The sequence below is a fragment of the Magnetococcales bacterium genome (assembly GCA_015232395.1).
GTDB lineage: Bacteria > Pseudomonadota > Magnetococcia > Magnetococcales > JADFZT01 > JADFZT01.
On sequence record JADFZT010000001.1, the window covers coordinates 25,744 to 141,086 of the forward strand.

Genomic DNA, 115,343 nt, shown 5'->3' on the forward strand with positions numbered 1-115,343 from the left:
GCATGTTCAGCAATCCGCCTGGCACGCCGTTCATCAATCAAGACAAATCGGGCGTTGCATTGAAAAGCCAGTGCTATAACCGCCGACTCTCCTGGACCCAACTCCTGGATCAATAACGGCTCAGGAGGCAGAGTCAAAGAGAGACACTGCAACCATTCGAGAGTTTCAACCTCCAAAGCCCCCGGACGACCATCCCCGGCTTCAACCACTTCCTTGAAAACTTCTTCTGGAACAATGATGTTTCCGTACAAACCATAGAGCAGATCGAGTTTGCCAATGGAGGCCAATGCAATGAGAGGGCCGGAGTTACAGATAACCGGATTTTCAGTCATCCGAAAATTCCCGAACCATTTCCTCCTCATCCAGATCAGCTACCACCACCCCCATTTCACTGGCACGAAACAAAAAACCAATCCGGGACATATCGCACATTTGGGCCGCAACACCAGAGGAGATACGCTCCAATTCAAACATTTTCAGTGCCAACAAAAAGCGGGCTTCCTTGATAAAAAGTTCCCGGGATTGACCCGTTGCCAGAAGAATGCTCTCTGGCAACTCAATTTGAATGCCTCCCAATCCCCCTTTTACATCCGGAGCATTTTCCATGATCCAATTCCTTTCCAGATGAAAGAATATTGGATGGTGGCTGTTTCCTCTTCAATCAGCTGCCATCCGACGGTTGGTTTTCATTTTCACCCGGCTTACGGGCCACCACATAGATCTGCGGGGCGATGGCTGGGAAGAGCCCCAGGAGCCCGAAGCCGATCCGCCGCAGCATCTCAAAAAGGGACCAGGGGCGGGGATAGCAGACCACGCTGCCGCTCTCTTCCACCTGAAACCCCCACTCTTTGAGAAACCGCTCCAAAGCCGCCGGGGTATAGTGGAAAACATGCTCCCAGGGATCACAGGAGAGAGGCTTGCCCAAGAGCTTGTAGAGGCTTTTTTTCCAGGGCAGCGCCCCACCGCTGGGCACCGCAATAAAAAGCAATCCCCCGGGGGCCATCACCTCGCGGATTTCATCCAGAAAAGGCCTGGGGGCGCGGATATGTTCCAGCACATCCCAGAGGGTCACCACATCGAAGCGGGGTTTTTCGGGGTGCAGTTGTTGCAGATAATCGGTGCAAATCGTCGCACTGCGGACGTTGGGGAGGTTTTTTCGGGCGTGTTGTGCCTGGGCCGAGGAGGCATCGAAACCATACGCCTGCCACCCCAGTTGATCCGCAAAGCGCAAAAACCCCCCCGTGCCACACCCCACATCCAACAGGCGGCCCGGGGAGTCACCGTGCCATTTTTGAATGATCTTCTGCCACTGCACAAAGGCCGGGTGCTTGTGGGCGGATTGGCACCAGATGCGCCCGGCATCCACCTGCTCCGAGGGCAGCTCGATATAGTCCGGAGAGACCGCATCGTGGTGCTCCAGGGTTTGAATCACCCCGCAATCCGGGCAACGGATAATGGTGTAGGCAAGCCCCTGATGCGCTTCCCGGGAGAAGAGGGAGGTCGCGGTTGCGTCGCAAAGATGGCACTGCACGTGGGCTCCCCCTTTCTAAAAAAATATCACAAAAAAGCTTATTGTAAAATCAGTTACACCACTGTTCCACTTCTTTCAGCCACTGTTTGAGCCGGGAGTGGATGTCGTGCCCCTGGGCCAAAACCCGCTCGCGCCCCTTTTCAGCAATACGCAGGCGTTGGCTATCATTCTGCAAATAATAGCCTATTTTATCCACAAATTCTTCCGGGGAGGAAAAATAGGCCGCTTCCTCCCCTTCCCGAAACATCTCCTGCATCGCCTCGGTGCGCTCCGAAAGCAAAAACGTCCCCATCGCCGGAATCTCAAAAGAGCGGCGGGTGTATTGGTCCCGATTCCACTTGGAAAAAAAACAGGTGGCGATTTTGGCTCCAGAGATCGCCAGCCGATAATCGGCCACCCCCAGCAAGGTCGCAGGCCCCACCTTGGCATACACATCCCCAGGCAACCCCCGACGCCAAAATCGCTCCCCCCCATACACCTTCATGTCAATGCCACGCTGCACAGCCCGGGTGATACACGCCCCCCGATGATCAGGCTCCAGGTGTCCGGCAAACACCACATCACAGCCAAAGCGCTGACTTTGCTGAAGCGTAAGATGGCGGGGATAATCGAGCCAGGGAATAAAATAGGGCAGTAACAACCCGACGCGATCCAAACCATGGGCTTGGGCTTCGGCGATGTTTTCCCGTCGATAGACGTGATAGCCCTGATAGTGGGGGAGTGCCGGGAGCAGATGGCGATAACGCAGGAGGTGGCTGCGATCACCGAAGGGGTCGTCGTTGTGGCAGCCGGTGACAAAGGTGTGCTGTTTCAGGGTTTCAATCGTTGCGGCGGGATAATAGTGCCCTTGATAGAGGAGGGTGACATCGGGGCGCGTCCGGCGAACCAGGTCGATCAGCCCCCGGTTGGCCCGCACCATCCCCGGCCCCCATAAAAAGCGCCGCTCCACCCGCCCCAAAATACCCGGCAAGGTGCAGGCATGGCCATCAAACAGCTGAACTTCGACCCCCAATTCCCCCAGGGCGCGCACCCAGGCCGGCTCATAAATCTCCCCCAAAGCCCCCCGGGCAATCAAAACGGATTGGATGCGCCTCGGGGAAGGGGGGGAAGAAGGGGAGGGAGGCGAGGCGCTTTTATCCGCTGGATTTGAATGTTGATCCGCCCCCATGGAGGGATCCGTCATCCCGCAACCACCCGGGCCACCGCTTCCACATACCCCAAAGCCTCCTTGTGGGGATCGCTGAACTCAAGGCACCGTTCTCTGGCGCGCGTACCCATCTTTAATCGCCGATCACCATCCATCAGCTTTTCCATGGCCGCCACCAGAGGCGCCACCTCCCCAGGAGGCACCACATACCCCGTCTCCCCTTCCAGCACGATACTCCCCGCTGCTCCACACGCCTCAGTGGTGATCAGCGGCAACCCCGCCAGCGCCCCCTCCACCAACACCTTGCCCCAGGTATCCTTCTGGGTAGGCAATATACAAACATCCGCCCCCAGATAGGCCTCAGCCAGAGATTCCAGGGAGGCCGGTCCCGGAAAGATAATCCGATGGATCACCCCCATCTCCTGGGCCTGTTGGCGATATTCCACCAGAGTCGGCTCCCCCGCCTGGGCAGGCTCCGGTCCAATGCAGACGATGGTAAAGGCATCCCCATGGCGCTCTTTGAGCTGCTGGGCCGCAGCCATCAGGATAGGGATCCCCTTGAATCGCAACAGCGCCCCCACGAACAGAAAAATACATTCATCCGAAAACCAGCCATAAGAGTGGCGGATCTCATGACGCGTGCGATCCACCTTTTCGATCAACTGGCCAAAATGGCGGGCTCCCCCTTCGAAAGGGGCTTGGACATGTAGAGCCGGATCGATCTGATACACCTGCTGCAACGCCTCTCCCGAGACCGGGGTCTGGACAATATGAATACGGCAACGATTGAGGATCCACCCCTTCAACAGCCGAATCCACCAGCGGCGCTTGCCTTCCCAGAGGGGGGGGAGGGTCTGGTTGACGGAGATGAGGGGGCGTCTTAAAAGGGTCGCCAGAAGCGTCGCCACCAGTGCCGAGCCCCCCTGGATGCCGAAGAGCACCACAATATCGCTCTGCCACACCAGATCCCAAGCCGCCCGCCAATTGATGGAAGAAGTGAACCCTTCCTGGGTGGAGCCCGGCTTGCGCACGGAAAAAAACCGGCCTGAAAGGTGAGAAGGACGATAGGGAAAGGGAATGGGTTCATCGGGAATCCGGCCAAAAACCGGATAGGCCTTTAAACTTTCCGGCAGTCGCTCGGCAATGCGCGCCAGGCAATCGACAGTGAAGGGTTGCAGATCGTAGGTGAGAAATCCCACCTGCCGATGGCCGGAATTCCCTTCGGGTCTGCTTTGAACCTCCCCCTGGCTGGCTGGATCGGGGCTCATGGCTACTGGGCTCCCCGATAGGTTTGGGGCAGGTTGCGATCGATCACAAAACGGGTTCCCTTGCGGCCCAAAAAATAGAAGGCGGAAGCGCCATCCAGGCCTGCGGGGGTGTTGGCCAGAAAAAGATCAAAATATTTCAGCCACCAGAGGCTCCAATCCAGCACCCAGTCGGAAAAAACCCGCCAGAGCCGAAAAGGAAAGAGCGCCCGGAAAAACTGCTGAAAGGAGTGAGCCAAGGCCATGCCCGGTCCACAACAAGCCCCGGCATCAATCTCATCAAAGCGCCGCCAAAAACGTCGATGGCCCACCTGGGTAAAGCGGATAAAATCGTACGCCCCACCGTGGTTGGGCTGCATGAAGGGCAGCTCGCAATAGATCAATCCCCGGTTTTTCAGCACCCGATAGATTTGCCGTTCTACCTGGTAGGGGTCAAAAATGTGTTCCAACACCCCCTGCACCACCACCCCGTCAAAGACCCGATCCTTGAAGGGCAGGCTCATGCCGTCACCGATCACAGAGGTTTTTTCGGTCATGCGCACATCCAGGCCGGTGATGCTGATCCGGCTGTTCCCCTTCAGCTGATCCATCCCCGCCCCCCCCTCTCCACACCCCAGCACCAGCAGGCGGGGCTCGGGGGCGCTCTCAAGGAGTTCCTGAAGATGGCGATAGTTTTCGTTGGCGGCGATGTTGCGGCTCAAACCAGGCCGAAAATGCCAGATCCGGGATAAAAGCTGTCGCCAGAGGGGGCGCTTAGGGGTTTGGGGGCCTGATTCAAAATCAGCAATGCGAAAGATGGAGCGGTTTTGATCGATCAAGATCGGTATTCCATTTACCACGGGCCAGGGGTCAGCGGTGCCGCCGCAGAGGGGTTTGGCACAGCTGAGACCTTTGGCTTCCAGCTGCAGGGGGCCGTGGCAGGCGGGACAGGCGAGAATATCCAGAAGGGATTGAGCAAGATCGTGTTCGCTGGCAAGGGATGCGTTATCCATTCAAGGACTCCCGGTAAAGTTCCAGATGGCGTTGGGCCACCTGGGGCAGACCATATTGACTCACGGTGGCCGCTCCCCCGGAGATGATCCTATTCAGCAACTCTGGCCGCTCCTGAAGCTTGCGGGTGGCTGCCACCACGGCTTGGGGGTCATCCAGAGGGACAAGCAGACCATTGACCCCCTCTTGGATCAGCTCTCGGGTACCAGGAACATCGGTGGCGATCAGAGGCACCCCCGAAGCCATCGCTTCGAGGGCCGCCATGGGCATCCCCTCCCGTTCGCTCAAAAGCCAGGCCACCCCGGCTTTGGCCATCTGCTCCGGTACATCCCGACGCACGCCGAGAAACGTTACTCGATCCGATACGCCTTGGGCCCGGGCCAGACTTTCCAGATTGTCCCGTTCGGAGCCATCCCCCACGACAATCAGCCGCAAGGGCTCCTCTTCCGACCAGGCGGCCACCGCTCGAATCCCCACATCCACCCGCTTCAGGGGATAGAGGGTTCCCACCATGATGGCTTGATGGGGAGGGGCAGAGGGGGTGGCCCGAATGCCCGGCCATCGCTCCAGATCGATGGGATTGGGTTGGATTGTGACGGTTTTGGCGGGAATTTCAAGTCCCTTGGCCAGATGCAAAGCGACGTTGGCTGAAACGGCCAGCAAGCGACAACGGGATTGCTGCACCCCCCGAATAAATCCTCGCCGCCGCCAACGTGCTCGCCAGTGGGTGCTTGCCAACATGGGGTCCATGCCGTGGGCGGTATAGAAGATCCGCGCTCCCCCAGCCAAAGCCGCCTCTCCCCCCCACTGGAGCCCGTGGGCCAGGTGAAAATGGACGATGTCAGACTGAAGGCTCCCCAAAAAAGCCCCCAGCTTCCGGCGAATCCGCCGATGGATATCCCAACGATAAAAGCGTACGGGGCCTTGATAGAGATCGAGAAAATGGCAGTGGACGCCGCTACCAGCCAACTCCTCGGCATAATCAAACCGGTGCCCCACCACCACCAGGTGCACCTCCACTCCCCCTTCTCCCCCCCCCAACGCCGCCAACCCCCGACACAAAGCCGCCACCACCGACTCCGCCCCCGCCCGGCGCATGGTGGGGAGAATCTGGGCTATTCGCAGGGGGGAGGTTTTTTTCGGGGAAACGCTGGAATCCCTCCCTGCTGGCTGGCGGGAGGGGGAAATGGTGGGAGCATCCCCGGGATCAGGGCGGGAAACAGAGAGCGCATCGCTACCCATGGCGCACCCTTACCCCACCTGGACCAGCTTGCGATCTACCTTGAGGTACCAGGTGGCAAGCCCAATGGCCACCACGATGGAGAGGAGCTGGATCATGCCGCCCAGGGCGAAGAGGCCCACCGTCATGGAGGAGATCAGGGCCAAAGAGAGGGTGCCATATTCCATTTGGGTGGTGGGGTCGCCAAAATCCCGCATCTTCCACGCCCGCAGCATGCCCAACCCCACCAGAGATAAAAAGGGCAGGAGGGTTTGCAGGCCGTTTTCCACCCATAGAATGAGGTAAATATTATGGGGCCGCGCCGTCGAACCGGAACGCTCCATGGACCAGGTGGCAAACTGCCGCAGCTCCTCAATACTCCCCATGCCATAGCCCCAGGGGGTGGTCATGGCCAGCTCCAGATAGGCCTTCCAGATCCAGGTTCGGGAGTCCGCCTGGTTTTCCAAAACCAGCGACGTTCGGGCAGAGTTTTGGCTGATGGCCGCTGCCAAAAAATCGTCCGGTGCGGCAATCTGCAAAAAAACCACCAGCGCCACAAAGATAAATCCAATCCGTATAAAATGGCCCCGCAACCCCGCCAGCACCAAAATACCCGCCGCCGTGCCCGCCCAGGTGGTACGGGAAAACGATAGAATAATGGAGAGAAACAGCAGTGCAGTGATGCTCAAGGAGAGCCACCCCGACTCCTTACGCTTGCGCAGCACCTCGTTCAGGCTGATCAAAAAAGCGGGCATCACAAACAGCCCAAAATAGGTCGGGTCCGACTGGATGCCGTTCATCCGGAAGGCGATGAGATCCCGGCCCATGGGAAAGCCCATGCCAAACAGCTTGAAACCCACCACAGAAAGCCCCGGAATCATAAAGAGCAGGCCATAAATGGCGTCGATCACCCCGGCCCAGACAAACACCCGCAGAAAAAAATGGAGATCGGTCACCGTGCGAATGGTCATCACCAGCACCGCCCCCAACCCCACCGAACGAAACAGCTGGGTCACCCCCTCTGCCAACCCGGGCGGGCGGGGGCCGTAGACGCTGCTGATGACGAAAAAAAAGGCGAAGATAAAAAAGAGCTGGGCCGCCAGGCGAATGCGCTTCATGGCGACCCCACGCAGCACCGCAAGCCCCATCATGCCCATACCCACCAGCAGGGGAAAACGCAGGATGGCCCCGCCGCCGGGATATTTGTAGACCACAAAAGGCCAGATGACGAAAATCAGAAAAAAATAGAACCCGGCCAACTTGACCGGCAGGCTCACACCCCTCAGGCCGGTCCCACTGCTCCGCTTCCGGCTCTGGCGGCCCGTGTTGACCCAAGGCGGATTGGCTCTGGTGCCTGCTGCCCTCTGATACATGATCCTAGCGCCTCATTTGTGCAACACCGCCCAGATGGTCGCCGGACCCCAGGCCCAATAGGTGCGGCCCATGAGCCCCCGCAAAATCCACTGCACCAGAGGCGGGTGGGCGATGGCCAGATCCTGATACACCAGCTTGGCGCCGTTTTTTTCCGCCCGGTTGCGCAAAAAAAGCATCCCCTCCAAGGTGTTGAAATACCACCGGTGGCGATCCGGGGGAGCCTCCTGGGGAAGGCCATAATATTTACCCGACAGGGGCGAACCATACGGCAAAATCCCCCGCCAGTTGCCGTGCCAGCAGTTGGGCAGCGTCACCAGCACATGGCTGCGGCTCACCCGCAACAGCTCGTCAAACACCCGGTGGATGCCGTCGAGATGCTCCAACACATCCACACACACCACCGTTTCGAAAGCGTTATCCTCATAGGGCAGGGGGCCGGATTCCAAGTCAAACTGCACATCCGGCTCCCCCATGGCATCCAGCCCCACATAGGGAACCCCCTCGGGCAGATGGCGGCCCAAATCCCGGCGAAAGCAGCCCACATCCAGCACCGGGCCGCTCCAGAGGTGCCCGAACTGCTCGGCGACAAACTGGGATCTCTCCTCCCGGCTGGTATAAAGCGTGCCGTAGGGAAGCAGAGGAATGCGTGGGTGTTCGATCACATATTGAGACATCTATCAACCTTCTTCCTGGGGCACGCCAGGCTTGAGTAGCTTTTGGTAAAGCGCCCCGTAAGCCGCGATGGCGGCGTCGAATGAATAGTGCTTTTCGATGGTTCGGCGGGCTGCCCGCCCCATTTTTTGCCGTAGTTCAGGCTCTACAATCAACCGCTCCACCGCCTCGGCAAAGGCGCCCACATCCCCCGGTGGGGTGAGAAAGCCGTTGATGCCATCCTCTACCAACTCCGAAACCTGATCCACATCCGTCGCCACCACCGGCTTGCCACAGGCCATGGGTTCGATGAGGGAGTTGGGGATGCCTTCGTTAAAAGGGTCGCTGGCGCACAGCCCGATATCAAACCCTTTGGCCAGTGCCAGGGGTTGCTCGGAGCGGCCGGTAAAGTGCACTCCCTCTCCCAAAGGCGCTGCCTGCTGACGAAGGAGCCCCTCCACCCCCACCGCCCCAGCCAGCTGGGAATCCTCCCCCGCCAAAATCAACCGCAGGGGATAACCCCTCTGTAAAAGGGTATCGGCTACTTCGATCAAAAGATCCAGTCGTTTACCGTGACCAAAACGGGAACAGCGCCCCATGACGATCTTTTCTGCCGGTGCCAGGCGTTGGGCGACAACGCGATCCACCTCCCCCAAGTCCACCGCATTATGGACCACCTGGATGGGTACCTTGGGCCAAAATTGGCGGATGTAGGGGGCTGTTCCGGCGGCGGAAACAATCACCTGATCGAAATCATGCTTGGAGACCGAGCAGCAACTGCGAGTACCATCCGTGCGCTCGATGATGCGGGGCACCCCAGCGGCCTTGGCGGCATCCACAGGCCAGCGATTGTTGGCCACCTGGATGAGATCGATCCGATGTCGACGCAGATAGCGCACCAGAGAGCCAAATGTGGGGGTATACGCGAAGCGGCCCAGCTCATCGCACTGGGGGGCGTGGGCTTGAAGGTGTGTGGCGATAAAGTGAAATTCATATTGGGGCAGCGCCCGGGCCAGGCGAAACATCCAGGAGGCGATCCCCCCCAGATTCCAATCCCAGAGGGTCAGGGCGATGCGGCGGCGGGGGGTGGAAGCGGGACTGGGGCTGAGAGTGGCATCAAGCCCCCCCCGAGTGTTGCCCGGCTCTTCAGCGGTGATCCTTCTTCGGGTCAGGGGGTGCAAAAGCTTTCCCGTCAGTCGCACCGCGCCATATTTCCAGCCCCGCTCCGGACCAAAGGGGGGGAGCCCCAAAGCTTGGAGATATTTCGGAGCCAGCTGATCCATGCTGCAGACCTGCTCGGCACGAGCCCGGGCCTTTTGGCGAAAGCGGGTTAAATCCCCCAAAACTTCCGTCACCCCCGCCGCCATCCCGGCGCGCAGCGCTTCCCCATAGATCCCCCCCGGATCATCCACCGCCACGCCGCCAGCCCTGGCATCAGCGCCGATGCCAGCTCCCACCAGCTCCGCCGAGCCGCCTTCCAAAGGACACACCACCGGCACCCCACAAGCGAGGGCTTCCACCACCACATTGGGGCAGGAGTCCGCAGCAACGGTGTGGAGCAATAGGTCCATCTGCTGATAGTGGCTCACCAGCTCCGAGGGGGGTACGGAAGGGACGTGGCGGATCAGCCCCTGCCAGGAGGGATCCGCTGAGGCCTCATCCAGCACCTTTTGGCAAAAATGATCCAGGGAGCCGACGATCAGCAAACGGGGACGCACGGGCAGGCGTCTGGCCACATCAAAAAAAACTTCCAGTCGGGGGCGATAGCGCATGGAGCCGACGGTGCCCAGTACGGGGGGGTCGTTGGTGGATCGATGATTTTGAGGAGCGGGCTTGAACAGGCGCAGGGGGGTGGCGTTGGGGATGATCTCCCAGGTGCCGGGGGGACGCTGATGGAGAGAGTCCAGATGCGCCTTGGAAAAGCGGCTCTGATAGATGACAAAGTCGGCCCGCTCCAGGGCGTTACGGATGCGTTCGTTGGCGGCGGCAAAGGCGGGGAGAAATTCGCGATCGCCAAAAACTTCTGCCAGGCGATTGAAGTGCCCTTCCAAAAACATCCCCGCCACCCGATAGACCACCTGCCGGGGGGCATCGAACAGGCGCTCCTGTTGGGGGTGGTAGATGTTGAGGAGGCAGGGTTGGTGGTTGGCAAGGAGGGGCAGGGGCCGGGCCTGGTAGCGCCGTTCCCGGGCGTTATCGATGAACCGCCGCACCATCACTTGGGGGCCACCCCGGGTGCGGGGCCAGGGGGCGACGGCAAAGGCGGGAGCCAGGGGGCGATCAGAGGTAAAGGTATCGTCAGGCATGATCGGCCTCGGGTTTGGCTGGGGAGACGGGCTTCGGGTCAGGCTCGGGCTTGGCTGTAGGAGGGGGCTTGGGCTCAGCTTCCTCGGTCACGGCCAGCAACACCCCCAGCACCGCCAAAAAGGTAAGCCCCTCCACCCCCACCCAGGCCCAGGCGACGCCCATCATGCCAAATCCCCAGGCCCCGGCAGAAATAAACCCCACCCGAGCGACGATTATCCCCCAAACAATGCGGTGATGCCAGCGATGGTTTTCCTGATGAGCGAGGAGCCAGCTCATGCCCGGTTTCGCCCCCCAGGCAAAGGGGGCTTGCAGCAGTAAAATTTCGATCAGGGGCACCGCATCGCCATAGTGGGGGAGAATCCAGGGCACCAGCACCCGCACCACCGCTACCATCAGCACATAAGCGGGCAAGCCAACACCAAAGAGCAGCCCCATCCCCAAAAGCACTTGCCGGCGTTCCAATTGGCCTTTGGAGCGGGCCAGGCGGCTGATCAAAATACGATCCACCAAGCGACCAAAGGAGACCGGAAATTGCGCGGTCATGGCAAGATTGTAGGCGGCCAGCTCCTTAAACCCCACAAAAGCCGAAAGCAGTGGCCGCTCCATGGAACGGCTCAAAGTGGCGCCAATGGATTGCAGGGAAAACTGTTTGATCATGCCCTTGAAGTTATCGGGCATCTCCCGGTTGCGGCGCAGCTTCAGGAGGGAAAGAAAAAGCCCGCCGCTCACCACCACCCCGCCGCCGTAGAGAATTCCCCCACACACCACCACCGAGCCCGTCATCGCCGCCCCCAGCCAGAGGGCCACCACCATGAATCCCTGGGCGGCCAGCCGTCGAAAGAAAAGCGCACGAAAGTTGCCAAGCCCGGTCAAAAAGGCGTCCACCCCATCAAAAGCCTGCTGAGCGGGAAGAAAAAGGGCTGCAAAAAAGAGCAACCAGGCGGCATCGATGCGCCCGGAATGGTAGTGCGCCGCTGCCAACACCAAAAGCGTCAGGGAGGTCAACACCCCAAATTTAAGCCGCAACCGAACCCCGGCCACCAGCACCCCATCCTGGCCGTGAGCCGCCCCATAGGTGATCACATGACTCACCCCCGGCAGGGTAAAGATGGTCGCCATCCCGGCAAAGGCCGCCGAATAACCCCACACCCCATAGGCATCCCTGGGCAGATGGGTCGCCAGCACCCACACCTGCAACAGACCGATGGTGATTTGACTGAGCTGCTGCAACCCCACATAAAGGCCGCTCTGGCGCAGATATTGGGAGCGGACCAGGCGCTTGATGAGGGGGAGGGGAGAGGGCATGGTGGGGGTCAGGTGGACTCTTTAAAACCGGTCGCTACCTGGAGATGATGGTAGCGGTCGAGAGCGGTGATGCCTTCCACCAGATTGATGCCGGTGAGAATCTCCAGCAGATTGCAAAACCAGGTCACCACCGGACGCCTCAGAAAAAACCAGGGGCGCCAATAGTAGAGCATGAGACCGGCGATGGGGATCTCCAGGGAAAGCTCCACCCGGACGAACTGTTGCTCCATAAGCTCAAGAAATTCCGACGGAAAAAATTCTGTCACATGATGGGGATCCAAGGGGGTTTCCGTCAGGCGTACCGGCGTGGTGATCACCACCATCCCGCCAGGCTTCACCACCCGCCGAATATCAGCGAGCAACCCCAAAGGATCGGGAACGTGCTCAATCACATCGGAGCAGACCGCCACATCAAAGGCGTTCGGGGGCAGGTCGGCCAGGTTGCTGATAAAGGTGCCACCAAGCCCCCGCTTGGCAAATTCCCCTTGGGCCAAAGCTCTGCCGTCATCTTCCGGCTCCACCCCCGTCACCCGGGCGCCCTCCTTCACCAGCCAACCGGAGAGCGCGCCATCCCCACACCCCACATCCACCACCCGCCGCCCTTGCCAGTCGGGAAGCGCATTCAGAACCGCCTTATAGCGGGCTGTGGTGGGGCAGTGGTGACGGAAGGGGTGGTTGGAGACAAACCCCCAATGGTAGGCCCCCCGTTGTTCATATTTGTGAAAGTTTTCCCCCATGCCCCCTCCAGGTTTGGTTGCGGTGCGACTGGTTGGTGTTGCCCCTTCAGTGGTTCTTTTCGGCCCGTTGAATCAATTCCAGCACCGATTTCAGGTAACGTTGGGGATTTTTCCTGCGGGCCTCACCGTGTCGGGCCCTTTTAAAGGGGACCCTCCGGGCCTGCTCTGAGACCGGTTTGATGAGGCGGGTGATATCTTCCCGGGTGACGCGCTGGTCTAACTCTCCCTCCAAAAAAAGGATCGGGATCTCGGGAGGCAGCTGCCGGATGGAGTTCACCGGGGCGATTTTGGGCCAATGGGGCAGCATCCAGGGTGCGACCCCTCGAATACCCCATCCGGCCAGCTGATCCAACCCTGCTGGCAAATAGATCTCCAGGCGGTGATCAAGAGCAGTCCCGATATCGGGATAGGGGGATTCCAGCACATAGCCTTGAACTGCATAATCCCAACCAGCCAGGCGGGCCTCCTCCCCGGCAAAGAGGGCGGCAGCGGCTCCCAGAGAAAATCCCACCACCACGATGGGGCGCTTTGGATTGTGCTGCTTTATATAATCCAGCGCCGCCAACACATCCCAGCGGCCACCATAGCCCAGGTCGTTGAAACCGCCAGCGGAATCCCCATGCCCCCGAAAGGTGATCCCCATCACCCCGATCCCTTGCTGGTGGAGTTGATGGGCAAACCCCAGCCAATCAGAGCGGCGCCCCCCATTGCCGTGGAGGAGAAGCACCAACGCCCGGTGGTTTTTTCCAGGGGCAAACCAGCCGCCGATATCGAGACCATCCCGGGTGGTCAAACGCACCTCTTCCAACCAGCCGTGCGCATCCAGGGGCAGGGGTTCCCCAGAGGGGGGGCTTAATCGATGGGTGAGGGTGTACACCACCCCGGCAGAAAGGCCCAACCAGAGAAAAATCCCCGCCAGGAGCAGACCCGGCAGGCGCAACCAAAACCGACGGGGAGAGCGGGAGGGGGGCACGGGGGTCAGGGGTGGCGGGTTTCCTGGATGAGGCGGTGCCAGGCATCCAGGGCTTGGGGGCGGTCGAAACGGGCATCGAAAAGGGCTCGGGCGGCTTGGCCCATCCGTACGCGCTCTCCTTGGTCATCTGCCAGTTTTATAATTTCATCCGCCAGGGCCTGGGCCGCACCAATAGAGACCGTGCGACCACAATCAGCCCCCTCGATCAATCGGGCAATCTCTCCCTGATGATCCCCCACAAAAAGCACCGGGCGGCCTGCGGCGGCGATACCATAAAATTTGCTCGGTACAATCAAGCCTTCCATATCGGGCAAAAGGGAAATCCAATGGGCATCCGCCACCCCCAGGCTCAACGGCAGCCGCTCCCGGGGTTGGTAGGGCTGAAAGCGAACCCCCGACAGCTTTTTCCGTGCCACTTCCCCCTGCAACCGGGCAATCCCCGCCCCCCCGCCGATAAAAAGGAAGAGAATATCCCCACGCTCCCGCAAAATTTCCGCTGCCCCCAGCAGGGTATCGAACTCGTGGACCCGGCCCAGATTGCCCGAATAGCCCACCACAAAACGCTCCCGAAATCCCCACTCTTTCCGGAGGGGATTGGCAGCAGCTGGAATGGGGGTGATGGAACGCCCATCGGACCAGTTGTGGATGATGCGGATCCGCTCTTTGGCGACCCCCTCCCCTTGCAGCCGTTCGGCCATGCGCTCTCCCAATGCGACATTCAGGCGTGCCGTTTTGAGGGAAAGATTGCGTTTGAGTTTCATCAGGAAGGCAAGGGGCCCCCGGATGCCTTTCACCTTGAGGGCCACCGCCACCTCGGGAAAGAGATCCTGAACCCAGTTGATCAGCCGGAGTCGCTTCAGCCAGACCACCGGCAGGGCGGTGACGGAGATCAACGGCGGGTCGGTCTTGGCCACCACCACATCCCCCTGGCAGCTGATGCGAAAGAGCAGCCAGAGTGCCCCCAGATGGAAGGTGAGATAGTCGATGGCCCGCCCCGGCAGAAAGTGGCGGCCAAAGCGGCTGGTGGTAACCCGGTGGACCTCGACCCCCTGAAGGCTCTCCCGGGGGAGGAGTTTGGCTTCCGGGTCGTCATAGCGGAGGCGGCTGGTGATGACCGCCACCGGGATCCCCCGCTGCACCAGATCGAAAGCCAGGTCGCTCAAAAGTTGGCTCGTCGCCGAATGGTCGGGATAAAAAAAGCGGTTGAGAAAAATCACCTTCCCGGAAAAATCCATGGCGATCCAAAGGGATAAAGGTGGAATGAACCCGGAATGACACCGGAAAAACGGAAGATCAGTCGAGAGTAACCATCTGCCCCCCAAAAGGCAATCAAAGGGGCGTGGCAAAAGGATTTTTCGTCGAATGCCCAGGTCTGAACGGGAGGAGATTACAGGGAAAAAACAACCAAAACATTCTTCTGGCAAATAGCATCTATTTTATCAGAAAATCCTGATGGACACCGTCACGGCCTGATTTTGTTGAATTTTATTCCAACAATGCCACCAAAAAAAAATAACAATGAATCTTGCGAATGGTTGCTATTCGTACGATGATGATTTTTTAATGATATTTTTGACTGCTTGGATCCTCTTCTGCTTGGGCGAAACGATCTGGAATTCATAATGTAACATAAAAGTTCATAAGATTAACAGACTGTAACGCCACCCCCTAATTTTGCAAATTCTGCGATAAAACCTTTTCATCCTTGAGTGGTTTTTTCATCATACTCCCATTGCTTAACAGGCAGGGGGGCTTGAATGGACAGGGTAAAACAGGACCAAGAATCAATCACAGTAACGACTTAGCCAAAACCGGCCCATGGACACCCCCTTGACCAGCGATCCCTACAACTCTGCCAGCCCCGTATCCGCGTTTGTGGATGACATGGAGCATGGTAAGCAGGCGGGTCAAAAAGCGGATGCTGGCATTGTCCTGGCCCTGGAAAACCATCTTAAAAAACAGGGAAAAAACTTCAAGACCGCCAGCCGGGAGGATCTCCACGGCTTCATGGTGCTGTTGGCCACCAGGCTACCAAAAGAAGGGGTTCTCAAGCACACAGTCGTTCTCATCGATTTTTTCTTCGCCCTGCAAGAACACGGCATGCTCTCCTCCTCCTCCAACCTCATGGCAGATCTCTATGCCATCGTGGTGGCGGGAGGGACTATTCCCGACCTGAAATCCACCGATGCCCTGGGAGAAACCCTCTCGGAATTCGATGAAGAGGCCCACGCCCGCCGGGAAGGTGAACAGCCGGACCCCAACGGCCAAGGCTCTTCCCAGACCCAGGCTAACGGCTACCCCCAAGAGACCGCCCCCCCACGAGCAGGAGAATCCTCCAGCCGGAATGAACCAGACCTTCACGGGCTGGGGGAGAGGGGCGGGGAGGCCGAATCAGCTGGCAACGGTGATCCCAGAAGAGAGCCTGAATTCGTTCATGTGGAAGAGGAACGACGCAATCAGGAGCGGCGGCACAACGATCGCCGAGGGGGTTATCGCCGCAACATCGATACCGCACCGATTCTGGACAAATCAGCCCACATGGCAGGCTTCGACAAGCGGGGGCAGATGTCGGGCATGGGACGGATGGGCCATGGCAGCAACGGCGTATTGGCGGGCAACCCCGATGGGATGTCCATTCTTCCTCCCGGGGCAGCCCCACCCCACATGAGCAAAGGCCGCACACCCCACGCCGTCCACACGCCCCATGGCGGTCCAGGTCACGCCCCACCCCCCAACAAAGGCTACTCCACTTTTCAACCGGCCCCACCCCTGGAAAAAAAATCCGGCAAATTCAACCCCTATTGGCTTTTTGGCCTGGCCCTCATCGGGATTGTTTTTTACTGGTTCAGCTCCGGCCCCACCAACGGCACTGCCAAGGAAGGGGGGCTGGATCGGCTGAAAAATGTTTTTATGGCCGATGAAACCGCTCTGCCGGGAGATGAAGGCATGTCGGTGCGCAAGGCTTATTTCAGCAAACATGTCCTCACCGAAAAATCCAACGCCCGGGGGGGACAGCTCCCTGTACTCTCCAACCCCGTCGCCCGCAGCTGGGACAACATTCACGACGGTCGCACCGTTTACGACAAATATTGCGGTGAGTGCCACGGTACCCAGGGGCTTGGTGGTGGCGCCCTGGCCGCAAGCCTCAACACCCGCCCCCCCAGCCTTAAATTTGCCGGGGACGGCCTGCTGCACAAGGCGGAATATCTCTTCTGGACCATCAGCGAGGGAGGTGAAAAGTTCAGCACCGACATGCCCTCTTTCCAGGGGGTGCTCACCGAACAGGAAATCTGGAAAGTGATTCTTTTCCTGGGCACTGTCGGCTGATCACAGCTTTTATCCCCCTTTCAGCTTTACGCGGCTTTTTATTCCCCCGGCTCATTTCTTTCCCACCGCTTGCCCTTGCACCACCACCAACCGAAGCTTTGGTTGGGTTATAGCCATTCGAATCAAGAATTGGACATATGCCGTTGCACTTTTGCCGTCACTCCCGCGAATGCGGGAATCCAGGGGGGCTGGCACGGACCTTTCCAAATCTTGTTTCACTTTCAGCAAAATGCCGGCCTCTCTGAAGATTTGGCTTTTCCTTGAGGGCCATGATTATCTCCCTGGATCCCCGCCTTCGCGGGGATGACGAATCAGGGAGGAGTGTCCAATTCTTAGGTAAGCCTGCTATAACTACATTATTCATGCCCCCGTTTCAGCTTGCAGTGGCGCCAAATTTTCGGGACACTCCCCCATCGCTCCATCTCGTGAATCGTCTTTTTTTGAGGGGAAACCACATTGCCAAAGAAAGCCTTGATCACCGGCATCACCGGTCAGGATGGGGCCTATCTTGCGGAATTTTTGATTGGCAAGGGGTATGAGGTCCACGGGGTCAAACGGCGGGTGTCATCCTTCAACACCGCCCGGCTCAACCACCTCTACCAGGATCCCCACATTGAGGCGCGCAATTTTATCCTCCACTATGGGGATCTCACCGACGCCACCAATCTGATTCGCATCATCCAAAACGTCCAACCCGACGAAATCTATAATCTGGCGGCCCAAAGCCACGTGGCGGTCTCCTTCGATACCCCGGAATTTACCGCCGATACCAACGCCCTGGGCTCCTTGCGGATATTGGAAGCCATTCGGATTCTCGGTCTGGAAAAAAAGACCCGCTTTTATCAAGCCTCCACCTCGGAGCTTTTCGGCAAGGTGGTGGAGACCCCCCAGCGGGAGACCACCCCCTTCTATCCCCGCTCCCCCTATGGGGTGGCCAAGCTCTATGCCTACTGGATCACCGTCAACTATCGGGAAGCCTATGGCATGTATGCCTGCAACGGGATTTTGTTCAACCATGAATCCCCGGTGCGGGGTGAAACGTTCGTCACCCGCAAGGTGACCCGAGCCCTGGCCCGCATCAAAACCGGGCTTCAGGAGTGCCTCTATCTCGGCAACATGGACGCCAAGCGGGATTGGGGTCACGCCCGGGATTATGTGGAGATGCAGTGGTTGATGTTGCAGCAGGAGGAGCCGGACGATTTTGTGATCGCCACCGGGGTGCAACATTCGGTACGGGAGTTTGTCGAAATCGCTGCTCAAAAGCTCGACATGGCCATCACCTGGCAAGGGGAGGGGGTTGAGGAAGAGGGCATCGATACCGCTACGGGGCGAAAAATCGTCGCGGTGGATCCCCGCTATTTTCGCCCCACCGAGGTAGAAACCCTGCTGGGGGATCCCACCAAGGCCCGGGAAAAACTGGGCTGGGTTCCCAAAATCACCTTTGCCCGGATGGTGGAGGAAATGGCGCAAGCGGATCTACAGGATGCCGAGCGGGATGCTTTGGTGATGCGCCGGGGTTACAAGGTCAACGAAGTCCACCATGAGTGATTGGCTACAGAGCAAAGACCCTTCAACTCCACCAGCCATGACCGACCAGGATTCTCAAGATGAGCGTGAAGGATCAAAACGCCAAAATATTCATCGCCGGCCATCGGGGCCTGGTGGGATCTGCCATTGTCCGGCGGTTGCGGCAGGCGGGTTGTGACAACCTTCTGCTAAAAAGTCGGAAGGAACTCGATCTCACCAGCCAGAGTGCGGTGGATCGGTTTTTTGAAACTGAACGCCCTGATCAACTCTATCTGGCAGCGGCCAAGGTGGGGGGAATTCACGCCAACTCCACCTATCCTGCGGATTTTATCCGGGACAATCTCCTCATCCAGACCCTCCTGATCGATGGTGCCCGGCGTTTCGGGGTTGGCAAGCTGCTCTTTTTGGGCTCCTCCTGCATCTATCCCCGCAACGCCCCCCAGCCCATGCCCGAATCGGCCCTGCTCACCGGCGCTTTCGAGCCGACCAACGAATGGTATGCCATCGCCAAAATAGCCGGGATCAAGCTCTGTCAAAGCTATCGAAGGCAGTATGGCTTTGATGCCATCTCCCTGATGCCCACCAATCTGTATGGTCCCGGGGATCATTTTCATCTGGAAAATGCCCATGTGCTGCCCGCCTTGATGCGCCGCTTCCACGAGGCCAAACAACAAGGCCTGCCTGAAGTGTCGGTCTGGGGCAGCGGCACCCCCCGGCGGGAATTTTTGCATGTGGATGATCTGGCGGATGCGGCGGTTTATCTCATGGAAAACTACAGCGACGAGGGAATCGTCAATGTCGGCACCGGTGAGGAGGTGACCATCCGCCAGCTGGCTGAAAGCGTTCGGGAGGTGGTGGGCTATGAAGGCCGCCTCACCTTCGACAGCAGCAAACCCGACGGCATGCCCCGCAAGCTGTTGGATGTAAGCCGCTTGACCGAACTGGGCTGGCAGGCCAAAACCCCGTTACACGCTGGCTTGGCGTCTACCTACGCCTGGTTTCTCGACCACCAGGAGGCGTTTCGGACATAATCCCTCTGCCCGGCTAAGGCAACCCCCATGATCGATACCCATTGTCACCTCGATCTCACTGCTTTCGATTCCGACCGTCCCGCTGTGCTGGCGCGCAGTCGTCAGGCTGGGGTCAACCGCTGGGTGGTCCCGGGTATTGAGATCGAAGGGTTCGAAGGAATCCTCTCCCTGACGCGCTCCAACCCCGCCATTCACCCAGCCCTGGGTTTGCATCCTCTCTACCTTCCAACGAACCCGCCTGCCGCTCTGGATCACCTGGCTGGCTTGCTGGATCACCACCGCTGGGACCCTTCCCCCATCATCGCCATCGGTGAGATCGGCCTGGATTATACCGCCCCCCAGGAGAGCCATGGGGCACAGCAGGCTCTTTTCGATGCCCAGTTACAGCTGGCCCAAGATCGAAAGCTGCCGGTGCTGCTCCACGTTCGCAAGGCCCACGATCAGGTGATCGGCCTGTTAAAAAAGAGGCCCCTTGCCAGAGGAGGCATCGTCCACGCCTTCAACGGCAGCATCACCCAGGCCCGGCGCTATATCGACCTGGGGTTTGCCCTGGGCTGCGGTGGGGTGGTGACCCGGGAGCGGGCGCTGAAAATCCGCCGGGTGGCGGCCAGCCTGCCCGAGACCTCCCTGGTGCTGGAGAGCGACGCCCCGGATATGGCCCCCCAGGGGTATCAGGATACCCGTAACGAGCCGTGCCACCTGCCCTTGATCGCTCAAGCCCTCGCCCACTTGCACAAAGTGCCGGTGGAGCGGATCATGGCGGTGACTGAAACCAACACCCGACGGGTTTTGGCCATAGGAGAATAGAGCCTTAAGATGAGCACGGCAGGAATTTTTGAACGCACGGAAGTTTTGGTGGGGGAGGCAGGCATCAAGCAGCTTCGCCAGGCCCGGGTGCTGTTGTGCGGTCTGGGCGGGGTGGGGAGCTTTGCCGGGGAAGCGTTGAGCCGGGCGGGAATCGGCCACCTCACTCTGATCGACAGCGACCGGGTCTCCCCCTCCAATATCAATCGTCAGCTCCCGGCCCTGGGCTCCACCGTGGGGGAAAAAAAAGTCCAGGTGATGGCGGAACGATTGAGGGAGATCAATCCCGACTGCCAGCTGCAAGCCAGGGATCTTTTTCTCGACCCCGACAACATCCCGGAGCTACTGGAGGAGCTCCAACCCCACTGGGTGATCGATGCCATCGACTCCTTGAACTGCAAGGTCAACCTCATCATCGAAGCCCAAGCGCGCAAGATCCCCGTCGCCAGCTCCATGGGGGCTGGTGGACGCCTGGACCCTACCCGGCTTGTGACGGGGGATCTGATGGATTCAGAAGGGTGTCCCCTGGCCCGGGTGGTGCGCCGCCGGGTGCGCAGGCGGGGAGGGGAGAGGGGGGTGGTTGCGGTGTGGTCCAAAGAGCCTGCCAAGCCCCACCTGCCACCGGAACCCATGGAGAGAGGCCGAGCCCGGGCGGTCAACGGCACCATCAGCTACATGCCCGCCCTTTTTGGCCTCACCCTGGCGGGCTTGGTGATTCAAGATATCCTGGCCCGTGAAAGCACCCCTTCGCCCACCGACGATCCGCCTCCCCCCCAGGGCTCCACATGAGCAATTCCCTATGAACAGGATGCCCCGGCTGTTTCAGCCAAACCTTTCGGGCATCACGGCTGGCTGGGCTGTCGCCCTGGTGGTGGTGATGGGCCTGCTGTGGCGGCCACACCCAGCCTGGGGAGAGAGCCTCCGGGTGGCGGTGGCGAGCAACTTCAACCACGCCATGACCGCCCTGGTTGAAGCCTTCGAAAAACAGAGTGATCATCAAGTGATCCCGGTATATGGTTCCACCGGCAAACACTTCGCCCAGATCCACCACGGCGCCCCCTTCGAGCTTTTTCTGGCAGCTGACATCAAACGCCCCCGCCTGCTGGAAAAATCGGGAGAGGGCATCTCCCAAAGCCGCTTCACCTATGCCATCGGCAGACTCGCACTTTGGAGCCCCGAGGCCCACACGGTAACATCTGGGGGAGGGGTGCTTGAAACCGGACATTTTCGTTATCTCGCCCTGGCCAACCCCAAACTCGCCCCCTACGGCCTGGCAGCCAGGGAGGTACTGGAGCAGCGGGGGATCTGGTCATCCCTTCGGGGGCGCTTGGTGCGGGGAGAAAACATCGGCCAGGCGTTCCAATTCGTTAAAAGCGGCAACGCCCAGCTGGGGTTTGTCGCCCTGGCCCAGATCCAACACCCCGGCCAACCCCTGAGCGGCTCCCACTGGCTGGTTCCCGCCTCTCTCCACACCCCCCTGGAGCAGCAGGGCATTCTCCTGAAGGAGAGCCCGGGGGGCAGGGCCTTGATTGACTTTATCCAGGGTGAAAAGGGGCGCGCCATCATCCAAGCCCACGGCTATGGGGTGCCATGACCATCTCCCCGGAGGATCTTACCGCTCTGGCGGTCACCCTGAAGCTGGCCGGGGTGGCGACGGGCATATTGCTTTTGATCGGCACCCCCCTGGCCTGGTGGTTGGCCAAAAGCCGCTGGCGCTTTAAATTTTTATTGGAAGCGGTGGTGGCGTTGCCGTTGGTGCTGCCTCCTACGGTGCTGGGATTTTATCTCCTGGTGATGCTGGGGCCCCACGGGCCGGTGGGGGGGATGATTCAGACTTTGGGGGGGGAACCCCTGGCCTTTTCCTTTGGGGGATTGGTGGTGGGATCGGTATTCTACTCCCTGCCCTTTGTGGTGCAGCCCCTGCAAAACGCCTTTACCCAGATAGGCCACGCTCCCCTGGAAGCCGCTGCCACCCTGGGGGCATCCCCTCTGGATCGATTTTTTACCGTGGCGGTTCCCCTGGCCCGCCCGGGATTTCTCACCGCAGGGGTTTTGGGGTTTGCCCATACGGTGGGAGAATTTGGCGTGGTGCTGATGATCGGTGGCAACATTCCCGGTGAGACCCAGGTGCTCTCCATCGCCATCTATGACCACGTCGAGGCTTTGGAGTATGGCCAGGCCCACCTGCTCTCGGGGGGATTGCTGCTCCTCTCCTTTTTGCTGCTGCTGACGGTCTACGCCTTGAACCGGCGTTTTTCCATGGTACAACCATGACCATCGAGGCCCAATTTCGATTGCAGCGGGGGGGGTTTAAGCTGGATGTGGACCTCACCTTTCCAGCCCGTGGGGTCACCGCCCTCTTCGGCCCTTCGGGATGTGGCAAGACAACCCTTCTCAGAGCCATCGCCGGTCTGGAGCGGGAGAGCCAGGGGAGCTGTCGGGTCAAAGGGGAGGTGTGGCAATCCTCTACGCACTTTTTGCCGACCCACCAGAGGCCCATCGGCTTTGTGTTTCAGGAGGCGACGCTCTTTCCCCATCTCACGGTACGGGGCAATCTGGAATATGGCTTGAAGCGTACCCCCCCTGGCAGGCGCCGGGTCCAGCTGGAGGAAGCGGCAGCGCTATTGGGGGTGGATAATTTTCTCCATCGCAAACCCCAAAAACTTTCCGGGGGGGAGCGGCAACGGGTGGCCATCGCCCGGGCGCTCCTCACCAGCCCCCGATTGCTGCTGATGGATGAACCCCTGGCTGCCCTCGATCAAGCCAGCAAACGGGAAATCCTCCCCTATCTGGAGCGGCTTCACGACGAGCTTGAAATGCCGGTGCTCTATGTCAGCCACGCAGCGGAAGAGGTGGCCAGGCTGGCGGATTATCTGGTGGTGATGGCCGAAGGCAAGGTACTCGCCACCGGCCCCCTCACCGAAACCCTGGCCCGTCTTGATCTGCCCATCCATCAAGGGGAAAATACCGGAGTGGTGGTGAAAGGGATCATTCGGGAGCGCAATCCCCGGTGGCATCTGGCGCGAGCGGCATTTCAGGGGGGGGATTTTTGGATTCCCGATACCGGTTTTGCCCTGGGGAAGGAGATCCGCTTACGGATTTTGGCCCGGGATGTGAGCCTCTCCCTGGAAAAGCACACCGGAACCAGCATCCTCAACATCATCCCCGCCACCGTGGTGGAGATCGCCGAAGCCAGGCATCCGGGGGTGCGACGGGTCAAGCTCATGATGGATCAAACGCCGCTGGTCGCGCGTTTGACGGTGCGCTCCACCGAGACCCTCCAGCTGAAACCAGGCAAGCAGCTGTGGGCCCAGATCAAATCGGTCGCGGTGTTGGAATAGCCCGGGGAGCCCTCACCTCTGGAAAAAACGGCTGAGGCTCAAACTGGTGAGAAAGAGCAGCAGCGCCGCCACCACGATGGATGGACCCGACGGGGTGTCCCAGGTAAAACTCGCCCACAAACCGCCACTCACCGCCAGCACGCCGATGAGAATGGACCAAGCCGCCATGGATTCAGGGGAGCGGGCCAGGTTGCGCGCCCCGGCGGGGGGGATGATCAAGAGGGAGGTGATGAGCAAAATGCCGACGATCTTCATGGAAAGAGCAATCACCAGGGCAATCAGCAGCATGAAAATCAAACGAATCCGCTCAACCGGAACCCCCTCCGCCCGGGCCAGATCCTCATGCACCGTCATCGCCAGCAGCGGTTGCCAGATTTTTCGCAACACCACCAAAACCAACCCCCCACCCAGATAAATCCACACCACATCGGTAAGCGTAACCGCCAGGATATCCCCAAAAAGATAGCCCATCAGGTCGATACGGACCCCATTTAAAAAGCTGATCCCCACCAATCCCAATGAGAGGGCGCTGTGGGAAAGAATGCCCAAAATCGTATCCCCTGCCAGCCAAGAGCGGCGTTGCAACAGCATCAAAGCCAGGGCAATCCCCACGCACACCACCACCACCCCCAAAATCAGATCGATCTCCGCCAAAAATCCCAGGGCCACTCCCAGCAGTGCGCCATGGGCCATGGTGTCGCCAAAATAGGCCATCCGCCGCCACACCACAAAACAGCCCAACGGCCCTCCCACCGCCGCCACCCCCACCCCGGCGATCCAGGCGAGGAACAAAAAATCGAGAAAAAAATCCATCTCAGGTTTTTCCCCTTCTACCGCGTTTCAAGGCGACATCGGGGTGATGGTGGCCGGTTTCATCGTTGCACTGATGGTGGTGCTGATAGAGGGCGATATTTTCTACCGCGTGCTTTCCAAACAGGCGGCTGAATTCCGGATGGTTGCCCACCAGATCGGGATCCCCGGTGCAGCAGACGTGGTGGTTCAAGCAAATCACCCGATCCGTCGCCCCCATCACGATGTGCAGATCGTGGGAGACCAGCAGCACCCCCCAGCCATAGCGATCCTTCAGGGAGGCGATCAGGCGGTAGAGTTCGATCTCCCCGGCATAGTCGACCCCCTGCACCGGTTCGTCCAATACCAGCAGTTGGGGATTTCCCAACATGGCCCGGGCGAGCAAAACCCGTTGAAACTCCCCACCGCTCAACCCCTGCACCGGAGCATCCAGAAACGCCGCCACCCCGGTTTCCGCCAGGATGGCCGTCATGGATTGGAGAGAAGCGTGGGGGTTGCAGAGGCCGAGCAGCCGGGAGACCCTCAGGGGCAGGATGGGATCGATGGGGACTCTTTGGGGAAGATAGCCGATTTTCAGGTCGGGTTTGCGAATCACCTCGCCGGAGTCGGGTTGGAGTATCCCCAGGAGGATTTTCAGCAGGGTGGTTTTACCCGCACCGTTGGGGCCGATCAGGGTGACGATCTCCCCGGAATTGACATGCAGATCCACCCCATCGAGAATCATCGAGCCATGGTGTTGCCACCCCACCCCCCGAACTTGAATCAAGGTGGTGTCGGTCACGGTCATGCCGGGCTCTCCTGGTACACTTGGCACTCCGGGCAGGTGCCTTCGATCTCCAGATGAACCTGGGCCAACTTGAAGCCCATGTTTTCAGCCAGGCTGGGCAAGGTGTTGGCGATCTCCTGGGATTCAGTCTCCCCCACCACCCCACAATCCTGGCAGATCCAAAACTGGGTCTGGTTGCCCAACTCAGGACGCATACAGGCAAAAAAGGCGTTGCGGCTGCCCAGGCGATGGACCAGGCCCATCTCCATGAGAAATTCCAACGACCGATAGACCGCTGAGGGGGCCGGGCGTCGGGAGCTGTTGGTTTCAAATCGCTCCAAAATATCGTAAGCCCCCAGGGAGCGGTGGCTATTGGAAAGAATGGCCAACACCTCCCGGCGGTTGGGGGTCAACCTCCCGCCCTTTTCCCGACAGACGGTATCGGCCCGTTGCAGGATGGTTTTCCGGCAATGCTCGTGATCGTGGCTGGAGTTGGGAAAGGGGGTTTTCATGGTTGATTGGCCTTGAATAATTGATTCCATGCAACAGGGAAAAGCGCTTGACTTCAATCCGGGAAAACATAACCATATCCCCGCGATAATGCAATATTATATCATTTCATTTGGTGACGGAGAGGGAGCACATGGCAAGAAGGAGCGCGTTGGCTTGGCTGGGGATCTGTCTGGCCGGGTGGGTGATGATGGAAAGCGCTTGGGCGGGGGTTCCCCGGGTGGTGGCTTCCATCAAGCCGATTCATTCGTTGCTGGCAGGGGTGATGGCGGGGGTGGCGGAGCCGGGATTGCTGCTGACAGGATCAGGTTCGCCCCACGCCTATGCCTTGCGCCCCTCCCAGGCCCAGTTGCTGAGAAAGGCGGATGTGGTGTTTTGGGTGGGGGAGGAGCTGGAAACCTTTCTGATCAAACCTTTGCAAAGCCTGGGCAGTCACGCCAAAAAAATCCCGCTTCACCAAGTGGATGGCATACAGCTTCTTCAGAGCCGGGAGGGGGGGCTTTTTGCCTCGAATGATGATCACTCGGACCACGAAGCCCATCCAGGCCACCCCCACGCCAACCAAAACATGCATATCTGGCTGGATCCCCAAAACGCCCGGGCGATGATCGCAGCCATGGCCGGGGTGCTGGGGGAGTTGGATCCCCAAAACGCCTCCCGCTATCACCAAAATGCCGCAGCAGGCATCACCCAGCTACAGATGCTGGAGCAGGATCTTGGCAACCAGCTGGCCCCGATCCAAAAAAAGCCCTATCTGCTTTTTCACGACGCCTATGCCTATTTTGAGCATCGGTTTGGGCTCCACCCGGTGGGGGCGCTCTCCATCCATCCCGAGCAAAAACCCAGCGCCAAGCGGATTTATGACATTCGCCAGGGGATTGCCGCGAGTGGGGCGGAGTGTATTTTTTCCGAACCCCAGTTTGAGCCCGCTCTGGTGGCGACGTTGATCCGGGGAACCGAGGTCAAAAAAGCCACTCTCGATCCCCTAGGTGCCCAGCTCACTCCGGGCAAAGAGGCCTACACCCAGCTCCTGACCCATCTGGCCAAAAGCCTCACCGACTGTTTGCTGCCCCCCTGACCCCGGCCTATAGTCATTCCAGTTAAAAATGGCCCCATATTTTCTCTGACACGCCATTTCCGGGACAACGACTTTTGCCACAGAGGGCACAGAGAACACAGAGAAATCAAAACATTTGAAAAACAGACTGTGCCCCTTTTCAAGTGAGGGTTTCCTGTTGCTTTTCCTCTGTGTTCTCTGTGCCCTCTGTGGCAAACCGTCCTTTTTTTAATGAGATGACTCTCTTCCGCTAAAACCTTTCAAAAGGTGCCATTCTTAAGTGGCGTGACAAGACAAAACCCGGCTCGATCCATAAAAACCACCGAAGCCGCTACTCCTCGCTGTGCAACGGACCCAAAAGATTGAAATCATCCAAAATACAGTAGACAGCCGGAACCAGAAAAAGAGCGGCCAGGGTGGCGGTCATCAGGCCGAAGGCCAGGCTCGCCGCCATGGGGATGAGGATCTGGGCTTGCAGGCTTTTTTCCAGGAGCAAAGGGGTCAAACCCGCCACGGTGGTGATGGAGGTGAGCAAAATGGGGCGGAAGCGGGCGCGACCGGCCTGCTTGGCGGCGATGGGCACCGGCACCCCTTTGGCGCGAGCCTCCCGGATGAAAACCACCAATAAAATGGAGTCGTTGACCACCACCCCGAAGAGAGAGGCCATACCGACAATGCTGGGCATGGTCAGACTCAAGCCCAGGGCCAGATGCCCGAAAACCATACCGATAAGAGCCGTAGGGATCACCAGCATCACGGTCATGGGGGCGACATACCCCCGAAACTGCAGGGCCAGCAAAAGATAGACCCCGATCAATCCCAAAAGCACATTGCGAACGATGGCCTGCCCGGTTTTGGCGGACTCCTTGCCTTCCCCTTGCAGATCAAAATGGACTTCCGGATAGCGTTGCAGCAGACCGGGGATAAATTCGGCCTGGGCCACCCCCAGCAGTGCCTGGGCGTTGGTGACGGCCCGCTCCACATCCCCCTGGATGGTGACCGCCCGCTGGCCATCCACCCGATGGATGCGCGCCCACCCCCGCACCTCTTCGATTTCCGCCACCACCGACAGGGGAATCAAGGTGCCCTGGGGGCCGATGATGGTGAGCTGGTCCAGATTTTGTGGACCGATTCGATCTTGGGCTTTAAGCCGCAGATTGACCTCATAGCTCTCCGGACCCACCTGGAATTCATCCACCCGAACCCCTTGAAACGCCCCACGCACCTGATCCGCCACCTCTTTGGCATCCAGGCCCAGCACCCCGGCTCCGGGTTTGAGGTGGAGACGATATTCCCGCTTGCTGGGACGCAGGTCATCATCCAGATCCAACACCCCCGCATAGCCGTTCAGCCAGAGTTGCAGCTCATTGGAGGCGGCTTTGAGGCGCTCCAGATCATATCCCATCAGCCGCAGATCAATGGCGCGCCCCCCCGGACCCAGTGTGGGTTTGGCAAATTTGATGGAGATCACATCCGCCAAAGCCCCGGTCTCCTCCCGCCAAGCTTGACGAAACTGCTCCAAGGGCGTACCCCGCACCTCGGCACTGAGCAGATCCACCATCACCCGTGCTACGTGGGGGCCATTCTCATAAGCGTCCGGGTTTTGACCGTAGACCACCATTAAATTGGTCACCAGATCCTGGCCATCCGGTTGCTGGGGTTTCAGCCGCTGGTTGATCTCCCGGGCGGCTTGGGTGAGTTTTGCCACCACCGCCTCGGTGCGCGCCAGTGGCGTGCCTTGGGGCAGTAAAATCCGCGCCTCCAGCTGATCGCCGTCCAGCTCCGGAAAGCCGACAAATTTGATCCACCCCCCGGCAGGCACGGCGATGGCGAACATCATCAACATGAAGATGATCCCCAAGGTGAAATAGCGATGGTGCACAGCCCGATCCAGCCAGGGTCCGAAACCATTTTCCCGCAGGCGATCAAAGAGCGCTTCGAAGGTGCGCCGGAAGCGGGAAGGGGTGGTGTCGTTATCCGAAAGAGCGTGACCCAAATGGTTGGGCAGGACCAAAAAGGCCTCCAGCAGGCTCACCGAAATCACCACAATCAGCACGATGGGCATAATGCGCAGCACCTGCCCCATCTGCCCGGTAATGAAAGCCAGGGAGCCAAAAACCAGCAGGGTGGTGGCAAAAGAGGAGAGAATCCCCGGCAAAACCTGTTTGACCCCGTCGATGGCGGCTTGCATGGGGCGCAGGCCCGCATCCAGCTTGGCGGCGACATTTTCTGCGATGACAATGGCATCGTCCATCAGCAGGCCAATGCCGATCAGCAACCCCACCATCGAAATCATGTTGATGGTGACCCCAATCAAAGGCAACACGAACAAAGCGCCCAGAAAGGAGACCGGCAAGCCCATGCTGACCCAAAAGCTGTAGCGAAAATTAAAAAAGAGCCAGAGCATGCCAAAGACCAAGATCAACCCCTGGCCGCCGTTGCGCATCAACATATCCAGACGACTCTGCACCACCGAGGCTCTATCCTGGGTGAGGGTGAGCTGGATCCCCTTGGGGGCGCGGAGGCGTTCAGCCTCGACAAAATTTTGCACGCTCGCCAAAACATTCAAAATATCCTGGGAGCGGGTTTTGGCGATTTCCAACAGGGCGGCCCGTTGACCGTTAAACACAATTTTTTCTTCGTCCCGGTCAAAACGGTCGGATATTTCCGCAATTTCGCCCAGGGGAATGGCCGCACCCCGCTCCCCGGAGATCACCAGCAGATCCTGAAAGCGCTCGACGCTCTTGCGCTGGTCATCAAAACGCAGCAGGGCATCCTCCGCCCCCCCCTCCAGGCGTCCGGCGGGGCTGCCGACGCTGTGGCGGCCTACGGCGTTGGCGATATCGGTGGTGGAGAGTCCATATTGGCGAAGCCGCCAGGCAGGCACCTCAATGCGTATGTGATGATCGGAAAAGCCGCTCACCGTCACCTTGGCGACATCCTTGAGGGCAACGAGCTGGTCTTTGAGATGTTCCGCATAGATTTTCAGGGCCACTGGATCCCCGGGACCGGTCACTGCCACCGAAATCACCGGCTCCGTACGGCCCAACTCAGTCACCACCGGGGGTTCGACCAGGTCGGGAAAATCATCGATGGCGTCCACCTCTGATTTGACATCATCGAGAAAGCGCATCATATCCGCCCCTTCCTCCATGATGGCCGTGGCAGTAGCCACCCCTTCCCGGGCGTCACAGCGCATTTCATCCAGGTTGGTGATCCCTTCCAGGGCTTCTTCCAGACGGCGACAAACGGCATCCTCCACCTCTTCCGCCGTGGCCCCCTTATAGAGAAGGCGCACCTCCACCTTGTCGTTTTGAATCTCAGGGAACGTCTCCCGCTGAAGACCCGGCAGGGCGACCAGGCCCAGGATCATGATGGCCGCCATGAGCAGATTGGCGGCGGTTTGATGGCGAGCGCACCAGGCGATCATAATGCCCCTCCCGCAGCCGACAGCATCTGGGCGGTCAGTTCCAAATCCACTTGGGGCTGAAGCAGCATCCCCTCCACAGCCGGAACCAGATCGGAGACCACCACCCGTTCACCCGGTTGCAGACCGTCATCGATCACACTGAGGGAGCCTTGGTTAAAAAGCACCGTTACCGGGCGTCGCCGCAACCGCTCTTCCCCATCCACCACATGAAGCGCCCCACCACGCACCGTGCTCCGGGGAACCACCAGTCGTTGCGCCTGGACACGCCCCCTTAGCACCACCTGCACAAACATGCCCTTGGTCAGGGGTGGGCGATAGCCGGGTTTGATTTTGTCGAACGGTTTATCCACCGCCACCACCACCCCCATGGTGCGGGTCTGGGGATCCACATCATCGCTGAAGCGGATAAATTCGGCCTCCCATTGGGCCACATGCTCCCCCATATCCAAACGCACCAAGGGCTTGAATCCGGCCATTTGCGGCAGTTTTGCCGCCAGCTGGGTGACACCGACCTTGATATCGGGATGACCTATAAAAAGACGGCGCAGAGAAGACAGGGAAACCTGGGCCTTAATCTCCACCCGATCCACCGCATCCCCTTCAAAGAGGGTTTGGCCATTGGCGACGGACTGATCCATCTCAAAATTCATGTTGGCCACCCGCATGTTGAAGGGGGCCCGAATCACCGTATGGGCCAGATCTCTCTCCACCCGATCGGATTGGGCCTGGAGCACCTGCCTTTGGGTGGGGATGAGGGCCAAGGTGTTTTTTAAATTTTGAATGGCGGTGCGGCTGCCCAGCATGGCCCGTTCAGCTTCATCGGCCTGCCTTTGGGAGGCGGTTCCCTGCTTGACCAACTTGCGTTTGCGCTGCAACTCCTTTTCAGAGAGGCTCAGGTTGCGGGCTTCGATGGCGAGGGAGGCTTTGGCATTTTTTTCCTGTACAGCCAGCGCCGTCAGCTCTGCTTTGGCCTGGGCCATGGCCAGTTCATAATCCACTGGATCGATACGCACCAGCAGGGCCCCTTCCGGGATGATCTCCCCATCCCGCAGTTGGGGATGGATCTCCACCACCCGACCGGCTACCTGGGTCACCGCCGACCAAACCCGGGCGGGCTCCACCGGCCCATACCCTTCAGCCGTCGGCGTCAAATCCAGTTGCGGCACTTCAATCACCCGCACCACCCGGGTGGGCTCCCCCCGTTCTATTTTGGCTGGCGGTTGCTTATGGCTCACCGACCACATCAGCACCAAAGCCCCTATCATAAGGGGAGGCAATATCCAAAGAGCACGCCAACGGGAGGGTTTGTCAGGAGTGGTCATGGGGCCGCTTTCTTTTGAGGGGGTTGCTCCAGAGGGACTTGATCCAGATCGGGATAGTCCAGAGCATGGTTGGCCAGAGTGGCCACAAGCCGGGTGATCTCAGCGATATCCCGGGTGTTGTAGCTGCTTTGATTCAAACACCGCAGCAGGGTGGCCCGGGCGGAGCGAAAGGCAATCACCTGCCCCAGCAGCGCATGGCTGACCAGATACGCCTCCCGGTGATGGCTGGTAGGGAGCCCCCGAATCAGCACCACCAGCTGGGTGAGGGTGGTGTGCATGGGCTCAAGCAGCCGGGTGTAGAGAATATCGAAGGCTTGTGTGGGGTGGTTTTGCTCCCGAAAGATAAAGCCCGGGGCATCCTCTCCCAGTTCACTGGTCAGGATACTTTCGGCAAATCCCTGGAGCAGCTTTTGCAGCAGTTGGCGACAACGAACCGGATCAGCTGCTCCCGGGGCCATCTCTTTGATCTCGGCCTGAATCTGGGCCATGGGCTCCCGGTGAGAGGCGTGGAGTTTTTCCGCCAGATAGGCCGCAGTGGCCAGATAGAGCCCGTGTTTGCCGCCAAAATGATAGGAGATGGCGGAAATATTGGCTCCGGCCCTCTCTACAATCTGCCGGGTGCTGACCCCATCATAATCCCGATGCCCAAAGGCTTTTAAGGCAGCCTGCAAGACTCTTTCCCGAGTCTTGGTGGAGGGGGCAGTCACCTTTTGGCTGGTCTGGGATGGCTCTTTTGGATGCATGGATTGGTCTGGGCCCGAGGCTCTCCAGTGAATGTTGAGGGGGGAAAGTATCACATCGTCGGGATTAGTTCAAACGTTTGATTTAATTCTGATGGTCCGAGATCAAGTCATTACCTCTGAAAACAGCTCACACCCTCTCACTCCTGGGACGACAGCAATCCAAATCTCGAATCAAGGCGTTGCTCTCAACCCCTTTCAACCCCTGATCCGTGATCCCACCCGGCAACCTCATCGCTCTTTTTTGGAGCGGAGGCCAGGTCGAATATGGCAACGGGCTTCAACAAATAGTCCCGGCAACCCATTTCAGCAGCTATTTCTTCTGTTATCTTTAAATTGAAGCCCCCACCAAATGATTGGACCCCGAAGGGGTGCCAAATCACCCCAGAGTAGCCATCCAAACGATCAAGGCTCACCACGAAGCCGCTTTGGGCAGAGCAAGACCTTTCAGCAGGATGCTTGGATAATTTAAAATATGACTGAAAATTCAATACTTGGCGGCCTGAAAAGCCGGGAGGGTCTGCTGATCCTCATGACCACGGCCTTTTACGTGGCCTTTCAGACCTGGATGACGCTGCTCAATAATTTTGCCGTTGAGGGGGCCGCTTTTTCCGGTAAGGAGATCGGCATACTCCAGAGCCTGCGGGAGATTCCCGGATTTTTGGCTTTTGGTGTGGTGTTTCTGCTGATCTTTGTCAAAGAGCAGTCCCTGGCTTTCATCTCCCTGATTCTCCTGGGGCTGGGAACCGCCCTGACCGGATTTTTTCCGTCAAAGATGGGACTCTATCTGACCACCCTCCTCATGTCAGTGGGGTTTCACTATTTTGAGACCGTGCGCCAATCCCTGGCCCTGCAATGGATCCACAAGGACCGGACTCCCCAGGTGTTGGGAAAGATCATCGCTGTGGGCTCCAGAACCGCTCTGCTGGCCCTGGGAGCGATCTATCTGGCCGTGGATATCGGAGGCCTGGAGCTGAAATGGATCTATCTTCTGGGGGGGGGCTTTACCGTGCTCACGGGTATAGTGGCCGCCTTCCTCTATCCCACCTATCCCGAGGGGGTCTCTCAGCACAAGCATCTGGTCTTCAGGGGGCGCTACTGGCTCTATTACGCTCTCACCTTCATGTCTGGAGCCCGACGACAAATTTTTGTGGTGTTCGCAGGCTTTTTGATGGTGGAAAAATTTCACTATTCGGTAGCGGATATCGCCCTTTTATTTATCGCCAATCAGGCCATCAACATGCTCCTGGCTCACCGTATCGGCCAGTTGATCGGTCGGTGGGGGGAACGACGCTCCATGATACTGGAATATCTGGGGCTGATCGGCATTTTTCTCTCCTATGCCGTGGTGGAAACCGCCTGGATCGCAGCGGCGCTTTTTATCGTCGATCACCTGTTTTTTGCCATGGCCATCGCCCACAAAACCTATTTTCAAAAGATTGCCGACCCGGCAGACATCGCCTCCACCGCCGGAGTGGCCTTTTCCATCAACCATGTGGCCGCAGTATTCATCCCGGTGGTGTTCGGTCTGCTGTGGTTGATGGCGCCTGCCCTGGTCTTTTTGGCCGGGGCTGGGCTGGCGACGCTTTCCCTGGGATTGGCCTTTTTGGTTCCCTCTGATCCAGCCCCGGGACGGGAGCACCTCGCCCTCTTCTCCCCGCGATAAAATCCAACAAACCACGCCAATCCACCCCTTGATGCCATCACCATAAACCGATCCCGTTTGGCTCCCAACCAGGAAACGTTTGGGGTTTGATCCGGCTCAATGGGATCCTCCCAACCCCTTTTTGCTGCATATCACCCAATCGGGTAGGGCAAATCCCCCGATTTACCCCCTCTTCGTCTTGCTGAATAAACTTAACATTCTGTTAATCAAGATATTTTATGAATGGCCCAACGGTTGCTGTTTAGAGCCTCCATGGTCACGGGGTGCCCCAAATTGGGCCTGCGCCTCCCATCAAGGAGACAATCGTTGGAATTAATTATAAATAACCGTACAAAAACAATCTCTTTACTCTCCATGACGCTTCTTTTCATGTCAGCCTGGGGGAGCGAGGCATTGGCGGAAGAGCCCGCTGTTGAAAAAAAAGAGGGCCAAGTGGATGAAGCCAGCCAAAAAGAGGCCGAGGCCCCTGACCTGTTGGAAAGCATCAGCGTCACCGCCACCCGGGTAGAGCGTCCCACCCAAGCGGTGCCGGAGGCCATTTCGGTGGTGAGCCGGGAGCGGATCGAAAAGGCCCGGATGCAGAACATCAAAGAGGTGTTGAGCGGCACGCCGGGGGTTTTGATCGACTCCAAAAATGGTGGCTATGATGCCCGCCTGGTGATTCGGGGGGCAGGTCAAAAAGCCCCCTATGGGGTGCGGGAAATCACCATCCTCCGGGATGGGGTGCCCATGACCGACCCCGACAGCTTCAGCCGCCTGGATTTTATCGACACCCAGGATATCGAACGCATCGAGATCACCAAGGGGCCAGGTTCCATTTATAGTACCGGTTCCGCTGGTGGCACGATCCAGATTCTTTCCAAATCGGTTTTTGATACCGATGCCAGCAACCTCAAAGTGGCCGGTGGCACCGAAGGGGCGCAATCCTACCATCTGCGTTATGGGGGGTGGGTGAATGAGTCCCACGCCCTCACCCTGACCGCCTCCCGAAGGGTGTTGGACAACGACTGGCGGCGCTGGAATGAGTTTGACACCAACCAGGTGGGGGTCAAACACGGGGTGATGCTGGGGGAGGATGGCAGCTGGGAGACGGAGCTGAGCTATTCCGAGGCGGATCTGCAACTCCCCAACTCCATGAGCGAAGAGCAGTTTGACGAATATCGGCGCACCGGCAGCCAGGAGGAGACCCAGGACGCCTGGAAACACTCCGGGCGCTATTCCAAAATTTGGTTTTTCAACACCCGCTATGAAAAGCAAATGGGGGATGTCACCTTCAAGCCCCGCTTCTATTTCAACCACTGGTCCCACTACCACCCGGTCACCGGCGCCATCAACGACAGCCCCGACAACATGGTCTACGGCACCGACCTGGAGCTGAGCTATAACCACCATCTTTTAGGTAATGACAGCCTGGTAGCCGGGCTCACCGTGCGCCAGGATCTCTCCCTGGATGCCCAAAAATATGAATACAAAGATGTGGAAACGGGCTTCGGCGGGCGTATCTCCGCCACCCTCTCCGATGAGGCCGGGGATCTCCTGGAAACCGAGGATGCCAATACCATCATCTACGGGCTGTTCATGCAGGAATCCCTCAACCCCAGTGACCGGCTGACCATCGATCTGGGCTTTCGTCTGGATCAGTCCCGGTTTGCCATCGATACCGTTGAAACCTCCAAATATGACTACAGCTCAGGGGTCTATGTGGCGGGAGACGGGGATATCCGCACCCGGGCCTCCTTTACCCTCTTTTCGCCCAAAGCAGGCTTGAGTTACGCCCTCACCCCGGCCTTCAACCTCTACGGCTCCATCTCCCAAGGCGATCAGGTTCCCTCCAACAGCGAGGTGCAATCCAATCCTGAAATCGACGCCGCCACCTCCCGCAACTATGAAATCGGCGTGAAGGGGCGGGGCCGTCAGTGGAGCGCAGATCTCGCCCTCTACTACAACCCGGTGGAGGATGAAATCGTCTCCTCTCTGGATGATAACGGCGAGACGGTTTATCAAAATGCCGGACGCACCGACAAACAGGGGGTCGAATTATCCCTGAGCTATCTCCTGGATATGGGGCTGGGATTCGGGGGCTCCTACGCCTACAGCGACTACACCTTTGAGCAGTTTCAGGAGGTGGTCAACGGCTCCGAGATCGACCGTTCCGGCAACCGGATCCCCTTTGTGCCCGAACATCAGGCTTCCCTCTTTTTGGATTACAACCATCCCTCCGGCTTCAAGGCGCGGCTCCAGTCCGATTTTTGGGGGGAGTATGAGATGGATAACGCCAACACCGAGCAGTATGGGGGCTATGATTTTCTCACCAGCCTCATGGTGGGCTATGAACACGGCCCCCACAGCCTGATGTTCAATGCCGACAATATTTTCGATAAACGCTATGCCACCGAGGTGAAGAAGGATACCCGGGGCAAAAAGTCCTACTATGCCGGCGCTCCCCAATCCTTCATGCTGACCTACAGCTATCGCTTTGGTGATACCAGCTCCTGGCTGGGAGAGGGGTCATGAATATCGGATCGATAGCGGTCATGGTCATGGCCATCGCCCTGGCCGCTCCAGCATCAGCCAGGGTAAACCCGACACCCAACAATCCAGCTCCAAGCCCAAGCGCAAACCAGGGGCAGCATCACCCGGGCCAGGGACAGCATCACGCAGGCCACAGCGCACCCCACACACCCGGCCCAAGCTGGACCCAATTTCCCCTGCTCGTCTCTTCTGGGGGAGGGCGCATGCAGCGGTGGATTCAGCCCAGGCAGATCACCTCGACCACCCTCGATCTATTCTCTTCCCTCCATGGCCGGGAGGATGGGGATCAAAACCAAGCCTATCGTCAGCTATCCATGGAGCCAAAGGGATTTTTGGTGACTCCAGAAAAGGGGGTGGGGGGATACCACTGGGTGCAGACCACCCAACAGGAGGCGGGGGTGATTCGAAGCGCCTCCAGCATGGTCTATTTTTCCATGCCGTCCCCCTCTCCCAAGGTGATGCTGGCGCAAAAAAAACAGCGCCTGGAAATCATCCCAGACCCCATGCCCAGGGAGCACGGCCACTATCGGGCGGGTGAGAGCTGGCCTTTCCAAATCCGTTTTGCCGGTCAACCCCTGCCCCAAGCCGAGTTGGTTTTGGAAACGGAACAGGGAGAGCGCCTAACCTTTCAAAGCGATGCCGATGGTATGGCCATGGTCACTTTTCCGGCCCAGTTCAAAGAAAAACCCAAGGAAGAGGCGGGAGCAGGTCAATCCCACCGCCATGGCCGACGCCCCCAAGCAGAATTTGTCCTGGCGGTGAGCCATCAGGAGGGGGATCAACGCTATCTGACCGCCTTCAATCATCACTATCGCCCCGGACCCTTTTTCCAAAAAAGCCTCCTCACCGGCTTGGGCTTTTTTGTCTTCGGCATGGCTCTGGCCACCCCTCTGCTTTCCCGTAAAACCAAGAAAGGGGGTGGGGCATGAGTTCTCCCTCTGTTGAGACCCGTTTTTGGAATTTGAGCCGGTTGCGGCTGATGGTTCAGCTGGTTCTGTTTGGTGTCACCGTCTATGGCGGTTTGCTGGTGGGGCCTTATCTCTCCGACAAAATTTCCGACGCCTTGCCCGCCCTCTCCTGTGCCTTTGACCAGAGCAATGGGGCCTATTGCGTGTTAATCCCCCTGCAGCACCAGATGCATCACCGGGTGGGGGAGGCGATTGTGCGGCTGGGGGGGGTGAGCCTGGATATGTTTGTTCCGCTCTTCTTCACCCTGGTGACCTTTTTTGTTTTTTTCGTCTTTCTCAACAAGGGGTTTTGCGGCTGGGTGTGCCCCTTGGGAACCGCCCAGGAGCTGCTCTATCGCCTGGGGCGGTGGTTTAAACTGGGGATCCACCGTTTGACTGGTGGCGGGCTCAAGCGGGTGCGACCGGTCAAGTGGCTGATTTTGCTGTTACTGGTCTTCACACTCCCCCTGCTGGCGGGATTGGGGGTGGCGCCCCACGCCGCCGGGGATGCCTATTGTCAAATCTGCCCCTCCCGAATCCTCACCACCCTGCTCACCGCCAATATGGAGCAGATGGCGGTGAGTGAGGCGGGTTGGCTGGATTTTACCTTGAGTGCCCTGCGCAATCTGCTGTTCGGCTTTATGCTGGTGGCGGCCCTCACGGTTCGGCAGCCCTTCTGTCGGATCTGCCCAATGCTTGCCTTCCATGCCCTGGCGCGCCGGTTTTCTTTTTTGCAGCTGGATAAGCAAGCCCATGATCGCTGCCAAAAGTGTGAAATGTGTGTCCAGGCCTGCCCCATGGATATTCCGGAAATTTCCAACCAGCACGGCCCCAAGGCGTTTCATGAAGATTGCACCCTGTGTGGCCGCTGTGCGGAATTTTGCCCGGATGACGATGTGATCCGGATCCGTTTTCTCCGCTGGCCCCTGTTTCGTTCGGCGGCGGCCTATTTTCGTTCTCGTACCCGGCTGGAAAAACCCGACGGCACTCCCCGACCTTTGACCAAAAAAACCCACAAGAAGGGGACGGCCCATGGTTGAGGTGGCCACTGCTGGGGTAGCTACTGCCGCGCCTTCGCTGCTCTCCATCTGGCTGCTGGGGATCTCGGTGGGATTGACCGCCTGTGCCGCCACCTGCCTGCCTTTTTTGGGCACCTGGAGCCTGGGGCGGGGTGGGGGGGCGCGGGGGGCGTTGCTGGATACCTCCTTTTTCCTGTCAGGCAAGGTGGTGGCTTATGGAGTGCTGGGGGCGTTGGCCGGGGCGTTGGGGGAGTGGTTATCCCGGAGTCTGGAGAGCACGCTCGGCTTGTGGGCGGTGGGTCTCGCCGGAGTGGCTGCGGGGGTGTGGTTGCTGCTGCCTGTTCCGGAAAAATCGGCTTGTGGGGTTTCAGTCAAAAAAGTCGCGGCACCCCCTTTTATTCTGGGCTTTGCCATGAGCCTGATTCCCTGCGCTCCCCTGGCTTCCCTGCTGGCCCTGGCCGCCATGGGCAGTGATCCGCTGTTGGGGATGGGTTATGGGGTGGTGTTTGGACTGGGCGCTTCCCTGACCCCGCTGCTGGTGGTGATGCCGATGGTGGGCTCTTTGGGAAAGTTGCTGGTGACGGACCGGCCTTGGCTCTCGGTGTGGCTGCGGCGGGGGGCGGGCCTGGTGCTGCTGGCTCTGGGGCTGGGCCGACTGATTCGGGCGTGGTGAATAGAATGGTGAAAAAATGATCGTTGCCAAGAGTGCTGTTCCGCTGTTTGGAAATCCCGGTTTGATGGAGGCCAACCCTTCGGCTTATGGCTGGAAGGGAGTCGCCATGTTGTTGGCCCTGAGCCTGCATCTGGCGGTGACCTTCACCCTGTGGCAATCCAACCTCTCCCAGCCCACCCTGCCAGCGCCCCTGACTTCTTTTGAGTTTGTGGTTCTACCCGAAGCCACGCCGGAGCCCACCCCACCCCCCCCAACCACCGAGATCACCGAAGCACCTCCCCCAAAGCCCCTCCCGGCTGAAATCATCCCGCCTCCGCCACCCCCGGAACCCCTCGAAGCGGAGCTCACCCCACCCCCGGAGGTTATCCCCGTGCAGCCGCCGGAACCGGTGGTGCCAGTGATCAAACAGCCTGAACCCGTAGCCATGCTCCATCCACCAAGCCCCCAATCCAAACCCCGGGTCAAACCCAGGCCGCCAGCAGAGGTGGTGAAGGTGGCGAAAAAGGTTGAACCCCTCCCGACGCCGCCAATCACACCCACGACGCTGACAAACAATCCCCCCGTCAAACAGGTCGCCGTGGCCCCCACCCGTCACGATGCCGCCCCACCTGCCGTCATGGAAAAACCGGTTTCAGCCGTCAAACCAGCGGAGACCTACACCCCTCCCAGCAGTCGGGCGGGCTATCTGAACAATCCCAAGCCGCTCTATCCCAAATTGGCCCGACGCCGGGGAATGGAGGGGCAGGTTTTGCTGACCGTGGAGGTGGATGAGCGGGGTGAGCCGTTACAGGTAAAGGTCAAACAGGGCTCTGGACATGCCATTTTGGATCGCAGCGCTTTGAAGGCGGTCAAAAAGTGGCGTTTTGTTCCCGCGCGGCGGGGACAGATGGCGATCCGCGCCTCGGTGGAAATCCCCATTCGCTTTAGCTTGCTGAACAGTTGAACAGTTGAACAGTCAAACAAGGATATTCAAACGATGATGACATGGGGTGCGTGGTGGCACGAATCCGATCTGGTGGTGCAGGGGGTGTTGGTGGTTTTGGTGCTGGCCTCTCTCTCCAGCTGGTCGGTAATCCTCTATAAATGGTGGCAGCTGGCCAAAGCCCATGGGCTTGAAAAACGGCTCAACCAAGCTTTGAGCAAGCCGGAAACCGACCTTTCCCCGAGCCTTCTGGAGGGCCATTTTCTCTCCCTGACCCTCCACCCAAGCCGCTCCCCGCAAACCAATACCCGTCAAGCCCTGGAGGCAGACCTGGCCCAGGGGTTCATGGAGCGGCGGATCCATCTGGAAAATGGCCTGACCTGGCTCGCCACCATCGGCAGCTCCGCCCCCTTCATCGGCCTGTTCGGCACGGTTTGGGGCATCATGCACGCCCTTCAGGGGTTGGGTGGCGAAGCAGCAATCTCCATGGATCTGGTGGCGGGTCCGGTCTCTGAGGCGTTGGTGGCGACAGCGGTGGGGCTCTTTGCGGCGATTCCGGCGGTGATGGGCTATAACGCCCTGATTCGCCGCCTGCGCCGGGTGACAACCACCATGCAGGGCAATATTTTGCATGTGATCAATCGCTTGACCATGACCCAACCCAGGCCTCAACCCGCGTCGACTCCCCTGGAATCCACCCGGATATAGCCATTCGAATCAAAAATTGGACATATGCCGTTGCACTTTTTTCGGTCATTCCCGCGAATGCGGGAATCCAGGGGGGCTGGCACGAAACCTTCCAAACCTTGCTTCACTTTCAACAAAATACCGACCTTGCTGAAGATTTGGTTTTTCCTTGAGGGTTATGATTATCTCTCTGGATCCCCGCCTTCGCGGGGATGACGAGTCAGAGAAGAGTGTCTAATTCTGAGGTAGGCCTACTATATCAACAGGAGAAACCTGATGGCTGGAAATTTATTTGACGGGGGGGATGGGGATCAACCTCTGGCTGAGATCAATGTGACCCCCTTCGTGGATGTCATGCTGGTGCTGCTGGTAATTTTCATCATCGCCGCCCCCCTGATGGCCCAGGCGCTGAAAGTGGACCTGCCCCAGGTGAGCGCCCCCACCGATGGGGAGCCGTTGGTGGTTAATCTGGCCCTGTTTGCCGATGGTCGGCTGGAACTGGATGGCGAGTCCATCCCAGAGGCAGAGATTCGCCAGCGGCTGATCCAGCGGTTTACCCGGGAACCGGAAGCGGTCCTGCGTCTGGGAGGCAGTGCCCAAACCCCCTATCAGGAGATTGCCCGACTGCTCTCCACCGCTCAGCAGGTCGGTATCACCCGCATCGCCTTCGCCACCACCCCGCCCCGAGAGTAAGCCAGGGGGGCTCCCCCACCTTGGGGATTTTGCCGGATTTTGGTTTGGTTATGGATAAAATGCCGCTGTGAGTGATCCAAGTCAGGCCGGTGGCTGCAAGGTTTGCAAAATATAGCCGATCTGCTGGGCAATACCGGGCACTTTTTCCACCACAACCCCCTCAAAATCCTTCTTGAAAGGCAAGAGCCTCACGTTGGGGCCGTTGTCACACCCTTCGCCAAAGCAATCGACCCGCACCACAGGGACGGTGATGGACCTGCGAAACAGCTCTTTTTCCAACGCCCTGGCAATGGCGCGCCCCCCTCGGGTACCACAGGAGGCGTTGTCATCCTCACTGTTTTTCAGAGTGGGACGCCGCTTGGTGCAGACCCAGACCAAAACCTGGCTTGAAATCATGGAGGTCATTTTTTAAATGAACCCAACCCATCTGTGGGAAACTGGCATATCACAGGCCAAAGAGCTGCACTGGAGATGGCCCGATAGCAAAACCGGACCATCCCCGAAAAAACCGATCAATGCTTAAAGTGGCGCATTCCGGTAAAGACCATGGCGAGACCATGTTCGTTAGCCGCCGCGATCACCTCTTCGTCCCGGATGGAGCCCCCAGGTTGAATCACCGCCTTGGCCCCGGCTTCCGCAGCAGCATCCACCCCGTCCCGGAAGGGGAAGAAGGCGTCGGATGCCAGCACGGTACCCTGGATGGGATCACCCGCCTTTTGCAGCTCTCTGGCGGTCTCCCGGGCTTTCCAAACGGCAATACGAGAGGAATCCACCCGGCTCATCTGCCCAGCCCCCACCCCCACCGTGACCAGATCCTTGGCAAAAACGATGGCGTTGGATTTAACATGCTTTACTACCTTCCAGGCAAAGAGCAGATCCTTCAGCTCCTCATCAGTGGGGGCACGCTCGGTGACCACCTTCAAATCGGCCTGGCTCACCTGGGCCAAATCCCGCCCCTGGAGCAGCATTCCCCCGATCACCCGCTTCATGTCCCAGCCGGATGGGGAGGCTCCCTGGCCGCCATCGGGAGTGGTCAGGGTGAGCAGGCGAAGATTTTTTTTGGCGGCAAAAGCCTCCCGGGCCCCCTCATCAAAGCTGGGGGCGATGACCGCTTCCACAAAGGTTTTGGTAATCTCCCGGGCCAGAGCCGCGTCGACGGGGCGGTTGCAGGCGATGATGCCACCAAAAGCCGAAACAGGATCGGCATCCCGGGCCTTTTGGTAAGCGGCGGTGAGATTGTCGTCAATCGCCGCCCCACAGGGGTTGGTATGCTTGACCACCACCACAGCCGGATCGGAAAACTCCTTCACCAGCTCGAAAGCGCCGTTGGCGTCGTGGATGTTGTTGAAGGAGAGCGCTTTACCTTGCAGCTGTTTGGTATTGGCAACACCGGGCTCAGAAGCACCCGCTTCCACATAAAAGGCCGCCTTTTGATGGGGGTTTTCCCCGTAACGCATCTCCTGGCGTTTGTGATATTGGGCGGTGAAGGTGCCGGGAAAATCCTCGGGCTCCCCCGCGTCATCCCGAGCGGAGAGCCAGTTGGAGATGGCGCCATCATAAGCCGCCGTGCGGGCGAAGGTTTTGCGCGCAAGAAGGGCGTTGGTCTTCAGGGTCACCCCACCGCCATTTTCCTGCATCTCAGCGAGCACCTTGGGATAGTCCTCAGGGTCCGTAATCACCGTCACCGAGCGATGATTTTTAGCGGCGGAGCGGAGCATGGAGGGGCCACCGATATCGATATTTTCGATGGCTTCTTCCAAGGTGACCCCCTCTTTGGCGACCGTGGCTTCGAAGGGATAGAGATTCACCACCACCAGATCGATGGGGGTGATATCGTGCTCGGCCATCTGGGCTTGATGATCGGCACTCTCCCGCAGCCCCAGCAAGCCGCCGTGAATCTTGGGATGGAGGGTTTTCACCCGGCCATCAAGCATTTCGGGAAAACCGGTGTGGGAGGAGACGTCGGTCACGGCGAGGCCCGCCTGGGCCAATTTTCGCGCTGTGCCCCCGGTGGAGAGGATCTGAACGTTGAATTTGGCCAGTCCTTGGGCAAACTCAACGAGGCCACTCTTGTCGGAGACGCTGATCAGGGCGCGCTTGATGGGGGTCATGTTGCCAATTCTCCTGAAATCACAATCGGTTGAAGACTGCCACAAAAAAACCATCACTCCCTGAGCGATGGGGTAGCAAATTCAAGTAAGGCTCAGAGGATGATAACCCCTGAATCCCCTCTGCGGCCAGGATTCGGGAGGCATCCAGCAAACGAAACTGGGGATGCTCCTTCAAAAAGGCCGCCGCCACCTGGTCATTTTCCCGGGAGAGCAGGGAGCAGGTAGCATAGACCAGACGGCCACCCGGGCGAACCAGGGCCGCACCCGCCCCCAACAGCGCACACTGCCGGGCGTGAAAGGCTTCCACCTGATCAGGGGTCAGCCGCCATTTGATCTCGGGGTGACGCCGCAGGGTGCCGGTTCCGGAACAAGGCGCATCCACCAGCACCCGATGGGCTTTCAAGGTGTAGGGGCGCAAGCAGGGATCCCGTTCGTGGCGCAAGGGCTGGGTGCGAATGATCCGAATGCCGGAGCGCTTCAAGCGGGGTTTCAAAGCTTTGAGACGGCGGGAGTCCCGGTCACAGGCCAAAATCCGCCCCTTCCCCTGCATCAGACTCGCCAGGTGCAGGCTCTTGCCACCCCCCCCGGCACAGAGATCCACAATCGTCTCCCCCGGCTGGGGATCCACCAAAAAACCCACCAGCTGACTCCCCTCATCCTGCACCTCCACCCCGCCACTCTGATAGACCGACAATCCTCCCAGGGGATAACGGGAGGCCAGGCGAATCCCTTCAGGGGAATGGGGGGTGGGGAGGGGGGCGAGCCCGGCTGCTTCCAGCTCACCCAACACCTGATCCCGGGAGATTTTCAGCAGATTGACCCGCAGATCCACCGGTGCTGGCTGGTTCAGGGAGGCGGCCAACCCCATCGCCTCTGCCTCCCCCAGCTGCGCGACAAACCCCTGCCACAACCAATCGGGCAGGGAATAACGCAGCCAGGGTTTGAGAGAGGAGAAATCGGAATCAGCAACAGAGAGGGGAGGGGCTTGGGAAGCGACAACAGAATCGGAACCAGGGGGAATATCGGCGCTGGCGTCGGCATCAAAAACGGCTGGAGTCGCCACAGCCGGGGTAGGGGAGGGGTGGGGATCATCCAGAGCGGAGACCGATACCAGCGCCCCCCCCTGAACCGCTGCCGCCAGATCCACCAAGGTCTCACTCTGAGCGAGATGTTCCAGAAGGCGTTTATGGCGCAGCACCCCGAAAACCAGATCCCCCACCTGGTTGCGATCCCGTTTGCCCAGCTGGGGGTGCTCCCGAAAAAAACGGCTCAAAACCCGATCAGCCGGTTGCTCGTTATGAAGGATGGCTGCCAGCAGCTTGCCAGCCCAGGCCAACGCGTCTGCTGAGGTCATGAGGCGTGGTCGGAAACGTCGTCCACCGGTTGTCGGGAGAGGGCTTCGAAGATCGACTTCACCAGCACCGCCAGGGGCACCGCAAAAAAGACCCCCAGCACCCCCCAGAGAGAGCCGAAAAAAAGCACCGCCAGGATGATCGTGGTGGGATGAACCTTGACCGTTTCACCCAAAATCAGGGGAGCCAGGACGTTGCCGTCGATAATCTGCAAGATCCCATAAGCGGCCAGGGGATGGAGTGCCTCCAGGGTGATCCCCCACTGCACCACCCCCAACACCGCCACAGGCACCGTCACCACCGCCACACCCAGGAAGGGAATCAGCACCGACAGACCGGTTAAAATGCCCAGCAAAAAGGCGTAGTCAAACTGCATGTAGATAAAGACCGTATAGCTCACCACCCCCAGGATCAGCATTTCCCAAAACTTGCCCCGGATATAGCCACCCACCCCCAACTCGGCATCCCGCAGCACGCTGGTGAGCAGTCCACGTTCCCGGGGAAGCAGGCGACGGAGATAAGCCATGAAGAGCTGCTTGTCCTTCATAAAGAAGAAAACCAAAAACGGCACCAGCACCAGATAGATCAACACCGAAAAGAGCCCCGGCAGCCCCTGGAGAATGTAGGTGATGGTCTCGCCGATAAAATCCTGGGATCCCTCCACCATGCGCACCAGCAGGTTTTCCACCATGGCCGGATCGATAAATCCGGATTCGGCAGCGGTATCGGTGGCCTTGTGCATCAGCTCCTTGAGGGTATCGGCAATCCGGGGAATCTCTCCCAAAAGTTTGGTGAGTTGCTTGGCCAGGTTGGGCAAAAGCACAAAAAGAAAGAGGTTCATCACAAAAATAAAGAGACTGAATACAATCAGAATGGCCAGCAGCCTGGGAAAATGGAGCTTGCGCAAGGGAGTAACCATCCCCTCCAGGAGATAGGCCACCACGATGGCGGTAAAGTAGGGGGCCAGGGCGCTGCCAAAAAAACCGATCAAAAGCCCCACCGCCGTCAGCACCAAAATCAGGGTGATGGATTGGGGATCCTTGAAGTGCCGGAGCAGCACCACCAAAAAATTGGGCTTTTGGGGGATGGGCGAAAATTCACCATCAGATGGATTGTCAGGGGGGGCCGCCTTGGGCTGAGCTGCCTGGGTCTGGGCCGTCTTGGGCTGGGAGTGATTCACAGCCTTGCTGTCTGCTTGGAGTGTGTCCGTATGATCGGCGGTCATGGTCAGGCCACCTTGTTGGAAGGCAAAATCAATAGAGGGGTTCCGACATCAATCAATTCATACAGAGCCAAAACCCCCCGGTTATCCATGCGAATGCAGCCAGCGGAGTGGGGCTCCCCCAGAAGATGGCCATGGGGTGTACCGTGAATGTAGATGTAGCGCTCAAAGCTGTCCACCCCCGGCCCCTGGTTGATACCCGGTTCCAGACCGGTCAGCCGCAAGATGCGGGTGGTGATGAGATCCTCTCCCGGATCGACCCCATCGGCGACAATTTCTCCGGTAGCGACACGCCCCTTGAAAACCATCCCCAGAGGCTCGCCGTCACCGATTTTATGGCTGACTTGATGCAACCCGGTGGGGGTTTTATAGCTGTTTTCGGTGTTGCCGAATCCCTTTTTACCGGTAGAGATCGGCCACTCTTCCACCACCCCTGTCTCTGAAAGAAGCAGGAGGCGTTGTTCCTCTCCCAACGCCAGGAGGGCTGGGCTTTGCAGATCCCAGCCCCCCTGAATCAGTCGGTCACGAACGTGGTTCCAGGCTTCTCCCGGGAAAAAACCACTCCCGGAGTTTGCCTGGAAGGTCAAACTATTCCTCCCCCATCACGCCCAGAAGTCTGAGCAGGCTCAGGAAAAGATTGATGATGTTGAGATACATGGACAAAGCCGCCACCGAAGGGGCTACCGCCCAGGGATTGTTCTTAAGCATCTGGGTTTCATACAGAATAAACCCGGAAAAGATCAGCGCCCCTGCGGCGGATGTGGCAAAGAGCAGGGCGGATGATTGCATGAACATGTTGATCAGGGAGCCGACGATCAAAACGATCAGCCCCGCCATCAACATCCCCCCCATCATGGAGAGATCCCGTTTGGTGGTGAGGGAGTAGAAGGTGGTGCCGATGAAAACTGCTGCCGTCATAAAGACCGCCTGGCCGATGATTCCGGAAAGTCCGGCCCCCACATAGACCGCAATGACGGGTCCAATGGAGAGTCCCGATAGACCGGTAAAAAGAAACAGGGTGGCGGTGTTTTGAAACTTGAAGGCGATGAAGAGGGCTGCAAACTGAAGCACGATGAGCAGGATGGGATGCTCATAGGCGAAGGGCAGACGCATGCCTACATAGCCGGCAGCGGTTGCGACGATGAGGCTGGCTGAAAGCAGGGCATAGACCTGCTTCAGGTAGGCGACGGCGTTGCTGTCTACCTGGGTTCCAGAGCGATTTTGCTCCCAAGTGGTCTCCCGGGCATTTTGTTGGGTACTGAACCTACGGGGATCGTTCACGATTGGACTCCTTCGTTGCTTAAATAGGGTTCGGCATAAACCGGCCAGAGGCTCTCCGGCCGGGATTTCCTGTCTTTTTTTGATCAGCACTTTATCTTAGAGGATAACTGAAATCACTTCAATGCCGATCTGCCGGAAAGAGGTAGAATGTTATTGAAAAATGTAGTCCGCTGGATTACTGTTTCACCATGTCCAACTGGCCCATGACAGTGGTGGAAACCCATGAATTTCAGGCCCAGGCCAAAAAGCTCCTGGGGCAGGAAGAAGTTTTGGCGCTTATCAATCATCTATCCAGAAACCCAACGGATGGCGATCTGATCGAAGGAACCGGTGGTGTACGAAAACTGCGCTGGAGGCGACCGGGAACCGGGAAAAGAGGTGGATACCGGATCATCCATTTTTTTCATGATCATGCGACACCACTGTTTCTTTTTACTATTTATCAAAAAAACGCTCAGGATAATCTGAGTGGTGCGCAACGAATCCAATTGCGCAAAATGACCAAAAAGATCGTCGCAGCCTACCATTCAGGAGTGAAAAGCCATGTCCGAAATAGCTGACTCCATCCTACGGGGAGCGGAAGATGCCTTGGCCTATGCACAGGGGAATGACAATCGGGGGCAAGCCCATGTCCCCCAGGAAGTGGATGTCAAAGCCATCCGACTCCACCTGAAAATGTCGCAGCGAATATTTGCCAAAACCTTTGGTTTTTCAGTCCATACGCTACGCCACTGGGAACACGGCATCCGCAAACCCAAAGGGGCGGCTCGCGCCTTCCTTACTGTGATCCAAAGGGACCCCAATGCAGTGGTCCGCGCCTTGATAGGGTCAACCCATTTTCCAGGTTCAGACGCTGTTACGGATTGAAAACGAGCCGCTGCTTTCCACTATTGAATAATCTGACAACCTCACCCTGCCTGACATATAATGTGATCCAGATCATCCCACCCGCAGACGATCTGCCTGACGCCTGCTTCAGGCCAGGGCAATGGAACAAAATGCAGAAAAATCGCAAAACCCGGAGATTGATGATAATGAAAACACTTCGATTGCTGCTGTGGACGATTTTAGGCTGCTCCCTGGCCACACCCGCCTGGAGTGTCGAGCCGGTGCCCCTTTTTCTGTCCGTTCCCGTTTGGCAGAAAGGCTCAACCACCCAGGCTGCCCAGCCCCCTCTCCCTGGAGCGGTGGCGGTCACCTTGAACACCCGCACCCTGAAGTCCGATCTGGGGGAGGGGTTGGTGATGGCGATACCCGATGGGGAGAGCTATGACCTCATCGTTGAGCAGCGCCAGGCCCATGGCAATGGCGATCTCACCCTGGTGGGACGCGTTGCCGGGTCCGAAGCCGGGGGGCGTTTTGTCATCACCGTGGGGGAGGGGAGTGCTTTTGGTCGAATCCATACCCCCGATGGCCTCTTCCGGCTCACTTCCAATCCCCAGGGGTGCTGGCTGATCAACCAGACCGACTCCCCCCTCTCCCCGGCCCCCCACCCGGAGCCCGATTTCCAGGTGATTGAAGAAGGAGAGAGACCCCGAAGCAAAACCGCGCCCGAACCCGCCACCCCCCGGGCGGATGGAGATGTCGAGATTGATCTGATGATTCTCTACACCCCGGCCATGGCCGCACGCTATCCCGGGGATGCGCTGGAGACCCGTCTCAACTATCTCATTTCCCTCTCCAATCAGGCCTATACCGACAGCGAAATCAACATCACCCTGCGCCTGGTTCATTTTGCCGAGGTGGATTATTCCGAGAGCACCTATATCACCACCGCCCACTCCGACCTGATGGCGGGTACCGATGCCGCCTTTTCCGACATGGCCTCCTTGCGCACCACCTATGGCGCGGATCTGATCTCCCTGATGCGACCCTACCGCTATGCGGATCACGTCAGCTGCGGTTATGCCGGCTATTCCTATTCGTGGATCGGCTCTCCGGACAACTACACCTTCAGCGCCGATTCAGGATATTCGGTGGTGAGTGATGGGGACGATATCCTGGGAAGCCTCTATTATTGTGGCGAATATACCCTGCCCCACGAGCTTGGCCATAATCTGGGCTCCACCCACGATGTGGCCAACACCAGCAGCAGCGGCTTTTTCGACTATTCCTACGGCTACGGCATTTCCGGCACTTTCGGCACCGTCATGAGCTACCTCAGCCCCGTTGAAGGCAAATATTCCAATCCCGATATCCTCTGTGCCGATGGCGCCTACGCCTGTGGGGTGGAAGATAGCGCCGACAACGCCCGCTCCATGAACAACCTGGCGGGCCAAATCGCCGCCTTCATGCCCACCGTCGTCACCGCCAACACTGCCCCCGCAGCCAGCGACGGCACCCTCACCACCGATGAAGACACCGCCGCCACCGGCACCCTCATCGCGAGTGACGCCGACAGCGACAGCCTGACCTACAGCATCGTCAGCCAAGGCAACCTGGGCACCGCCGCCATCACCGACGATAGCAGCGGGGCTTTCACCTACACCCCCAACACCGACGCCAGCGGCAGCGACAGCTTTACCTTCAAGGTCAACGACGGCACCGAGGATTCCAACACCGCCACCGTTACCGTCACCATTACCCCCCTCACCTTTGATGATGTCGCCAGCGATCACTGGGCGGGGAGTTACATCACCACCCTTGCAAGCAACGCCATCACCAGCGGCTGTACCTCTGATACGTATTGTCCCGACAACACCCTGCAACGAGCGGAAATGGCGATCTTTCTGCTGCGAAGCCAGTATGGATCGAGCTACTCCCCCACGGCTGCGACAGGGACTGCTTTTGATGACATTTCTTCCAGCTATTGGGCGGGCAATTTTGTCGAAAATCTGGCGGAATTGGGCATCACCAATGGGTGTGATGACAGCAACTTTTGCCCCAACCGGGAGATCACCCGTTCCGAGATGGCGATCTTTCTGCTGAGAACCAAATATGGTTCCGATTATCAGCCCCCCACCGCCACCGGCAGCGCCTTTGGGGATATCTCGTCCGACTATTGGGCTGCTGGATTTATCGAGCAGTTGAACAGCGAAGGATTTTCCGACGACACCATCGATCCATCCAAGAGCTGCGACAGCGGAAACTATTGCCCCAGTCTCACCATCAACCGGGCGGAAATGGCGGTCTTTCTGGTCAAGACCTTCGGCATGGAATAGATGGCCATCAGCCGTTTTTCCGCTCTGAAAAAGCCCCCCCTTGGAAAGGATCAACTGATCGAGGGTTTTTTCCACCAGGGGGCTTGTCCTGGGGGACTCTTTGGGTTAGGGTGACTCTCTCTCTGAAACATCGGTTTAAGGTCGAACCACCCCTTGATAAATCATCCATTTTTCCGGTTTTCCTCCCTATATTCGAGGTTACGCCATGTTTGAAGGCGTCATTTCAGCATTGGTCACCCCCTTTCGGGACGATCAGGTAGACAGTGAAGCCCTCACCCGTCTGATCGAATACCAGATTCGGGGCGGGGTGAACGGTATCGTTCCCTGCGGCACCACTGGTGAATCCGCCACCTTGACCCACGATGAACACCGGCAAGTGATTCAGCTGGTGGTGGAGCAAGTGGCCGGTCGGGTTCCCGTCATTGCCGGGACCGGCTCCAACTCCACCAAAGAGTCCATTGAGCTGACCCGCTTTGCCCAAAAAATCGGTGCGACCGGCGCGCTGCTCATCACCCCCTATTACAACAAACCCACCCAGGAAGGGCTCTACCTCCACTATCGGAGTGTGGCCGAAGCGGTGGAGCTGCCCATCGTCCTCTACAACGTCCCGGGACGCACGGCGGTAGACATGAAGGCGGAAACCGTCGCCCGACTGGCCAAGGTGAAAAATATCACTGCCATCAAGGAAGCCACCGGGGATATGGAGCGGGCCTCCCGTATTCGCCTGCTCACCGGCGATGGCATCACCCTGATTTCCGGTGACGACAGCACCTTTCTGCCCTTCCTGGCTGTTGGGGGACGCGGGGCGATCTCGGTGACTGCCAACATCGCCCCGGAGCGCATGAGCGCCCTCTGGCGGGCCTGGGAGCGTGGGGATCCAAAAACAGCCCGACAGGAACACGAATCCCTGCTGGAACTCAACCGCCTGCTCTTTTGCGAAACCAACCCCATCCCCATCAAGGCCGCCGTCAACTGGATGGGCATGTGCGGACCGGAAATACGCCCTCCACTGACCCCCCTTGCCCACCCGGAAGGGGAAGCGTTGCGCCAGGCGATGGTCGATTTACAGCTCCTTTCCGGTGCTGGCGACTGATCCCGAATTTTTTTTATCCAGATAAAGGAAATTTTGATTGAAAACCAACCTGCCGATAAGCGATAGTTGCGGGCTTGTGGGGAGGACACTTGAGGTGTTTTTCGACCTTTTTTTTAAACGAGGAGATACACGGATGAAGAAATCCAGGTTGCTAGTCTTTGCGGGCCTTCTGGCACTACCCCTTGCCGCGAGCCCCGCCTTTGCCGGTGATGCCGCCAAAGGAGAAGCGCTGGCCAATAAAAAATGCACCACCTGCCACGCCTTTCCCACCTTCAAGAAAAAAGGCAAAATCGGTCCTCCCATCGGCGCCGGTATTGTGGGTTCCAAAGCGGGTCAGGATGCCAATTTCAAATATTCCAAGGCCCTCAAAAAAGCCGCCGATGGTGGTCTGGTCTGGGATGAGGCGAATCTGGACAAGTTCCTGGAAAGCCCCAAAAAGATGATCAAAGGCACCAAGATGATGGCTTTCCCCGGCTTCAAAAAAGAGGCTGATCGGAAAAATGTCATCGCCTTTTTGAAGACTCTGTAAGCGATCAAGTCACGTTGGCAACACGGCTCGAAGGGCGGCCTCCGGTCGCCCTTCAGCTTTTTCCGGTCCCCGTAGAATGCGCAATTATAAGGACATCTTAACGGTCATCCCCGGGGTAGCCGTGCTGGTTGGTCTGGTCTTCCTGTTTCAACATTTCGAAGAAGATATTACCAAACCCGCCCACATGACCCCCTCCCAGGGAAGAGCCAACCTGGTTCATCAGGGCAAACGAGCGGTGCGTAAATGCATCGCCTGCCACGATATGACCAGTGCCCGCCGGAGCAATCGGGTGGGTCCACCCCTATGGGGCATCTTCAACAAACCCGCAGCAGGCACTGAAAACTACAAATATTCCAAAGCCCACACCGCACGGGCCAAGGCAGGACTCATCTGGAACCATCAAACCCTGGACGCCTACCTGAAAAATCCCAAGGCGTTTATTCCCGGCAACCGAATGGCCTTTGCCGGCATTCGGGTGGATGAGGAACGGCGGCAGCTGATCGCCTATATGGAAACATTGCGGGATAGCGACGAAGAGTCCTCTCCCCCCTTGATCGCTCCCCCCCAGTCCAAGCTGGTCACCCCGGTGGATCCCCCGAAAAAAAGCCAGGAGGAAGTCCTCAAGCAGGGTCGCCTGGAAGCTGAAAAGTGTGGGGCCTGTCACGATCTTGGCCCCCGCAAAAAAACCATCGTCGGCCCACCCCTTTGGGGGATCACCGGCGAAGTGGCAGGTCAGGCCAAAAATTTCCCCTATTCACCGGAATTTTTGGCCCGGGTGGAAAAGGGGCTCACCTGGAATGAGGCCAATATGGATGCCTGGTTGAAGGATCCGAAAGCGTTTCTCCCTGGCACCCGCATGCTCTTTGGCGGCATTCCCCGACGGGAACGACGTGAAGAGCTCATCACCTACCTCAAAACCCTGCGTTAGGCGGATCGATCATGTCCTCTTCCCGGCACATTTCCGATAACCGCAAAGCCCGCTTCAACTATGAAATTTCAGATAAGTTTGAAGCAGGAATTGTGCTCACCGGAACCGAGGTCAAAGCCCTGCGCCAAGGTCGGCTCAATATGGGAGAGTCTTACGCCTACATCCGCCGGGATGAACTCTTCTGGGCCAACGCCAACATTCCCCACTACTCCCACGGCAACGTCAACAACCACGATCCCGTGCGGGTCCGAAAACTATTGGTCCACAGACAGGAAATCCGCCGTTTGATCGGCGTCACCAAAGAAAAAGGGATGTCGCTGATTCCCCTCAAAGCCTACTGGAAGGGGGGAAAGGTGAAGCTGGAGGTGGGAATTGCCAAGGGTAAAAAGCTCTACGATAAACGCAAAACCCAGCAGGAACGGGATTGGAAGCGGGATAAGGAACGGCTCCTCAAGGCGGGAGATTGACTGGTCTTGCTACTTGGGAATTGGCACTGGGACATCGCGGTCGCTTTGATGAAATAGAGTCAAGACCTTGGAGCTACTGGGAATGGAAGGCAGCCCGCATAAACCCGTGTAAACCCGCATAAACCCGCGCAAACCCGCGTAGAATGCGGTGAGCCACGCGAACCGCATCAATCAAGACGGATGTGCCATTTTATAACCATTCGAATCAAGAATTGGACACATGCCGTTGCACTTTTTTCGTCATTCCCGCGAATGCGGGAATCCAGGGTGTCTGGCACAAACCTTTCCAAATCTTGTTTCACTTTCAGCAAAACAGCAGCCTTGCTGAAGATTTTGTTTTTCCTTGAGAGCCATGATTATCTCTCTGGACCCCCGCCTTCGCGGGGATGACGAGTCAGAGAAGAGTGTCCAATTCTGAAGTAGACCTGCTATAGATCTGGAACGACTATACATCGCGGTCTCTTTGACAAAAAAATCAAGACCTTGGGGCTGCGCCCCAAACCCGCTGGGGATGAAAAACAAAATCAAAAGATTAAGATCAACAGATTAAGATCAACAGATTAAGATCAAAAGATTTAAGATCAAAAGACAAACCGTGGGCTCTGCCCACACCCGGAAGGGAGATAATCCCCCTTCACCCCTAATAGTAAAATCAAAGGAAAAACCATTACTCCAAACGCATCTTTTCCTGGTGTTTTTTGTAAAGCGCATGAATCAAACCGTCCGCCAAACCAATCTGAGGGACGTGAATATCCTTAATCCCCCCCCAATCCATAATCGCAGAAAAAATACGACCCGCCGGTAAAATCACATCAGCCCGATCCGGTCGAAGCCCAAGCTTGATCATCCGCTCCTCATAAGTCAGCCGCTCCAACATCGCCAACACCTTTTCCAAACGCTTCCGGGAAAGAGCCTTGTCCTGACGCCGCAGAGAAAGCTTGAAAATCTTATTGATATTGCCCCCAAAACCAATTGCCCGGAGCTTTTCCATCCCCCGGCTGTTTTTTTTCACCCAAGCCCCCATCTTCGACCAACGGGCACTGCTCACCAACGCCTCCTTCAAACGAATGGTGCCTATCTTGAACGACTCCGCCGCCACCAGCGCACCGCTATTATAAAGAATCAATTCAGTCGAGCCGCCACCCACATCGATGAAGAGATAGTTGCCATCAAGAAAACGCCCATCCAGCCGATTCAAGGCGATATATTCCGCCTCCTTGGCCCCTGTGATCAATTCCAGGTCGATATGGGCCTCCTTGTGAACCCGTCTCGCAATCTCCTCACCATTGTCCGCAGAGCGCAGGGCTGAGGTGGCACAGGCCAGATAATCCTCCACCCGGCAAACATCCATCAGATGACGGAAGCTGATCATGGTCTTGATCAGATCCTCTGTCCGCTGGGGAGAGATGGCATTTTTCAGAAAAGCATCTTCTCCCAAACGCACCGGCACCCGATAAAGATTGGCTTTTCGGACCAGAGGGGTCCAATCACCCACCTCGTAAACATTGGAAACCAGCAGACGAACAGCATTGGAGCCAATATCAATTGCAGCCAGTATCATCTTTTCTCCATCTTTGATTGTGCGGCTCATGCTGCTCTCCAATCCGCTTTGACAGCCAAACCCATATACAAACTATCCCGATTCAATCGCTCTTATGAAACACCTCAGGAAACCGAACGCCCCAAGATGCGTTTCCGCAACCCCATCACCAGGGAAAAGAGGGTGGGAATCAAAGCCAGGGTGAGAAAAGTGGCCAGCAACAAGCCACCGATCACCACACTCCCCAACCCCCGATAAAGCTCCGAACCCGCCCCCGGAAAAAGCACCAAAGGCAACAAACCACACACCGAGGTAAAGGTGGACATAAAGATGGGTCGCACCCGAATGCGTACCGACTCCGCCACCGCTTCGTTGGGGTCCATCCCCTCTTCCCGGATAAAATTCAGCGCCTGATGCACGATGAGAATGGCGTTGTTGACCACGACACCGATCAAAATCACAAAGCCCAACATGGTGAGCACATCCAGAGGTTGATGGTGGAAAAGGTTCAACACCTCAAGCCCCAACACCCCGCCAGCAGCAGCCAGGGGCACCGTGGCAATGATCACCAACGGATAGAGAAAAGATTCGAACAGAGCCGCCATCAACAAAAAGGTGATGGTCAAGGCGAGCAAAAACTGCCCCTTCATCGCCTCCTTGGCCAGGTTCAATTGATCCGCCCCTTCGGTCAGGCGCAACTGAGTCAACCTGGGCAACCCTTCGGCCTCCATGGGGGCGATCAATTTTTCCCGTACCGCCTGGATGGTCTCTTCCATGGTGGTCTCCCGGGGGGGATTGATCCGTAGAGAGACCGAACGCTCCCGCTCCAGATGGTCGATCTGCACCGGTCCCGACGCCATCACCAGATCGGCTACCGTCGCTACGGGAATGATCTCGCCGTTTCGGGTCACCAACGGAAACTGCCCCACCTCCTGAGTGCGCCGCACTTTCGGCACCACCCCCCGAATCACCAGATCCATCTCCTTGCCTTCGATGAGAATTTCATCCACCCGCAGGCCATCCCCGGCAAATGCGGCTACACTCTGCCCCACCTCCCTGGCTGAAAGGCCGTTTTCCCGGGAACGCAGGCGATTGGGGATCAGCTGAATCTCCGGATTGGCCAGCTCCAGCCCCGGTATGGGACGAATTTGGGAGCCGGGGAGGGCTTCCTGGGCCATACCGAAGAGACGCCCCGCCAGATCCATCACCGTGGGGAGTTCCGGCCCGGTAATCGCCAGATCCAACGAACGGCCCTGACCGATACCCCGGCCAAAGATGGACCGCTGGTTGACGATGCCGATGGTGCCGGGAATGTTACCGATGGGCTTTTTCATCAGATCCACCAGATCCCGAACCCGCTCCGGATCCTTGGCGGCTGCCCCCATGAAAGCCACGGCGCCGCGCGCCACAAAGAAAAAGTGGCGGATGGCAGGCTCTCGCAATGGTTCTCCTTCTGCCGCCTCCCAGTGGGGTTTCAGGGTCTCTTCCACCCCATGGGCCAAGCGGGTCATCTCCGCCAGGTTGTAGCCCGGGGGAGGGATCAACATGGCAAAAATCAGATTGCGGTTACCGCTGGGGAGATATTCCGCTGAGGGCACCAGATGGATGGTGGTGGTAATGGTGGCGGCAATGAGCACGCCCGCCACCAGCAGTCGGGTAAAAATGCGCCGGTTGACCCAACGGATCCCCCCCGCCAACGCCCCGGCGACACCCACCCCCTTGGCCCCTTCCCGCCCCCCATTTGTCGCTCCATCCTGTCTACCAACAGCCCCACGGCCCCCATCCCCATTGGTGATGACCGGATTTTCCCCGCTCCCCTCGACTGAATCGATATGGGAGCCATTGCCGGAAGAACGGTTGTCAGAACCGTTGCCTCTCCCTCTGCGTTGGCTCAAGCGCCCAATCAGGCGGCTGCCCAGGGTGGGAATCACCGTGGTGGAGACCACCAGGGAAAAAAGCACCGCGGCACACAATGCCACGGCGATATCACCAAAAAGCTGGGCGGCTTCGATCTTGAGGGTCAAAATCGGCAAAAAGACCGCTACCGTCGTCGCCGTGGAGATAAAAATCGCCCCCCACACCTGGGAGGTGCCCTTCACCGCCGCTTCCCGGCCAGCCATGCCGGCCCGTCGCAGGCGGACGATATTTTCCAGCACCACGATGGCCGGATCCACCACCATCCCCACCGCAAAGGCCAGGCCCGCCAGGGAGATCACATTCACCGAACGCCCCACCCCGGCCATGGCCAAAAAGGCCCCGATCACCGAGATGGGAATGGCGAGGGCGATGATGCCGGTGGCAGAGACCGAGCGCAAAAAGAGGATCAACACCCCCATGGCGAGCACCCCGCCGATGAGGAGATTTTTTTTCACCAGATCGATGGCATCGACGATATAGTCGGTCTGGTCAAAAACGATGGTGAGACGCATCCCCCGATCTTGCAGGACCCCCTCATTCAGATAGGTGAGCGCCTCTTTCACCTCGGCCATGATATCGAGCACGTTGGCGCCCTGCTCCCGGATGGCGTTGATAGCCAACATGGAGCGGCCATTGCCCCGGACATGGACGCTGGCATCCTTATAATCAAAAGCCACCGTGGCCACATCCCCCACGGTGACCGGTCCTGCCTCGTCGGAGCGGATCACCACCTGAGAGACCTGCTCCGGGGTTAAAAAACGCCCCACGGTACGCACCAGATAGCTGCGCTTACCCTCATCAAGCTTACCCGCAGAAATATCGCTGTTGGCCCCCCGCAACACTTCCGCGAGATCCGTAACGGTCATTTTTCGGGCGGCGAGTCTCGCGGGATCCACCGTGATCCGCAACTCCCGCTCCCGGCCACCATAGATATTGATGGTAGCCACCCCGGGTATGCGCTCAAGCTCCGGTTTGATCACATCCTCGGCAAAGTCAAACGCCGTGGCCATATCCCGCATATCCCCGGGATCCAGGCGGTCCAGGCGAATCCAGGTGATGGGGGCATCATCGGAGTCAGCGGTTTTGAGGGTGGGCCGCTGGGCATCCTCGGGATAGTTGCGCACCCGTTGCAGGCGATTGGCCACCAGCACCAGGGCGGCATCCATATCGGTGCCGTTGCGAAATTCGAGTTTGATCTTGGAGCGGCCAAAATAGGAGGAGGATTTCAGGCTTTGCAGCCCTGGGACCGCTTTGAGCACCTCTTCCTGGGGAATGGTAATCTCCCCTTCCACCTCCGTGGGGGAGGCCCCGGACCAGGTGGTGGAGACCGATATGGTGGGTTTGCGCACATCGGGGATAAGCTGCACCGGGATGCGAAAAAGCGCCAGCACCCCAAAGAGGATCACCAGCAGCACCCCGACAGCGACGGCCACCGGGCGCTCAGCAGAAATGCGGACCAGATTCATGGAGAAGGCTCATCCGCAAGAACCCGGACGGTTTGCCCGGGGCGAAGCCGTTCATTGCCTCGCACCACCACTTGTGCCCCCACCTCCACCCCGTCAAGCACCTGAAAACGATCTGCCACCGCCTCTCCCAGGGTGACGTTATGGGGTTGGACGCTCTCCCCCGTGAGGACATAGACAAACACCCGATCCCGGTCCCGAACCACCGCATCCTTGGGGAGCAGGGGAAAGGTTTTTGGGGGACCGCTGGCGATTTGCAGCTGCACTTCATCCCCCGCCACCACCCCGGGGAGGGCGTCCCGCTGCCAAAAAGTGGGGCGGTTGCGGCTGATGGGGTCGTTGCGGGGTACGGTGGCCCGCAGGGTCACAAAAGAGACTGATTCATCGGCAGGTGCGCCCACATCCCTGGCCAAAAAAGCCTCGGCTTGGGCACCAGGTACCAGATGAACCGCCAGATGGCCGGGAATCATGGCGCGAATTTCCAGATGGTCGGGGTCCATCAGGGAAGCCACCGGATCCCCCCGGTCGATCCACTGCCCGGTCTGGGCTGAACGGGTGCTCACCACCCCATCGAAGGGCGCGGTAATCCGGTGCCAGGCCAGGCGATCCCGAGCCAGCCCCAACTCTGCTTTGGCGCGGGCCAGGATGGGCGTGCGAATCGCCACCTCTGCTTCCGAATCAGCCAGCCGCCGTTTGGAAATCAGATCGGTGCCGCTCAACTTGCGATCCCGGCTGAGATCCTTGCGGGCCTTTTCCAGACGGGCCAGCGCTTCAGCCACAGCAGCTTCCTTGGCAGCCACCTCCCGCTGGGCCTCCTGGGGATCCAGGGTGACGAGCTTGGCGCCGCGCTTGACCCGGTCTCCCGGCTCCACCCAGATACGGGAAACACTCCCCGCCACCCGGGCCGCCACCACGGTTTCCAGCAGCGGAATCACCGTACCACTCACCCGACTCATGGGGGCGACCGACCGCTGGGTCACTTGGGCAATCGCCACCGCTGGGGGAGGGCGGCCTTTTTTTTCTTTGGCCGCCAGAGTCAGGGGCCATAAAAAAAAGCTCGCCGCCAGCAGGAAGAGGAGAGGGGAAGGTCTCAACATACAATCGGATCCCGGTTTAACCTTGAATTTCAAGAAAATGGAGAAAAATTATTCAGCGTTTCAAAACGCTTGGACCCGATTGGAGCACAAAAGGTTCTCGCAATCAAAGATCCAACACCATCCATCTCGATTTCAGGGGATCAAACCCCCCTCTCACAGCCTGGCAGGATAACAATGATATGGGTTCAACGGTGGGAAACAATGGCCCTGAGACGCTTGGTTGCCTTCTGGTCAAGAGTCATATCCACCGGCTCCGGCCCAAAGCGAGCGGCGAGTTCAGAGAGGGTACACCCCTCCAGGGGATGGATCATCTCCCCGGCCAGCTCCGCCAGGGGCAAAGCGAGAAAGGGACGGGAGGGGATATCCGGATCGGGCAAAATCAACTTTTCCGCCCGGAGCACCTGCCGACCCATGAGGGCGATATCCAGATCCAGGGTTCGGGGGGCGTAGCGGTCGGGGCGGCGCTGCCGATGGCAGGCGGCTTCGATCTCTCGCAGCAGCTGGCGAAGGGGGAGGGGAGGGAGATCCGAACGGCACAGAAGCGCGCCATTCAAAAAATCGGCAGGCCCCCTCTCCGAAAGGCTGTTGTCACCCTCTGAGACAGGGTCAAGCGCCGGGGGAGCGCCCTGGGGATTGGGATTGGGCAGGGGAGGGGTGCGCCACACCGAGGAGAGCGCTTCTATGGGGATCCGCTCATGGAGCTGTTTCAAGCCCCTTTCCAGATTTTCCAGGGGATCGATATTGGATCCAAAGGCGATTAAAACCGGAGGACGCATCACCCACGGCCACGTTCGATCTCAACCCCCACCGAACGGGCAAAACGCAGGGCACCGGGCTTTTCCACCCCGATGCGCACCCGTTCCACCCCCGGCTCCTCCAGACACATCTCAGCCAGCTTTTCAGCCAAAGCCTCCACCAGATAAAAGGAGGACGCTTCGGTAAAGGCGATCATCCGCTTGGCGAGGGTCTTATAGTTGACGGTATCCTCAATGCGGTCGCTCCGGCCTGCTGTGGTGATATCGGCAAACAGGGTGACATTCACCACCACATCCTGGCGGGTATTGCGCTCCCAATCCTGGATGCCGATGACACAGCGCAAGAGCAGATCCCGGATGACGATGCGATCCAGGGGCTTTGCGACCGATGATTGCTCTTCCCTGCCCATGGGTTTGGTTTCCTTCCTGAATTATCCATCACAATGAATCATTTGCAGGCGCATGCCAGCTATTTATAGATGCTCTCCCCCATCCACCGCCAGCATCTCACCGGTAATAAAATCGTGTTCCAGAAGAAAAATCAATGCCGAAGCGATCTCTTCCGGGGATCCCGGGCGCCTGGCGGGGGTTGCCTGGGCCACCCGTTCCAGATGGGCCATCCCCTCCCCGGGTGGGGGCAGGATGGGGCCGGGGCCGATGGCATTGACCTGAATATGGGGAGCCAGCTCTTTGGCGGCCAGCTGGGTCAGGCTCCATAAAGCGCTCTTGGCGGTGGTATAGGCGATATAGCCCGCTCCGGGACGCCGCACCCGACGGTCGATGATATTGATCACCTTGCCCAGGGGTAGATTTAATCCTGAACGCGCTTCCCCTGCCGTATCAAGAGCCCCATTCATCAGCTCCGGCTGTCGGGCAAAGGCCTGAAGCAGGAGAAAGGGGGCGGTGGCATTGATCTGGTGGTGGCGTTGCCAGTTGGCGAGGGAGGTATCCCGGATAGAGCCCGGCTCGAAGATGGCGGCATTGTTGACCAGGATGGAGAGGGGCCCCAGCAGGGAGCGACTCCGGTCCACCAAGGCCATGACTTGTTCAGGATGGGAAAGATCCCCTTGAACGGCTTCGGCCACCCCCCCTTGCTGACGAATCCCGTCGCAGGTGAGCTGAGCAGCTTGTTGGGAGCCGTTGTAGTGCACCACCACCCGCACCCCGGCCTTGGCCAGGGCGTAGGCGATGACCGAACCGATCCGTTGCGCTCCCCCGGTTACCAGGGCGGTTGCACCTTCGAGTTTCATAGAGATCGCACGTTATCGATTTTGGCAGGAGCACCCACTCTTTGCACCTCAGGCTCTTAACTTTGGATGAGCGATCCCTTCGGAATTCAAACCGAGGGGATCAAACCTGAAAACAAAAAAATGGGCACCTGAACCGTTGCCTGAAAAAACCGACTCCAGGAAGGCTCTAACGATGGGAAAAAATATCCTCATCCTGCCAGCCAGCCAGATCCAGATCGGCCCGAGAGGGGAGGAAGGCCATGCATTTTTGGGCCAAATCCAGGCGATTTTCCCGTTTCAGCATCGCTGTCAGCCGCTCCCGGATAGCGACCAGATGGAGCACATCGGAGGTGGCATAGGCGATCTGCTGATCGGTCAGGATTTCGGCGGCCCAATCGGAAGATTGCTGCTGCTTGTCGAGTTCAATCCCGGTGATCTCCCGCACCACATCCTTCAGGCCGTGACTGCCGGTATAGGTGCGGGCCAGCTTGGAGGCGACTTTGGTGCAAAAGACCGGATTGACCTCAATCCCCAGCCAATGTTTGAGGGCGGCCAGATCGAAGCGGGCAAAGTGAAAGATTTTTTCCACCTGGGGGGCCTCCAACACCTCCTGGAGGCGGGGTGCGGTGCGCTCCCCGGGACGAACCAGGGTCACCAGCCCCTCTTCGTTGCACATCTGCACCACGCAGAGGCGGTCTCTGGGAACCTGCAAGCCCAGGGTTTCGGTATCCACAGCCAAAAACCGGCTGGCCAGATAGCGCTGTTGTCTCTCCTCGTCCAGATCATTTTCCAGAACGAGGGGTTTTTGGTTTGCGGTGCTCATTAATTTTTCCCTCTGAATCCCTGTAAGCCCTCTGTAAGATCCCCCAGGTTGACTGTCGGTTTCTGACTTTTTTAGCCATCAATCAGTCCAATAATCAACTCACTCCACCCCCTCAAAGATCGATGTTATCTCTACCGTAGCCAACGCCAGAGTCAGCCATCGCTCATGGTCATCGATGATTGTTTGACACACTGTTGCACTTCACCATGGTCGAAGCCCTCCGGGTTATGGCATACTGGGTGGTGATTTGGTTCCCCCGACTGTAACAAATCGCTTTTTTTATTCCGGTTTTGGGTATAAATAACATATCCATCCGGATATTGTAAGAACGCAATCCACCCGCTTCAACCACGCTAAAGTCAGTGACAGGATTTCACCATGAGTGAACGTGACATCTACTCCTCGGATCAACTCAAAAAAATCCGGGAGACCCTGCAAAGCTCTCTGGGAACAGGATCCGATTCAGCCCTTAGCACCCTTGATTCCCGTTTTGTAGCCAGCGAAAAGAGCGCCGCCCAAGCTGCGGAAGAAGACAAGAAAGCCGCTCCAGCCGCCCCCGAAGTGGATGTACCGGCCCTCATCCAGGAAGGCAATATTGATGCCATGTTGGAGGCCATGGGGGAGCTGAAAGACAACCCCGGTGGACTTCGACAGCTGACCGGGGCGCTGTTGCAACACAACAAGTCCAAAGCCTTCCACATGGTGGATGCCATGAGCAAGGTGACCGGCGACAAGGATCTGATCGAGGCTCTGGCCAACGGCGTCGTTGCCAAAAAAGGGATCAACCCCCTGATCGACGCCCTGCGTCACGCCGTCATCAGTCCGGTCGCCATGAAGGTTCTGGCCGGGGCCATCGCCGAGCAGGGTTCGGTCAACCACATCATCCGCTCTATCGCCACCGCCCCCACCGGCCAGGAAGAGGCGGAAATCATCTGGGCCATGGAGCTGATCGGCAAAGCCGGGATCGATTCCATGCTGGAGGCGATCAATCTTCTGGAAAAGGACTCTCCCGGAGTGGTCATCCTCGCCACCGGCCTGGTCAACCGCAAGGAGATCACCGCCCAACCCCTCTCCAAAGCCCTGATCCAGTGCATGGATCACCCCAAGCCCGCCATGATTCTGGCAGTGGAGTTGACGCGCCTGGCCGACCTTCCCTCGTTGGTGATGCTGATGGAAAAAGGGTTGACTGATAAGAGTGAGGCCGCTGAGGTGATCATCGCCAAGATGGTTTGGCGCTCACTCAACGAAGATACCAAGGTCAAAATGCTCTCCCGGGCTGCCAAGTCGATCAAAAACGACTCCATGGCCGGTAAAATTCTCGCCTGGGGATTGGTTCAGCAGGGGGATCCCAAGGAGATGGAGAAGGCCTATCGTCGCCTGCGCGCCAACCCTGATGCCAAAAATATCGTCGGCGTGGGGCTGGTTTCAAAACTGGGCAAATTCGCTGCGTTGCGGACGTTGGGCAAGGAGGTTTTGGCGTTGGGCAAGGTCCAGGGTGCGGCTGATGCCGCCAGCAGAGAGGCCAAAAACCGCTACAACACCATCACCACCCAGATGTTGAGCTTGAGTAACACGACAAAGCCGAAAAAATGAGCCGGAAGAGGCCCCCAACAAAAAGAAAAAAATAAGCACAACCGGCCTTCTGCAGAATCAAAAAAGCCCCCGCTTTCATTTAAGAGAGCGGGGGCTTTTTATTTAACCGGATGCAACCCCGTGTATATAGTCATTCCAATTCAGAAAGGCATACACGCTTTGCCCTGATGTGGCATTTCCAGGAGGAAATTTGCGTAGGGTGTGGTGAGCCATGCGAACCGCATCAATTAAGACCGATGTGCCATTTTAATCTGGAACGGTTATAAGCCATAAGGACAGAGGCTCTGGTTCAAATATCTGTGAAAGCTCTCGAACGATGCGGTTCGCGTGGCTCACCGCATCCTACTTTTTTAGAGTGGGGGGGAGGCATGCAGGATACCCCAAGTCGTGGGAACCACATCGATCAAGGTTATTCAGCCACGCAGCGCCTTAAAAAACCGGCCAACCCCTTCAGCCCCCTGCTCCCGGTTGATTTCAATCCCCTTGGTACCCACCACGGCGATATCGGCCAATCCCGACAAAAACTGCACATCTTCGGGTTTTTTCACCCCAAACCCCAAAGCCAGCGGGGTTCCGGCTGCCTGGCGGCAGCGATCCATGAAAATTTTCAGCTCCTGACCAAAAGCGGTATCCTTGCCTGTGACCCCCTTGCGCGCCACACAGTAGCAAAATCCCCTGGCCTTGGAGCCGATGGCGGCCAAGCGCTCATCCGGGCAGGTGGGGGTCATCAGCTGGATCCAATCCATTCCCGCCTGATGACACAGTTCAATCGCCTCATCCGCCTCTTCCAGGGGCAGATCCGGCACAATCAATCCCCGCACCCCCCGATTTGCCGCATCCTGGATAAAGGCCGCCACCCCCCGGGCCAGGAGAATGTTGTAGTAGGTCATGATCAAAAAGGGGATGGCATGGGTCCGGGTCATCTCCGAAATGAATGCCAGCCCCTGATCCACCTCAAACCCGCCATCCAGAGCACTCTGATTGGCCCGGGCGATCACCGGACCATCGGCGATGGGCTCGGAAAAGGGGATCTGCAGCTCCATGATATCCACCCCGTTTGCCACCATCTGCCGGATCACCTCGCGGTTATCCTCCAGAGAAGGGTGGCCCAAAACCAGATGGGACATGAGCAGGATGGGATCGGACCCCGGAGGGGTTTGGGTGGCCCGTTCAGCCAGCCGGGAGGTGATATGGGCTTCCAAGGTGTCGGCAGACATACAGGGGATCCTCAGCGGTTTGATTCTGAATCCATGGCGGCATAGTGGGCGGCTTTGTGTTGAATGAACCCCCGCCATTTGGCATCGTCCAGGGCATCGGCGATGGTAAAGATATCCTTGTCACCCCGGCCTGAGAGGTTGATGATAACCAGGGAATCATCTGCAAGATCAGGGAGTTCCCGCAAGGCTCCGGCCACGGCATGGCTCGACTCCAAAGCGGCGATAATCCCCTCTTGAGCCATCAGCTCTTTCAGGGCGGCGACCACTTCCCCGTCGGTGGCGGCTTCGAAGCGAACCCGGCCTTCCTGGTGGAGGTGGGCCAAAATCGGTGAGACCCCGACATAGTCGAGCCCGGCGGCCACCGAGTGGGTATCCCGCATCTGGCCGTCGCTGTTTTGCAAAAAGAAGGTCTTGTAGCCGTGGGCCACCCCGACTTTTCCCCCCTCGAATGCCAGACGCGCGGCATGCTGTCCCAACTGATTGCCTTTGCCCCCGGCCTCCACCCCGATCAGTTCCACCCGGGTCTCGGGCAGAAAGGCCTGGAAGATGCCCAGGGCATTGGAGCCGCCCCCCACACAGGCATAGATGTGGGTCGGCAGGCGTCCCTCCAGCTTGAGAATCTGCGCCCGGGCCTCCTCACCGATGATGGATTGAAACCAGGCGACCATTTCCGGAAAAGGGTGCGCTCCACAGGCGGTACCCAGCACATAGTGGGTATCGTCCATGCTCCCCACCCAATCCCGCAGGGCCTCGTTGATGGCATCCTTCAGGGTGCGGGAACCCGCCGTCACCGGCACCACGGTGGCCCCCAGCTGCTCCATCCAAAAAACATTGGGGCGCTGGCGATCCACATCTTCAGCCCCCATATAGATGACACACTCCAGTCCCAACCGGGCGGCCATGGTGGCGGTGGCCACACCGTGCTGCCCGGCCCCGGTTTCGGCAATCACCCGGCGCTTGCCCATGCGTTTGACCAGGAGCCCCTGACCCATGACATTATTGGCCTTGTGGGCGCCGGTCTGGTTGAGATCCTCCCGCTTGAGATAGACTCGGGTGTTATATTGTCGGGATAGATTTTCGGCAAATGTCAGAGGCGTCGGCCTACCGGAATAGTTTTCCATCAAGCTGAGATATTCCTGCCAAAATTCAGGATCGGCCCGGGCCGCCTCATAGGCTTCGATCAACCGCCTGAAAGTCTCTTGCAGGATTTCAGGGATAAACATCCCCCCGAACGAACCGAAATAGCCTTTATTCATGTTTTCAAGTCTCTATCATCTTCGATTTTCCAGGGGCTTTCACCTGAAAAACCCTTGGAATCCACCTGCCGATTTTCCGGGTAACCCGATATTAAGCACGTTTCATCGGGAAATTGTCAAAGGGCGACAAAATACAAAGAGTGCGTCAGGAAACCGGACCAACCATCGGCCAACCCCTTGAAACCAGTCAATAGAAGGGTATCCGGCCCCTTCTGGAGGGAGGTCAGTCGCTCCAATTGACACCGACCGGGGAAAAAAATGGAGTGAATGCTCGGATTTTGGTTGGCGGGTGGTTAAGGCAGGGGTATGATTTGTGTGGAATAATTGGGTATCAGCAGCTCCAACGACTGAAACAGGAGAAAAAACATGGCGAGGGAAACTCCGTTTAAATCTATTCTCGTAGGCTTGGCACTCTTGGCTGGCCTGGCAACCGCCAGCACCGGTTTTGCCGAGTCCAGGGGACGGGTCAGCTTTGCGGAGGATATCTACCCGATTCTCTCCTTCCGCTGCATGGATTGCCACAAGCCCGGCGGCGACGGCTTTGAAGCCTCAGGCCTGGATCTGCAAACCTACGAAGGCCTGATGAAGGGAATGAAAGTCCAGGGCTCCGACGAATATGCCCCGGTCATCGTGCCCCGTAGCGCCCTGACCAGCAATCTCAATCGCATGGTGGAAGGCAAAACCGCCATCCGCATGCCCCACAACAAACGCCGTTTGACCCGCTGCGAAATTGAGATTCTCAATAATTGGGTCAACCAGGGCGCCAAAAACAACTAATCCTGTCCATATCCATCAGGACAGCTCAGGCATCCGGTTCCCAAACCGGATCTCTCGGGAGAGGTACGCCATATGAAAGTGCGTAAGGCGGTTTTGCCGGTAGCGGGTATGGGAACCCGTTTTTTACCCGCCACCAAGGTAAGCCCCAAAGAGATGCTTACCGTGGTGGACAAACCCCTGGTCCAATATGCCATCGAAGAAGCCTTTGCGGCGGGAATCGAGCAGGTCATCCTGGTCAATGGCCGGGGCAAGGGGGTATTGGAAGATCATTTCGACCGGGCACCCGAGCTGGAAGAGAGCCTGAAATCCCGAGGCAAAGAGGCCCTGCTCGATCTGGTTCACGCCTCCACCCCCCAGCCGGGTCGGGTGGTGTCGGTGCGGCAGATGCAGGCTCTGGGATTGGGCCATGCGGTGCTTTGTGCCCGGGAGGCCGTCGGCAACGAACCTTTTGCCATCCTGCTGCCGGATGATCTCATGTGGGGGGAGCCGCCGGTATTGAAACAGATGACCGAAGCCTTCGAAACCACTCAAAGATCGATGCTGGCGGTGATGGAAGTGCCTTCGGATCAGACCGACAAGTATGGCATTCTCGATATCATGGAGGAGGGCACCGGGGGGGGAGATGGTCGTTTGAGCCAAATCCGCGCCATGGTGGAAAAACCGCCACCCGGCAGCGCCCCTTCCAACCTGGCCGTAATGGGCCGCTATATCCTCACCCCGGAAATCTTCCCTCTCCTGGCTCGCCAGGGGAGTGGTGCCGGGGGAGAAATTCAACTCACCGATGCCATGGCCGCGCTCCTCAGCGAGCAGACCATTCACGGCTTCCGGTTTCAGGGCACCCGCTACGACTGCGGAGACAAGGCAGGCTGGCAGATGGCCAACCTGAGCCTGGCCCTGGAGAGGGACGACCTGCGCGAGCGGCTGCTCCCCTTCCTTCGGGAAACCCTCGAAGTCTGGCAAAATAATCAATCAAGCAAGGATTGAAAGCTGATGCGCGTAACCATGATCGGCGCGGGATATGTGGGACTGGTATCCGGGGCCTGTTTTTCCGAATTTGGTGTGGATGTCACCTGCCTCGATACCGACGCTGGCAAGATCGAACGTCTCAACGAAGGCAAAATTCCCATCTACGAACCGGGCCTGGAGGTGTTGGTCAAACGCAATGCCCGGGCGGGACGGCTCCATTTTACCACCGACAAAGAAACAGCCATTGGCGAAGCAGAGGTGGTCTTCATCGCCGTGGGCACCCCGGAGCGGCGAGGGGATGGGGCGGCGGATCTGTCGTACGTCTATGATGTGGCCCGGGATGTGGGAAAACACATTAAAGATTTTACGGTGGTGGTGACCAAATCCACGGTACCGGTGGGAACCGGAACTGAGGTGGCCCGGATCATTCGGGAGGTCAACCCCGATGCCGATTTTGCCGTGGCCTCCAACCCGGAATTTTTGCGGGAGGGTTCCGCCATTGAGGATTTCATGCGCCCGGACCGGGTGGTGATTGGGGCGGAGTCGGAACAAGCCATCGAGATCCTGAAAAATCTCTACCGCCCCCTCTATCTCATCGAAACCCCCATTCTGATCACCAACATTCCCACGGCTGAGCTGACCAAATATGCCGCCAACGCCTTTTTGGCCACCAAAATCACCTTTATCAACCAGATCGCCAATCTCTGTGAGGTGGTGGATGCGGATGTGCATCAGGTGGCCAAGGGAATTGGTCTTGATCGGCGCATCGGTTCCAAATTTCTCCACCCCGGCCCCGGTTATGGCGGCTCCTGCTTTCCCAAGGATACCCAGGCCCTGGCCCGCACTGCCGCCGATAATAACGAGCCGGTGACCATCGTCGATGCCGTGATCGAAGCCAACCACAAGCAGAAGGAGCGGATGATCGGCAAGGTGGAAGCGGCGATGGATGGGGAGCTGAAGGGGATGACCATTGCGGTGCTGGGGCTCGCTTTCAAACCCAACACCGACGACATGCGCGACGCCCCGGCGCTGACCATTCTGCCCGCTCTGGTGAAACAAGGGGCCACCATTCAGGCCTTTGATCCCGAAAGCATGGCAGAGGCCCGCAAATATCTGCCTGATATCGGCTATACCGACAACACCATGGAGGCTTGTGATGGGGCGGATGCCCTGGTCATCCTCACCGAGTGGAACCAATTCCGCAGCCTGAACTGGACCCGGATCAAGGAGCGCATGAAGCCCCGGAAGGATGGCCGTTATGTGCTCTGTGATTTCCGCAATATTTATGACCCCGAGCCCATGGCCAAAGCCGGATTCCGCTATGTAGCGGTGGGACGCTGATATAGCCATTCGAATCAAGAATTGGACATATGCCGTTGCCCTTTTTTCGTCATTCCCGCGAAGGCGGGAATCCAGGGCATCTGGCACGAAACATTCCAAATCTTGCTTCACTTTCAGCAAAACACCGGCCTTGCTGAAGATTTGGTTTTTCCTTAGAGAGCCATAATTATCTCTCTGGATCCCCGCCTTCGCGGGGATGACGAATCAGAGAAGAGTGTCCAACTCTGAGGTAGACTTACGGCATGACTCTCTTTTTTTCTCAGGCAGGATGTGGCAACGATGATCAATCCCTATATTTTCCGTGAATATGACATCCGTGGCGTGGCGGGCAAGGATCTGACCCGTGAGGTGGTGGAAAATCTCGGGACGGTTTTTGCCCAGCATGTCCGGGAAAACAGCCCCTCCCAGGGCACCATCAGCGTCGCCATGGGACGGGATGGCCGGGCCTCCTCTCCGGAGCTGGCCGAAGCCTTGGGTGCAGGATTGGCCAAGGGGGGGGCGGAGGTGATCGATGTGGGACTTATTCCCACACCGGGGCTCTACTATGCGACCCATCATTTCAACACCAACGCCGCCATCATGCTCACCGGCAGCCACAACCCCCCTGACTATAACGGCCTGAAAATGGTTCGGGAGGGCCGCCCTGTTTATGGCGATGAAATCCAGACCCTGAAAGAGCGGCTCCTGGATGGACAAGCCCGGCAAGCCCCTGGCGGCTCCATTCGTCAGGAGCCGATTTTACAGAGCTATCTCGACCGACTGGTAGAGGATTTCCAGCCGGGCCGCCCCCTCAAGGTGATCTTTGACTGCGGCAATGGCGTGGCCGGGGTCGCGGCACCGGGACTGCTGGCCAAGCTTCCCAACGTCACCGGCGAGGTACTCTTTGCCGAAGTGGACGGCACCTTCCCCAACCACCATCCCGATCCCACGGTGGAAAAAAATCTGGCCCATCTCAAAGCCCGGGTCGCCGAGACCGGTGCCGATGTGGGGATCGCCTATGATGGCGATGGCGACCGCATTGGGGCTGTGGATGAGGCTGGGCGGGTGATCTGGGGGGATCGGATGATGATTCTCTTTGCCCGGGCGATTCTCAAGAAAAAACCGGGGGCGACGGTGATCGGGGATGTCAAATGTTCCCAGCTGCTCTTCGATGCGGTCAACGCCGCTGGGGGCGAGGCGATCATGTGGAAGACCGGCCACTCCCTGGTCAAAGCCAAGATGAAGGAGACCGGGGCTGCGGTAGGGGGAGAGATGAGCGGTCATCTCTTTTTTGCCGACCGCTACTATGGCTTCGATGATGCCCTCTATGCTGCCGTGCGCCTGATTGAGCTTTTAGCCGCCGAAACCTCGCCTCTCTCTGCCCGCCTGACCGATCTGCCCCAGGTTTATGCCACCCCGGAACTCCGGCTTTTTTGTGAGGATGAGCGCAAGTTTCAGGTGATGGAGCGCATTGCCAGCCAACAAAAAGCCGCTGGTGCGGATCTTTCCGATGTGGACGGCATTCGGGTGCGCCTGCCCGATGGCTGGTGGCTGCTTCGGGTCTCCAATACCCAGCCCGCCCTGGTGGCCCGGGTGGAAGCCCAGTCCCGGGAAAAACTCCAGGAAATCGCCAAAACCGTCGAGAAAATATTGGCGGCGGAAGGGGTTGAATTTCCCGAATGGCAGGAAGCCTGATCACATCCACCCCCAACCGAACCCCTCCGGCCCCAAGATGACCGATCCGGCCTCTCCATCGAACACACCTGAAGCCCCATCCACCCAAGTGGATCTACGGGTGGATCTGGCGGGCGTCACCCTCAACAACCCGACGGTGCTGCTCTCCGGCTGTGTGGGCTTTGGGGAGGATCTGGCCCGCTTGGAGGGATTTGACTTTAGCTCAGTGGGGGCGATCTGTCTCAAGGGCACCACCCTCACCCCCCGTCGGGGTAATGCCCCCCACCGCCTGGCGGAAACCCCGGGTGGACTCCTCAACGCCATCGGCCTGCAAAATCCCGGTGCACGCCATGTGGTGGAGCACATTTTGCCCCGACTGGAAGGCATACCCACCCGGCTGATTGCCAACATTGCCGGCTCCAGCGTGGCGGAATATGGCGAAGTGGCGCGCATTTTTGACGACAGCCCCGTGGACGCCATCGAGGTGAACATTTCCTGCCCCAACGTCAAAGAAGGGGGGGCGGCCTTTGGTGCGGATCCCGGGGTTGCAGCCCGGGTGGTGTCAGCCGTCAAAAAAGCCACCGGCAAGCCCATCATCACCAAGCTCTCCCCCAATGTCACCTCCATCCAGGAGATCGCCTGGGCGGTGATGGATGCGGGGAGTGATGCCCTTTCAGCCATCAACACCCTGATGGGCATGGCCATCAATATCGACAGCCGCCGACCGGTGTTGGGCAACAATCAGGGGGGGTTGTCGGGGCCTGCCATCCAACCTGTCGCACTTTTAAAGGTGTGGGAGGTCTATCAGACCGCCGCCACCCGGGGCGTCCCCATCATCGGCCAGGGGGGCATTGCCTCCAGCCGGGATGCCATCGCCTTTCTCCTGGCGGGCTCCACAGCGGTGGGGGTGGGTACGGCTCTTTTTAAAAACCCCCATGCAGCAGGGGAGATCGCCCAAGGAATCGCCACCCACCTCTCCCGGGAGGGGCTGACCCGGGTGACGGAGCTGACGGGCCGACTGCAAACCTGGTAGTCCACCGCTTCCCCACTTTGAGCCACCACCACGACCGCGACTACTACCACGACCAATCGAACCACGAACCACCCTCACCCAGCCATCAAAAGGAAACAACATGCGGGTATTGCTTGCCGAACCCAGGGGTTTTTGTGCCGGTGTGGAGCGGGCCATCGCCATCGTTGAAAAAGCCCTGGAAAAATTTGGCCCCCCCATTCACGTCCGCCACGAAATCGTCCACAACCGCTGGGTGGTGGAGGATCTCCGGCGTAAGGGCGCGATCTTCGTGCCGGAGCTGGATGCGGTGCCCGACGGTGCCACAGTGATTTTTTCCGCCCATGGGGTCTCCAAGGAGGTCCAGTCAGAAGCCGACCGGCGGCCCCTCAGAGTGCTGGACGCCACCTGCCCCCTGGTCAGCCGGGTCCACCGGGAGGCGGAAAAATTGGATCGCAAGGGAAGCCGGGTCATTCTCATCGGCCACAAGGGACATCCAGAGGTGGAAGGCACCATGGGGCAGCTTCCCCCGGGACGGATGGAGGTGATCTCCAAGGTGGAAGAGTTGGGGGAACTATCCGAAAAACCCGACTCACCAGCTGCCTACATCACCCAGACCACCCTCTCCCGTGATGAAACCGCCGATGTCATCGACGCCCTGAAAGAACGCTTTCCAGACATTCGGGAGCCCGCCCGGGAAGATATCTGCTACGCCACCCAAAATCGCCAAAATGCAGTCAAAGCGCTCTCCAAAGAGTGTGATCTGATCCTGGTGCTGGGAGCCCCCAACAGCTCCAACTCCAACCGCCTGCGAGAGGTGGCCGAACGCGCCGGAACCACAGCCCACCTCATCGAATCAGCGGTGGACATTCAGCCGGAGTGGCTGGAAGGGGTCGATTGCCTGGGGGTGACGGCGGGAGCGAGTGCGCCGGAAATTTTGGTGGAAGAGTTGCTGGAAACCCTCAAAGTCCGGGATGAAGATGTCTCGTTGCTCTCTGTCAGCCAGGAGGGAATGGTGTTTCCGTTGCCGAAATCTTTGCAGGATTGAATGTTTTTCTCTTTGGAAAAAGAGAAATCAGGAGATCAAGTTCAAAATCAAAATCAAAAGAAAAACCGTGGGGGCTCGCCCCCACACCCCCAGGGGGTTGTATAGCAACTCCAATCCAGAATTGGACATATGCCGTTACTCTTTTGCTGTCATTCCCGCGAATGCGGGAATCCAGAGTGTCTGGCACGAACCTTTCCAAATCTTGCTTCACTTTCAGAGAAACACTGGCCTTTCTTGAAGATTTGGCTTTTCCTTAAGGGCAATCATCACTCCCTGGATCCCCGCCTTCGCGGGGATGACGAGTCAGGGAAGAATGTCCAATTTTGAGATAGAACTGCTATAAACCAAAATCAAAAGATTAAGATCAAAAGACAGACCTTGGGGGGAAAGAATTCCCCCCAAATCCCCCCATCTTTTTTTTTAATAGTAGAATCACTTCTTTTTGGATCTCACAGCAGCAATCATGTCCGTCAGCTCCTTCAGCTTCAACACCCTCGCCACCCCCAGAAAAAGCACCATCCCACCCAGAATCACCGGCATGAGGAAAAGACCCTTCTCCAACGTCGTAAGCCCCCCCTGCCAATAAACCACCCTCGCCAACTCCAAAAAGGCAAACATCACCCCACTCGCCAAACACGTCTTCCAAAAGGCCGGAATCACCGCACGACTCAAAGTAAAACCCAACTTACCCCGCAAATGCTTCAAAAGCAGACCAACATTCAGAAAAGAAGCCAAACTCGAAGCCAAAGCCAACCCGGCATGCTGCAACGGAAACATCAAAATCACATTCAAAACCATGTTGCTCAATAAACAGATGATCGCAATCCGTACCGGCGTGCGGGTATCCTTCATGGCATAAAAAGCCGGCGCAATCACCTTCACCCCGGAAAATGCAATCAACCCCACCGAATAGGCCAACAGAGCCTGGGCCGTCAACCGCGTGGTCTCAGGATCAAAAGCCCCCCGCTCAAACAACAAAGACAAAATAGGCTCCCGCAAGGCAATCAACCCCACCGTTGCAGGAATGTTGATCACCACCACCACCCGCAAAGCAAAATCCAACTCCCGCTTGAGGCCAGGGATATCCTGGTTGGCAGCTCTCGCCGAAAGCGCGGGCAATATAGCCGTCGCCATGGCAATCCCCACCAAACCCAACGGAAATTCCACCAATCGATCAGCATAATAGAGATAAGAGATGGAGCCCGCTGGCAGCAGAGAAGCCAAAAGAATATCGAAGACCAAGTTGATCTGAGCCACCGAAACCCCCAAAATCGATGGACCCATAAGGGTTAAAATCCGCTTGATGGCAGGATGATTGGGCTCCCAGCGAAACCGAAAGGGCAACCCCAAACGCTTTAAGGCAGGCAGCTGAATAGCCAACTGCGCCACCCCCCCCAGAAAAACCCCGATGGCCAAACCCATGGCGGGTCGCTCAAAATAGGGGGCGATCACCAAAGCGCCCAAAATCAAAAAAACATTGAGCAAAATCGGGGTGGCGGCAGGCAATGCAAAACGCCGATGGCTGTTGAGAATCCCCCCGGCCAAGGCCACGAGGGAAATTAAACCGATATAGGGAAAAGTAATCCGTGTCAGATCGATGGTAAGCTGATATTTTTCGGCATCGTCCACAAACCCCGGTGCTGATATCATGATCAACAACGGCATGATCACCTGCCCCACCATCACCACGACGGTCAGTGCCAGGGTGAGCAGGGTAAACACCGCTTGGGCTGCCCGACGGGTTTCACGCTCATCCCCCCGGGCCAGATAATCACTGAAAACCGGAACAAAAGCAGTGCCAAAGGCTCCCTCAGCGAACAGGCGCCGCAAAAAATTTGGCAGCTTCAAAGCGACAAAAAAAGCGTCTGCGCCCATGCCTGCACCAAAGCCCCGGGCAATCACCACATCCCGGGCAAAGCCCATAATCCGGGAAAGCAGGGTATAAAAACTGATGGTCCCCACCGCTCGCAACAGACGACGGCCAGGCCCTTTGGCGGCGGAAATGGGGGAGGAGGGGGCAGATTTTGGGTCGGTCATGGGGTGTGGGGTATAAAAAACATTTGACGTGAGTCCTTCTCTTTCAATAGTCTAAGCCATTTAGATTTTTCATAAGTCGTACCAGTAAAAATTTCCGGCAGGTCAACCCTCCTTCGTGATGGATTCAAACTTCCTTCAGGATGGATCGGATGATCGGTTTTCTTCAGTGTCACGAAGAGCCAATCTTCCGAAATCAGCTTGCCGATCGGACCCAAAGCCAGAACACAAGGTAGATCAAAAGGAGCATTCGTCAAGTGGCCAACATCAAGTCCGCCATGAAGCGCAACCGTCAGACCATCAAGCGCACCAACCGCAACAAAGACGCTCGGTCCCGCATGCGTACCTTTCAGAAAAAAGCCGCCGACGCCATCGAAGCAGGTGATCATGGTCAGGCCATGGAAGCCCTCAGGGAGGTCAACTCCGTGCTGGCCACCAGCGTGCGCAAGGGGGTCATTCATCGTAATCAGGCAGCCCGTCATATGAAACGGCTGAATCTGAAGGTCAAAGGATTGGCCGCAGCCGGTGCCAGCGCCTGATACGGGTGCGCAAATGTATCAAGCCTCATTCAAAACCGGTCGGCGCATGTCGCTGGCCGGTTTTTTAATGCCATTTTTCCAGGGGACGTAACCTGCCAAATTATTTCGCCGAAATGAGCACGACCGCCAGTGGATTCACGTGGATGCGCCCGATTTTCGGCCAGCCGCCCCGTCAAGCCGTTCCTGTCACCCCATCCAAAGCCTCGGTTCGATAAGCCATGGAATTTTCCGAACTACCCATACCCCCGGCAGTGATGGCCGGGATCGAGGCTGCCGGGTTTTCCACCTGCACCCCGATCCAGGAGATGACCCTGCCGCTGACCATGAATGGTCACGATGTGGCGGGTCAGGCCCAGACCGGAACCGGCAAGACCGCCGCCTACCTCATCGCCTGTTTCAGCCGTATGCTGGAAACCGAGGCCAAGGAAGCCGCCGCTGCCAAGGAGGGAAATGCCAAACCCCCTCCGAAAGCAGCCAACCGCAGCCGCCCCCGCCTGCTGGTCATCGCCCCCACCCGGGAGCTGGCGGTTCAGATTGAACAGGATGCCCTGCTGTTGGGCAAGGAGACGGGCCTTTTCATCGGTGCGGTCTATGGCGGCGTGGATTATGAAAAGCAGAAAAACATGCTCACCTCGGGCAAAGTGGATGTGCTGATCGGTACCCCGGGCAGGCTCATCGACTATTTCAAGCAAAAATTTTACAGCTGCTCCCAGGTCGAAGCGTTGGTGATTGATGAGGCGGACCGCATGTTTGACATGGGGTTTATCGCTGATCTGCGTTATCTCCTGCGTCGCCTTCCCCCGCCTGCCCAACGGATCTCCATGCTTTTTTCGGCGACCCTTTCCTATCGGGCCCAGGAGCTTTCCTACGAATACATGAACGACCCGGAGGTGATCTCCACCCCCATGGAGGCACGCACCGCCGACCAGGTAAACCAGTGTCTCTACCATGTGGAGTCCAAGCGCAAGATCAGCCTGCTGGTGGGTTTGCTGCGAAGCCATCTGACGGTGGGTGAGGATGGTGTTGTCGGGCGGGTGATGATTTTCATCAACACCAAGCGCATGGGCGAGCGTCTGGAAAACTGGTTGGAGCATAACGGCCTTGGCTGCGGCTATCTTTCCGGTGATGTCCCCCAGGCCAAGCGGCTGAAGGTGCTCAAACGATTTCAGAATGGCGAGATGCCTGTTCTGATCGCCACCGATGTGGCTGGCCGAGGCCTGCACATCGACGGGGTCACCCTGGTGGTCAACTATGATCTGCCGGAAAATGCCGAGGATTATGTCCATCGCATTGGCCGCACCGCCCGGGCGGGAGCCAAGGGGGATGCCATCTCTCTGGTGGATGAAGAGGGGGCCTACTGCCTGGAAGCCATTGAGGCCTATGCGGGCATCAAAATTCCCATCAGCTGGGCGGAAGACGAAGATTTCATCAAGCTTTCCCATCCACCTCGCCGCGTCAGCTCCTATTCCCGGGATAAACGGGATGGTCGCTCAGGGGGTCGCGGTGGTCGCCCCTCAAGCGGGGGAGGAAAAGGAGGACGCCACGCCTCTGGTGGGGGTGGCTCCGGTCGCAAACGGCCTCACCACACCTCATCCAGCACCCCTCAAGAGCCAAAGCCTGCCTCCGAGAGCGCGGCAAAACCGGAATCCCACTCCCAGGGAGCCCCTCCCCCAGCCAAAAAGCAGGGGGAAGCTGCTGCCAATGCCGCGCCGGGGAGTGATCCCAACGCCGCAAAAAAGAAAAAGAAACGCCGTCGCAGACGCAAAAAACCCCAAGGTGGCGGAGAAGGCTCCGCACCCCAAGGCACCAGCCAACCATCAGGAGGAAAGTAAAACAATGAGTGAATCCGGGTCCACCCCGACCCCCCCCGGGGGGCAGAGCAGCCAGCCGGTCTTTCATGTGGAAAAGGTCTATATGAAGGATTTTTCCTTCGAAAGCCCCAACGCCCCCCAGGTGTTTGGCGAGCAATCAGAGCCCAAGGTGGAGTTCAACCTGGACACCAAATCCACCAAGATGGGTGAGGATCACTATGAGGTGATGCTCCACGTGGTGCTCAACGTCAAGCATGGTGAGACGGTGATGTTTTTGGTGGATGTGACCTATGCCGGTCTGTTCCTGCTGAAAAACTTTCCCCCGGAGCATGTCACCACCGCCATCAGCGTGGAGTGCCCCCACATTCTCTTCCCTTACATCCGGCAGGTGGTTTCCCATGCGGTGGGTGAGGGTGGCTTCAAGCCTCTGGTGCTGGATCCCATCAATTTTGCCGCCGTCTTCCATCAAGCCCAGCAGAAAAAAGCGGCCCAGGCGCAAAATCAGTCCTACGCCGACAGCAACCCCCTCGCCCAGTAGGCTTCAAAGCGGGAGAGGTTGGTTCCCACGGGTTTGCCACGCTATTTGGTCGTACGGATAGATGTGGCAAACCCGTTGTGGAATAGCCATAAAATGGAGATATTGGATTTATTTTATATCCTGTCCCTCTTATCTTATAATTGAAAATAGCGCACACAACGCCATGTCCCGGGGGAATACCCGTAGGATATGGTGAGCGAAGCGAACCGCATCAATCAAGAGTGATGTGTTGTTTTTATTTGGAAAAAAGGCCAAACCATGACCCCCATGACACACAAAGGGTACGCAGCTGGTGTCGAATACAGCGAAGAGGATGGCTGTTTTATTGGGCGGGTCGCTGGCATCAAGCCCATCATCACTTTCCATGGTGACTCGGTGGATGAGTTGCGGGAAAGATTTCATGATGCGGTTGATTTTTATCTGGAAACATGCGCCGAACAGGGAGAAAAACCCGACAAGCCCTTCTCCGGCAATATCATGGCCCGAGTGGGTCCGGATCTTCACGCCCGCGCCAAATCAATGGCCGAAGCCCATGGCCAGAGTCTGAACCGATTTGTGACCGATGCCATTGAGCGAGCCGTCAACACCTGAACAGCGGCAAAGCGCCCTCTCTCAAGGCTTGTTTCCAGCAGGCCGAAGCACCCTGGAAACCAAATTGGCCCCCTTCTTCCCCGTTGTGGGACAAACACTTTTTGAGGTGTGTGTTTGAAACTGACGCGCCAAAAAATGCAACGGCTCGGTCATCACAACGCTCCTTGCAATCTCCTCACCCGTCTCCTTGTCAACGACGACGGTTTTTGTGCGAACAATCCGATAGTACGGATCGATTTCCTCTCTCTGACGTATATATTGATATCTACTTATAAATTGTCCCACCTTTTCACGGATCAAGCACAATGCATCGTCAGTAGAGCCGTCTCTTTTTTTCTTGGGGAAAACCGCGATGGCCGGATCCATCACCCCATTTCGCCGACCTTGGCACGCCTCTGAAGCCCTTTTTCTGACATAGAGACGATACATTCCGGGTTTTTCCACTGTTTTGGCAGCCCCTCTCTCCCTATCAGAATTGTGGTTGCCTGCTCCTCCATCTGTTTCTTCCGCCACTTGCACTTCACAATAGGCATATCCGTAGCGGGAAGCATAATCCCAGCAATAATCAAAATGGGAATCGGTTTCGGTCAGTTGGAACCCTTGGACATCCTTCACCACTCTGGAAACCCGCTCTTCTTCCCCTTGGCTGGCGCAGAGCTGGTCAAAATATATTTTCAGGGGGATCATGTCCCAGACAGGGGCATAGACAAAAATGATGAAGAGACAGATGCCAACCTGCCAACCATATTTTTTCCAAACGGCGTCGGTCACTTTATACCCGACAGCGATATAAACAAAAAAACCAAATGCAATCAATTCCATACACCCCCCCCTGGGCCACGACATACCGCCTCAATTTTCATTTAATCGAGATGACCTGCCCGGCCTACCTGCCGACCCCCACCCCAAAATGATCCAAAATCCCCTCTACCCGGCGCTGCCAGGTGTGACGGGTTAAAAAATCAGCCAGCGCCCGCGCTTCCAATCGCCGGGCCAAGTCAGGATCATCCCGCAGCCTCTCCAAAGCCCCCACCCAGCTGGAGAGATCATCCGGAACGCAAAAGAGACAGTTCTCCCCCCCCCGCAACACCTCATGCAAAACGGGCAAATCCGACACCAGCATCGGTTTCCCCAGGGCCATATATTCAAAAATTTTCAGGGGCGAGGCATAACCGCTGGTATCGCCACCGCCTCCCGCCACAGCGATTTTGCGTTGATAGGGGGCGAGGGTGATGTCGAATCCCCGGCGCACATTTTCCGCTTCGGGTGGAGGGAGAAAGCCATGGAAGGTGAGATTATCGTGCTTCTCCAGCTTTTTCTGCCACGCATCCACATCCTGGCTCATCCCTCCCACCACATGAAAATCGGCCCAGGGGCAGCTGCCAGCAAGACCCGCGATGATCTCCATTCCCCTGCCTGGATAGAGATGGCCCACATATCCCACCTGCAAGCGCTCCGGAAGACCCAAGGGGGCAGGGGTCTCCTGCTCGGCCATCTCCGGCAGCGGATCCGCCGCATCCGGAGCCACCATCACCCGCTCTTGGGGGAGGGTAAAAGCCGAGAGATACATCCGCTTCAGGGGTTGGCTGATCACCACGATCCCGAGGAGGTTGGGGTGGGTGATGAGCTTGGTCAGGAGATGCCGGGCAAAAAGGGTACTCCCCCACGCTTCGGGGGGTTGGTGGGTTTCAAAAATCACCGGCAAGCCCATCTGTGCCGCAAAACAGCACCCCTCCAAAGAGCGGCCAAAAACCAGATCCCGACCCTCCCGAAGGGTCTGCCGGGCTTGGGACCAGCCCCGGTAGAGGGCTTCCAGTTCATTGATTCGAAACTTGTAAAAGTGGCTCCAGGGGTGGATGGAGAGGCTGAATGGGGCGGTTGCGCCATAAAAGTCCAGAGGATCCACCTCCCGAGGGGTGTCGGGGCCGGGCTTGGGGGTTAAAGCGTGGAGGTGGAGGTCCACCCCCAGGCTGGCAAAAGCGTTGCACATTTTCATCACCTGGATGGCGTTGGCCTGCCGGGAGGGGAGAAAGGCGCTGGAGAGGTAGGCCATGGTGGTCAATCTTTTCATGCGCAAAGCCCCACCAGTTCGACTTCACTCCGGGCCACCAGCAGATCGGTGCTGAACTGCTCTGCCATCCGCGCCCGCGCCATTTCTCCCATCTGCTGTCGTTCCTCCCCGGAGAGCCCCAACACCCTCTCCAGCGCCCCGACCATTGCCTCGGCATCCCGGGGAGGAACGATAATCCCAGCCTCCCCCACAATCACCCCCGCATCCCCCACATCCGTCACCACACAAGGCAACCCCACCGCCATCCCCTCGCCGATGACATTGGAAAACCCCTCCCCAAACCAGGAGGCGGAAACCAGCACATCCAGAGCGCTGTAAACCCCCGGTGTATCAGAGCGCCCCCCCGCCCAGGTCAACGCCTCCCCAAGCCCCAACGCCTCCCCTTGCCGCTGTAGATCTTGCCGATACTCCACCGGCCCATCCCCCACAACCACCAGCTGCACCTGGGGCATCTTTCGGGTCAACATCGCCCCGGCCCGAAGAAAAGTCGGCAGCCCCTTCATCGGATCCAAACGCCCCACCACCCCAATCAGCGCCACCCCTTCCCCCACTCCCCACGCCCGACGAATCCCCTCTCTGGCCTGGGGATCGAATTGAAACCGGCGGGTATCGATACCGTTGGGGATCACGCTGAGCCGCGCCCAGGGATAGCCCAGCCGCCGATGATGGTCGGCACCCGCCTGGGAGTTGGCAATGATCAGGTCGGCCAAACGACAAAACAGGCGATTCAGCTGAATCACCACCCGACTGCGGCGGTCGTGCCAACCGAGATAGCTCAAATCCAGATTGGAAGCCCGAACCCCCCAGACAAGCCGCACCCTTGGCGTAAAAAGGGTGGCCAGTGCCGCCACCAGGTTGGCCATGGGCAGATAGCTGTGCAAAACATCGGGGGGGGATTGGCGCAGAAGAGTGATCAGGCGAAAAATGTGGCTGACGGGGTTGTTTTTTTGCAGATCGATGAGGGGAATCCCGGCCTCTGCCAGCTCCGGCTCCAGGGGGCCGCCTGATTTGAAAACAGCCACCTGCACCCCATGGCCCTTGTTTTTCAAGCCCCGAGCCAGCAGCAGCAACTGCCGCTCCGCGCCACCCACCGCCAGCTGGTCACAGAGAAAAAGGATATTCATGATCCCCAAGCCCCGAGTGGAAGGATTTGCTGGTGGGCAACAGGTGGATCCATGGGATGGTCGAAAAAAAGGTTTTTCATCCAGGATGGGCCATGGGTTGATTGTTTGTCCCGATACCCCTAGCTTGCGATTGTAACATCGGATTCCCTCCTTGGGCAGGTGGTGGACCACCTGATAGCGCCTCCAGCATGTGCGGCATCACCGGCATCGTCGATTTTTCCCAAGCGTCCCTCTCCCGGGAGCAGCTCACTGCCATGACCCGCAGCCTTCGCCATCGGGGGCCGGACGGAGAGGGGGTGTGGCTGGCTGGCCCGGTGGGTCTCGGCCACACCCGCCTGGCTGTCATCGATCTTTCCCCCTCAGGCCAGCAACCCATGGTGAGTGAAGATGGCCGGGTGGTGCTGGTTTATAACGGTGAACTCTATAACTTTCGCACCTTGCGGGAAGAATTGATCCACCTGGGAGCCCCTTTCAGAGGCCATTCCGACACCGAAGTGGTGCTCAACGCCTATCTGCAATGGGGAACCGACGCCTTTGCCCGCTTCAACGGCATGTTTGCCCTGGCCATCTGGGATGGGCATCAGGACCGCCTTCTCCTGGTCCGGGACCCCTACGGCATCAAACCCCTCTACCATCATCGCACCCCCTCTGGCAGGCTCCTCTTCGGTTCCGAAATCAAGGCGCTCCTGTGTGACCCGAATCTTCCCCGCCGGATGGATCCCGCCGCCCTCCACGAAACCCTCTGGTTTGGCATGTCTTTGGGGGAGCGCACCTCTTTTGCGGGTATCCATAAACTATTACCGGGCCACCTCCTTTGCCATGACCGATCCGGCAGCCGAATCAGCCGGTTTGCCCCCCCCCAGCCCGTGCCAGGGGTCAGCGATGATCCCAACCAAGCAGCTCAGGGGGTTCTGGAGCGATTGAGCGGGGCGGTGGAGCGGCATCTGGTGAGTGATGTGCCGGTGGGAATCTTTTTAAGTGGCGGCATCGACTCTTCCGCCATCACGGCACTTGCTGCCCGCAGCCACGGACCAGGACTCACCACCTTTTGTGTCGGGTTTGACTTTGCCGGGGAGAGTGAGGAGCGGCCCTTGGCGAAAAAGGTCGCCCGGCAGTTTGGCACCGATCACCACGAGCTGTTTGTGGAAGGGGGGGCCATGCCGGGGGTGATTGAAAAGCTGGTCCAGTGCCACGACGCCCCCTTTGCCGATCCCGCCAACATTCCCCTCTATCTGCTCTGTGAGGCACTGCCGGATCGGATCAAGGTGGTGTTGCAGGGGGATGGGGGGGATGAACTCTTTGGGGGGTATCGCCACCACCGTTTATTGGCCCTGTCGGCTCTGTGGCAGACAATAGCCCGGGGGATCAACCGTCTGCCGGAGGGGATCAGCGGGGGAGGGCGTTTTTTTCGGCGACTCAAGCGATTCGGCAAGCTCTACGGCGAGAGCGATCCCGGGGTGCGTTCGGGGCTACTTTTAGCCTCAGCCAAGGTGGATCACACCCCGGCCCGGCTCCTGGAGAGGGGATTGCGGGAGGTGGTGGAACAATCGGACCCCTTCCACCGCTTTCGAGAGATACACCCCCCCCTGGCCCACCTTCCACCAGTGGAAAGGCAGCTCTATAGCGACATCGAAACCCTGCTCTGTGACCGTTTTTTGGAGAAAGTGGACAAAGCCACCATGGCCCACGGCATCGAAGCCCGGGTGCCTTTTTTGGATCAGGAGCTGGGAAAGTATGCCCTGGGGCTGCCGGGTCGATTCAAGGCCCGCCCCCGTGGGGGCAAGTGGATTTTAAAAAAAGCGCTGCAGGGGATCGTGCCGGATGAAATTCTCCATGGGGCGAAAAAAGGCTTCCACGTACCCATCTCCAGCTGGCTGGCAGGCCCCCTTTCCGAGTGGCTCACCGACACCCTTCTAACCCACTCAAAACCCGGTGGAATGCTGGATCGGGAAGAGGTGGAGCGCACCCTTACTGAACACCGAAGCGGCCATCGGGATCATGGTGTGCTACTCTGGAAAGGATTACAGCTGGCTCTCTGGATGGATCACTATCGACCAGTCCCTCCGGGATGAAACGAGCAAACACGCCTCAAGTCGTGGTAGGATCCACCGATAAGATGAACAGGGGAAATGTCCCTTGAGCCTGAACCGGTTTTTTTACCCCGACAGCCATTTTTTTCTCAAGTCGGGGATCCAAACGCCGATAAAGTGATCAAGAGGTAATGCCACTTGTGAAGATCATCGACCCACTGGTCGTATTGAGTTGGAGGTAATTATGGGCAGGCCGACCCAGGAAACCTGGAACCGGATGCTTGGGCGTTTACAGGAAATTTGGACCATGGCGGATCCGGCTCCCTTTGAGCTGGAACTCAAGCGCATCGAAGTGCTGGCCCGGGATCATCGCAAATATGTCCCGGTGCGGGCCTACTATCTATTGGGGCTGATCGCCGCGTTGAAACACAACCCGGAGATGGTCAAAAGCGCCTTCAAAAACGCCTTGGTCCACAGCAGCCAGGATGATGATGTGCAGGGGGGGTATGCCGCTTGTCTGGCGCGCCTGGGCCACTATTCGGAGTCCCGATTGATCTATAAGTCGCTCTTCAAGAATAACCCCAAGGATCTGGACTATCTGGCGCAACTGATCACCACTACGCTAGCCTCGGGACGCATTCAGGAGGCGATGACGTGGATCGAATATTGGAGCCGCTTAAGCCCTCGCAAGCCCTTTGATGCGGCGGCCAAGGTGGCCAAAAAGTGCCAATTTTTGCAAAAAAACGGTATCTCCGATGATGCTGTGGAAGCCCTGCGCCAGCACGCCTGCCAAATTTTGGAGCGGGAGGGCAAATCCATCAAAGTGATTCAATATCTGGGTCACCCGGAACACGATCCCACCTACATCAGCGCTGATCTGGTTTTGGATGAACCCGAAGAGGTGGTGGAGGTGTTGAACAACAAGCTCAAAGGCTCCCTGGCCAAAGCCCCCACTCCCCCCAAGATAGGGGAGTTGATCGTCTTTGGCTTTACAACCGACAAGCAGGCCCACCAATCCTGACCGGGCAGGCCCCATGGACCCAACTGGCAGTACCTTGTCAGACCTGGAGGGAACGCACTTCCAACCTGACAAACCTTTTTTTCAAGCCTCCTGATGGAGGCTTTTTTTTGCCCGGCCATCCCAGTTCACCAGGTGCAACCCCGGTATGGATCACACATTCCTAAAAAAATGGCTTCTGGTGATTTTTTCCTCAAGCTCTTTGTTTCCCTGCCGATAAGCAGAGAAAGGACTCGTTCCCTCCTGACCCGATGGTACTTCCTCCTTCCAGCCAACAGGCTGGTTGCACCCGGGTCGGGGAGTCCTGGACTTGGATTTTGAACGATGCGCCCTCCCTGGTGGAGGGCGTTTTTCATTTCAAAATAGATTCCATAAAAACGGTGCCTTTGCTCTTATACTATTAAAAAAAAAGAGGTGGGGAATTGGGGAGGATTCTTCCTCCCCAAGGTCTTATCTTTTGATTTTGACCTTGCTTTACAACCCCCTAGGGGGTGTGGGAGCGAAGCCCCCACGGTCTTGACTTTGTTTTCCATGATTTTCCAGCCTTTTCCCTCTTACTTATAGTAGGCCCACCTCTAGTAAAGGGCTCCTGCCAAACGCCCAAAATTGTAATGCACATTATAGACGACGCGTTTTTTTGATCAGCACCCAGAGACTGGAAAAAGGTCCTCTAGCCCCATCAGGTCGTCATCTTCTGTCGGTTTCTCTTGAGGTTTGGGCGCGTCTTGAAGGGTTGGCATATTGATCTTAAAGGCGTTTCGCATCGCTTAGTTTCCTTTTCAGGCTGAGGGATCGGGAGTGGATCTTGAGTAGGTGACATGCTAGGAGCATGCCATGACACAAGAAGATTCTGCAAAATATGCAATGCGGTTTCTTGTTTAAGGTCTGCGCGCGCCTTTGTCTTGCTTTTATATAAAGTTTTTTTTCATTTTACCTAATTTTACTCACTTGCAGACCTGTCACGTTAAATGCTACAAAATCATCTTCAGAAAAATTTATGGGAAGTGGATATTATGAAAAAAAGGGAAGCAGGAGAAATTGACGATCTAGACCGTAAAATTTTGGCGATCCTGCAAGAGGATGGTCGGATAGCTAACGCTGATCTGGCAAAAAAGGTTAAGCTCTCACCGCCGGCCTGTCATGCCCGCTTAAAAAAATTACGGGAAACCACTGTGATCCAAAAAACAGTTGCCCTGCTAGATCAAGAGGTTATCGGATGCTCCCTAACGGTCTTTGTGGAAGTCTCCTTGCAGAGCCAACAGGCAGAAGCTCTTCATAAGTTTGAAAAAGCTGTCAGAAACTCTCCGGTAATTCAGGAATGCTATCTGATGTCCGGAAAAACTGATTACCTCTTAAGGATCGCCACATGGGACATGGCCGATTTCGAAGAGATCCACCGAGAAATTTTGTCCAAATTGCCCGGAGTGTCAGATCTGCGCTCCGGTTTTACCATCAGGACCATTTCAAAAAAAACTTCCCTTCCGCTGAAACGGCGTAAGTTCAAGCCCTCTGCGCAAACGACATACTACGCTGAGCTAGGCCCCTGGCAATAAATCATTTGGCAATTTTGAGACAGAAACGTATCAGAAAGCGGCCATTGTGATGGCTAGGTAGACGAGGAACTGGATGAGGTTTGGAACACTAGCTACCCGACCGTTCCACCCGACCACAAAGCTGGGCGGAAGAGGGTGAAGTATTGCGGTTTTTTTTGCTATTGATAAGTTGTTCTGCCAGCTTGGCTAGCTGGCAATTCACTCTAAACAATTCTCTGTTTTTTTTGAGAGGTTATAATGGACGAGAGAGGCTTTCAAATAATCAAGTCATACATAGATAGCACCAAGACTTTCAATAACTTATGCGGAGCGGGGTTGGCACTTCCATTAATTTTCAATGAAAAACTACACCGACTTTTTGAAAGCGCTGCAAAAATTGATGGGACAGGGTTTAAATTTGTTATATCATCGTGGGTGTTTTTTCTTACAGCAATCTTGGCAGGTGTCTTTTATCAGTATGTCGCAATTAAGTATGCCGAATATAAAATGTTTAAAAAGGCTACCTATGTAAACAGGCCGTTGAAATATTTTGTTGAAGGTAAAGGGCCTGGGCCGATTTATGGGGTGATGGTTATTTCGTTTTTCTTTGGTGCAGTATCCGTCGCGGGCTATTCGTATGCTGCGATGTTCAATCATTAGGGCGTGCCCTCATTTAAAGTGGCCCACATACACGCCGCCCAAGAAGGCCATTGCTCGCTCGTCATAGCGTGTTGCAATAGCTCGAGACTGTTTTATAGACATGCCAAACCAAAATCAGATACATGACAAAATCACAACGTGATTTTGTCTGGATTCCAAAGGGTCTGGACCCTTTGGCGGGTTTGGGCAGAGCCCAAGGTTTTAGGCCGCTGACCTTGTCTTTCCCCCCCCGGGGAGTTTGAGGGCGGAGATATCGGCGTAGCATTGCTCCCATAGATGACAATGGCTTGAGGGCGCTTTCACCTCCCCATATTCAGCCTCAGGCTTCGGTTTGGCTCCCCCCCTTTGGAACAATCATGCAGAATTTTTTCAAACAACTGGGCATCGGCGTTGGGCTCTTTTTGGCCTTCATGCTCTTCACCAAGGTCATGCTCGCTCAGGTAGTACGCCCCAATGATTTCAAGGAGGAGATCAATCTGCTGCTGAGTGATAGCCTGGGACGGGATTTTCAAGTATTGGGGGAGGTCACCCTGGCGCTCATTCCCTGGCCTGAAGTCACCCTGGAGCAGGTCACCCTGGCCAACCCTCCCTCTCCCCCCTTCACCCCCAAACCCATGGCCACAATCAAACGCTTGGAGATGCGCGCTGGATTTTGGCGCTTTTTTTTAGATGACAAAATCTCTATCGGTCGCGTACGCCTGACGGAACTCCGGCTGAATCTCGCCTGGGATGAACAGGGGCACAACAACTGGCAGGATCTGCTGGGGGAGGGATTACTCCAGAGCCCGGAGGGATTTCAAGCAGCAGCAGGACAACTCGCAGACCCGGAAGGGATAGCTCTGGAGCTGGAGGGGGTGCACTACGACCTGAAAGAGCAAGAACATCAGGCCACCGTCACCATCCGCCAAGCGCTGTTCGATGCGACAGCGCTGAAGTTGGAATCTTGAAAGGATCTATATTTCTGACGGCATCCTCAAAGCTGAAGCCATGGGGCTCTCGACACCATTCTTTCGCTTGGCCACCACATCGAGTATCGACTGCATGGTCTCTGCATCGCCGGGGCGGATTTTCAGGGCGGCCAGCCACGCTTCCACCGCCTTTTCCGACTCTTCCAAACCGGCATAGGCCGTCCCCAGTTGACCATGGAGATGGAAACGACGGCTGGAGCCATTGACCTTCAGCAGGGGATCAAGCACCTCAACAGCGTTGCGGTAGTGACCCACCGTGTTATAAGCCCGGGCCAGGAGAATCATGAGCGCGACATTATCGGGATGGGTCTCGGCAAACCGCTCCAGCCGCAGAATGCTCAGTTCCGGCTGATCGAGCTTGTAGAGGCAAAACCAAAGATAAACCGCACTCTTGCAGTCGTTGGGGTTAAGCTGCAAAGCCGACTCCAGATAGCCCGCCGCCTTTTGAAAGCGCCCCCAACGCACCCAGCGCAACCCCTTGGCGCGGTAGGATTCAGAGTCCCGTTTGTTTTGGTAATAGTGTGGATCCATGCTGTCGAACACCTTCCTGGAATGATGATTTAGCCCCCATAATCCCTACCGCTCCATGGCTTCCAGGCGGAGAGAGGCATCGATTATAGGCATTGAGCGATAAATTGCAAATGAAAATCATTCTTGTTTGACTCAAAAGAGAGGAGATACCCTGGATTTCAAAGCCTGGGGAAACAAAGGGGGGAAAATCGCTTGAGGGGAGATTAAGTCGGTCCATTCCCGGGGAGAGGGCTCCCCAACAATGATCAATCGCTGATGGTGAGTTCCTGGAGTTGGGCTTTGCCGTCCTGGAGTAGATAACCGTTCATATCCAATCGGCCATCCACCCCGAGGGCGACGATCAGGTAGAGAGCCTCCCCATAGTGGGCCTGTTCCAGATCAGCCGTGGATGGGGCCGCCGAACCGGTGGGGTGGCTGTGATAGATCGCCCGCACCTCTTGCCCGTTTTCACGCAACTCCTTGAAAAGACGGATCTGCTCGGTAGGATCCGCCAAAAAACGACGGGTCTCCTGGAGGGCGTTGGTCAAGGGATGCCAACCGGTAATCCGATCACCCTGACCGGAGAGGAGTCCCACGCACTCCTGGGGGGCTGTGCGTTGGGCGTGGCCCAGAATTTTATTGACGATGATCCGGGGAATGACCCACATACCTGGAAACCTTGCTTTTAAGTTGATGTCAAAAACGGTTAAACCTTTACCCCGGCTTGAGGGAGCCATCATACTATACGCTGGATTCTCCGGTCTCACGGAAAATTCCGACTGCCATGAAAGCCTATCTACAACGTCTCAATCCCGCAACCGGCATGGTCTGGTATTACTCCCTCCAGATCCAAAGGGACCTCCTTGGCCGCTGGCAGGTGATACGGGAATGGGGTCGCTCCGGCTCCCCGGGAACATTGCGACAAGTCCCCTACGATACCCACGAGCAAGCCGTTGCCGCCCTGCTCTCCCTGCGTGACCAACTGACCGGCAAAGGCTATCAGGTGGTGATGCAGGAAGGATTGCGCCAGGATATGGCAGGCTATCTCAAGGAGATGAAGAATGAACCTGATTCATAAAGTCGTCGAAACCGGACCGTTACAGGTCAACTGCCAGATTTTGGGCAACGCCACCGATGGCACCTGCCTGCTCATCGATCCCGGTGGAGATGCGGGCAATCTCCTGCGCACCCTCACCCAGATGGGATTGAAGCCCACCCACATCATCAATACCCACGGCCATTTTGATCATCTGGGGGGCGTTGAAGAGCTGCAACGGGCGGCGGGGTGTCAGTTTTGGATCCACGAGGCCGACCGTGCCATGGTGGCCGATGCCCCGGATCACGCTGCCCGCTGGGGCCTGCCCTTCGGCCCCGCACCCAAAGTGAACAAAACCTTCCTGGATGGGGAAATTCTGGAGGTCGCCGGCATCCGCCTGGAAGTGCTCCACACCCCGGGCCACACCCCTGGGGGAGTCTGCCTCGCTTGGGAAGCGGGGGTGGCGGTGGGGGATACCCTGTTTGCCGGTTCCGTGGGCCGCACCGATCTTCCTGGAGGCGACACCGATCAGCTCCTGACATCGATCCAAAATCGCCTGCTAACGCTGCCTGACGAGACCATCTGCTATCCCGGTCACGGCCCAGCCACCACCATCGGTGATGAGCGTGCCCACAACCCCTTCCTCAATCAAGCCTGGTAGGGGAAAAAAACAGAAAATCAGTCAGCGGTGTCCGGTTCACTCTCCCGGGCCGGTTCCACATCTGCCCCCCCCTCCACCTCGGGCAGTGGCTTGGGCAGGGGGATGGGATAGCGGGGAGTCAGGTGGGTGGAACGATAGACCACATCCCCCACCCGCACCGCACAGAGCACCACCAGGTTTTCCGCCTGCTGAGTGGCCCGCAGGTTGGGAATCTCCAGGTAGAGGGCTTGGTTGGAGCGCTTGAGGCTCTGTTTTTTGACGGCGATCCGTGCCCCGATCCGGTCAGGGGTCTCTCCCACCGGCACCGGAGTGGGCATTAAATGCAACCAACACTCCGCCTCTACCGATCCCCCCTGCCAATGGACCCCCTGATCCCAGGCGGTCTGGATGTAGGCAAAAGCCACCTTGAGCATGTCGTCGCTGGCCAAGGTGACGGTAGCCTGCACCAGATCGATCTCCTGGCCTTTTTTCAAACGCGGCCCATCCCCCTTGCCCCCACCAAAGCCGGGACCACTCTCTTGATAGCGCCACCCCTTGATCGGCGGCAAAGTGGTGCAGGGGGACTGCTGGAGCACGCCGTTGCCCTGGGCATCCAGACATTGATAGAGACTGCGGCTTTGGACTTCAGCCAGCGGCAACAGAGAGAAGGAAAGAGTCGAGAAGAACAGGAAACAAAAAATCGATGGCATCTGCCGCAGGAAACCCATGGGAACCTTTATCAATCAACAGGGAAGAGATAAGGGCATCATCCGGAGAAACAAGGCAAAAATCAAGCGTCAGGAAAGGCACTGAGAGAGGCATCGGGAGAGGTATAGCCATTCAAATCAAGAATTGGACATATGCCGTTGCATTTTTGCCGTCATTCTCGCGAATGCGGGAATCCAGGGAGTCTGGCGCAAACCTTTCCAAATCTTGCATCACTTTCAGCAAAATACCGGCCTTTTTTCAGCAAAATACCGGCCTTTTTTCAGCAAAATACCGGCCTTTCTTAAAAATTTGGTTTTTCCTTGAGGGCAATCATCAGCTCCCTGGATCCCCGCCTTCGCGGGGATGACGCGTCAGGGAAGAGTGTCCAATTTTGAGATAGAACTGCTATATCAGGCAAGGGAGGAGCGCCCCCGCATCAAAAAACACGCCCCTGCCGATCCAGCTGACGATAACACTCCAGCCACTCGATGCTCTCCCGGGAGATCACAGCCTCTTGGGGTTCCAGCCACTGCCAGAGGGTGGCGGCGCCCTCACTCACCGGCACAGCACCATAAGCTTCGGTCACAAAGCGGATCCACTTGAAGATCCAAAAAGCGTTACACCACTGAAAAAAGCGCTTGCGAAAAGTCCCTTCCGAAGAGGTCGCTCCCTGCATCTCCTTGAGATTTCCCCCAAAGTCCACCCCGTCCAGATAGTCCTGCAAGGTGGGGGATATCCACGTCGGGTCGATCATTTCCCGCCCTTGAAACACCTCTTCCATCCCCTGAAAAAAATCCCGCAGTGCCAAAAAGCCCCGGGGATCGTTCACCGGCCAAAAGCCAACCCCATCCCGCCAGTCGGACATCGCCCGCCCAGTGCCGAAAGGTACCCGGTGGGAGCGGCGGGGAGAGGGATAAACGCACCCCGCTCGTAGATCGGTAAAGCCCCCCAAGGGAATGATCTTTTGCAAAAAATAAAAATCCTCCCCCCCTTGCCGCCGATTCATCCCCCCCTGCTTGGCATAGGCCCAGGCCCGCACCGCCATGGAAGAACCGACGCTGTGGTGGGCGTGGGGAAACCCGGCAAAACGCAACCCCCAGACATAATATCGCAGATAAAGCTCATACTGGATGATCCCTTCCCGCTCATGGCCGGAAATCTCCTCCAGGGGGTGTTCAAAGTGGATGGCGCAGCCGGGAGAAAGCGCATGCTGGTGAAAATGGTCGTGGAGGGAAACGAGATAATTATCTGAAACTGTACAGTCGGCATCCAGGCAGACCATCACCCCCTGGGGATTGCCCACCTGGTGAAACCGAACCACCGCTTCATCCAGGCCGATCTTACGAGCAAACCCCACTCCGGCGTGTTTTTTGGGAAGATCGGGATAGTGGAGCAGATGAAACCCCAGTCCCCGCTCCCGATGGTTTTCAATCCAGGCCCGAGCCTCCTCCAAGGTCTCTTGATTCAACCCACGCACCCCTTCGTCATCCGCCTCGGAGCCGTTCACCACCACCAGCACCTCCACCGGAGAGGGTGGGCGATGGCAGCGCCAGAGTGAGGCCAGGGTGGTTATCAACCCCCTCTCCTCCCGGCAGGGAATCACCACAATCAGCCCCAAACCGGGCTCAGGGGGGAGGGATAGGGCGGGTGGAAAAAGCGCCCGTTTTTGCAGATAGCTCTGGAGCTGTTGCATCTCCCCGGGAGAAACCTCAATCACAGCGCCACGCCATTGCCAGAGGCCCTTTGCTGGCTCTCCCCCTGGGAAAAAAGAAAATCCAACCTTTCCGGCATCTCCGGCTGGGTCGCCTCCTGGCTCAACTCAAAATTGTTGTGGGCCATCAGTTTGAGCGGGGTCTCGCTCTGAAAACCGCCCGACTCAAGCCACAATCGGTATCGCCGGATGTTTTCCCCAATGGCGGAGTGGTTGAAGGAGAGCCCGGCACGGCGGAGATTTTCTTCAAAAGCGGTCTGATCCTGACGGAAAGCGGCGATGATGGCCAGATAGTTGTATCCAACCCCCGGATGGGGATAGCCCCCCTCAAGGGCGGCATTCACATGGACTTCGGCCTGCTCTGGAGAACCCGCCCGCAGCCAAGCCCCAGCCAGATCCATGTGGGCCGCCGGCAATCCCGCCAAACGATCCAAAATGTCCTGATATTCCGCCACATCGGGATAAAATTGACCGGCATACTCCACAAAACTTTTCATCCACAGTTCAACAATTTTCCACATTCTGCCAGTCACATGATCGACAAACCCATAGTCTGACCCGACAAAATCATGGGCAAAGAAGAGATTGCCATCGAGATTTTTTTCCTGTTTGAAAAGGTCAAACTCTTCGGCTCCCGGATAATATTGTAGCTGGGAAAAGAGAAACTGCGCGGGTTGGGTATCGTGGATCAACTGGATACTCTCCTGGAAGCTAGGATGTGTTAATACTATTTGGCGAGTCGAAGACCAGAGCGAAATGGATGAAGAAAGAGTAAACCACGTCGAGCCTGTCAAAGCGTGAAAAGATTCTTCGGAACCCTTTCAATCGTCGAAACAGTCTCTCCATCTCATTGCTTTTCTTCTACATTTCTCGGTCATATCCCCATGGATTCAGCTGGTTGCTTTTTGGGGGAACCACAGGTTCTAACCCCAGGTCCAATACCAACTGGCGCATTTCATTTCCTTCATATGCGCGATCCATAACAACGTATTTTGCTGTCAGAGACGTTGTTTTCAGCAATTCCCGACCTTCCGGTGTATCGTGAGCATTTCCTGGTGACAGAAAAAAGCTCACTGCTGTTCGAGCATCTGCGGCAACCAAATGAATCTTGGTGGCCCAGCCACCTCTGGATTTTCCGATGGCTTGGGGGCCGTTTTTTTTAACGCTCCAGTTCCGTCAGGGTGAACCTTTACAATCGTGCTGTCCAACGACACGGACTCAACCCGAACTCGAATGATTTGTTGGCACTGAAGCTCAGCAAAAACACGCTCTAAAACACCGCTTTTAGCCCACCTGTTCATTCGTGTATAGATGGTGTGCCAATTACCGAATCTTTCCGGCAATCCACGCCATTTGCAGCCATGCTCAGCGACATACAAAATGGCATTGATGATCTGTAGGTTGGTCAGTGAAACATTGCCCCTCTGACGCGGGAAAAGGGACTCGATTTTTTTGAACTGCGCTTCGGGAATGTCCATGTGCACAGTATCTCATGTTTTGTGTTAACAAGCCCTAGATCCATCAACACAAAACCCAGATGTCGCAAGACTCCAGGGTCGTCGGGTTTGATGGAGAGGGCTTTTTGCAGCATGCCAGCAGCTTGATCGGGTTGGCTCTCTTTTCTGAGGGCGATCCCGAGCTTTTTTAGGGCGGCTGGATGGTCTGGTTTCAGGTTTAAGGCTTGGCGATAGGCGGCAAGAGCCCCTGGTATATTATTTTTTTGGCTCAGGGCATTGCCCAGGCTCATGTGGCCCTGAAAATAGCCCGGCTGGCTGGCAACCGCCTTTTGGAAACAGACAATGGCCTGATCCAGCTGGCCTCCCTGCTGATAAATCCCCCCCGCGTTGCAGAGGGCCACCCCATGACCCGGTTCGATTTTCAGAACCTTTTGATACCACTGCAACGCCTCTTGCAGCTGACCTGCCTGGTGGAGGGCGATCCCTTTTTGCAAGGCGGCACGCGCCTGGGGGTCGATCTGGTTAACTGCAGATTTTGAATCGTCAGCCTGTTGAGACATGTCGTTACCTGTTTCCGACCCGAATTCCTTGAGGCTGGGTATATTCATCCCAAACCTGGATCGGACAGTTGAGCAAGACCCCACAAACCGTATGGGCCATACGAAAATCCGGTAGAACCAAGGAATCCAAGCATATGGATTTTGGTGGGAAATGAAAACGAAACCCAATCACATTGAGACCGCAACAGGTCATTTTTACACAAACCTGCTACAAAAGAAGAAAGCCTTGGGAGGTTTGGCTGCAAGCAAAAAAATCTCGCATTTCATCTCCTTTCGAACTTAATATGGTGGAAATGAAGCTCTTTTTTTTCAGGGATTTTGGGGTAGGAGAGTTCCCGATTCGGACCTTTTCCCAAGCCATCCCGAAGCGGATTGAAGCAGGCACTCCGATTTACCTTCACCATCTGGCTGTCAGCGGGGAAAGAGATGCACCGTTTCATTGATTTCAAGGGATTTGCCGATGCCCAATTGGATCTATCCAATCCCGTCACCCTCCTGATCGGCAAAAATGGCTCCGGCAAGAGCAATGTGATCGAAGGGGTAGAACTATTCGCCAATTTGGCCCACGGGCTGCCCCTGCATGACATCACCGATCTTGGGCGGGGCGGACCTCAAACATTTCAAATCCGAGGAGGGTTGCCGGGATGTCCTCGCCTAGAAAAAAAAGCCTTTGAACTGCAGTATTCTAGCTGGACTTACTTTGACGGAGATGCAGAAGGAATCATTTACTCAATAAAATTTCAAAGAAATAACAATCCAAAAATTTCAGAAGAAATCCTAAAGATAGGAAGTCGGACCCTTTTTTCTGCTCAATCAAAAAAAGGACAGCCCGACGTCCTATCTGTCCAGTATGACAATTTTGCCCGTGGCGGCAACAAACCATCAGCTTTACTGCCGGCTGATCGCGCCATTTTATCCCGTTATTCTGAATTAACTGCACATCTTGACCAAAGAAGCGAAAGACATCAAGACGCACGGAGAGCTGTTATTGACATCCAGAAATATTTGCGTGCTTCCTTTGTCTTTGATCCAAACCCCCGAGCCATGCGTGAATATGAGCGTCAGGGCCAAAAAATACTGGCGAGGGACGGCTCCAACCTTTCCTCGGTGCTCTACAGCCTCTCCCAGGGTAACGGAAATGAAAAGAAAACAATTTCCCGTATCTTGGATCAAATCCAGCAGTTGCCAGAAGAACCCTTCGAAGAGATCCGCTTCGTCACCACAGCCCAACACGATGTCCTTTTTGGCTTGGGGGATAAAGGTGAAGGTCCGTTCATGGATGCCCGGGTTCTCTCCGATGGAACCTTGCGCTGCCTTGCTGTATTGACGGCTCTGGAGACAGTCAAGGAGAGCTCTCGGATCGTGGTAGAAGAGTTCGACAACGGGCTCCACCCTTCTCGGGTAGGCGTCCTCACCGATGCCATTTGGGAGACCTGCAAGCGGCGCAATCTCAACATTCTGGTCACCACCCACAACCCCGCCACCCTGGACGCCTTGAACGATGAACAGCTCAAGGGTGTAGTGCTCTGCTATCACGATCAAAAGCAAAAAGCCTCCAAGCTTCTTCCTCTCCATAAGCTACCCCTATCCGATGTCTGGCTGGAAGAGGGGCAGCTGGGTAATCTGGTCACCCAACGCCTCATCGAAAAATATCTGGATCCGGATTATGAGGAAAAGCGGCAAAAAATCGCCACAGAATGGCTCGCAGATCTGGCATGAAGGGGCCTCTCTACATCGTCGATACCGGCTATCTGCTGGAAGAGTATCGGATTCCGGGCCATTTTAATGATACCGCCCATGGGAAAATCAACCGACGTTTTGCCGACGCCATCCAAACCCATCTGCGCCTCTATGTGCCTTTTCCGGTCCTGTTCGAACTGGCCAACCATATTGCTGGCATCCAGAATGGCGATGTGCGGAGAAAACAGGCCAAAAAGCTGGCCAAAGCGGTGGAAACCAGCATCGTCGATGCCTCCCCCTGGATCATCACCCCTCTGAAAGATCGAAATATTCTGCTCGCGTTTGAAAAATATCTCCAGGACATATCCCATGGCTTCGCAACAGAATTTGCAATCCAGGGAATCGGCTGGGTGGATATCTCCGTCATCTCCGAAGCCAAACGATTAAAGGCCAAATCCAACAACCTTCACACCATTCACATCTGGACCACCGACGATCAGGTAAAAAGCCGCGAGCCAGACCCGGAGCCCAATCCTTATCTGGGAGAGCGGAAATAAAAAAACGTGGTGTTGGGAGCAAAAACCAAAACCGCTTTATTGAAGGGAAAGCTCCAAACGCCTGCTCTCAAGCTGATGGTTCAGCCGCCAAGCCGATTTGGCTGTTTCGACGATATTTGGGGCAAAGGGTTTTTTCCTCTTTTTGGTCTCGTACCATCTGATTACCTGATAGAGATGCCAATAAGGTTTTGCCCCGGTGATGATGGGTGGGGGGAATCCAGCCAGTTTTCGGAGGTTTTGCCTGGATTGGCCAACGAGCTTGGCAATGTCGGCGATGGATACCAGATCCGGCCTGACTTCAATCAATTCAGCATCCGGAAACGCCTTAAAAAAATCGTTGATGGCCGAGTTGATCGCTTCCTCGGCGGAAATGGACTCCCTGAAAAGATCCAGCCCAACGATACCCTTGATACCGGTCAAAACCAGGGCATCATCCAGCCCGGCATCAAAAAGCCTGTTGGAAATTTCGTCAACATCCTGTTTTTGATCCTGGATTGAAAAGACGACGGTAAATTCAAAGATCATCGCTCATCCTCCGGTCCACGACAGCCATCAACGATCTGCCTGATTCTTTTGGCGTGGGCTTCTGGATTTCTGGGTGTTGAATAGACCCCTATCTGACAATAGAGCCCCCCTCGGCACCCCCCAGTGGTCGGAAAGGACAATCTCCCATAAGAGTGGCCTTTCCTCACCTTCCTGAACCCCCAGCCGTTGTCGACAGCGTATTGGATCTCTGCATCGATTTCCTTGTGGGGATGGGACTTTCTACCCATGGGATAAGCCTATAGCAATTCAAATCAAAAATTGGACATATGCCGCTGTACTTTTTCTGTCATTCCCGCGAATGCGGGAATCCAGGGGGGGTGGTGCAAACCTTTCCTAAATCTTGCCTCACTTTCAGCAAAACACTGGATTTTCTTGAAGATTTGGTTTTTCCTTGAGGGCAATCGTCAGCTCCCTGGATCCCCGCCTTCGCGGGGATGACGGCCGTAGCTGTCCCACCCCGCCCCGATCCCAGCCTGGATCCCCGCCTTCGCGGGGATGACGAGTCAGGGAAGAGTGTTCAATTTTGAGATAGAACTGCTATACTAAAATCAAAAATGGTTGTCAATATGCAACCATTCCAAAACTACAAGCCAAACCAGGAACCAAATCCCTCTCCGGAAAACAGAAATAAAAAGGGCCTCCCAAAGGAAGCCCTTTTAATCAACTCAAGCTGATCAACTCAAACCTGATCAACTCAATCTGGATAGCAGCGGTCCATCAATACCGAACCAGCTTCACCTCCAGCACGTTGTCCAGCTGCTTCAAGGCAGTCATCACCTTTTCGGGCACATCCTGGTCGATGTTGATGAAAGCGATGGCGCGTCCCCCTGCTTTTTGGCGGCCCAGGTGGAAGTTGGCGATGTTGATATCATTTTCACCCAGAATCGTCCCCACCTTACCGATCAAGCCAGGCGTATCCTGATTGGCGATAAACAGGAGGTTCCCCTCGGGGGTGGCTTCGATGGGGACCTCGTTCATGGCCACCACCCGGGGCTCACCATCGTGGAACACCGCGCCGGAGATACACCGCTCCCGCTTTTCGGTGGTGATGGTGACGTTGATCTGAGCGGTGAAGCCCCGTTTGGAGCGGCTTTTGGTGGTTTCCACCACTTCAATCCCCCGCTCCTCGGCAATGACGGGGGCGTTGACCATGTTGACCCCGGTCTCCAGCATGGGTGCCAGCAGGCTGTTGAGGATGGTGTTGGTGATGGGCTTGCGATTGAGCTGGGTCACTTCTCCTTCATAGGAGACCACGACGCGTTTGACGCCGGATTCGGTCAGCTGCCCCAGAGTCGTCCCGAGCTTGTCCCCCAGGTTCAGATAGGGACGCATGGCGGGAAGCTCCTCTTCGGAGACCGAAGGGATGTTGAGGGCGTTTTGTACGCTGCCCTTGAGCAGATAATCAGAAATCTGCTCGGCGATCTGTACCGCCACATTCACCTGGGCCTCTTTGGTGCTGGCTCCCAGGTGGGGGGTGAAAACCACATTGTCGAACTCAAAAAGAGGATTATCCTTGGCAGGCTCTTTTTCATACACATCAAGCCCGGCTGCAAACACCTTGCCCGACTTCAGAGCGTCGTAGAGGGCTTTTTCGTCCACCACCCCCCCTCGGGCGCAGTTGATCACAATCACCCCTTCCTTCATCTGCTCAAAAGCCGACGCATTGACCACATGACGGGTGTTGGGGGTCAAGGGGGTGTGTATCGTCAGGACATCCACCCGGGGCCAAAACTCTTCCAGGGTGGGGGCCAGCTCAATCCCCATATCCTCGGCCCGCTCCTTGGAGATAAAAGGATCGTAAGCCAGCACCCGCATTTTCAAGGCCTGAAACCGCTCCACCACCAGAGCGCCAATGTTGCCGGTACCGATGATCCCCAAGGTCTTGCGATAAAGCTCCCGCCCCATAAAGCGACTCTTTTCCCACTTGTTGGCCCGGGTGGAAGCGGTGGCCTGGGGGATGTGGCGGGCGGCGGCCAGGGCGAGAGAGATGGTGTGTTCGGCGGTGGTGATGGTGTTGCCGAAGGGGGCGTTCATGACGATAATCCCCTTCTTGGTGGCGGTGGGGATGTTCACGTTATCCACCCCGATACCGGCCCGGCCCACCACTTTCAACTTTTCACCCGCCTCCAAAATTTCCGGGGTCAGCTTGGTGGCGGAACGAATGGCGATGCCGTCGTAAGCGCCGATAATCCCTTTGAGCTCTTCAGGGGTAAGCCCGGGCTTGTAGTCCACTTCCACTCCCCGGGCCAAAAAAACCTCTTCGGCCTTGGGAGACATCTTGTCGGAAATCAGCACTTTTGGCATTTTGGCTTTTCCTTGTTTCCTTGTTTCCTTGAATCCGGATGGTTACACCCCGATCACGATGGCGTTCGCTCCGGGGGGGTGTTGCGCCTGTTAAAATGATCATCGCTACAAACTACACACTGAAAGCGGGGGAAGACAACCATGACTGGTAGGGAAGCGCAAAAAGTGGGGCGTATTTTGGTCGTAGCCGGTTCTGATCCCACCTCCGGGGCTGGATTGCAGGCGGATCTGAAAACCATCACCGCCTTGGGCGGCTATGCCCTCACAGCCGTCACCGCCGTGACTGTTCAGGATAGCGCCAAGGTCCATCGGGTGGTGCCCCTGAATCCGGAATTGGTCCAGGCCCAAATCGAAGCGGTTTTGGGGGATATCGGCGCGGATGTGATCAAAATCGGCATGCTGGCCACCCCGGGGATTGTCGAAATGGTGGCTGATCTCCTGGACCGCCATGCCGATCTGCCCGTGATCGCCGATCCGGTTCTGGCCGGTACCGGTGGTGGCACCCTGCTGGATGGCCCGGGGCTTGATCTCTTCCGGGAAAAACTATTACCTCGCCTCACCCTGATAACCCCCAATCTTTCCGAAGCGGCACGCCTCACCGGTCTGCCGGTTGATCATCTGGCCCAGATGAAACCAGCCGCACAAAAGCTGGCGACCTACGGCTGTAGTGTGCTGATCACCGGGGGACATCTGCCGGGGGAGGAGGTGGTCGATCTGCTTCAACGGGGTACTCGCAGCCACTCTTTTTCCGCCCCCCGCCTGCCCGGAGCAGGGTTTCACGGCACCGGCTGCGTGCTCACATCCGCAATTGCTGCGGGGATGGCTGGGGGGCTTTCCCTGGAGGCGGCGGTTGAGCTGGGTCGAAAAGTGGTTCGAAATGCCATTATCCAAAGCCTCCCTTTGGGCGGTGGGCAGCGTTTATTGAATGTCGAAGACCTTCAGGATTGATCCAAACAAGCCCGGCATAATGGATCAAATGAAATTGGGAAAGGGGCTGAACGGATAGCCGGGAGGGGGGTTAAAGCCATTCAATATTTTTAACCGAGTGGTCATATAAATCATTTTGAATAGGTGACCAACTGGGGGGATTGACGATATACTGACGCCATTTGGATCCGCAAAGATGGGATTCCACCATGAATGGCGGTGACGCTGAGGGTGGAAGAGGTGATTTTCAGTCACCCCCCGCCCACCCTGCCCAGGCTTAAAACGCCTGGAGAAGGGAAGACCGATATCAGTGGCAGGTATTGGGGCCATCGATCTTCAGTGTTCACACGGCAAAAAGGCTTTTTCAGCATGGCTACGCTCAACCAACAAGAGGTTACAGAGGTCACCGCTGAAAATTTTCAGTTCATACTGGAATATGCCAACCAAAAGATGGGCACCGAGTGGCACTTTTCCCCGACGCCGGTAGAGCGATTTCAGGCCATACCCGACCAGATCGACCCTGAAGGAGCGGCGATCACGGCCCTTTCAGCCTGGATCCGGCGCCACCTGAAAAAATCCACCCGGGAGCGGATGTTCCAGGAACTCCGGATTCAGGAGTTCGAGCGGGCCAAAGGCTCCACCCAGGTGGCTCTTTCCAAAGAGACACGTCTGATCCTGAAGGCCTATCGGGACCAACTTTTCGGGGAAGGCAAGGGTTCCACGGAAACCGCCGTACGCAAGCTGCTGGAAAGCGCCCACCGCACCCTCTCCCCCCAAGCGTATCAAAAATTGGAGGCGTTCCGCCAAGAGCAGGGCCTCGACACCCTGGATCAGGCGGTGGATCGACTCACTTCCCGGGTTGAACCCGACCCCACCAATCCACCCCTCAAAGAGGCCCTGGAAGCGTTGCTCAATCAGCTGAAAAGCACCACCACCACCGAACTGGAACCCTATGGTCAATAAGGGAGATCGAAGGGGTGGCCCCAGCAAAAAAAGCCTCTCTGAACGATCTGGCGCCAAACCCCGGTTGCCTCTCTCCCAAAGCGATGATCAGCCCGAATGGACTTCCACGCCCCTGGATCAGCCGGATTCAAACTTTGACCCAACCGATGCCCCTGATTCAAAATCCATTGAGCCCGATTACCGCCCCGTTTACGATCAGGCGGTTCGACTGCTCAGTCGCAGGCCCCACGGTGAGGCGGAGCTTAGGCAAAAACTCCTGCGTTCCCAAAGGGATCCCCAAGCCATTCAGCTGGCGATCCACCGCTGTCGGGAGCTGGGCTATCTGGATGACCGGGCCTATGCCCAATCCCTGGTTCGCAATCGTCTGGGGATGAAAGGGTGGGGGCCGCAAAAAATCCGTGCCGAGCTACGACACAAGGGAGTAGAAGAAAATCTCTCCAGGGAGGTCGTGGCCGATCTTCTGGGTGAGGCCGACTTGGTGGAACTCGCCAGAAAAGCGCTGATCAAACGGTTTGGATCAGGCCCGAAGCTTGCACACCAGGGGGATTGGAGCCAACCTGAAGAGACAGTGGCTGGTTTTGATGGGGAAGAGGCCAAAGAGTGGCAAGAGGAGGGTGTTGGGATGGACGACCCTCGAAAGAGCTATGCCGCCAAAGCCAGGCAGCGTAAAAAACGGTATGATTTTCTGGCCCGTCGGGGTTTTGATCCCGAAACGATTCGGCGGGCTTTGGAGTGATCTTCCGGCCGTCGGGAGAGCTTCCATATTGAGGTAGACAAGGCATGACCGGAGACGACATCCGCAAGCGGTTTATCACCTTTTTCCAGGGGCACGACCACACTCAGGTGGCTTCTTCCAGCCTGATTCCCCACAACGATCCCACCCTGCTTTTTACCAATGCCGGGATGAATCAATTCAAGGGGGTTTTTTTGGGGGAGGAGCGCCGCTCCTATAAACGGGCGGTCACCTCACAAAAGTGCGTCCGGGCGGGGGGGAAGCACAACGACCTGGAAAATGTCGGTCGCACGGCGCGCCACCACACCTTTTTTGAAATGCTCGGCAACTTTTCCTTTGGGGATTATTTCAAGGAAGCCGCCATCCCCCTGGCCTGGGAGTTTGTCACCGAAAATCTAAAGCTTCCGGTGGATCGGCTGTTGGTGACGGTGTATGCCCAGGATGACGAGGCCTATACCATCTGGCGGGAAAAAGTCGGCTTGCCGGAAGATAAAGTGGTGCGCATCCCCACCAGCGACAATTTTTGGTCCATGGGGGAGACCGGTCCCTGCGGCCCCTGTTCGGAAATTTTTTATGATAACGGCCCCGACATTCCCGGTGGCCCGCCTGGCTCTGCTGATGAAGATGGCGACCGCTTTGTGGAGATCTGGAATCTGGTCTTCATGCAGTATGACCGGGATAGCGAAGGAAACCTCAATCCCCTGCCCAACCCCTGCATCGATACCGGTGCCGGGTTGGAGCGGATAACGGCCATTCTTCAGGGCAAGACCAACAACTATGATTCCGATCTTTTCCAGCCCCTGATTCAGGCAGCCGCTGAAGTGGCCGGTATCGCCTATGGTCAAGCACCGGAGTCCGATGTCTCTCTGCGGGTGATTGCCGATCACATTCGCGCCGCCTGTTTTCTCATCGCCGACGGGGTGTTGCCTTCCAACGAAGGGCGGGGCTATGTGCTGCGTCGTATCATGCGCCGGGCCATGCGCCATGGGCAGATGCTGGGGTTGAAAAAACCCTTCATGCACAATCTGGTCTCGGTCTTTGTGGCGTTGATGGGTGGGGCCTATCCCGAGCTTGCCAGCCAGAGCGGCATTCTGGCAATGGTGATTGAAAACGAGGAAAAACGGTTTGCCCTGACCTTGGGCACGGGTCTTAAAATTCTCGAAGAGGCCCTTTCCGGACTCAAGCCAGGGGATGAACTGGACGGGCAGACCGCCTTCACCCTTTACGACACCTACGGCTTTCCGGTGGATCTCACCGCTGACATCGCCAGGGATCGGGGGGTGGGGCTCGATATGGCGGGTTTCGAGTCCCATATGGCGGAGCAAAAAAAGCGCGCCCGTGCGGCTTGGTCCGGCGCGGGGGGCGAAAAGGTCGCTGCTCTCTATCACGAACTGCGGGAAGCCACCGGGCCTTCGGAATTTCTCGGTTATGTGGCCGAATCCGCTGCGGGGGTCATTCAGGGATTGGTATTGGAGGGAGCCCGCGTTGATCGGCTGGAAAAGGGTCAAAAGGGGGCCATCCTCACCAATCAGACCCCTTTTTATGGGGAGTCGGGGGGGCAAGTTGGGGATCAGGGGGTCATCACCACCGATACCGCCCACTTTGTGGTCACCAACACCCAAAAGCCCCTGGGGGATCTGACGGTCCATCAAGGCTTTCTCAAGTCCGGGGAGCTGACGGTGGGGGATGCTGTCACCCTGGAGGTGGATCAAGAGCGGCGGAGCAACATTCGCCTGCACCACTCCGCTACCCATTTTCTCCATCATGCCCTGACCGAAACCTTGGGCAGCCACGTCAAGCAGGCGGGTTCCCTGGTGGCCCATGATCGACTACGGTTTGATTTTTCCCATTTTCAGGGCCTCACCCCTGAGGAGATCGAAACCCTGGAAGAGCGGGTGAATGCGGGCATTCTCGCCAACACCCCTCAGGAGACCACGGTGATGACCCCGGAAGAGGCGGTCGCAGCGGGGGCTCGGGCGCTCTTTGGGGAAAAATATGGCGAAGAGGTGCGGGTGGTGCGCATTGGGGAGACCATGGAGTTGTGTGGTGGCACCCATGTCCAGCGCTCCGGAGATATTGGGCTGTTTCGGATTCTCTCTGAAAGTGCGGTGGCGGCGGGGGTGCGACGAATTGAGGGTGTGTGTGGTCATGTCGCTCGTCGGGGGTTACGGGGGGAGGTCCAGCTTTTGAACCAGGCGGCGGAACTGATGAAGCTGCCGGGTGGTCAACTGGTAGAGGGGATCCAAAAACTGCTGGCTCGGCAAAAGGAGCTGGAGCGGGCGTTGGATAAGGCCAAATCCGATCTTTCCGGCAATCTGGTGGGGGATCTGGCGGCTCAAGTGAAGGATATCAAAGGCATTCCGGTGCTGGTGGCCAAGGTGGAGGGTGTGGAGGCCAAGGGGTTGCGGGATCTTTTGGATAAAATAAAAGATCAGCTGGGCTCCGGCGTGGTACTGTTAGGGGTTCCGGCTCCTGGCAAGGTGAGTTTGATTGCCGGGGTCACCAAGGATCTGACTGGTCGCATCAAGGCGGGGGATCTGATTCGATTCATCGCCCCCCAGCTGGGTGGCAAGGGGGGAGGGCGTCCGGATATGGCCCAGGGTGGGGGCACGCGGCCTGAACAGCTGACCGAAGCGTTTGCGGCGGTTCCGGCTTGGATAGAAGAGCGCACCTGATCATCGACTTAAACACGACTTGAACGTTGGAAGAGCGGCTTACTGATAAGCTGCTCCTCCCGTTGCTACTCTTTAAGGAAGGTTCTGGCATCATGCATAAGGTAGAAAAAAAGGATTGTATCCATTGCGGCCAACCCATGCCGCTTTGGGCGGTCTCCTCCCACGACTATTCCGATGGCCTGGGTTTTGGCACCCCGGTGATGCGGGTCTGTTTTAACGACGAGTGTCCTTTTCACGTCAAGGGTTGGAACACCATGCATGACAGCTATGGCCGGATTGGCAGCGTACGTTTTTTCTTCAACCCCTTCGACGGCGACAACGGCGCCCTTCCGGTGGCGCACAAGGATGCCATGCGGGGGGATATCATTGAGGAGGAGTGAGAACGATACGCCCAGGATGTCGTTTCAGTTTGGATAAACGCCCAAAAGGTATTATGATCATATACTAAAGGGGGCATGCCCTACTTCTTCAGCCAAGCCTGAAAAGTTTAGGCGTGTCTCCGGTAGAGTTTGGTCTTTCATTTGCTTCCATAAGGATTCGTTTGGCTGATCCATATCATCCATCCCGGATGAGGGCTCTGGAAAAACAGACTTGACTGTCTGGAGAGACGACTCATGAAAAACAGCCACGAATACCGCTTCATCATCGACGGCTTTACCCCCGAAACCATCCCCATGGCCCGTCTTGCCGAGTATATGGCTGACTTGGCAACGATTTTTGGTGAGCGTGAATCCGTCCATTTTGGAGGAGTGGAGTCCGGCAGTGCGAAACTTATCCCATGGGTCGAACCAGAAGCGGCACCCAAGGTTAAGTTCAACATCGAACAAGCCAAGGCTGGCCTCGCTCCCAAAGCCGCACAGGACGCCATCCACAACATTGACAAACTCCTCCGCGAAGACAATACGACTGGACGCCTTACCAATAATGAGGGGGCGGAAATCATTCCATTCCCTGGACGAGAAGCCCCTACCCCCACGACTTACGGTCCTTTCAATCAGGAAGGTAGTCTGGACGGAACTGTTTTCAAGCTGGGGGGCCAAAAGCTGGGTGGCCAAAACGACCTTTATCCTGTAGGATTGCAGTCTGAAAATATTGTTTATAACTGTGTAGCCAGTTTATCTCTGGTTAAATGCCTTAGTAAATTTATTATGGGGCCGGAACTGCGTGTCTGGGGGAAAGGTCGGTGGTTCCGGAGTGAAGAGGGCCAGTGGGAGTTAAGAAAATTCAGGATCAATAGCTTCGACCCGCTTGAGGAAAAGAAACTCACAGAAGTGGTGAAAGAACTCAGAGCCATTCCTGGCAGTGGATGGAATGAGATAGAAGATCCTTTTGCAGAGTTACATCGAATTCGACACGGTGATGATGGAGTGAGTTGATGGTTGTTTTTGATTCCACCTTACTGCTTGTTTTCCTCAATGAAAACACCAATATACCGAATGACCCGACAACAGGCCTTCCGGTCGAAAAAGCACGTGAACGAATCGATCACCTAATTGAAACCTTAGATAAAAACAAAGTCAAAATTATCATACCAACACCAGCTCTAAGTGAAGTTCTGGTTAGAGCTAAAGCTGCTGGCAATGAATATCTTCTACGTCTAGAAAAATATTCGTCTTTTCAAATCACTCCATTTGAAAAGATGGCCGCTATAGAACTGGCTGAAATGACAAAAAAGGCCATCAAAAAAGGTGATAAAAAGGGAGGAAGCAGCGAAACGTGGGCAAAAGTCAAATTTGATCGACAAATTTTGGCCATTGGCAGAGTTGCCGGAGCTTCTACGATCTATTCGGATGACAACGGCTTAAAAGAAACGGGACGTATGTTAGGGTTCAAGATTCTATCACTGGCCGATCTGGATGTACCGCACAAGCAGCTTTCCTTTTCAAAAGAAGAACTCTCTCATTCAGATTGATCCAATCTGATAAGTCATATTCCATCCCCCTATCAAACCACGCTGCCTGCCTTTTTCACATCCTGCTCTGTCCACCTCAGTTTGAGATAAGCCAGCCCGATAAAACCGTTGACCAGTGGGGTACGCAAAAAATGGAAGGCGTCATAGAAGGGATTGAAGGAGTAGCTATTCCATTCCGGTGGCGTCCAAAAAAAACGGAGAGCCAATGCATCCATCAGAATAAAGAAACAATGGATCACCACCATCCCTAGCACCAGTCGGGAGGCATTGCCACGGGACAAGCGCCAGGAGTCGATAAATTGAACCCCCTGGCCGAGGGCGATTTTGGGAAACATCAGAAAAAAACGAAATATCGGCAGGATAAAAATGACGCTGGCTGCGGTCGCAAAGATAATGTGTGCATCCGGGATAAAGGGGATGGGGGGCAATTTGGGCCAGACAAAAAGTGAGAAAATCGCAAATACAAAGAGGACGATCATCACCAATACCAAAGGAAATAACACCACCAACACCAGATATTGAGTCTCCCTCTTTCCAAAGCGAAGATGGAACCATCCACCAGGGGTGGGGGTAGTCTTTAACACCACATGATACCAAGGGATGGCAAAGGCGACATAAAGATATCCGCTGAGAACCACACCTATGATTTCAATGGCGAAAGGAGGGCCTGCTGGTGAGGCATATTGATCCAAGACCAAATGGATAGCCAAACCACCCAGAAAAGGTATGGTAGCCAGACGGAGGAAAATGCGGAAATGGCTGACCAATAATTGCAAAGATTCGGACAGTGTCTGAAAAACATAAATTTGGACTGGCATCATTTCCCTTTCTAAACCAACGCCACCATCACCCCATCCCCCAGCAGAAGCCCCTTATCCGTCAGCCATACCCGCTCCGGCGTCACCCTCACAAGCCCCTCCTCAACAAATCGTTCCACCTCCCGAGGCTTCCTCTCCAGCAAATCCGCCCCAGCGATCTCTCTGTAAAGGGCGCGTGCCATCCCCTCCTTGCGTCTCAAACCCATCAGCAAACACTCTGAGGCGGCCTCTTCCGGGGAAACAGGGGTCATGGGGGGGATGGCGGGGGGATCGGCTTCCATGGATTCCATGTAGCTCTCCGGGCTAACGGAATGGACTGAACGATGGGTGGCGCCATCCTCGCCAGTCCACTTGCCGTGAGCCGAAGCCCCCAGCCCCAGATAATCCCCAAACAACCAGTAGTGATCGTTGTGGCGGCAGGGATAGCCCGGTTTGGCAAAGTTGGATATTTCGTAAGGCAGGTAGCCATGATGAGAGAGAATCGAGCGGGTTTCCTGGAAAAGCTCCAGCTGGATCTCCTCTTCCGGCAGCCTTCGATCCATCTTGCGGACATGAAAGGGGGTGCCAGGCTCAACCGTCAGCTGATAGCAGGAAAGATGCTCCGGTGAAAATTCAAGCGCCCGGAAAAGCTCCCCCTGCCACTGCTCCAAAGTATGACCCGGCGTGCCGAAGATAAGGTCCAGATTGAGATTATCCACCCCCGCCTCCCTGGCAGCAACAATCGCTGCTTGCGCCTTGGCCAAGCGATGGGGGCGCTCCAGCTGCTTCAGGCGATCATCAGAAAAAGCCTGAATCCCCAAGCTAAAGCGATTGATCCCCGCTTCCAGATAACCCGACAGACGTTCCACGGTGACCGATTCGGGATTCGCCTCCAGAGTGATCTCACAGGTAGGAAAAAGATCGAATTGGTCGGAAATGACCTCCAGGATAGTGGCGATTGAGGCGGGTTGAAAAAGGGAAGGGGTGCCACCGCCGATAAAAATTGAGGCCAAGGGACGATCATCTGTGGCCAGCCACTGCCGCCAAGCGCGAATTTCTTTTAGAAGAGAGTGAGTATAGCGTTCTTCCGGAAGGGTATTTTCTACTTGGGAGGCAAAATCGCAGTATGGACACTTATGGGCGCAGAAGGGGAGGTGAAGGTAGAGGGATAGGGGGCGGTTTTTGGGGAGGGGAAAGGTTTTTAAATACAAGATCAAGACCTTGGGGGCTTCGCCCCCAATCCCCCGGGGGGTTGGAAAATCAAGATCAAAGGATGAAAATCAAGATCAAAAGATTAGAAGCAAAATCTAGATCAAAATCCAAACCTTGGGGGAGGGAACTCCCCCAAACCCCTACCTTTTTTTAATAGTATAAAACCATTATTTCGTCAGCAACGCCTTCTTTTGGGCAGCAACCAGCTCCTGAATCCCCTTCTCAGCCAAATCCGTCAAATCATTCAAATCCTTCCGACTAAAAGGAACCCCCTCAGCCGTCCCCTGAATCTCAACAATCCCACCATTCGCCGTCATCACAAAATTCATGTCCGTATCACACGTCGAATCCTCTTCATAATTCAAATCCAAAAGAGGTACCCCACCCAACATGCCACAACTCACCGCACCTAAAAAATCAGTGATCGGCAACTCACCAATCCGACCCTGATCCTGCAACCAACGACAACAATCCATCAACGCCACAAAAGCACCCGTAATCGAAGCCGTCCTGGTCCCCCCATCCGCCTGCAACACATCACAATCAATCCAAATCGTCCGCTTGCCCAACTTCGGCAAATCCGTCACCGAACGCAAAGAACGTCCAATCAAACGCTGAATCTCCAACGTCCGACCACCCTGCTTGCCCCTGGTCGCCTCACGAGATGAACGATCATGGGTCGAACGCGGCAACATGCCATACTCCCCCGTCACCCAACCCCGATCCTGATTACGCATCCAACGGGGCTGACGCTCCTCCACACTCGCCGTACACAACACCCGGGTCCGACCACAGGAAATCAAACACGAACCTTCCGCATGCTCGCTAAAACCACGGGTGATGGTCACCGGGCGCAGTTGATCCGGTGAACGACCGTCAGGTCTCGACATACTGATTTACTCCAGAAAGAAAAAGATAAAAAGAGACGAAAGGAGAAAAAAGGCAGGCAGCTCTGCCGGGTCCAAGAGGAACCCCGGACCCGGCAGAGTGAATTTCAAAAGCTAGACGATACCCTTTTTGGCACCCAGCTGAATGGCATTACTCACCAACTGATGCACACCACCCACGGTATCCATGGGGATGCCGTACATGGGAAGGATCTTGGTAAACTGCGCCTTACAAATCGCACAGATCAGACCCAAAAAGTTGACCCCATTCTTATCCATCACCCGCTTCAAGGCCGTCACCCGAGGCAAAGCCCCCTTGATGCGAATGTCCATCAATTCGTCGGTCAAAATACCGCCACCGCCACCGCAGCAGAAGGTCTTCTCACCGATGGTATCCTCATCCATCTCGACAAATCGATTGGCCGTGGCTTTGATCAACTCCCGGGGAATCATCATCTGGCCACCCGCATGGGGCCCCATCCGGGTCGCCCGGGCCACGTTACAGGAGTCGTGGAAGGTAATGACGTGCTCGTCGTTGGCCTCCTTGTCGAAGACCAAAGCACCCTGTTTGTAAAGATCGTGGGTAAACTCACAGATGTGCTGGGGCACCGGATAGTTGGGATCCAGAAAGTCGAACGGTCCCATCAGGGTGTTCCAAAAGCTGTAAGCCGCACGCCAAGCGTGACCACACTCACCCACCACGATCCGTTTGACCTTCAACTCCCGGGCCTGCTCGGCAATCCGGGAAGCAATGCGACGCTTGTTCTCATAAGAACCGATAAACATGCCAAAGTTGGCAGCTTCAGCGGCATAGGAGCTGATGGTGAAGGAGATGCCGGCTTGATGAAACACCTTGGCATAACCCATCAAAGACATGATGTGGGGCTCAGAGAAAAAGTCCGCCGAAGGAGGCACCAACAAAACATCCGCCCCCTCCTGATCCAGAGGCAAGCGCACTTCGTGGCCGCAATTGTCCAGCATGTCCTCTTCCAGGAACTCCAGGGTTCCCTTCAGAGCAGGCTTGGGAATGCCCAGGTTGTTGCCGATTTCGTGGACCTTGGCGACAATTTCGGTGGTATATTTATGACCCACACCGATGGCATCCATAATCTCCCGAGCCGCCATGGTGACCTCAGCGGTGTCGATGCCGTAAGGACAAAAGACCGAGCAACGCCGACACTGGGAGCATTGGTGGAAATAGGTGAACCACTTGTGCAGGGTCTCTTCGTCAAACTCGGCAGCCCCCACCACACCCGGCAACAGCTTACCAGCCGGGGTAAAGTAGCGCCGATAGACATCCCGCATCAGCTCGGCACGCTGCACCGGCATGTTGTTGGGATCCTGGGTGCCCAGAAAATAGTGGCACTTGTCGGCACAGGCGCCGCATTTGACGCAGATGTCCATGAACACCTGGAGGGACCGATACTTTTTCAGCATCTCCCCCATCTTTTCGATGCCCTTTTCCTGCCAGTTTTCCACACGCTCCCCGGGGAATCCCAGGGGGGCCATGTGCTTGTCTACGGCAGGATAGGGTTTCAGGTGCCCCGTGGTCCCCTCTTTCAGGGGAGGCGTCTCGATGTCTTCCGGTATTTCCGGAACCTCGTAATCAGCCACGTACCGACTCCTCGTTTCAGATCAGTGAAATCCCGGGGGAAGCCGGTAAGGCTCAACCCGAGTGGATCAATCAGGAAAAACTCACGCTGCTCTTTACTTGTCAGCCCAGGGATTGACGTGCCGCTTTTCCCGGGGATTGTCCACCTGATAGCGGGTGGGGGCAAAAAAGATCCCACCAAGATGCATCAGCTTGCTAAAAGGAAAGAGCAGGATCAGCGCAAAAGCCATCAGCAGATGCAGGATGAAAATCCAGTCGCCAGCCATCTGGGGGGAAAAGCTCTGGAAAGGCACCAGAAGATCCACCATGGAGGCCTTCACCGCGACGATGTCCGGGCGGATAAAAAATTTCATCACCAGACCGGTAAAGCCGATGCCCAAAAGCAGCAGCAACCAGCCATAGTCAGCCTTGGAAGAGATGTAGCGCACCCGGTCGATAAAGATCCGGCGCAGCAACAGCACCCCCAGACCACCCATCATGGCCAAACCCGCCAACACCCCCAAAATCTGGATGTGGGCAAACAGAGGGGGGAGGGGATCCACAAAGTAGCGCAGATGGCGGATCGCCACCAAAACCAAGGCCCCGTGGAAGGCTATGGAACCCGCCCAGGCCAGTTTGTCCCCCTTGAAGAGGCTGTTGAAAAGGACCACTTCCAGAAAAAGCCTTCGAATCACCCCAAATCGACTGGTGGGGGCTGGGGTCGTGGCTATCTTGAGGGGTGCGGTGGATCGCAGGTAGGTCGAAATCCGCCACACGAAGCCGATGACAAAAATACCAAGGACGAGGTATGCGAGGACCGTAAGCATGCGGTTTTCCCGTCAGGGCGCGAGTTATCGTTAACGGCGGCGGGAGGTAAGCCCTAACCCGATTGCAGGTGTACAGGACTTCCTTTCTGTTCTGTACAGAAACAGAAAACCGCCTTCACATAGGACGAAAACCGGTTCCTCCCAGGATAGGCAGACTGCATGCCTCCCCTGGGAAAAACCGGTTTCGAATACATCAGACCAGTCTGGCTTCCGGCTCTTCCCAGGCGTGTTGCCTTGGGAAAAAACCGGAAAAAAAAATCAGACGCAGCCAGTCGGCTTGGGGAGGCCAGCAATCTTACAGGCTTGCTTGGCCGGACCGCCGGGATACAGATCGTAGAGATATTTGGTGTTGCCCTTGTCCTTACCAAGCTTTTTACCAATCGCTTTGGTGAGGATGCGGATCATGGGAGCAATTTTGTACTCTTCATAATATTCCCGCAGAAAGTTGACCACTTCCCAGTGGGAAGGAGACATGTCGACATTCTCGGCTTCAGCGAGGTACTCAGCCACTTCCTGGCTCCAGTCACCAAGATTCACAAGATAGCCATCTTCGTCAGTTTCGTAGGTTTGTCCACTCAGTTCAAAACTCGGCATGATTTCGTTCTCCTCTACTTTCCTAAACTAGGTTATATATCCCCGTTCCATCCAGACATATTTGATTGGGCCTGCCCGGGAGCCAAATGAAAAACCCGGACTTGCCACCCGGGAGCTTTGTTATTTTTTGCAAGGCCGGAGCAGGAAAAAAAACCCGAATCCAGAGGCCATGCCAGACCAGACTAACCCCGCACCCCGAAGCGAACATTAGATTATCATGATTTTCGAATAAGGCAACCCTTCTGTCACACCCGATTTGGATTTTCACAGGGCCAAAAACGGGGGGGGTGCCTCACCTTAAAACGCGAAATCGTCACCCAGCCAAAACCGGGGAGAGCACCTGACTGATATTTATATCTCCATGTTGACTTGATTGCAAAGGGCACCCAGAATTGATCGCATAATTTTCTGATGGATCCATTCTGAAGATACCGGTCAGGGCCTCGTCAGCCATGCCCCAAACTCAGGATGACCTTTAGGAAGGAAACGACAAAATCAGGGAAGGAGTAAAGATGATCAACAAACCCAAACACCACGTATTCGTCTGCATGAACACCCGGCCTGAAGGCCACCCCAGGGGCTCCTGTGGCGCAGTGGGGGCCGGTTCCATTCGGGACGCCTTTGCCAATGAAATGGAAAAACGCGCCCTCTTCGAGCAGATCTACCTCACCGGCACCTCCTGCATGGGGCCTTGCGACCAAGGTCCTACCGTCGTGGTCTATCCCGAAGGGGTCTGGTATGGCCGGGTCAAGCCGACGGATATCACTGAAATCGTGGAGCAGCATCTACTGGGTGGAGAACCGGTCGCGCGACTGCGCATCGGCTGAGTTGGCGTGAGCAAACCCGGTTTGGGATCAGGCGGGAAACAGGCGGGCCAGCAGCGATTGGTAAATTTTGGCCAGCCCCCGCAGATCCACAACCGGGCAGCGCTCATTCACCTGATGGATGCCCAAGGCGACCAAACCAAACTCCAGGGTCTCCGGGCAATATTGCGAGATAAAACGCGCATCCGATGTCCCGCCACCCGTGGAAAGCGCCGGTGGATGGCCGGTCGCCTCGGCAATCGCCCCCTGCAACGCTGGCAGCAAACTCTCCCCCCGGGTGCGAAACGGCAATCCCGAAAGGGTGGTGTTCAACTCATAATCCACCCCGGAGCGATCCAAAACCCCACGAATGATCGTCTCCAACCCTTCCGGCGTCTGTTCGGTGTTAAACCGCACATTGAAGGTGGCACGTATCTGCCCCGGAATCACATTGCTCAGCCCCCCCGAGGTCAAGCCCGTAAACTGAAAGCTCGACGGCTGAAAATCGGCATTCCCTGCATCCAAAACAGTCTCAGCCAGCTGCCCCAGGGGTCCAAAAGCGCGATGAATGGGATTATCCGCCAGGTGGGGATAGGCTACATGGCCCTGCACTCCCCGGATCACGATCTCGCCGTTCAATGAGCCCCGGCGGCCATTTTTGATCACATCTCCCAGACGCTGGCTACAGGTAGGCTCCCCCACCAGACAGTAGTCCAGCCGCTCCCCCTTCTCCTTCAGCCAATCGAGAACCCGCCGGGTGCCATCAACGGCATCCCCCTCCTCATCGCCAGTGATCAAAAAAGAGAGGCTCCCCCGCTGGGTAAAATCGGGCTGCCGGGCGAGAAACCCTTCCACACCGGCCACCATGGCGGCCAGCCCCCCCTTCATATCGCTGATACCCCGGGCGATAATCTCCCCCTCCCGAATCTCACCACCGAAGGGATCCACCTGCCAAGCGTCCAAATCCCCGGAAGGCACCACATCGGTGTGACCCGCGAAGCAGAGGTTGGGACCGACATCCCCCAGGCGGGCATAAAAATTATCCACCTCGCCAAAGCGCAAGGGGTGCACCTTAAATCCCAACGCCTGAAGACGTGCCACCACGATCCCCTGGCAGCCGTGATCAGCCGGGGTGACAGAAGCCACCCGGACCAACTCCAGGGCCAAATCCAGGGGATCGTGGGCCATCTAAAATTCCCGCAGCAGTTCGTTGATGGCGGTTTTGGAGCGGGTACGGGCGTCCACGGTCTTCACGATCACGGCACAGTAGAGATTGGGACCGGGAGAGCCGTCGGGGAGGGGTTTGCCGGGCAGGGTTCCGGGCACCACCACCGAATAGGGAGGCACATATCCCCGATGAATCAAGCCCGTTGTGCGATCAACGATGGGGGTGGAGGCCCCGAGATAAACCCCCATGGAGAGCACCGAACCCTCACCGACGATCACCCCTTCGGCCACCTCGGAGCGGGCGCCGATGAAGCAGTTGTCTTCGATAATCACCGGATTGGCTTGCAGTGGCTCCAGCACCCCGCCAATACCTGCGCCGCCGGAGATGTGGTTGTTTTTACCGATCTGGGCACAGGAGCCCACCGTGGCCCAGGTGTCGATCATGGAACCGGAATCCACATAAGCGCCGATGTTGGCATAGGAGGGCATGAGCACCACA

Annotated in this window: 107 protein-coding genes and 1 pseudogene (1 of these 108 running past the window's edge); 52 read left to right on the forward strand and 56 right to left on the reverse strand. The window is 57.1% G+C overall.

Features of this window, described 5'->3' with window-relative positions:
- From HQL52_00125 to HQL52_00190, 14 genes are all read right to left on the reverse strand, one after another.
- Positions 1-332, reverse strand: a 332-nt coding sequence (locus HQL52_00125; GenBank protein MBF0367840.1) for a DUF3368 domain-containing protein, incomplete at its 3' end; no start/stop codon positions are given.
- Positions 325-606 carry a UPF0175 family protein gene (locus tag HQL52_00130; protein ID MBF0367841.1) on the reverse strand — a complete coding sequence of 94 codons (282 nt, stop codon included), beginning with the start codon at positions 604-606 and terminating at the stop codon, positions 325-327. The genes HQL52_00130 and HQL52_00125, both read right to left, overlap by 8 nt.
- Positions 607-661: 55 nt before the next feature.
- Positions 662-1,531: a class I SAM-dependent methyltransferase gene (locus HQL52_00135; protein MBF0367842.1), complete on the reverse strand. Its 870-nt coding sequence runs from the start codon at positions 1,529-1,531 to the stop codon at positions 662-664.
- A gap of 49 nt (positions 1,532-1,580) precedes the next feature.
- Positions 1,581-2,714, reverse strand: a complete 1,134-nt coding sequence (locus HQL52_00140) for a glycosyltransferase (protein MBF0367843.1) — start codon at positions 2,712-2,714, stop codon at positions 1,581-1,583.
- Positions 2,711-3,946, reverse strand: a complete 1,236-nt coding sequence (locus HQL52_00145; GenBank protein ID MBF0367844.1) for a glycosyltransferase family 4 protein — start codon at positions 3,944-3,946, stop codon at positions 2,711-2,713. The genes HQL52_00140 and HQL52_00145 overlap by 4 nt, the downstream gene beginning before the upstream one ends.
- 2 nt (positions 3,947-3,948) lie before the next feature.
- A complete protein-coding gene (locus HQL52_00150) occupies positions 3,949-4,935 on the reverse strand; it encodes a methyltransferase domain-containing protein (GenBank protein MBF0367845.1) in 987 nt (328 codons plus the stop codon).
- A complete protein-coding gene (locus tag HQL52_00155) occupies positions 4,928-6,175 on the reverse strand; it encodes a glycosyltransferase family 4 protein (protein MBF0367846.1) in 1,248 nt (415 codons plus the stop codon). Before HQL52_00155 ends, HQL52_00150 begins: the two co-directional genes overlap by 8 nt.
- A gap of 9 nt (positions 6,176-6,184) precedes the next feature.
- Entirely contained in the window at positions 6,185-7,525 is a 1,341-nt protein-coding gene (locus HQL52_00160; GenBank protein ID MBF0367847.1) for an O-antigen ligase family protein, read from the reverse strand.
- A gap of 12 nt (positions 7,526-7,537) precedes the next feature.
- On the reverse strand, positions 7,538-8,200 hold the full coding sequence (locus HQL52_00165) for a methyltransferase domain-containing protein (GenBank protein ID MBF0367848.1): 663 nt from the start codon (positions 8,198-8,200) through the stop codon (positions 7,538-7,540).
- 3 nt (positions 8,201-8,203) lie between these two features.
- Positions 8,204-10,483: a glycosyltransferase family 4 protein gene (locus tag HQL52_00170; GenBank protein ID MBF0367849.1), complete on the reverse strand. Its 2,280-nt coding sequence runs from the start codon at positions 10,481-10,483 to the stop codon at positions 8,204-8,206.
- Positions 10,476-11,789 carry a hypothetical protein gene (locus HQL52_00175; GenBank protein ID MBF0367850.1) on the reverse strand — a complete coding sequence of 438 codons (1,314 nt, stop codon included), beginning with the start codon at positions 11,787-11,789 and terminating at the stop codon, positions 10,476-10,478. The genes HQL52_00170 and HQL52_00175 overlap by 8 nt, the downstream gene beginning before the upstream one ends.
- A gap of 8 nt (positions 11,790-11,797) precedes the next feature.
- Positions 11,798-12,526, reverse strand: coding sequence for a class I SAM-dependent methyltransferase (locus HQL52_00180; protein ID MBF0367851.1), 729 nt, complete (start codon positions 12,524-12,526; stop codon positions 11,798-11,800).
- Between the two features lie 46 nt (positions 12,527-12,572).
- Positions 12,573-13,499 carry an alpha/beta fold hydrolase gene (locus HQL52_00185; protein ID MBF0367852.1) on the reverse strand — a complete coding sequence of 309 codons (927 nt, stop codon included), beginning with the start codon at positions 13,497-13,499 and terminating at the stop codon, positions 12,573-12,575.
- Positions 13,500-13,504: 5 nt separating this feature from the next.
- Positions 13,505-14,734, reverse strand: coding sequence for a glycosyltransferase family 4 protein (locus tag HQL52_00190; GenBank protein MBF0367853.1), 1,230 nt, complete (start codon positions 14,732-14,734; stop codon positions 13,505-13,507).
- A 583-nt stretch (positions 14,735-15,317) separates the two neighbouring features.
- Here HQL52_00190 and HQL52_00195 point away from each other — a divergent pair.
- From HQL52_00195 to modC, 8 genes are all read left to right on the forward strand, one after another.
- Positions 15,318-16,826, forward strand: a complete 1,509-nt coding sequence (locus HQL52_00195; GenBank protein MBF0367854.1) for a cytochrome c — start codon at positions 15,318-15,320, stop codon at positions 16,824-16,826.
- A gap of 456 nt (positions 16,827-17,282) precedes the next feature.
- The gene (gene gmd / locus HQL52_00200) at positions 17,283-18,374 is read left to right on the forward strand and encodes a GDP-mannose 4,6-dehydratase (protein MBF0367855.1); all 1,092 of its coding nucleotides are present in this window, start codon (positions 17,283-17,285) and stop codon (positions 18,372-18,374) included.
- A gap of 59 nt (positions 18,375-18,433) precedes the next feature.
- On the forward strand, positions 18,434-19,384 hold the full coding sequence (locus HQL52_00205; GenBank protein MBF0367856.1) for a GDP-L-fucose synthase: 951 nt from the start codon (positions 18,434-18,436) through the stop codon (positions 19,382-19,384).
- 27 nt (positions 19,385-19,411) lie between these two features.
- Positions 19,412-20,191 (forward strand): TatD family hydrolase, encoded by a 780-nt coding sequence (locus HQL52_00210; protein ID MBF0367857.1) that lies wholly within the window; start codon positions 19,412-19,414, stop codon positions 20,189-20,191.
- Positions 20,192-20,200: 9 nt separating this feature from the next.
- Complete coding sequence (locus tag HQL52_00215; GenBank protein ID MBF0367858.1) at positions 20,201-20,977, forward strand: tRNA threonylcarbamoyladenosine dehydratase; 777 nt, start codon at positions 20,201-20,203, stop codon at positions 20,975-20,977.
- Positions 20,978-21,065: 88 nt separating this feature from the next.
- On the forward strand, positions 21,066-21,782 hold the full coding sequence (modA, locus tag HQL52_00220; protein ID MBF0367859.1) for a molybdate ABC transporter substrate-binding protein: 717 nt from the start codon (positions 21,066-21,068) through the stop codon (positions 21,780-21,782).
- Positions 21,779-22,462: a molybdate ABC transporter permease subunit gene (gene modB / locus HQL52_00225; protein ID MBF0367860.1), complete on the forward strand. Its 684-nt coding sequence runs from the start codon at positions 21,779-21,781 to the stop codon at positions 22,460-22,462. Before modA ends, modB begins: the two co-directional genes overlap by 4 nt.
- Positions 22,459-23,529, forward strand: coding sequence for a molybdenum ABC transporter ATP-binding protein (gene modC, locus HQL52_00230; protein ID MBF0367861.1), 1,071 nt, complete (start codon positions 22,459-22,461; stop codon positions 23,527-23,529). Before modB ends, modC begins: the two co-directional genes overlap by 4 nt.
- A 12-nt stretch (positions 23,530-23,541) precedes the next feature.
- Here modC and znuB read toward each other — a convergent pair whose 3' ends face one another.
- The 3 genes from znuB to HQL52_00245 are packed head-to-tail and all read right to left on the reverse strand — an operon-like array spanning position 23,542 to position 25,617.
- Positions 23,542-24,342 carry a zinc ABC transporter permease subunit ZnuB gene (gene znuB, locus HQL52_00235; GenBank protein MBF0367862.1) on the reverse strand — a complete coding sequence of 267 codons (801 nt, stop codon included), beginning with the start codon at positions 24,340-24,342 and terminating at the stop codon, positions 23,542-23,544.
- A 1-nt stretch (position 24,343) separates the two neighbouring features.
- Positions 24,344-25,126: a metal ABC transporter ATP-binding protein gene (locus tag HQL52_00240; protein ID MBF0367863.1), complete on the reverse strand. Its 783-nt coding sequence runs from the start codon at positions 25,124-25,126 to the stop codon at positions 24,344-24,346.
- Positions 25,123-25,617: a transcriptional repressor gene (locus HQL52_00245; protein ID MBF0367864.1), complete on the reverse strand. Its 495-nt coding sequence runs from the start codon at positions 25,615-25,617 to the stop codon at positions 25,123-25,125. The genes HQL52_00240 and HQL52_00245 overlap by 4 nt, the downstream gene beginning before the upstream one ends.
- A gap of 131 nt (positions 25,618-25,748) precedes the next feature.
- Here HQL52_00245 and HQL52_00250 point away from each other — a divergent pair, with 131 nt between their 5' ends.
- On the forward strand, positions 25,749-26,693 hold the full coding sequence (locus HQL52_00250) for a zinc ABC transporter substrate-binding protein (protein MBF0367865.1): 945 nt from the start codon (positions 25,749-25,751) through the stop codon (positions 26,691-26,693).
- Between the two features lie 310 nt (positions 26,694-27,003).
- Here HQL52_00250 and HQL52_00255 read toward each other — a convergent pair whose 3' ends face one another.
- The 3 genes from HQL52_00255 to HQL52_00265 are packed head-to-tail and all read right to left on the reverse strand — an operon-like array spanning position 27,004 to position 32,167.
- Positions 27,004-30,102 (reverse strand): efflux RND transporter permease subunit, encoded by a 3,099-nt coding sequence (locus HQL52_00255; protein ID MBF0367866.1) that lies wholly within the window; start codon positions 30,100-30,102, stop codon positions 27,004-27,006.
- Positions 30,099-31,424 carry an efflux RND transporter periplasmic adaptor subunit gene (locus HQL52_00260; protein ID MBF0367867.1) on the reverse strand — a complete coding sequence of 442 codons (1,326 nt, stop codon included), beginning with the start codon at positions 31,422-31,424 and terminating at the stop codon, positions 30,099-30,101. The genes HQL52_00255 and HQL52_00260 overlap by 4 nt, the downstream gene beginning before the upstream one ends.
- Positions 31,421-32,167, reverse strand: a complete 747-nt coding sequence (locus tag HQL52_00265) for a CerR family C-terminal domain-containing protein (protein ID MBF0367868.1) — start codon at positions 32,165-32,167, stop codon at positions 31,421-31,423. The genes HQL52_00260 and HQL52_00265 overlap by 4 nt, the downstream gene beginning before the upstream one ends.
- A 472-nt stretch (positions 32,168-32,639) precedes the next feature.
- Between HQL52_00265 and HQL52_00270 the strand changes: the two genes are divergently transcribed.
- The 8 genes from HQL52_00270 (at position 32,640) to HQL52_00305 (ending at position 41,303) form a co-directional block, all read left to right on the forward strand.
- Positions 32,640-33,830, forward strand: coding sequence for an MFS transporter (locus tag HQL52_00270; GenBank protein MBF0367869.1), 1,191 nt, complete (start codon positions 32,640-32,642; stop codon positions 33,828-33,830).
- Between the two features lie 369 nt (positions 33,831-34,199).
- On the forward strand, positions 34,200-36,344 hold the full coding sequence (locus HQL52_00275; protein MBF0367870.1) for a TonB-dependent receptor: 2,145 nt from the start codon (positions 34,200-34,202) through the stop codon (positions 36,342-36,344).
- Positions 36,341-37,291 carry a hypothetical protein gene (locus HQL52_00280; protein MBF0367871.1) on the forward strand — a complete coding sequence of 317 codons (951 nt, stop codon included), beginning with the start codon at positions 36,341-36,343 and terminating at the stop codon, positions 37,289-37,291. Before HQL52_00275 ends, HQL52_00280 begins: the two co-directional genes overlap by 4 nt.
- Positions 37,288-38,349: a 4Fe-4S binding protein gene (locus HQL52_00285; protein MBF0367872.1), complete on the forward strand. Its 1,062-nt coding sequence runs from the start codon at positions 37,288-37,290 to the stop codon at positions 38,347-38,349. Before HQL52_00280 ends, HQL52_00285 begins: the two co-directional genes overlap by 4 nt.
- Entirely contained in the window at positions 38,342-39,001 is a 660-nt protein-coding gene (locus HQL52_00290; GenBank protein ID MBF0367873.1) for a sulfite exporter TauE/SafE family protein, read from the forward strand. Before HQL52_00285 ends, HQL52_00290 begins: the two co-directional genes overlap by 8 nt.
- Positions 39,002-39,017: 16 nt before the next feature.
- On the forward strand, positions 39,018-39,944 hold the full coding sequence (locus HQL52_00295; GenBank protein MBF0367874.1) for an energy transducer TonB: 927 nt from the start codon (positions 39,018-39,020) through the stop codon (positions 39,942-39,944).
- A 33-nt stretch (positions 39,945-39,977) separates the two neighbouring features.
- Positions 39,978-40,631 carry a MotA/TolQ/ExbB proton channel family protein gene (locus tag HQL52_00300; protein ID MBF0367875.1) on the forward strand — a complete coding sequence of 218 codons (654 nt, stop codon included), beginning with the start codon at positions 39,978-39,980 and terminating at the stop codon, positions 40,629-40,631.
- A gap of 255 nt (positions 40,632-40,886) precedes the next feature.
- Positions 40,887-41,303, forward strand: coding sequence for a biopolymer transporter ExbD (locus HQL52_00305; GenBank protein MBF0367876.1), 417 nt, complete (start codon positions 40,887-40,889; stop codon positions 41,301-41,303).
- Between the two features lie 81 nt (positions 41,304-41,384).
- On the opposite strand, the gene HQL52_00310 is transcribed toward HQL52_00305, so the two are convergent.
- The 6 genes from HQL52_00310 to HQL52_00335 form a co-directional block, all read right to left on the reverse strand.
- On the reverse strand, positions 41,385-41,708 hold the full coding sequence (locus HQL52_00310; protein MBF0367877.1) for a (2Fe-2S) ferredoxin domain-containing protein: 324 nt from the start codon (positions 41,706-41,708) through the stop codon (positions 41,385-41,387).
- Between the two features lie 107 nt (positions 41,709-41,815).
- Positions 41,816-43,414 carry a bifunctional phosphoribosylaminoimidazolecarboxamide formyltransferase/IMP cyclohydrolase gene (gene purH, locus HQL52_00315; GenBank protein MBF0367878.1) on the reverse strand — a complete coding sequence of 533 codons (1,599 nt, stop codon included), beginning with the start codon at positions 43,412-43,414 and terminating at the stop codon, positions 41,816-41,818.
- Positions 43,415-43,433: 19 nt separating this feature from the next.
- Positions 43,434-44,768: an RsmB/NOP family class I SAM-dependent RNA methyltransferase gene (locus HQL52_00320; protein MBF0367879.1), complete on the reverse strand. Its 1,335-nt coding sequence runs from the start codon at positions 44,766-44,768 to the stop codon at positions 43,434-43,436.
- The gene (locus HQL52_00325; GenBank protein ID MBF0367880.1) at positions 44,765-45,991 is read right to left on the reverse strand and encodes an AI-2E family transporter; all 1,227 of its coding nucleotides are present in this window, start codon (positions 45,989-45,991) and stop codon (positions 44,765-44,767) included. The genes HQL52_00320 and HQL52_00325 overlap by 4 nt, the downstream gene beginning before the upstream one ends.
- A gap of 2 nt (positions 45,992-45,993) precedes the next feature.
- A complete protein-coding gene (locus HQL52_00330; protein MBF0367881.1) occupies positions 45,994-46,575 on the reverse strand; it encodes a L,D-transpeptidase in 582 nt (193 codons plus the stop codon).
- Between the two features lies 1 nt (position 46,576).
- Positions 46,577-47,269: a Bax inhibitor-1/YccA family protein gene (locus HQL52_00335; protein MBF0367882.1), complete on the reverse strand. Its 693-nt coding sequence runs from the start codon at positions 47,267-47,269 to the stop codon at positions 46,577-46,579.
- Between the two features lie 203 nt (positions 47,270-47,472).
- Between HQL52_00335 and HQL52_00340 the strand changes: the two genes are divergently transcribed.
- The 7 genes from HQL52_00340 to smpB all read left to right on the forward strand — a co-directional run bounded on the left by HQL52_00340 (position 47,473) and on the right by smpB (position 53,447).
- Entirely contained in the window at positions 47,473-47,829 is a 357-nt protein-coding gene (locus tag HQL52_00340; protein MBF0367883.1) for a type II toxin-antitoxin system RelE/ParE family toxin, read from the forward strand.
- Positions 47,813-48,136 carry a transcriptional regulator gene (locus HQL52_00345; GenBank protein ID MBF0367884.1) on the forward strand — a complete coding sequence of 108 codons (324 nt, stop codon included), beginning with the start codon at positions 47,813-47,815 and terminating at the stop codon, positions 48,134-48,136. Before HQL52_00340 ends, HQL52_00345 begins: the two co-directional genes overlap by 17 nt.
- Positions 48,137-48,303: 167 nt before the next feature.
- A complete protein-coding gene (locus HQL52_00350) occupies positions 48,304-50,430 on the forward strand; it encodes an S-layer homology domain-containing protein (GenBank protein MBF0367885.1) in 2,127 nt (708 codons plus the stop codon).
- Positions 50,431-50,635: 205 nt separating this feature from the next.
- Complete coding sequence (locus HQL52_00355) at positions 50,636-51,523, forward strand: 4-hydroxy-tetrahydrodipicolinate synthase (protein ID MBF0367886.1); 888 nt, start codon at positions 50,636-50,638, stop codon at positions 51,521-51,523.
- A gap of 133 nt (positions 51,524-51,656) precedes the next feature.
- Positions 51,657-52,052 carry a c-type cytochrome gene (locus tag HQL52_00360; protein MBF0367887.1) on the forward strand — a complete coding sequence of 132 codons (396 nt, stop codon included), beginning with the start codon at positions 51,657-51,659 and terminating at the stop codon, positions 52,050-52,052.
- 76 nt (positions 52,053-52,128) lie between these two features.
- Complete coding sequence (locus tag HQL52_00365) at positions 52,129-52,980, forward strand: c-type cytochrome (GenBank protein MBF0367888.1); 852 nt, start codon at positions 52,129-52,131, stop codon at positions 52,978-52,980.
- Between the two features lie 11 nt (positions 52,981-52,991).
- On the forward strand, positions 52,992-53,447 hold the full coding sequence (smpB, locus tag HQL52_00370; protein MBF0367889.1) for an SsrA-binding protein SmpB: 456 nt from the start codon (positions 52,992-52,994) through the stop codon (positions 53,445-53,447).
- Between the two features lie 667 nt (positions 53,448-54,114).
- Here smpB and HQL52_00375 read toward each other — a convergent pair.
- The 7 genes from HQL52_00375 to HQL52_00405 all read right to left on the reverse strand — a co-directional run bounded on the left by HQL52_00375 (position 54,115) and on the right by HQL52_00405 (position 62,271).
- A complete protein-coding gene (locus HQL52_00375) occupies positions 54,115-55,008 on the reverse strand; it encodes an exopolyphosphatase (GenBank protein ID MBF0367890.1) in 894 nt (297 codons plus the stop codon).
- 104 nt (positions 55,009-55,112) lie between these two features.
- Positions 55,113-58,370, reverse strand: a complete 3,258-nt coding sequence (locus tag HQL52_00380; GenBank protein ID MBF0367891.1) for an efflux RND transporter permease subunit — start codon at positions 58,368-58,370, stop codon at positions 55,113-55,115.
- Positions 58,367-59,464, reverse strand: a complete 1,098-nt coding sequence (locus HQL52_00385) for an efflux RND transporter periplasmic adaptor subunit (GenBank protein MBF0367892.1) — start codon at positions 59,462-59,464, stop codon at positions 58,367-58,369. The genes HQL52_00380 and HQL52_00385 overlap by 4 nt, the downstream gene beginning before the upstream one ends.
- 185 nt (positions 59,465-59,649) lie before the next feature.
- Positions 59,650-60,240, reverse strand: a complete 591-nt coding sequence (gene folK / locus HQL52_00390; protein ID MBF0367893.1) for a 2-amino-4-hydroxy-6-hydroxymethyldihydropteridine diphosphokinase — start codon at positions 60,238-60,240, stop codon at positions 59,650-59,652.
- Complete coding sequence (gene folB, locus HQL52_00395; protein MBF0367894.1) at positions 60,240-60,629, reverse strand: dihydroneopterin aldolase; 390 nt, start codon at positions 60,627-60,629, stop codon at positions 60,240-60,242. The genes folK and folB overlap by 1 nt, the downstream gene beginning before the upstream one ends.
- 63 nt (positions 60,630-60,692) lie before the next feature.
- Positions 60,693-61,469 (reverse strand): SDR family oxidoreductase, encoded by a 777-nt coding sequence (locus tag HQL52_00400; GenBank protein ID MBF0367895.1) that lies wholly within the window; start codon positions 61,467-61,469, stop codon positions 60,693-60,695.
- 166 nt (positions 61,470-61,635) lie between these two features.
- The gene (locus HQL52_00405) at positions 61,636-62,271 is read right to left on the reverse strand and encodes a ribonuclease D (GenBank protein MBF0367896.1); all 636 of its coding nucleotides are present in this window, start codon (positions 62,269-62,271) and stop codon (positions 61,636-61,638) included.
- 378 nt (positions 62,272-62,649) lie between these two features.
- Here HQL52_00405 and HQL52_00410 point away from each other — a divergent pair, with 378 nt between their 5' ends.
- Positions 62,650-63,864, forward strand: coding sequence for a hypothetical protein (locus HQL52_00410; protein MBF0367897.1), 1,215 nt, complete (start codon positions 62,650-62,652; stop codon positions 63,862-63,864).
- 413 nt (positions 63,865-64,277) lie between these two features.
- Here HQL52_00410 and HQL52_00415 read toward each other — a convergent pair whose 3' ends face one another.
- Together HQL52_00415 and trpB are read right to left on the reverse strand one after the other, a co-directional pair.
- Complete coding sequence (locus tag HQL52_00415; protein ID MBF0367898.1) at positions 64,278-65,081, reverse strand: tryptophan synthase subunit alpha; 804 nt, start codon at positions 65,079-65,081, stop codon at positions 64,278-64,280.
- Between the two features lie 11 nt (positions 65,082-65,092).
- Positions 65,093-66,337 carry a tryptophan synthase subunit beta gene (gene trpB, locus HQL52_00420; protein MBF0367899.1) on the reverse strand — a complete coding sequence of 415 codons (1,245 nt, stop codon included), beginning with the start codon at positions 66,335-66,337 and terminating at the stop codon, positions 65,093-65,095.
- A 366-nt stretch (positions 66,338-66,703) separates the two neighbouring features.
- Here trpB and HQL52_00425 point away from each other — a divergent pair, with 366 nt between their 5' ends.
- From HQL52_00425 to ispH, 6 genes are all read left to right on the forward strand, one after another.
- A complete protein-coding gene (locus tag HQL52_00425; GenBank protein ID MBF0367900.1) occupies positions 66,704-67,114 on the forward strand; it encodes a hypothetical protein in 411 nt (136 codons plus the stop codon).
- Positions 67,115-67,186: 72 nt separating this feature from the next.
- On the forward strand, positions 67,187-68,098 hold the full coding sequence (gene galU, locus HQL52_00430) for a UTP--glucose-1-phosphate uridylyltransferase GalU (GenBank protein ID MBF0367901.1): 912 nt from the start codon (positions 67,187-67,189) through the stop codon (positions 68,096-68,098).
- 6 nt (positions 68,099-68,104) lie between these two features.
- A complete protein-coding gene (locus tag HQL52_00435; GenBank protein MBF0367902.1) occupies positions 68,105-69,421 on the forward strand; it encodes a UDP-glucose/GDP-mannose dehydrogenase family protein in 1,317 nt (438 codons plus the stop codon).
- 279 nt (positions 69,422-69,700) lie between these two features.
- Positions 69,701-71,095, forward strand: coding sequence for a phosphomannomutase/phosphoglucomutase (locus HQL52_00440; protein MBF0367903.1), 1,395 nt, complete (start codon positions 69,701-69,703; stop codon positions 71,093-71,095).
- Positions 71,096-71,132: 37 nt separating this feature from the next.
- A complete protein-coding gene (locus HQL52_00445) occupies positions 71,133-72,107 on the forward strand; it encodes a dihydroorotate dehydrogenase (GenBank protein MBF0367904.1) in 975 nt (324 codons plus the stop codon).
- A 100-nt stretch (positions 72,108-72,207) separates the two neighbouring features.
- Complete coding sequence (ispH, locus tag HQL52_00450; protein ID MBF0367905.1) at positions 72,208-73,131, forward strand: 4-hydroxy-3-methylbut-2-enyl diphosphate reductase; 924 nt, start codon at positions 72,208-72,210, stop codon at positions 73,129-73,131.
- Positions 73,132-73,563: 432 nt separating this feature from the next.
- On the opposite strand, the gene murJ is transcribed toward ispH, so the two are convergent.
- The gene (gene murJ / locus HQL52_00455) at positions 73,564-75,168 is read right to left on the reverse strand and encodes a murein biosynthesis integral membrane protein MurJ (protein MBF0367906.1); all 1,605 of its coding nucleotides are present in this window, start codon (positions 75,166-75,168) and stop codon (positions 73,564-73,566) included.
- A 254-nt stretch (positions 75,169-75,422) separates the two neighbouring features.
- Here murJ and rpsT point away from each other — a divergent pair, with 254 nt between their 5' ends.
- The 4 genes from rpsT (at position 75,423) to HQL52_00475 (ending at position 78,644) form a co-directional block, all read left to right on the forward strand.
- Positions 75,423-75,704: a 30S ribosomal protein S20 gene (rpsT, locus tag HQL52_00460; protein ID MBF0367907.1), complete on the forward strand. Its 282-nt coding sequence runs from the start codon at positions 75,423-75,425 to the stop codon at positions 75,702-75,704.
- A 218-nt stretch (positions 75,705-75,922) separates the two neighbouring features.
- Positions 75,923-77,536 carry a DEAD/DEAH box helicase gene (locus HQL52_00465; GenBank protein ID MBF0367908.1) on the forward strand — a complete coding sequence of 538 codons (1,614 nt, stop codon included), beginning with the start codon at positions 75,923-75,925 and terminating at the stop codon, positions 77,534-77,536.
- A 4-nt stretch (positions 77,537-77,540) separates the two neighbouring features.
- Positions 77,541-78,053, forward strand: a complete 513-nt coding sequence (secB, locus tag HQL52_00470) for a protein-export chaperone SecB (protein MBF0367909.1) — start codon at positions 77,541-77,543, stop codon at positions 78,051-78,053.
- A gap of 258 nt (positions 78,054-78,311) precedes the next feature.
- Positions 78,312-78,644: a type II toxin-antitoxin system HicB family antitoxin gene (locus HQL52_00475; protein MBF0367910.1), complete on the forward strand. Its 333-nt coding sequence runs from the start codon at positions 78,312-78,314 to the stop codon at positions 78,642-78,644.
- A 21-nt stretch (positions 78,645-78,665) separates the two neighbouring features.
- Here HQL52_00475 and HQL52_00480 read toward each other — a convergent pair whose 3' ends face one another.
- From HQL52_00480 to HQL52_00490, 3 genes are all read right to left on the reverse strand, one after another.
- Positions 78,666-79,466, reverse strand: a complete 801-nt coding sequence (locus HQL52_00480; protein MBF0367911.1) for a hypothetical protein — start codon at positions 79,464-79,466, stop codon at positions 78,666-78,668.
- 64 nt (positions 79,467-79,530) lie between these two features.
- On the reverse strand, positions 79,531-80,715 hold the full coding sequence (locus HQL52_00485; GenBank protein ID MBF0367912.1) for a glycosyltransferase family 4 protein: 1,185 nt from the start codon (positions 80,713-80,715) through the stop codon (positions 79,531-79,533).
- Complete coding sequence (locus HQL52_00490) at positions 80,712-81,839, reverse strand: glycosyltransferase (GenBank protein MBF0367913.1); 1,128 nt, start codon at positions 81,837-81,839, stop codon at positions 80,712-80,714. Before HQL52_00490 ends, HQL52_00485 begins: the two co-directional genes overlap by 4 nt.
- Before the next feature lie 188 nt (positions 81,840-82,027).
- Here HQL52_00490 and asnB point away from each other — a divergent pair, with 188 nt between their 5' ends.
- The 5 genes from asnB to HQL52_00515 all read left to right on the forward strand — a co-directional run bounded on the left by asnB (position 82,028) and on the right by HQL52_00515 (position 88,026).
- Positions 82,028-83,911 (forward strand): asparagine synthase (glutamine-hydrolyzing), encoded by a 1,884-nt coding sequence (gene asnB / locus HQL52_00495; protein ID MBF0367914.1) that lies wholly within the window; start codon positions 82,028-82,030, stop codon positions 83,909-83,911.
- Positions 83,912-84,113: 202 nt separating this feature from the next.
- Positions 84,114-84,890 (forward strand): hypothetical protein, encoded by a 777-nt coding sequence (locus HQL52_00500; GenBank protein ID MBF0367915.1) that lies wholly within the window; start codon positions 84,114-84,116, stop codon positions 84,888-84,890.
- Positions 84,891-85,900: 1,010 nt separating this feature from the next.
- Positions 85,901-86,440, forward strand: coding sequence for an Lrp/AsnC family transcriptional regulator (locus HQL52_00505; GenBank protein MBF0367916.1), 540 nt, complete (start codon positions 85,901-85,903; stop codon positions 86,438-86,440).
- A gap of 237 nt (positions 86,441-86,677) precedes the next feature.
- A complete protein-coding gene (locus tag HQL52_00510; GenBank protein ID MBF0367917.1) occupies positions 86,678-87,079 on the forward strand; it encodes a hypothetical protein in 402 nt (133 codons plus the stop codon).
- 356 nt (positions 87,080-87,435) lie between these two features.
- Positions 87,436-88,026 carry an AsmA family protein gene (locus tag HQL52_00515; protein MBF0367918.1) on the forward strand — a complete coding sequence of 197 codons (591 nt, stop codon included), beginning with the start codon at positions 87,436-87,438 and terminating at the stop codon, positions 88,024-88,026.
- A 6-nt stretch (positions 88,027-88,032) separates the two neighbouring features.
- On the opposite strand, the gene HQL52_00520 is transcribed toward HQL52_00515, so the two are convergent.
- Entirely contained in the window at positions 88,033-88,578 is a 546-nt protein-coding gene (locus HQL52_00520; GenBank protein ID MBF0367919.1) for a hypothetical protein, read from the reverse strand.
- A gap of 245 nt (positions 88,579-88,823) precedes the next feature.
- Positions 88,824-89,225 carry a M67 family metallopeptidase gene (locus HQL52_00525; GenBank protein ID MBF0367920.1) on the reverse strand — a complete coding sequence of 134 codons (402 nt, stop codon included), beginning with the start codon at positions 89,223-89,225 and terminating at the stop codon, positions 88,824-88,826.
- A gap of 116 nt (positions 89,226-89,341) precedes the next feature.
- On the opposite strand from HQL52_00525, the gene HQL52_00530 reads away from it, so the two are divergent.
- Together HQL52_00530 and HQL52_00535 are read left to right on the forward strand one after the other, a co-directional pair.
- A complete protein-coding gene (locus tag HQL52_00530) occupies positions 89,342-89,635 on the forward strand; it encodes a WGR domain-containing protein (protein ID MBF0367921.1) in 294 nt (97 codons plus the stop codon).
- Positions 89,619-90,254 (forward strand): MBL fold metallo-hydrolase, encoded by a 636-nt coding sequence (locus HQL52_00535; GenBank protein ID MBF0367922.1) that lies wholly within the window; start codon positions 89,619-89,621, stop codon positions 90,252-90,254. The genes HQL52_00530 and HQL52_00535 overlap by 17 nt, the downstream gene beginning before the upstream one ends.
- A gap of 17 nt (positions 90,255-90,271) precedes the next feature.
- On the opposite strand, the gene HQL52_00540 is transcribed toward HQL52_00535, so the two are convergent.
- The 5 genes and pseudogenes from HQL52_00540 to HQL52_00560 form a co-directional block, all read right to left on the reverse strand.
- Complete coding sequence (locus HQL52_00540) at positions 90,272-90,943, reverse strand: hypothetical protein (protein ID MBF0367923.1); 672 nt, start codon at positions 90,941-90,943, stop codon at positions 90,272-90,274.
- A gap of 434 nt (positions 90,944-91,377) precedes the next feature.
- A complete protein-coding gene (locus HQL52_00545; protein MBF0367924.1) occupies positions 91,378-92,658 on the reverse strand; it encodes a glycosyltransferase family 2 protein in 1,281 nt (426 codons plus the stop codon).
- Positions 92,655-93,344, reverse strand: coding sequence for a hypothetical protein (locus HQL52_00550; protein ID MBF0367925.1), 690 nt, complete (start codon positions 93,342-93,344; stop codon positions 92,655-92,657). The genes HQL52_00545 and HQL52_00550 overlap by 4 nt, the downstream gene beginning before the upstream one ends.
- Before the next feature lie 19 nt (positions 93,345-93,363).
- Positions 93,364-94,130 (reverse strand): annotated as a pseudogene (locus HQL52_00555) (IS5 family transposase).
- Complete coding sequence (locus HQL52_00560; GenBank protein MBF0367926.1) at positions 94,058-94,717, reverse strand: tetratricopeptide repeat protein; 660 nt, start codon at positions 94,715-94,717, stop codon at positions 94,058-94,060. The pseudogene HQL52_00555 and the gene HQL52_00560 overlap by 73 nt, the downstream one beginning before the upstream one ends.
- 378 nt (positions 94,718-95,095) lie before the next feature.
- On the opposite strand from HQL52_00560, the gene HQL52_00565 reads away from it, so the two are divergent.
- Positions 95,096-96,388, forward strand: coding sequence for an AAA family ATPase (locus tag HQL52_00565; GenBank protein ID MBF0367927.1), 1,293 nt, complete (start codon positions 95,096-95,098; stop codon positions 96,386-96,388).
- Positions 96,367-96,906, forward strand: coding sequence for a hypothetical protein (locus HQL52_00570; protein ID MBF0367928.1), 540 nt, complete (start codon positions 96,367-96,369; stop codon positions 96,904-96,906). The genes HQL52_00565 and HQL52_00570 overlap by 22 nt, the downstream gene beginning before the upstream one ends.
- A 36-nt stretch (positions 96,907-96,942) precedes the next feature.
- On the opposite strand, the gene HQL52_00575 is transcribed toward HQL52_00570, so the two are convergent.
- Both HQL52_00575 and HQL52_00580 read right to left on the reverse strand, forming a co-directional pair.
- On the reverse strand, positions 96,943-97,431 hold the full coding sequence (locus tag HQL52_00575) for a DNA-binding protein (GenBank protein ID MBF0367929.1): 489 nt from the start codon (positions 97,429-97,431) through the stop codon (positions 96,943-96,945).
- A gap of 738 nt (positions 97,432-98,169) precedes the next feature.
- A complete protein-coding gene (locus HQL52_00580; GenBank protein MBF0367930.1) occupies positions 98,170-99,756 on the reverse strand; it encodes a phosphoglycerate dehydrogenase in 1,587 nt (528 codons plus the stop codon).
- A 141-nt stretch (positions 99,757-99,897) separates the two neighbouring features.
- On the opposite strand from HQL52_00580, the gene thiD reads away from it, so the two are divergent.
- The 7 genes from thiD (at position 99,898) to HQL52_00615 (ending at position 106,966) form a co-directional block, all read left to right on the forward strand.
- A complete protein-coding gene (gene thiD, locus HQL52_00585) occupies positions 99,898-100,704 on the forward strand; it encodes a bifunctional hydroxymethylpyrimidine kinase/phosphomethylpyrimidine kinase (GenBank protein ID MBF0367931.1) in 807 nt (268 codons plus the stop codon).
- A 348-nt stretch (positions 100,705-101,052) separates the two neighbouring features.
- A complete protein-coding gene (locus HQL52_00590) occupies positions 101,053-101,646 on the forward strand; it encodes a hypothetical protein (GenBank protein ID MBF0367932.1) in 594 nt (197 codons plus the stop codon).
- Entirely contained in the window at positions 101,636-102,382 is a 747-nt protein-coding gene (locus HQL52_00595; GenBank protein ID MBF0367933.1) for a regulatory protein RecX, read from the forward strand. Before HQL52_00590 ends, HQL52_00595 begins: the two co-directional genes overlap by 11 nt.
- 44 nt (positions 102,383-102,426) lie before the next feature.
- Positions 102,427-105,054, forward strand: coding sequence for an alanine--tRNA ligase (gene alaS / locus HQL52_00600; protein ID MBF0367934.1), 2,628 nt, complete (start codon positions 102,427-102,429; stop codon positions 105,052-105,054).
- Positions 105,055-105,146: 92 nt separating this feature from the next.
- On the forward strand, positions 105,147-105,434 hold the full coding sequence (locus tag HQL52_00605; GenBank protein MBF0367935.1) for a hypothetical protein: 288 nt from the start codon (positions 105,147-105,149) through the stop codon (positions 105,432-105,434).
- 234 nt (positions 105,435-105,668) lie between these two features.
- The gene (locus tag HQL52_00610) at positions 105,669-106,430 is read left to right on the forward strand and encodes a hypothetical protein (protein MBF0367936.1); all 762 of its coding nucleotides are present in this window, start codon (positions 105,669-105,671) and stop codon (positions 106,428-106,430) included.
- On the forward strand, positions 106,430-106,966 hold the full coding sequence (locus tag HQL52_00615) for a hypothetical protein (protein ID MBF0367937.1): 537 nt from the start codon (positions 106,430-106,432) through the stop codon (positions 106,964-106,966). Before HQL52_00610 ends, HQL52_00615 begins: the two co-directional genes overlap by 1 nt.
- Positions 106,967-106,998: 32 nt before the next feature.
- On the opposite strand, the gene HQL52_00620 is transcribed toward HQL52_00615, so the two are convergent.
- From HQL52_00620 to HQL52_00645, 6 genes are all read right to left on the reverse strand, one after another.
- Positions 106,999-107,604 carry a hypothetical protein gene (locus HQL52_00620; protein MBF0367938.1) on the reverse strand — a complete coding sequence of 202 codons (606 nt, stop codon included), beginning with the start codon at positions 107,602-107,604 and terminating at the stop codon, positions 106,999-107,001.
- 191 nt (positions 107,605-107,795) lie between these two features.
- Positions 107,796-108,974, reverse strand: a complete 1,179-nt coding sequence (gene hemW / locus HQL52_00625; GenBank protein ID MBF0367939.1) for a radical SAM family heme chaperone HemW — start codon at positions 108,972-108,974, stop codon at positions 107,796-107,798.
- A gap of 168 nt (positions 108,975-109,142) precedes the next feature.
- Positions 109,143-109,865 (reverse strand): ribonuclease PH, encoded by a 723-nt coding sequence (gene rph, locus HQL52_00630; protein MBF0367940.1) that lies wholly within the window; start codon positions 109,863-109,865, stop codon positions 109,143-109,145.
- 111 nt (positions 109,866-109,976) lie between these two features.
- Positions 109,977-111,476 (reverse strand): (Fe-S)-binding protein, encoded by a 1,500-nt coding sequence (locus HQL52_00635; GenBank protein MBF0367941.1) that lies wholly within the window; start codon positions 111,474-111,476, stop codon positions 109,977-109,979.
- Between the two features lie 93 nt (positions 111,477-111,569).
- Entirely contained in the window at positions 111,570-112,280 is a 711-nt protein-coding gene (locus HQL52_00640) for a respiratory nitrate reductase subunit gamma (protein MBF0367942.1), read from the reverse strand.
- Between the two features lie 258 nt (positions 112,281-112,538).
- Complete coding sequence (locus tag HQL52_00645; protein ID MBF0367943.1) at positions 112,539-112,874, reverse strand: TusE/DsrC/DsvC family sulfur relay protein; 336 nt, start codon at positions 112,872-112,874, stop codon at positions 112,539-112,541.
- Positions 112,875-113,389: 515 nt separating this feature from the next.
- Between HQL52_00645 and HQL52_00650 the strand changes: the two genes are divergently transcribed.
- Complete coding sequence (locus HQL52_00650) at positions 113,390-113,701, forward strand: (2Fe-2S) ferredoxin domain-containing protein (protein ID MBF0367944.1); 312 nt, start codon at positions 113,390-113,392, stop codon at positions 113,699-113,701.
- Positions 113,702-113,728: 27 nt separating this feature from the next.
- Here HQL52_00650 and dapE read toward each other — a convergent pair whose 3' ends face one another.
- Positions 113,729-114,865 (reverse strand): succinyl-diaminopimelate desuccinylase, encoded by a 1,137-nt coding sequence (gene dapE, locus HQL52_00655; GenBank protein ID MBF0367945.1) that lies wholly within the window; start codon positions 114,863-114,865, stop codon positions 113,729-113,731.
- On the reverse strand, positions 114,866-115,343 hold the 3' portion of the coding sequence (gene dapD, locus HQL52_00660; GenBank protein ID MBF0367946.1) for a 2,3,4,5-tetrahydropyridine-2,6-dicarboxylate N-succinyltransferase. 374 nt of this gene lie beyond the right edge of the window; the window shows 478 of its 852 coding nt (coding positions 375-852); the start codon falls outside the window, past its right edge; the stop codon is at positions 114,866-114,868. It abuts the gene before it with no gap.

Coding starts and splice junctions, on each gene's coding strand:
- purH (MBF0367878.1), bottom strand. CDS start 43,414: ATGACCCCCATCAAGCGCGCCCTGATCAGCGTCTCCGACAAGAGTGGC.
- galU (MBF0367901.1), top strand. CDS start 67,187: ATGAAAGTGCGTAAGGCGGTTTTGCCGGTAGCGGGTATGGGAACCCGT.
- HQL52_00170 (MBF0367849.1), bottom strand. CDS start 10,483: ATGCCTGACGATACCTTTACCTCTGATCGCCCCCTGGCTCCCGCCTTT.
- HQL52_00530 (MBF0367921.1), top strand. CDS start 89,342: ATGAAAGCCTATCTACAACGTCTCAATCCCGCAACCGGCATGGTCTGG.
- HQL52_00165 (MBF0367848.1), bottom strand. CDS start 8,200: ATGTCTCAATATGTGATCGAACACCCACGCATTCCTCTGCTTCCCTAC.
- murJ (MBF0367906.1), bottom strand. CDS start 75,168: ATGACCGACCCAAAATCTGCCCCCTCCTCCCCCATTTCCGCCGCCAAA.
- HQL52_00345 (MBF0367884.1), top strand. CDS start 47,813: ATGTCCGAAATAGCTGACTCCATCCTACGGGGAGCGGAAGATGCCTTG.
- trpB (MBF0367899.1), bottom strand. CDS start 66,337: ATGAATAAAGGCTATTTCGGTTCGTTCGGGGGGATGTTTATCCCTGAA.
- HQL52_00190 (MBF0367853.1), bottom strand. CDS start 14,734: ATGGATTTTTCCGGGAAGGTGATTTTTCTCAACCGCTTTTTTTATCCC.
- HQL52_00295 (MBF0367874.1), top strand. CDS start 39,018: ATGATCGTTGCCAAGAGTGCTGTTCCGCTGTTTGGAAATCCCGGTTTG.
- HQL52_00275 (MBF0367870.1), top strand. CDS start 34,200: ATGTCAGCCTGGGGGAGCGAGGCATTGGCGGAAGAGCCCGCTGTTGAA.
- HQL52_00260 (MBF0367867.1), bottom strand. CDS start 31,424: ATGACCACTCCTGACAAACCCTCCCGTTGGCGTGCTCTTTGGATATTG.
- HQL52_00160 (MBF0367847.1), bottom strand. CDS start 7,525: ATGTATCAGAGGGCAGCAGGCACCAGAGCCAATCCGCCTTGGGTCAAC.
- HQL52_00615 (MBF0367937.1), top strand. CDS start 106,430: ATGGTTGTTTTTGATTCCACCTTACTGCTTGTTTTCCTCAATGAAAAC.
- HQL52_00385 (MBF0367892.1), bottom strand. CDS start 59,464: ATGTTGAGACCTTCCCCTCTCCTCTTCCTGCTGGCGGCGAGCTTTTTT.
- HQL52_00365 (MBF0367888.1), top strand. CDS start 52,129: ATGCGCAATTATAAGGACATCTTAACGGTCATCCCCGGGGTAGCCGTG.
- ispH (MBF0367905.1), top strand. CDS start 72,208: ATGCGGGTATTGCTTGCCGAACCCAGGGGTTTTTGTGCCGGTGTGGAG.
- HQL52_00245 (MBF0367864.1), bottom strand. CDS start 25,617: ATGAAAACCCCCTTTCCCAACTCCAGCCACGATCACGAGCATTGCCGG.
- HQL52_00565 (MBF0367927.1), top strand. CDS start 95,096: ATGCACCGTTTCATTGATTTCAAGGGATTTGCCGATGCCCAATTGGAT.
- HQL52_00475 (MBF0367910.1), top strand. CDS start 78,312: ATGACCCCCATGACACACAAAGGGTACGCAGCTGGTGTCGAATACAGC.
- HQL52_00280 (MBF0367871.1), top strand. CDS start 36,341: ATGAATATCGGATCGATAGCGGTCATGGTCATGGCCATCGCCCTGGCC.
- alaS (MBF0367934.1), top strand. CDS start 102,427: ATGACCGGAGACGACATCCGCAAGCGGTTTATCACCTTTTTCCAGGGG.
- folB (MBF0367894.1), bottom strand. CDS start 60,629: ATGGGCAGGGAAGAGCAATCATCGGTCGCAAAGCCCCTGGATCGCATC.
- HQL52_00540 (MBF0367923.1), bottom strand. CDS start 90,943: ATGCCATCGATTTTTTGTTTCCTGTTCTTCTCGACTCTTTCCTTCTCT.
- HQL52_00485 (MBF0367912.1), bottom strand. CDS start 80,715: ATGAAAAGATTGACCACCATGGCCTACCTCTCCAGCGCCTTTCTCCCC.
- HQL52_00205 (MBF0367856.1), top strand. CDS start 18,434: ATGAGCGTGAAGGATCAAAACGCCAAAATATTCATCGCCGGCCATCGG.
- HQL52_00400 (MBF0367895.1), bottom strand. CDS start 61,469: ATGAAACTCGAAGGTGCAACCGCCCTGGTAACCGGGGGAGCGCAACGG.
- HQL52_00515 (MBF0367918.1), top strand. CDS start 87,436: ATGCAGAATTTTTTCAAACAACTGGGCATCGGCGTTGGGCTCTTTTTG.
- HQL52_00255 (MBF0367866.1), bottom strand. CDS start 30,102: ATGATCGCCTGGTGCGCTCGCCATCAAACCGCCGCCAATCTGCTCATG.
- HQL52_00595 (MBF0367933.1), top strand. CDS start 101,636: ATGGTCAATAAGGGAGATCGAAGGGGTGGCCCCAGCAAAAAAAGCCTC.
- znuB (MBF0367862.1), bottom strand. CDS start 24,342: ATGGATTTTTTTCTCGATTTTTTGTTCCTCGCCTGGATCGCCGGGGTG.
- HQL52_00505 (MBF0367916.1), top strand. CDS start 85,901: ATGAAAAAAAGGGAAGCAGGAGAAATTGACGATCTAGACCGTAAAATT.
- HQL52_00130 (MBF0367841.1), bottom strand. CDS start 606: ATGGAAAATGCTCCGGATGTAAAAGGGGGATTGGGAGGCATTCAAATT.
- HQL52_00575 (MBF0367929.1), bottom strand. CDS start 97,431: ATGATCTTTGAATTTACCGTCGTCTTTTCAATCCAGGATCAAAAACAG.
- HQL52_00270 (MBF0367869.1), top strand. CDS start 32,640: ATGACTGAAAATTCAATACTTGGCGGCCTGAAAAGCCGGGAGGGTCTG.
- HQL52_00180 (MBF0367851.1), bottom strand. CDS start 12,526: ATGGGGGAAAACTTTCACAAATATGAACAACGGGGGGCCTACCATTGG.
- modB (MBF0367860.1), top strand. CDS start 21,779: ATGACCATCTCCCCGGAGGATCTTACCGCTCTGGCGGTCACCCTGAAG.
- HQL52_00195 (MBF0367854.1), top strand. CDS start 15,318: ATGGACACCCCCTTGACCAGCGATCCCTACAACTCTGCCAGCCCCGTA.
- HQL52_00580 (MBF0367930.1), bottom strand. CDS start 99,756: ATGCCAAAAGTGCTGATTTCCGACAAGATGTCTCCCAAGGCCGAAGAG.
- HQL52_00500 (MBF0367915.1), top strand. CDS start 84,114: ATGGGCAGGCCGACCCAGGAAACCTGGAACCGGATGCTTGGGCGTTTA.
- HQL52_00305 (MBF0367876.1), top strand. CDS start 40,887: ATGGCTGGAAATTTATTTGACGGGGGGGATGGGGATCAACCTCTGGCT.
- HQL52_00350 (MBF0367885.1), top strand. CDS start 48,304: ATGAAAACACTTCGATTGCTGCTGTGGACGATTTTAGGCTGCTCCCTG.
- HQL52_00210 (MBF0367857.1), top strand. CDS start 19,412: ATGATCGATACCCATTGTCACCTCGATCTCACTGCTTTCGATTCCGAC.
- thiD (MBF0367931.1), top strand. CDS start 99,898: ATGACTGGTAGGGAAGCGCAAAAAGTGGGGCGTATTTTGGTCGTAGCC.
- modA (MBF0367859.1), top strand. CDS start 21,066: ATGGGCCTGCTGTGGCGGCCACACCCAGCCTGGGGAGAGAGCCTCCGG.
- HQL52_00380 (MBF0367891.1), bottom strand. CDS start 58,370: ATGAATCTGGTCCGCATTTCTGCTGAGCGCCCGGTGGCCGTCGCTGTC.
- HQL52_00140 (MBF0367843.1), bottom strand. CDS start 2,714: ATGACGGATCCCTCCATGGGGGCGGATCAACATTCAAATCCAGCGGAT.
- HQL52_00440 (MBF0367903.1), top strand. CDS start 69,701: ATGATCAATCCCTATATTTTCCGTGAATATGACATCCGTGGCGTGGCG.
- HQL52_00375 (MBF0367890.1), bottom strand. CDS start 55,008: ATGATACTGGCTGCAATTGATATTGGCTCCAATGCTGTTCGTCTGCTG.
- HQL52_00525 (MBF0367920.1), bottom strand. CDS start 89,225: ATGTGGGTCATTCCCCGGATCATCGTCAATAAAATTCTGGGCCACGCC.
- HQL52_00465 (MBF0367908.1), top strand. CDS start 75,923: ATGGAATTTTCCGAACTACCCATACCCCCGGCAGTGATGGCCGGGATC.
- HQL52_00645 (MBF0367943.1), bottom strand. CDS start 112,874: ATGCCGAGTTTTGAACTGAGTGGACAAACCTACGAAACTGACGAAGAT.
- dapE (MBF0367945.1), bottom strand. CDS start 114,865: ATGGCCCACGATCCCCTGGATTTGGCCCTGGAGTTGGTCCGGGTGGCT.
- HQL52_00290 (MBF0367873.1), top strand. CDS start 38,342: ATGGTTGAGGTGGCCACTGCTGGGGTAGCTACTGCCGCGCCTTCGCTG.
- HQL52_00610 (MBF0367936.1), top strand. CDS start 105,669: ATGAAAAACAGCCACGAATACCGCTTCATCATCGACGGCTTTACCCCC.
- HQL52_00435 (MBF0367902.1), top strand. CDS start 68,105: ATGCGCGTAACCATGATCGGCGCGGGATATGTGGGACTGGTATCCGGG.
- HQL52_00355 (MBF0367886.1), top strand. CDS start 50,636: ATGTTTGAAGGCGTCATTTCAGCATTGGTCACCCCCTTTCGGGACGAT.
- HQL52_00560 (MBF0367926.1), bottom strand. CDS start 94,717: ATGAATATACCCAGCCTCAAGGAATTCGGGTCGGAAACAGGTAACGAC.
- HQL52_00175 (MBF0367850.1), bottom strand. CDS start 11,789: ATGCCCTCTCCCCTCCCCCTCATCAAGCGCCTGGTCCGCTCCCAATAT.
- HQL52_00445 (MBF0367904.1), top strand. CDS start 71,133: ATGACCGATCCGGCCTCTCCATCGAACACACCTGAAGCCCCATCCACC.
- HQL52_00310 (MBF0367877.1), bottom strand. CDS start 41,708: ATGACCTCCATGATTTCAAGCCAGGTTTTGGTCTGGGTCTGCACCAAG.
- HQL52_00325 (MBF0367880.1), bottom strand. CDS start 45,991: ATGACCGCCGATCATACGGACACACTCCAAGCAGACAGCAAGGCTGTG.
- HQL52_00490 (MBF0367913.1), bottom strand. CDS start 81,839: ATGAATATCCTTTTTCTCTGTGACCAGCTGGCGGTGGGTGGCGCGGAG.
- HQL52_00215 (MBF0367858.1), top strand. CDS start 20,201: ATGAGCACGGCAGGAATTTTTGAACGCACGGAAGTTTTGGTGGGGGAG.
- HQL52_00360 (MBF0367887.1), top strand. CDS start 51,657: ATGAAGAAATCCAGGTTGCTAGTCTTTGCGGGCCTTCTGGCACTACCC.
- smpB (MBF0367889.1), top strand. CDS start 52,992: ATGTCCTCTTCCCGGCACATTTCCGATAACCGCAAAGCCCGCTTCAAC.
- HQL52_00425 (MBF0367900.1), top strand. CDS start 66,704: ATGGCGAGGGAAACTCCGTTTAAATCTATTCTCGTAGGCTTGGCACTC.
- HQL52_00590 (MBF0367932.1), top strand. CDS start 101,053: ATGGCTACGCTCAACCAACAAGAGGTTACAGAGGTCACCGCTGAAAAT.
- HQL52_00240 (MBF0367863.1), bottom strand. CDS start 25,126: ATGACCGTGACCGACACCACCTTGATTCAAGTTCGGGGGGTGGGGTGG.
- HQL52_00285 (MBF0367872.1), top strand. CDS start 37,288: ATGAGTTCTCCCTCTGTTGAGACCCGTTTTTGGAATTTGAGCCGGTTG.
- HQL52_00480 (MBF0367911.1), bottom strand. CDS start 79,466: ATGGAATTGATTGCATTTGGTTTTTTTGTTTATATCGCTGTCGGGTAT.
- HQL52_00340 (MBF0367883.1), top strand. CDS start 47,473: ATGACAGTGGTGGAAACCCATGAATTTCAGGCCCAGGCCAAAAAGCTC.
- folK (MBF0367893.1), bottom strand. CDS start 60,240: ATGCGTCCTCCGGTTTTAATCGCCTTTGGATCCAATATCGATCCCCTG.
- HQL52_00145 (MBF0367844.1), bottom strand. CDS start 3,946: ATGAGCCCCGATCCAGCCAGCCAGGGGGAGGTTCAAAGCAGACCCGAA.
- HQL52_00300 (MBF0367875.1), top strand. CDS start 39,978: ATGATGACATGGGGTGCGTGGTGGCACGAATCCGATCTGGTGGTGCAG.
- HQL52_00415 (MBF0367898.1), bottom strand. CDS start 65,081: ATGTCTGCCGACACCTTGGAAGCCCATATCACCTCCCGGCTGGCTGAA.
- HQL52_00520 (MBF0367919.1), bottom strand. CDS start 88,578: ATGGATCCACACTATTACCAAAACAAACGGGACTCTGAATCCTACCGC.
- HQL52_00410 (MBF0367897.1), top strand. CDS start 62,650: ATGAGTGAACGTGACATCTACTCCTCGGATCAACTCAAAAAAATCCGG.
- HQL52_00265 (MBF0367868.1), bottom strand. CDS start 32,167: ATGCATCCAAAAGAGCCATCCCAGACCAGCCAAAAGGTGACTGCCCCC.
- rph (MBF0367940.1), bottom strand. CDS start 109,865: ATGTCGAGACCTGACGGTCGTTCACCGGATCAACTGCGCCCGGTGACC.
- modC (MBF0367861.1), top strand. CDS start 22,459: ATGACCATCGAGGCCCAATTTCGATTGCAGCGGGGGGGGTTTAAGCTG.
- HQL52_00155 (MBF0367846.1), bottom strand. CDS start 6,175: ATGGGTAGCGATGCGCTCTCTGTTTCCCGCCCTGATCCCGGGGATGCT.
- HQL52_00605 (MBF0367935.1), top strand. CDS start 105,147: ATGCATAAGGTAGAAAAAAAGGATTGTATCCATTGCGGCCAACCCATG.
- asnB (MBF0367914.1), top strand. CDS start 82,028: ATGTGCGGCATCACCGGCATCGTCGATTTTTCCCAAGCGTCCCTCTCC.
- HQL52_00150 (MBF0367845.1), bottom strand. CDS start 4,935: ATGGATAACGCATCCCTTGCCAGCGAACACGATCTTGCTCAATCCCTT.
- secB (MBF0367909.1), top strand. CDS start 77,541: ATGAGTGAATCCGGGTCCACCCCGACCCCCCCCGGGGGGCAGAGCAGC.
- HQL52_00570 (MBF0367928.1), top strand. CDS start 96,367: ATGGCTCGCAGATCTGGCATGAAGGGGCCTCTCTACATCGTCGATACC.
- HQL52_00320 (MBF0367879.1), bottom strand. CDS start 44,768: ATGACCTCAGCAGACGCGTTGGCCTGGGCTGGCAAGCTGCTGGCAGCC.
- HQL52_00535 (MBF0367922.1), top strand. CDS start 89,619: ATGAACCTGATTCATAAAGTCGTCGAAACCGGACCGTTACAGGTCAAC.
- HQL52_00405 (MBF0367896.1), bottom strand. CDS start 62,271: ATGAGCACCGCAAACCAAAAACCCCTCGTTCTGGAAAATGATCTGGAC.
- HQL52_00250 (MBF0367865.1), top strand. CDS start 25,749: ATGGCAAGAAGGAGCGCGTTGGCTTGGCTGGGGATCTGTCTGGCCGGG.
- HQL52_00510 (MBF0367917.1), top strand. CDS start 86,678: ATGGACGAGAGAGGCTTTCAAATAATCAAGTCATACATAGATAGCACC.
- HQL52_00640 (MBF0367942.1), bottom strand. CDS start 112,280: ATGCTTACGGTCCTCGCATACCTCGTCCTTGGTATTTTTGTCATCGGC.